This window comes from Citrobacter sedlakii NBRC 105722 (genome assembly GCF_000759835.1).
In the GTDB taxonomy this organism is placed as follows: Bacteria; Pseudomonadota; Gammaproteobacteria; order Enterobacterales; family Enterobacteriaceae; genus Citrobacter_A; species Citrobacter_A sedlakii.
Genome location: NZ_BBNB01000016.1, coordinates 1 through 112,580, shown reverse-complemented (window position 1 = coordinate 112,580; position 112,580 = coordinate 1). Strand labels below are relative to the sequence as shown.

General features: G+C 54.2%; 111 protein-coding genes, 4 tRNA genes, 1 other RNA gene and 1 pseudogene. 52 read left to right on the top strand and 65 right to left on the bottom strand.

Translation table 11 applies throughout. The features are described from left to right. Positions 1-15: 15 nt before the first annotated feature. Positions 16-1,137 (bottom strand): annotated as a pseudogene (locus tag CSE01S_RS20065) (restriction endonuclease). A gap of 278 nt (positions 1,138-1,415) precedes the next feature. On the opposite strand from CSE01S_RS20065, the gene CSE01S_RS20060 reads away from it, so the two are divergent. Further along, positions 1,416-1,703: a BrnT family toxin gene (locus CSE01S_RS20060; RefSeq protein WP_042292314.1), complete on the top strand. Its 288-nt coding sequence runs from the start codon at positions 1,416-1,418 to the stop codon at positions 1,701-1,703. After that, a complete protein-coding gene (locus CSE01S_RS20055) occupies positions 1,690-1,992 on the top strand; it encodes a BrnA antitoxin family protein (RefSeq protein ID WP_042292311.1) in 303 nt (100 codons plus the stop codon). The genes CSE01S_RS20060 and CSE01S_RS20055 overlap by 14 nt, the downstream gene beginning before the upstream one ends. A 72-nt stretch (positions 1,993-2,064) precedes the next feature. Here the strand turns inward: CSE01S_RS20055 and yjiA are convergent, their stop codons facing one another. The 3 genes from yjiA to btsT all read right to left on the bottom strand — a co-directional run bounded on the left by yjiA (position 2,065) and on the right by btsT (position 5,505). Beyond that, entirely contained in the window at positions 2,065-3,021 is a 957-nt protein-coding gene (yjiA, locus tag CSE01S_RS20050; RefSeq protein ID WP_042292309.1) for a GTPase, read from the bottom strand. 12 nt (positions 3,022-3,033) lie between these two features. Then, entirely contained in the window at positions 3,034-3,237 is a 204-nt protein-coding gene (locus tag CSE01S_RS20045; RefSeq protein ID WP_042292305.1) for a YbdD/YjiX family protein, read from the bottom strand. 117 nt (positions 3,238-3,354) lie between these two features. Continuing rightward, positions 3,355-5,505 (bottom strand): pyruvate/proton symporter BtsT, encoded by a 2,151-nt coding sequence (gene btsT, locus CSE01S_RS20040; RefSeq protein WP_042292303.1) that lies wholly within the window; start codon positions 5,503-5,505, stop codon positions 3,355-3,357. A gap of 295 nt (positions 5,506-5,800) precedes the next feature. Here btsT and CSE01S_RS20035 point away from each other — a divergent pair, with 295 nt between their 5' ends. Together CSE01S_RS20035 and tsr are read left to right on the top strand one after the other, a co-directional pair. Further along, entirely contained in the window at positions 5,801-6,808 is a 1,008-nt protein-coding gene (locus CSE01S_RS20035) for an Ldh family oxidoreductase (protein WP_042292302.1), read from the top strand. Positions 6,809-6,965: 157 nt separating this feature from the next. Further along, positions 6,966-8,630: a methyl-accepting chemotaxis protein gene (tsr, locus tag CSE01S_RS20030; RefSeq protein ID WP_042292301.1), complete on the top strand. Its 1,665-nt coding sequence runs from the start codon at positions 6,966-6,968 to the stop codon at positions 8,628-8,630. A 101-nt stretch (positions 8,631-8,731) separates the two neighbouring features. Here tsr and CSE01S_RS20025 read toward each other — a convergent pair whose 3' ends face one another. The 3 genes from CSE01S_RS20025 to CSE01S_RS20015 form a co-directional block, all read right to left on the bottom strand. Further along, positions 8,732-9,247, bottom strand: coding sequence for a GNAT family N-acetyltransferase (locus CSE01S_RS20025; protein WP_042292300.1), 516 nt, complete (start codon positions 9,245-9,247; stop codon positions 8,732-8,734). Between the two features lie 19 nt (positions 9,248-9,266). After that, positions 9,267-10,628, bottom strand: a complete 1,362-nt coding sequence (locus CSE01S_RS20020; protein ID WP_042292298.1) for an MFS transporter — start codon at positions 10,626-10,628, stop codon at positions 9,267-9,269. 218 nt (positions 10,629-10,846) lie between these two features. Then, entirely contained in the window at positions 10,847-11,761 is a 915-nt protein-coding gene (locus tag CSE01S_RS20015; protein ID WP_042292297.1) for a GntR family transcriptional regulator, read from the bottom strand. A gap of 138 nt (positions 11,762-11,899) precedes the next feature. On the opposite strand from CSE01S_RS20015, the gene CSE01S_RS20010 reads away from it, so the two are divergent. Beyond that, complete coding sequence (locus tag CSE01S_RS20010) at positions 11,900-12,922, top strand: zinc-binding alcohol dehydrogenase family protein (protein WP_042292383.1); 1,023 nt, start codon at positions 11,900-11,902, stop codon at positions 12,920-12,922. Positions 12,923-12,965: 43 nt separating this feature from the next. On the opposite strand, the gene CSE01S_RS20005 is transcribed toward CSE01S_RS20010, so the two are convergent. The 14 genes from CSE01S_RS20005 to CSE01S_RS19940 all read right to left on the bottom strand — a co-directional run bounded on the left by CSE01S_RS20005 (position 12,966) and on the right by CSE01S_RS19940 (position 25,930). Continuing rightward, positions 12,966-13,442, bottom strand: a complete 477-nt coding sequence (locus tag CSE01S_RS20005) for a FidL-like protein (protein WP_042292296.1) — start codon at positions 13,440-13,442, stop codon at positions 12,966-12,968. 3 nt (positions 13,443-13,445) lie between these two features. Then, on the bottom strand, positions 13,446-14,180 hold the full coding sequence (locus CSE01S_RS20000; RefSeq protein ID WP_042292295.1) for a winged helix-turn-helix domain-containing protein: 735 nt from the start codon (positions 14,178-14,180) through the stop codon (positions 13,446-13,448). Between the two features lie 110 nt (positions 14,181-14,290). Then, on the bottom strand, positions 14,291-15,256 hold the full coding sequence (locus CSE01S_RS19995; RefSeq protein ID WP_042292293.1) for a Csu type fimbrial protein: 966 nt from the start codon (positions 15,254-15,256) through the stop codon (positions 14,291-14,293). Beyond that, positions 15,247-17,463: a fimbria/pilus outer membrane usher protein gene (locus CSE01S_RS19990; RefSeq protein WP_042292292.1), complete on the bottom strand. Its 2,217-nt coding sequence runs from the start codon at positions 17,461-17,463 to the stop codon at positions 15,247-15,249. The genes CSE01S_RS19995 and CSE01S_RS19990 overlap by 10 nt, the downstream gene beginning before the upstream one ends. Further along, on the bottom strand, positions 17,447-18,202 hold the full coding sequence (locus CSE01S_RS19985; protein ID WP_042292289.1) for a fimbrial biogenesis chaperone: 756 nt from the start codon (positions 18,200-18,202) through the stop codon (positions 17,447-17,449). The genes CSE01S_RS19990 and CSE01S_RS19985 overlap by 17 nt, the downstream gene beginning before the upstream one ends. A 1-nt stretch (position 18,203) precedes the next feature. Further along, a complete protein-coding gene (locus CSE01S_RS19980) occupies positions 18,204-18,710 on the bottom strand; it encodes a Csu type fimbrial protein (protein ID WP_042292287.1) in 507 nt (168 codons plus the stop codon). A gap of 10 nt (positions 18,711-18,720) precedes the next feature. After that, on the bottom strand, positions 18,721-19,272 hold the full coding sequence (locus CSE01S_RS19975) for a helix-turn-helix domain-containing protein (protein ID WP_042292285.1): 552 nt from the start codon (positions 19,270-19,272) through the stop codon (positions 18,721-18,723). Further along, complete coding sequence (locus CSE01S_RS19970; RefSeq protein WP_042292283.1) at positions 19,269-19,913, bottom strand: EAL domain-containing protein; 645 nt, start codon at positions 19,911-19,913, stop codon at positions 19,269-19,271. The genes CSE01S_RS19975 and CSE01S_RS19970 overlap by 4 nt, the downstream gene beginning before the upstream one ends. 185 nt (positions 19,914-20,098) lie before the next feature. Further along, a complete protein-coding gene (opgB, locus tag CSE01S_RS19965) occupies positions 20,099-22,390 on the bottom strand; it encodes a phosphatidylglycerol--membrane-oligosaccharide glycerophosphotransferase (protein WP_042292279.1) in 2,292 nt (763 codons plus the stop codon). A 276-nt stretch (positions 22,391-22,666) separates the two neighbouring features. Further along, positions 22,667-23,161, bottom strand: coding sequence for a YjjA family protein (locus tag CSE01S_RS19960; RefSeq protein ID WP_072015037.1), 495 nt, complete (start codon positions 23,159-23,161; stop codon positions 22,667-22,669). 152 nt (positions 23,162-23,313) lie between these two features. Beyond that, a complete protein-coding gene (gene dnaC / locus CSE01S_RS19955; protein ID WP_042292276.1) occupies positions 23,314-24,051 on the bottom strand; it encodes a replicative helicase loader DnaC in 738 nt (245 codons plus the stop codon). Positions 24,052-24,053: 2 nt separating this feature from the next. Next, positions 24,054-24,593 (bottom strand): primosomal protein DnaT, encoded by a 540-nt coding sequence (gene dnaT / locus CSE01S_RS19950; RefSeq protein ID WP_042292273.1) that lies wholly within the window; start codon positions 24,591-24,593, stop codon positions 24,054-24,056. A 96-nt stretch (positions 24,594-24,689) separates the two neighbouring features. Next, a complete protein-coding gene (locus CSE01S_RS19945; protein WP_042292271.1) occupies positions 24,690-25,163 on the bottom strand; it encodes a threonine/serine exporter in 474 nt (157 codons plus the stop codon). Beyond that, positions 25,154-25,930 carry a threonine/serine exporter family protein gene (locus CSE01S_RS19940; protein WP_042292269.1) on the bottom strand — a complete coding sequence of 259 codons (777 nt, stop codon included), beginning with the start codon at positions 25,928-25,930 and terminating at the stop codon, positions 25,154-25,156. Before CSE01S_RS19940 ends, CSE01S_RS19945 begins: the two co-directional genes overlap by 10 nt. A 294-nt stretch (positions 25,931-26,224) precedes the next feature. Here CSE01S_RS19940 and pobA point away from each other — a divergent pair, with 294 nt between their 5' ends. The 4 genes from pobA to bglJ all read left to right on the top strand — a co-directional run bounded on the left by pobA (position 26,225) and on the right by bglJ (position 29,884). Next, a complete protein-coding gene (gene pobA / locus CSE01S_RS19935) occupies positions 26,225-27,409 on the top strand; it encodes a 4-hydroxybenzoate 3-monooxygenase (RefSeq protein WP_042292266.1) in 1,185 nt (394 codons plus the stop codon). 15 nt (positions 27,410-27,424) lie between these two features. Beyond that, positions 27,425-28,318 carry a helix-turn-helix domain-containing protein gene (locus CSE01S_RS19930; RefSeq protein ID WP_042292264.1) on the top strand — a complete coding sequence of 298 codons (894 nt, stop codon included), beginning with the start codon at positions 27,425-27,427 and terminating at the stop codon, positions 28,316-28,318. Between the two features lie 250 nt (positions 28,319-28,568). After that, positions 28,569-29,291 carry a helix-turn-helix domain-containing protein gene (locus tag CSE01S_RS19925; RefSeq protein ID WP_042292261.1) on the top strand — a complete coding sequence of 241 codons (723 nt, stop codon included), beginning with the start codon at positions 28,569-28,571 and terminating at the stop codon, positions 29,289-29,291. Next, positions 29,252-29,884 carry a DNA-binding transcriptional activator BglJ gene (gene bglJ, locus CSE01S_RS19920; protein WP_042292257.1) on the top strand — a complete coding sequence of 211 codons (633 nt, stop codon included), beginning with the start codon at positions 29,252-29,254 and terminating at the stop codon, positions 29,882-29,884. Before CSE01S_RS19925 ends, bglJ begins: the two co-directional genes overlap by 40 nt. A gap of 46 nt (positions 29,885-29,930) precedes the next feature. Here the strand turns inward: bglJ and CSE01S_RS19915 are convergent, their stop codons facing one another. After that, positions 29,931-30,389: a YbaK/EbsC family protein gene (locus tag CSE01S_RS19915; RefSeq protein WP_042292255.1), complete on the bottom strand. Its 459-nt coding sequence runs from the start codon at positions 30,387-30,389 to the stop codon at positions 29,931-29,933. A 234-nt stretch (positions 30,390-30,623) separates the two neighbouring features. On the opposite strand from CSE01S_RS19915, the gene CSE01S_RS19910 reads away from it, so the two are divergent. Beyond that, on the top strand, positions 30,624-31,973 hold the full coding sequence (locus tag CSE01S_RS19910; RefSeq protein ID WP_042292252.1) for a PTS sugar transporter subunit IIC: 1,350 nt from the start codon (positions 30,624-30,626) through the stop codon (positions 31,971-31,973). Positions 31,974-31,998: 25 nt separating this feature from the next. Here CSE01S_RS19910 and fhuF read toward each other — a convergent pair whose 3' ends face one another. Both fhuF and CSE01S_RS19900 read right to left on the bottom strand, forming a co-directional pair. Beyond that, positions 31,999-32,787, bottom strand: a complete 789-nt coding sequence (fhuF, locus tag CSE01S_RS19905; RefSeq protein ID WP_042292249.1) for a siderophore-iron reductase FhuF — start codon at positions 32,785-32,787, stop codon at positions 31,999-32,001. Positions 32,788-32,900: 113 nt separating this feature from the next. Beyond that, positions 32,901-33,965: a GGDEF domain-containing protein gene (locus CSE01S_RS19900; RefSeq protein ID WP_042292248.1), complete on the bottom strand. Its 1,065-nt coding sequence runs from the start codon at positions 33,963-33,965 to the stop codon at positions 32,901-32,903. 205 nt (positions 33,966-34,170) lie between these two features. Between CSE01S_RS19900 and CSE01S_RS19895 the strand changes: the two genes are divergently transcribed. Beyond that, positions 34,171-34,446 carry a DUF1435 domain-containing protein gene (locus CSE01S_RS19895; protein WP_042292378.1) on the top strand — a complete coding sequence of 92 codons (276 nt, stop codon included), beginning with the start codon at positions 34,171-34,173 and terminating at the stop codon, positions 34,444-34,446. 37 nt (positions 34,447-34,483) lie between these two features. Here CSE01S_RS19895 and CSE01S_RS19890 read toward each other — a convergent pair. The 4 genes from CSE01S_RS19890 to rsmC form a co-directional block, all read right to left on the bottom strand. After that, positions 34,484-34,570, bottom strand: a tRNA-Leu gene (locus tag CSE01S_RS19890). Positions 34,571-34,601: 31 nt separating this feature from the next. Then, positions 34,602-34,688: transfer RNA gene (locus tag CSE01S_RS19885), tRNA-Leu, on the bottom strand. A 28-nt stretch (positions 34,689-34,716) separates the two neighbouring features. Continuing rightward, a tRNA-Leu gene (locus CSE01S_RS19880) sits at positions 34,717-34,803 on the bottom strand. 218 nt (positions 34,804-35,021) lie between these two features. Then, a complete protein-coding gene (gene rsmC, locus CSE01S_RS19875; RefSeq protein WP_042292245.1) occupies positions 35,022-36,050 on the bottom strand; it encodes a 16S rRNA (guanine(1207)-N(2))-methyltransferase RsmC in 1,029 nt (342 codons plus the stop codon). 102 nt (positions 36,051-36,152) lie between these two features. On the opposite strand from rsmC, the gene CSE01S_RS19870 reads away from it, so the two are divergent. From CSE01S_RS19870 to CSE01S_RS19835, 8 genes are all read left to right on the top strand, one after another. Then, positions 36,153-36,566, top strand: a complete 414-nt coding sequence (locus CSE01S_RS19870) for a DNA polymerase III subunit psi (protein ID WP_042292241.1) — start codon at positions 36,153-36,155, stop codon at positions 36,564-36,566. Then, entirely contained in the window at positions 36,535-36,981 is a 447-nt protein-coding gene (rimI, locus tag CSE01S_RS19865) for a ribosomal protein S18-alanine N-acetyltransferase (protein WP_042292239.1), read from the top strand. Before CSE01S_RS19870 ends, rimI begins: the two co-directional genes overlap by 32 nt. Positions 36,982-36,995: 14 nt before the next feature. Continuing rightward, positions 36,996-37,673, top strand: coding sequence for a pyrimidine 5'-nucleotidase (gene yjjG, locus CSE01S_RS19860; RefSeq protein ID WP_042292375.1), 678 nt, complete (start codon positions 36,996-36,998; stop codon positions 37,671-37,673). Between the two features lie 91 nt (positions 37,674-37,764). Next, complete coding sequence (gene prfC / locus CSE01S_RS19855) at positions 37,765-39,354, top strand: peptide chain release factor 3 (protein ID WP_042292237.1); 1,590 nt, start codon at positions 37,765-37,767, stop codon at positions 39,352-39,354. A gap of 403 nt (positions 39,355-39,757) precedes the next feature. Next, positions 39,758-40,375 (top strand): molecular chaperone OsmY, encoded by a 618-nt coding sequence (gene osmY / locus CSE01S_RS19850; protein ID WP_042292235.1) that lies wholly within the window; start codon positions 39,758-39,760, stop codon positions 40,373-40,375. A 127-nt stretch (positions 40,376-40,502) separates the two neighbouring features. Then, on the top strand, positions 40,503-40,664 hold the full coding sequence (locus tag CSE01S_RS19845; RefSeq protein ID WP_000490275.1) for a DUF1328 domain-containing protein: 162 nt from the start codon (positions 40,503-40,505) through the stop codon (positions 40,662-40,664). Positions 40,665-40,788: 124 nt separating this feature from the next. Then, the gene (locus CSE01S_RS19840) at positions 40,789-41,862 is read left to right on the top strand and encodes a patatin-like phospholipase family protein (RefSeq protein WP_042292233.1); all 1,074 of its coding nucleotides are present in this window, start codon (positions 40,789-40,791) and stop codon (positions 41,860-41,862) included. Further along, positions 41,859-42,635, top strand: a complete 777-nt coding sequence (locus CSE01S_RS19835) for a metal-dependent hydrolase (protein WP_042292231.1) — start codon at positions 41,859-41,861, stop codon at positions 42,633-42,635. Before CSE01S_RS19840 ends, CSE01S_RS19835 begins: the two co-directional genes overlap by 4 nt. A 151-nt stretch (positions 42,636-42,786) precedes the next feature. Here CSE01S_RS19835 and CSE01S_RS19830 read toward each other — a convergent pair whose 3' ends face one another. Together CSE01S_RS19830 and CSE01S_RS19825 are read right to left on the bottom strand one after the other, a co-directional pair. Further along, positions 42,787-43,650: a YjjW family glycine radical enzyme activase gene (locus tag CSE01S_RS19830; RefSeq protein WP_042292228.1), complete on the bottom strand. Its 864-nt coding sequence runs from the start codon at positions 43,648-43,650 to the stop codon at positions 42,787-42,789. Further along, a complete protein-coding gene (locus CSE01S_RS19825; RefSeq protein WP_042292225.1) occupies positions 43,622-45,172 on the bottom strand; it encodes a YjjI family glycine radical enzyme in 1,551 nt (516 codons plus the stop codon). Before CSE01S_RS19825 ends, CSE01S_RS19830 begins: the two co-directional genes overlap by 29 nt. A gap of 261 nt (positions 45,173-45,433) precedes the next feature. Here CSE01S_RS19825 and deoC point away from each other — a divergent pair, with 261 nt between their 5' ends. From deoC to deoD, 4 genes are all read left to right on the top strand, one after another. Further along, entirely contained in the window at positions 45,434-46,213 is a 780-nt protein-coding gene (gene deoC, locus CSE01S_RS19820) for a deoxyribose-phosphate aldolase (protein ID WP_042292223.1), read from the top strand. Between the two features lie 55 nt (positions 46,214-46,268). After that, positions 46,269-47,591: a thymidine phosphorylase gene (deoA, locus tag CSE01S_RS19815; RefSeq protein ID WP_042292221.1), complete on the top strand. Its 1,323-nt coding sequence runs from the start codon at positions 46,269-46,271 to the stop codon at positions 47,589-47,591. Positions 47,592-47,642: 51 nt separating this feature from the next. Further along, entirely contained in the window at positions 47,643-48,866 is a 1,224-nt protein-coding gene (gene deoB / locus CSE01S_RS19810) for a phosphopentomutase (RefSeq protein ID WP_042292218.1), read from the top strand. A gap of 103 nt (positions 48,867-48,969) precedes the next feature. Beyond that, complete coding sequence (deoD, locus tag CSE01S_RS19805; RefSeq protein ID WP_042292216.1) at positions 48,970-49,689, top strand: purine-nucleoside phosphorylase; 720 nt, start codon at positions 48,970-48,972, stop codon at positions 49,687-49,689. Positions 49,690-49,748: 59 nt separating this feature from the next. Here deoD and lplA read toward each other — a convergent pair whose 3' ends face one another. Then, a complete protein-coding gene (gene lplA / locus CSE01S_RS19800) occupies positions 49,749-50,765 on the bottom strand; it encodes a lipoate--protein ligase (RefSeq protein WP_042292214.1) in 1,017 nt (338 codons plus the stop codon). A 20-nt stretch (positions 50,766-50,785) separates the two neighbouring features. Next, positions 50,786-51,430, bottom strand: a complete 645-nt coding sequence (locus CSE01S_RS19795; RefSeq protein ID WP_042292211.1) for a YtjB family periplasmic protein — start codon at positions 51,428-51,430, stop codon at positions 50,786-50,788. A 117-nt stretch (positions 51,431-51,547) separates the two neighbouring features. Here CSE01S_RS19795 and serB point away from each other — a divergent pair, with 117 nt between their 5' ends. From serB to CSE01S_RS19775, 4 genes are read left to right on the top strand one after another with little or no spacing between them, the layout of a single operon-like run. After that, complete coding sequence (gene serB, locus CSE01S_RS19790; protein ID WP_042292209.1) at positions 51,548-52,516, top strand: phosphoserine phosphatase; 969 nt, start codon at positions 51,548-51,550, stop codon at positions 52,514-52,516. Positions 52,517-52,527: 11 nt separating this feature from the next. Beyond that, the gene (radA, locus tag CSE01S_RS19785) at positions 52,528-53,910 is read left to right on the top strand and encodes a DNA repair protein RadA (RefSeq protein WP_042292207.1); all 1,383 of its coding nucleotides are present in this window, start codon (positions 52,528-52,530) and stop codon (positions 53,908-53,910) included. A 34-nt stretch (positions 53,911-53,944) separates the two neighbouring features. Next, positions 53,945-55,177, top strand: a complete 1,233-nt coding sequence (gene nadR, locus CSE01S_RS19780; protein ID WP_042292205.1) for a multifunctional transcriptional regulator/nicotinamide-nucleotide adenylyltransferase/ribosylnicotinamide kinase NadR — start codon at positions 53,945-53,947, stop codon at positions 55,175-55,177. Positions 55,178-55,199: 22 nt separating this feature from the next. After that, positions 55,200-56,099 carry a LysR family transcriptional regulator gene (locus CSE01S_RS19775; RefSeq protein ID WP_042292202.1) on the top strand — a complete coding sequence of 300 codons (900 nt, stop codon included), beginning with the start codon at positions 55,200-55,202 and terminating at the stop codon, positions 56,097-56,099. Positions 56,100-56,105: 6 nt separating this feature from the next. Here CSE01S_RS19775 and argP read toward each other — a convergent pair whose 3' ends face one another. Next, positions 56,106-56,999, bottom strand: a complete 894-nt coding sequence (gene argP / locus CSE01S_RS19770; RefSeq protein WP_042292199.1) for a DNA-binding transcriptional regulator ArgP — start codon at positions 56,997-56,999, stop codon at positions 56,106-56,108. Positions 57,000-57,160: 161 nt separating this feature from the next. Here argP and rpiA point away from each other — a divergent pair, with 161 nt between their 5' ends. Both rpiA and serA read left to right on the top strand, forming a co-directional pair. Next, positions 57,161-57,820, top strand: coding sequence for a ribose-5-phosphate isomerase RpiA (gene rpiA, locus CSE01S_RS19765; RefSeq protein WP_042292197.1), 660 nt, complete (start codon positions 57,161-57,163; stop codon positions 57,818-57,820). Between the two features lie 262 nt (positions 57,821-58,082). Continuing rightward, positions 58,083-59,315, top strand: a complete 1,233-nt coding sequence (serA, locus tag CSE01S_RS19760; protein ID WP_042292195.1) for a phosphoglycerate dehydrogenase — start codon at positions 58,083-58,085, stop codon at positions 59,313-59,315. Between the two features lie 92 nt (positions 59,316-59,407). Here the strand turns inward: serA and CSE01S_RS19755 are convergent, their stop codons facing one another. Beyond that, positions 59,408-59,854 carry a hypothetical protein gene (locus tag CSE01S_RS19755; protein WP_042292193.1) on the bottom strand — a complete coding sequence of 149 codons (447 nt, stop codon included), beginning with the start codon at positions 59,852-59,854 and terminating at the stop codon, positions 59,408-59,410. Between the two features lie 189 nt (positions 59,855-60,043). Next, positions 60,044-60,271: a hypothetical protein gene (locus tag CSE01S_RS19750; protein ID WP_042292190.1), complete on the bottom strand. Its 228-nt coding sequence runs from the start codon at positions 60,269-60,271 to the stop codon at positions 60,044-60,046. Between the two features lie 196 nt (positions 60,272-60,467). On the opposite strand from CSE01S_RS19750, the gene CSE01S_RS19745 reads away from it, so the two are divergent. Together CSE01S_RS19745 and CSE01S_RS19735 are read left to right on the top strand one after the other, a co-directional pair. Continuing rightward, the gene (locus CSE01S_RS19745; protein ID WP_042292187.1) at positions 60,468-61,184 is read left to right on the top strand and encodes a hypothetical protein; all 717 of its coding nucleotides are present in this window, start codon (positions 60,468-60,470) and stop codon (positions 61,182-61,184) included. A gap of 216 nt (positions 61,185-61,400) precedes the next feature. Continuing rightward, positions 61,401-61,880, top strand: coding sequence for an Hcp family type VI secretion system effector (locus CSE01S_RS19735; protein ID WP_042292182.1), 480 nt, complete (start codon positions 61,401-61,403; stop codon positions 61,878-61,880). Positions 61,881-61,948: 68 nt separating this feature from the next. On the opposite strand, the gene CSE01S_RS19730 is transcribed toward CSE01S_RS19735, so the two are convergent. The 3 genes from CSE01S_RS19730 to zapA form a co-directional block, all read right to left on the bottom strand. Then, entirely contained in the window at positions 61,949-62,545 is a 597-nt protein-coding gene (locus CSE01S_RS19730; RefSeq protein ID WP_042292179.1) for a 5-formyltetrahydrofolate cyclo-ligase, read from the bottom strand. 23 nt (positions 62,546-62,568) lie between these two features. Further along, positions 62,569-62,752: non-coding RNA, 6S RNA (gene ssrS, locus CSE01S_RS22570), on the bottom strand. Between the two features lie 41 nt (positions 62,753-62,793). Beyond that, positions 62,794-63,123 carry a cell division protein ZapA gene (zapA, locus tag CSE01S_RS19725; RefSeq protein WP_006686880.1) on the bottom strand — a complete coding sequence of 110 codons (330 nt, stop codon included), beginning with the start codon at positions 63,121-63,123 and terminating at the stop codon, positions 62,794-62,796. A 167-nt stretch (positions 63,124-63,290) separates the two neighbouring features. Between zapA and ygfB the strand changes: the two genes are divergently transcribed. The 4 genes from ygfB to ubiI all read left to right on the top strand — a co-directional run bounded on the left by ygfB (position 63,291) and on the right by ubiI (position 67,690). Continuing rightward, a complete protein-coding gene (gene ygfB, locus CSE01S_RS19720; RefSeq protein ID WP_131729030.1) occupies positions 63,291-63,869 on the top strand; it encodes a UPF0149 family protein YgfB in 579 nt (192 codons plus the stop codon). A 27-nt stretch (positions 63,870-63,896) separates the two neighbouring features. Beyond that, a complete protein-coding gene (gene pepP / locus CSE01S_RS19715; RefSeq protein ID WP_042292172.1) occupies positions 63,897-65,213 on the top strand; it encodes a Xaa-Pro aminopeptidase in 1,317 nt (438 codons plus the stop codon). Next, complete coding sequence (ubiH, locus tag CSE01S_RS19710) at positions 65,210-66,388, top strand: 2-octaprenyl-6-methoxyphenyl hydroxylase (protein ID WP_042292169.1); 1,179 nt, start codon at positions 65,210-65,212, stop codon at positions 66,386-66,388. Before pepP ends, ubiH begins: the two co-directional genes overlap by 4 nt. A 99-nt stretch (positions 66,389-66,487) precedes the next feature. Next, positions 66,488-67,690 carry an FAD-dependent 2-octaprenylphenol hydroxylase gene (gene ubiI / locus CSE01S_RS19705; protein WP_042292168.1) on the top strand — a complete coding sequence of 401 codons (1,203 nt, stop codon included), beginning with the start codon at positions 66,488-66,490 and terminating at the stop codon, positions 67,688-67,690. A 73-nt stretch (positions 67,691-67,763) separates the two neighbouring features. Here ubiI and CSE01S_RS23635 read toward each other — a convergent pair whose 3' ends face one another. Continuing rightward, positions 67,764-67,847, bottom strand: coding sequence for a hypothetical protein (locus tag CSE01S_RS23635; RefSeq protein ID WP_434219506.1), 84 nt, complete (start codon positions 67,845-67,847; stop codon positions 67,764-67,766). Between the two features lie 293 nt (positions 67,848-68,140). Here CSE01S_RS23635 and gcvT point away from each other — a divergent pair, with 293 nt between their 5' ends. From gcvT to CSE01S_RS19685, 4 genes are all read left to right on the top strand, one after another. After that, complete coding sequence (gene gcvT, locus CSE01S_RS19700) at positions 68,141-69,235, top strand: glycine cleavage system aminomethyltransferase GcvT (RefSeq protein ID WP_042292164.1); 1,095 nt, start codon at positions 68,141-68,143, stop codon at positions 69,233-69,235. A gap of 25 nt (positions 69,236-69,260) precedes the next feature. Beyond that, positions 69,261-69,650, top strand: a complete 390-nt coding sequence (gene gcvH / locus CSE01S_RS19695; protein WP_042292161.1) for a glycine cleavage system protein GcvH — start codon at positions 69,261-69,263, stop codon at positions 69,648-69,650. Between the two features lie 208 nt (positions 69,651-69,858). Next, positions 69,859-72,732 (top strand): aminomethyl-transferring glycine dehydrogenase, encoded by a 2,874-nt coding sequence (gene gcvP, locus CSE01S_RS19690; RefSeq protein ID WP_042292159.1) that lies wholly within the window; start codon positions 69,859-69,861, stop codon positions 72,730-72,732. 75 nt (positions 72,733-72,807) lie between these two features. Beyond that, positions 72,808-73,551, top strand: a complete 744-nt coding sequence (locus CSE01S_RS19685; RefSeq protein WP_042292156.1) for an SDR family oxidoreductase — start codon at positions 72,808-72,810, stop codon at positions 73,549-73,551. Positions 73,552-73,609: 58 nt separating this feature from the next. On the opposite strand, the gene CSE01S_RS19680 is transcribed toward CSE01S_RS19685, so the two are convergent. Next, positions 73,610-75,043, bottom strand: coding sequence for a 6-phospho-beta-glucosidase (locus CSE01S_RS19680; protein ID WP_042292153.1), 1,434 nt, complete (start codon positions 75,041-75,043; stop codon positions 73,610-73,612). A 117-nt stretch (positions 75,044-75,160) separates the two neighbouring features. Further along, positions 75,161-75,889: a MurR/RpiR family transcriptional regulator gene (locus CSE01S_RS19675; RefSeq protein WP_042292150.1), complete on the bottom strand. Its 729-nt coding sequence runs from the start codon at positions 75,887-75,889 to the stop codon at positions 75,161-75,163. 52 nt (positions 75,890-75,941) lie between these two features. On the opposite strand from CSE01S_RS19675, the gene yqfB reads away from it, so the two are divergent. Continuing rightward, entirely contained in the window at positions 75,942-76,253 is a 312-nt protein-coding gene (gene yqfB, locus CSE01S_RS19670) for a N(4)-acetylcytidine aminohydrolase (RefSeq protein ID WP_042292149.1), read from the top strand. 162 nt (positions 76,254-76,415) lie between these two features. Then, the gene (gene trhA, locus CSE01S_RS19665) at positions 76,416-77,075 is read left to right on the top strand and encodes a PAQR family membrane homeostasis protein TrhA (protein WP_042292146.1); all 660 of its coding nucleotides are present in this window, start codon (positions 76,416-76,418) and stop codon (positions 77,073-77,075) included. 100 nt (positions 77,076-77,175) lie between these two features. Here trhA and ygfZ read toward each other — a convergent pair whose 3' ends face one another. Next, entirely contained in the window at positions 77,176-78,156 is a 981-nt protein-coding gene (ygfZ, locus tag CSE01S_RS19660; RefSeq protein WP_042292142.1) for a tRNA-modifying protein YgfZ, read from the bottom strand. 256 nt (positions 78,157-78,412) lie between these two features. On the opposite strand from ygfZ, the gene sdhE reads away from it, so the two are divergent. Both sdhE and CSE01S_RS19650 read left to right on the top strand, forming a co-directional pair. Further along, on the top strand, positions 78,413-78,679 hold the full coding sequence (gene sdhE, locus CSE01S_RS19655) for an FAD assembly factor SdhE (RefSeq protein ID WP_042292140.1): 267 nt from the start codon (positions 78,413-78,415) through the stop codon (positions 78,677-78,679). After that, positions 78,660-79,067 (top strand): protein YgfX, encoded by a 408-nt coding sequence (locus tag CSE01S_RS19650; RefSeq protein ID WP_042292137.1) that lies wholly within the window; start codon positions 78,660-78,662, stop codon positions 79,065-79,067. Before sdhE ends, CSE01S_RS19650 begins: the two co-directional genes overlap by 20 nt. Before the next feature lie 44 nt (positions 79,068-79,111). Here CSE01S_RS19650 and fldB read toward each other — a convergent pair whose 3' ends face one another. Beyond that, positions 79,112-79,633: a flavodoxin FldB gene (gene fldB, locus CSE01S_RS19645; RefSeq protein ID WP_042292135.1), complete on the bottom strand. Its 522-nt coding sequence runs from the start codon at positions 79,631-79,633 to the stop codon at positions 79,112-79,114. 98 nt (positions 79,634-79,731) lie between these two features. On the opposite strand from fldB, the gene xerD reads away from it, so the two are divergent. The 5 genes from xerD to lysS all read left to right on the top strand — a co-directional run bounded on the left by xerD (position 79,732) and on the right by lysS (position 85,821). Then, positions 79,732-80,628, top strand: coding sequence for a site-specific tyrosine recombinase XerD (gene xerD / locus CSE01S_RS19640; protein WP_042292373.1), 897 nt, complete (start codon positions 79,732-79,734; stop codon positions 80,626-80,628). Positions 80,629-80,651: 23 nt separating this feature from the next. Continuing rightward, positions 80,652-81,365 carry a bifunctional protein-disulfide isomerase/oxidoreductase DsbC gene (gene dsbC, locus CSE01S_RS19635; RefSeq protein ID WP_042292133.1) on the top strand — a complete coding sequence of 238 codons (714 nt, stop codon included), beginning with the start codon at positions 80,652-80,654 and terminating at the stop codon, positions 81,363-81,365. A 5-nt stretch (positions 81,366-81,370) separates the two neighbouring features. Next, positions 81,371-83,104: a single-stranded-DNA-specific exonuclease RecJ gene (gene recJ, locus CSE01S_RS19630; protein WP_042292130.1), complete on the top strand. Its 1,734-nt coding sequence runs from the start codon at positions 81,371-81,373 to the stop codon at positions 83,102-83,104. Positions 83,105-83,195: 91 nt separating this feature from the next. After that, positions 83,196-84,294 (top strand): peptide chain release factor 2 gene (gene prfB, locus CSE01S_RS19625; RefSeq protein ID WP_120714868.1). Its coding sequence is split into 2 segments (ribosomal slippage): positions 83,196-83,270 and positions 83,272-84,294, totalling 1,098 coding nucleotides; the frame shifts between segments, so codons are not numbered across the junction. Positions 84,295-84,303: 9 nt separating this feature from the next. Continuing rightward, positions 84,304-85,821, top strand: coding sequence for a lysine--tRNA ligase (gene lysS, locus CSE01S_RS19620; RefSeq protein WP_042292124.1), 1,518 nt, complete (start codon positions 84,304-84,306; stop codon positions 85,819-85,821). A gap of 89 nt (positions 85,822-85,910) precedes the next feature. On the opposite strand, the gene idi is transcribed toward lysS, so the two are convergent. Further along, positions 85,911-86,456 carry an isopentenyl-diphosphate Delta-isomerase gene (gene idi / locus CSE01S_RS19615; RefSeq protein WP_042292121.1) on the bottom strand — a complete coding sequence of 182 codons (546 nt, stop codon included), beginning with the start codon at positions 86,454-86,456 and terminating at the stop codon, positions 85,911-85,913. Between the two features lie 222 nt (positions 86,457-86,678). On the opposite strand from idi, the gene actS reads away from it, so the two are divergent. Next, on the top strand, positions 86,679-87,428 hold the full coding sequence (actS, locus tag CSE01S_RS19610; RefSeq protein ID WP_042292370.1) for an amidase activator ActS: 750 nt from the start codon (positions 86,679-86,681) through the stop codon (positions 87,426-87,428). 78 nt (positions 87,429-87,506) lie between these two features. After that, positions 87,507-87,580: transfer RNA gene (locus CSE01S_RS19605), tRNA-Gly, on the top strand. 40 nt (positions 87,581-87,620) lie between these two features. Here CSE01S_RS19605 and CSE01S_RS19600 read toward each other — a convergent pair. Then, a complete protein-coding gene (locus CSE01S_RS19600; RefSeq protein WP_042292120.1) occupies positions 87,621-88,067 on the bottom strand; it encodes a VOC family protein in 447 nt (148 codons plus the stop codon). Between the two features lie 662 nt (positions 88,068-88,729). Then, complete coding sequence (locus CSE01S_RS19595) at positions 88,730-89,566, bottom strand: alpha/beta fold hydrolase (RefSeq protein ID WP_042292117.1); 837 nt, start codon at positions 89,564-89,566, stop codon at positions 88,730-88,732. Between the two features lie 658 nt (positions 89,567-90,224). Here CSE01S_RS19595 and CSE01S_RS19590 point away from each other — a divergent pair. Further along, positions 90,225-90,860, top strand: a complete 636-nt coding sequence (locus CSE01S_RS19590; protein WP_042292115.1) for an acyl-homoserine-lactone synthase — start codon at positions 90,225-90,227, stop codon at positions 90,858-90,860. A gap of 13 nt (positions 90,861-90,873) precedes the next feature. Here the strand turns inward: CSE01S_RS19590 and CSE01S_RS19585 are convergent, their stop codons facing one another. The 4 genes from CSE01S_RS19585 to CSE01S_RS19570 all read right to left on the bottom strand — a co-directional run bounded on the left by CSE01S_RS19585 (position 90,874) and on the right by CSE01S_RS19570 (position 93,668). Continuing rightward, positions 90,874-91,566: a helix-turn-helix transcriptional regulator gene (locus tag CSE01S_RS19585; RefSeq protein WP_042292113.1), complete on the bottom strand. Its 693-nt coding sequence runs from the start codon at positions 91,564-91,566 to the stop codon at positions 90,874-90,876. Positions 91,567-91,763: 197 nt separating this feature from the next. Next, complete coding sequence (locus CSE01S_RS19580) at positions 91,764-92,510, bottom strand: SAM-dependent methyltransferase (protein WP_042292110.1); 747 nt, start codon at positions 92,508-92,510, stop codon at positions 91,764-91,766. After that, on the bottom strand, positions 92,510-93,400 hold the full coding sequence (locus CSE01S_RS19575) for a class I SAM-dependent methyltransferase (protein ID WP_042292108.1): 891 nt from the start codon (positions 93,398-93,400) through the stop codon (positions 92,510-92,512). Before CSE01S_RS19575 ends, CSE01S_RS19580 begins: the two co-directional genes overlap by 1 nt. 10 nt (positions 93,401-93,410) lie before the next feature. Beyond that, a complete protein-coding gene (locus CSE01S_RS19570) occupies positions 93,411-93,668 on the bottom strand; it encodes a YjhX family toxin (protein WP_042292105.1) in 258 nt (85 codons plus the stop codon). Positions 93,669-94,165: 497 nt separating this feature from the next. Here CSE01S_RS19570 and CSE01S_RS19565 point away from each other — a divergent pair, with 497 nt between their 5' ends. Next, positions 94,166-94,774: a DUF1062 domain-containing protein gene (locus CSE01S_RS19565; RefSeq protein ID WP_042292102.1), complete on the top strand. Its 609-nt coding sequence runs from the start codon at positions 94,166-94,168 to the stop codon at positions 94,772-94,774. A 122-nt stretch (positions 94,775-94,896) separates the two neighbouring features. Here CSE01S_RS19565 and CSE01S_RS19560 read toward each other — a convergent pair whose 3' ends face one another. From CSE01S_RS19560 to fimA, 15 genes are all read right to left on the bottom strand, one after another. Next, on the bottom strand, positions 94,897-96,327 hold the full coding sequence (locus CSE01S_RS19560; protein ID WP_042292101.1) for an EAL domain-containing protein: 1,431 nt from the start codon (positions 96,325-96,327) through the stop codon (positions 94,897-94,899). Positions 96,328-96,752: 425 nt separating this feature from the next. Continuing rightward, positions 96,753-97,397, bottom strand: a complete 645-nt coding sequence (locus CSE01S_RS19555) for a fimbrial biogenesis chaperone (protein WP_220186090.1) — start codon at positions 97,395-97,397, stop codon at positions 96,753-96,755. 41 nt (positions 97,398-97,438) lie between these two features. Further along, positions 97,439-99,046 (bottom strand): fimbrial adhesin EcpD family protein, encoded by a 1,608-nt coding sequence (locus CSE01S_RS19550; RefSeq protein WP_042292095.1) that lies wholly within the window; start codon positions 99,044-99,046, stop codon positions 97,439-97,441. Positions 99,047-99,056: 10 nt separating this feature from the next. Further along, complete coding sequence (locus CSE01S_RS19545) at positions 99,057-101,549, bottom strand: TcfC E-set like domain-containing protein (RefSeq protein ID WP_042292093.1); 2,493 nt, start codon at positions 101,547-101,549, stop codon at positions 99,057-99,059. A 57-nt stretch (positions 101,550-101,606) separates the two neighbouring features. Next, positions 101,607-102,284, bottom strand: coding sequence for an EcpB family pilus assembly chaperone (locus CSE01S_RS19540; RefSeq protein ID WP_042292091.1), 678 nt, complete (start codon positions 102,282-102,284; stop codon positions 101,607-101,609). Between the two features lie 57 nt (positions 102,285-102,341). Then, positions 102,342-102,935 carry a common pilus major fimbrillin subunit EcpA gene (ecpA, locus tag CSE01S_RS19535; protein ID WP_042292089.1) on the bottom strand — a complete coding sequence of 198 codons (594 nt, stop codon included), beginning with the start codon at positions 102,933-102,935 and terminating at the stop codon, positions 102,342-102,344. Positions 102,936-103,513: 578 nt separating this feature from the next. Further along, a complete protein-coding gene (locus CSE01S_RS19530; protein WP_042292087.1) occupies positions 103,514-104,233 on the bottom strand; it encodes a Crp/Fnr family transcriptional regulator in 720 nt (239 codons plus the stop codon). A 148-nt stretch (positions 104,234-104,381) separates the two neighbouring features. Next, on the bottom strand, positions 104,382-105,782 hold the full coding sequence (locus tag CSE01S_RS19525; protein WP_084589044.1) for an EAL domain-containing protein: 1,401 nt from the start codon (positions 105,780-105,782) through the stop codon (positions 104,382-104,384). A gap of 67 nt (positions 105,783-105,849) precedes the next feature. Then, positions 105,850-106,755 carry a fimbrial protein gene (locus CSE01S_RS19520; protein WP_042292364.1) on the bottom strand — a complete coding sequence of 302 codons (906 nt, stop codon included), beginning with the start codon at positions 106,753-106,755 and terminating at the stop codon, positions 105,850-105,852. Positions 106,756-106,771: 16 nt separating this feature from the next. After that, positions 106,772-107,272, bottom strand: a complete 501-nt coding sequence (gene fimG, locus CSE01S_RS19515; RefSeq protein WP_042292085.1) for a type 1 fimbrial minor subunit FimG — start codon at positions 107,270-107,272, stop codon at positions 106,772-106,774. Positions 107,273-107,284: 12 nt separating this feature from the next. Next, positions 107,285-107,812: a type 1 fimbrial adaptor subunit FimF gene (gene fimF / locus CSE01S_RS19510; RefSeq protein ID WP_042292082.1), complete on the bottom strand. Its 528-nt coding sequence runs from the start codon at positions 107,810-107,812 to the stop codon at positions 107,285-107,287. Positions 107,813-107,822: 10 nt separating this feature from the next. Continuing rightward, entirely contained in the window at positions 107,823-110,459 is a 2,637-nt protein-coding gene (locus tag CSE01S_RS19505; protein WP_042292081.1) for a fimbrial biogenesis usher protein, read from the bottom strand. 74 nt (positions 110,460-110,533) lie between these two features. Beyond that, positions 110,534-111,238: a fimbria/pilus periplasmic chaperone gene (locus CSE01S_RS19500; RefSeq protein WP_042292079.1), complete on the bottom strand. Its 705-nt coding sequence runs from the start codon at positions 111,236-111,238 to the stop codon at positions 110,534-110,536. Between the two features lie 56 nt (positions 111,239-111,294). Next, positions 111,295-111,834 (bottom strand): type 1 fimbrial minor subunit FimI, encoded by a 540-nt coding sequence (fimI, locus tag CSE01S_RS19495; RefSeq protein ID WP_042292076.1) that lies wholly within the window; start codon positions 111,832-111,834, stop codon positions 111,295-111,297. Positions 111,835-111,902: 68 nt separating this feature from the next. Further along, complete coding sequence (fimA, locus tag CSE01S_RS19490; RefSeq protein ID WP_042292073.1) at positions 111,903-112,451, bottom strand: type 1 fimbrial major subunit FimA; 549 nt, start codon at positions 112,449-112,451, stop codon at positions 111,903-111,905. Positions 112,452-112,580 lie beyond the last annotated feature (129 nt).

Here is a 112,580-nt window from a genome sequence, read left to right as displayed (position 1 = left end):
TAACGGCAAAAAGGTTTAATTCGCCCTTAACTGCAGCTCCAGCTCATCAAACAGCTGTAAGTCCACGTCCAACAGCTCCACGGCGTTGCTACGTCTTATGCCGACGTTGTTTTCAATCAGAAGCTCCAGCAGGCGATCGCCATCAATTAGTGTAATCGGTGCGGCGCCCGGAAACAGCGCGGCTTCCGCACATTTGGCGGCAAACTTGCTGGTGGTGAGCAGCGTGCCGCGAATGGCTTTGTGGTAGGGAAGTGCGCCGCGGAGCTGGTCGATACAGGGTCGTGTGATGGTATTTTGCATCCGCTTCACCTGCACCACTTCGGTAATGGTGGAGATGCCGACCTGTACTTTTCCGACCACGTCCATACCCTTATCGCCTGAGGCTTTGGTCACTTCCACCTATTCATAACCCATCGCTTCCAGCAGTTGGCCGATCAGATGCTCAAACTTGTACGGATTCCTGGTGGCGAGTTGCTCGCATAAAACCCCTTTCTGCTGTTCGTTATAGCGCTTCACCGCATCAAGCTGCTCCTTGCGCGGGTCGCTGTTGCGTGCAGGAAGCGATTTGCCGAGCCAGTGGCGACCACTGTCGGTAATGCGATAGCTCATTCTCTCGCGGGCGACCAGATTGCGATCGATAAGATTATACAAACGCGAGTACAGCGTGCTCCTGGCCGAACGATCGGAAGCAAATCTGGAATGCTGATGTAAAAATGCCTGCCATTCGGTGAGCAGATCCGCGCGACGGGACATGTCACGTCCTGCCAGTAACTCCAGCAGTTGCAACAGGCCTTCCAGATCGTCTAACCAACGTAGCGTCTCTTCGTCGTCCAGTAAAAACCGTTCGCCGCGAACGGTCGGGAACCAGACGTCGTTCTCCGTACTTTTCATCAGTTCAAATAACGGATAGTTCAGGAACAGGTAATAGCCGTAGCTGTGGCGGGGGTTAAGTATATGGTTGCCCGTTTCCCAGATTCGGCGCGCGATTTCGGCATCTTCGCCAGTCAGACGGTCATGGATCCAGTTATCCGGCTCGGACCAGTCCACGGGCTTTTGCGGCGTAGCGGTTTGCTCGAAGATGGCGTTAATCATATTACGTATTGATTTCAGGGAATAGCCTGTAACCGCCTTCATCATCGCTTTTACTTGGGCATAAGTTGGAAAAAGCGGGGTAATCACTTTGTAATTCTTTACGTTGATCCCTTAACGACTACATTAGCAATAGCTTGCCATAAAATTGATAAAACACCATGGAATTAATCACTTAACAGAAAGGTGAGAGTAATTTTCGCGTTACGGTAACTTGGGCCCATTTTTCCGTATTAAAGAAAATTGTGAAGCTATTTCCAACAGTGTCGTTATAATTGTGAGATGATTGTCTATACTTTTTTGTATATACAATAAAGGGAAATGACATGCCGATGGAGTTTGAATGGGATACAAACAAGGCAAAGAGTAACCTGAGTAAACATGGCGTTCGCTTTGAGGATGCCGTTCTGGTATTCGATGACCCCCGGCATCTGTCGCGTCAGGATCGTTATGAGAATGGAGAATATCGCTGGCAGACTATCGGTCTTGTTCATAGCATCGTAGTCATTTTGGTTGCTCATAGCGTTCGGTTAGAAAGTGGCATTGAGGTTATTTGTATTATCAGCGCCCGTAAGGCAGACAGGAAAGAGAGGTATCATTATGAGCATGGTTAAACACAAGCGCGGTAACGCACCCGCGATCGGTGCTCAGCATGAGGCGGAACTTAATGCGCTGGCGAAAAAAACTGATGATGACATTGATTACAGCGACATTCCTCCCGCAGGGAATGAGCCGTGGTCTGAGGCGGTGCGTGGAAAGTTTTTTCGTCCATTAAAAACACAGGCTTCCGTGCGTATTGATGCTGACGTTATGGAGTGGTTGAAACGGCCGGGAAAAGGTTACCAGACACGCCTTAATGCTATTTTGCGTGAAGCTATGTTGCGAGAGCAAAACAAGAAATAGCCTGCGTAAGCACGCTGGTCGGCGCCGGATAATAGCGTAAACGCTTTCTCCGGCCTGTCGGGCAGGGAGATATTACTTCTCCAGCCCCGCAAATGCGGCTCTGATTTCGTCTTCCGGCAATTGAATACCAATAAACACAAGCTGGCTGTGGGGTGTTTCGTCGCCCCACGGGCGATCCCAGTCGGCGCTGTACAGACGCTGTACGCCCTGGAACAGCAGGCGGTTGGGTTCGCCTTTAATCCATAACATGCCTTTGTAGCGCAGCAGTTTGTCGGCGGATTCCAGCAGCAGGTTTTCCATCACGCGCGAAACGTCGCCAATATCTACCGGGTAATCCAGTTCCACCACAATGGAAGAAATATCATTCTGCTTATCGGCAATAAAATGGAAGCGTGGTGTCGCGCTGACCACGTTCTCTTCCAGCATAAAGCCGTTAGTATCGAACAGGAGAGAGAGGTCAATATCGCCATGCGTCACGGTATATACCGGGGCGCGGGCGTTGATGCGCGCCAGCCGCTCGCGCAGTTTTTCACTCCCGCCCGCCACGTCGGTTTTGGTCAGCAGGATACGATCGGCGTAACCGACCTGGGACTGGGCGATGGTGAACTGATTCATCTGCTCGTCGGCGTGAACCGCATCGACCAGCGCAATAACGCCGTCCAGCAGATAACGCTGGCAAATGACCTCATGGGAGAAAAAGGTCTGAATGATCGGACCGGGGTCGGCCATGCCGGTGCACTCAATCACCAGCCGGTCAAAGCTGATGTTGCCTTTATCAAGATTATCAAGCAGGTCCAACAGCGCATCCTCCAGCTCGTTGGAGCGGGTGCAGCAAATACAGCCGTTAGTCAGGGTTTTTATCTGCGTGGCGCGATCGCCAATGAGTTGGTCGTCGACGGAGACTTCGCCGAACTCGTTTTCGATAACAGCGATTTTATAGCCGTGCTGTTCGTTGAGGATATGGCGCAGCAGGGTGGTTTTACCCGCGCCAAGAAATCCGGTGAGTAGGGTGACTGCAATCGGGGTCATTCACTTCTCCTTCTAACAGCAGCGCATGCCGCCTTTACCGTCGCCGCCGTAGCGTGCTTGCTGGCGCTCGCGGAAGAACTCTTCGTAGCTCATGTACGGCTGATCGGGATGATTGGTCTGCATATGCTCGACGTAGTTGTCGTAGTCTGGAATGCCAATCAACATCTTCGCCGCCTGGCCGAGGTACTTTTTTGCCTGCCCTAAGTTACCAAACATTGTCTTATACCTGTAATGAATTAAGCCGGATGGCGGCTAACGCCTTATCCGGCCTACTTTACTGCGGCGCTCATCATACGTAGACCGGGTAAGCGCAGCGCCACCCGGTCTCGGTTTTTAATGATGTGAAGATGTCTTCACGCCGCCTTCCGGAACCGGAACGTACGGGGTTTCTTTATCGGTACGTTTGTCCACGTTGCGCACTTTCAGCCAGGTTTTAAAACCGTAGAAAATAATGCTGTACACCACCACCAGGAACAGAATGCTCAGGCCTGCGTTGGTGTAGTTGTTCACAACAATGTGGTTCATGTTGGCGATCTGCTGAGCGGTCAGCTCGCCGCCGTTGGCAATCTTCTCTTTGTACTGGTTAGCCATGTAGAAGAAGCCTTCCATCTGCGGGTTGTCACTGAACAGTTTCAGACCCAGCGCCCAGGTGGTGCAGATCAGCAGCCAGACCGCAGGGATCACGGTGACCCAGATGTATTTGGTGCGTTGCATTTTGATCAGCACCACGGTGCCGAGAACCAGCGCCACGGCAGCCAGCATCTGGTTAGAGATACCGAACAGCGGCCAAAGGCTCTTCACGCCGCCCAGCGGATCGACCACACCCTGGTACAGCAGGTAGCCCCACAGACCCACGCAGCCCGCGGTGCCGATAATGCCGGCGACCAGAGAGTCAGTTTTCTTCAGGAACGGCACGAAGTTGCCCAGCAGATCCTGCAGCATGAAGCGGCCAGAACGGGTACCGGCGTCCAGCGCGGTCAGGATGAACAGCGCTTCAAACAGAATACCGAAGTGGTACCAGAAGCCCATATCCGCCATAGGCAGCACCTTGTGGAAGACATGCGCGATACCTACCGCCAGCGTCGGTGCGCCGCCAGCACGGTTCAGCACGGACGGTTCACCGATGTCTTTCGCGGTTTGCAGGATCTGCTCTGGCGAAATCACGAAGCCCCAGGAGCTGACGGTGGCCGCCGCGTGTGCGGTGACGTCTTTCAGTTGCGCCATAATCAGCGGCGCGTTTTCGCCACCCATTTCATGCAGGTTCGGCATGGTGATGCCCAGGCCCGCAGGCGGGGTGTTCATCGCAAAATAGAGACCCGGTTCGATGATGGATGCCGCAACCAGCGCCATGATCGCTACGAAGGATTCCATCAGCATTGCGCCATAACCAATGAAACGCGCGTCGGTTTCACAGGCCAGCAGTTTCGGTGTGGTACCGGACGAGATCAGCGCGTGGAAGCCAGAGACCGCACCGCAGGCAATGGTAATGAACAGGAACGGGAACAGCGCGCCTTTCCACAGCGGGCCGGTGCCGTCGATGTACTGAGTCATCGCAGGCATTTTCAGTTCCGGGTTCAGGATAACGATACCCAGCGCCAGACCGACGATAACGCCGATTTTCAGGAAGGTCGCCAGATAGTCGCGCGGCGCGAGGATCAGCCAGACCGGCAGCAGTGCGGAAACAAACGCGTAGCCGATCAGCGCAAAGGTAATGGTGGTGTCTTTAAAGGTCAGCGCCGGGCCCCAGTACGGGTCGTGCGCGATCACGCCGCCGAAATAGATCGAGGCGACCAGCAGAACGATACCAATCACGGAGACTTCACCCACGCGACCGGGGCGAATAAAGCGCATGTAAATGCCCATAAACAGCGCGATCGGCACCGTTGAGCAGACGGTGAAGACGCCCCACGGGCTTTCCGCCAGCGCTTTGACCACGATCAGCGCCAGGACGGCGAGGATGATGATCATGATTAAGAAGCAACCAAAGAGGGCGATGGTCCCCGGCACGGTGCCCATCTCTTCTTTGATCATCTCGCCAAGCGACGCGCCGTTACGGCGTGAAGAAATAAACAGTACCATGAAGTCCTGCACCGCCCCGGCCAGCACCACGCCCGCCAGCAGCCACAGCGTACCCGGCAGGTAGCCCATCTGCGCCGCCAGAACCGGCCCAACCAGTGGACCCGCGCCAGCGATAGCGGCAAAGTGGTGACCAAACAGCACGTAGCGGTTGGTCGGAACATAGTTCAGGCCATCGTTATTGATGACCGCAGGCGTTGAACGTGTAGGGTCAAGCTTCATCACCTTTTGGGCGATGTACAGGCTGTAGTAGCGGTAAGCCACCAGATATACCGACACGGAAGCGACCACGATCCACAGGGCGCTGACGTGTTCACCCCGACGTAAGGCCACTACCGAGAGGCAGAAGGCCCCGATGATCCCGAGGATCACCCAGGGTATGTGCTTGAATATCTTTTTAGTATCCATAGTAAAACCTGGTTTTCTAAGATGAATAATTGGCCGAAGCCGTTGGGTTTGCGTTGCGTTTGAGGAGAAAAAATGACGACTAAGGTGGAGCGATCTTGCCAGAGGTACGCGCGCGTAAAGTAAGGTAAATGGATAAGCGGTCAAATGTTGAGTTAAGCGGTCAGAAGTGTCAGTAAGCGGTAAAGACGACCGTTAAGGGATTGATTTTATGTGACTGAGATCACAATGAAAAATACTGTGGCCTCGGGCAATAAGGGTCTACGCTTATTGCCGACACCCTTATAAGGAGAAGAACATGGAAAACGTCACCCTCGCACTCTCTGAGGCCTATGCGCTGTCACGCGAAGTGTTATGTAAAAACGGCTTTAGCGCTGAACATGCAGATGCTATCGCGCGTAACGTCACGGCGGGTGAACGCGACGGATGCGCGTCACATGGCCTGTGGCGGCTGCTGGGGATTGTCGACACCCTGCGTAAGGGAAAAGTCTCTGCGGATGCGCGTCCGGTCATTACCGATCAGGCCCCCGCGATTGTCAAAGCCGACGCGGGCGGCGCGTTTTCGCTGGTGGCCTATGAACAGGCGCTGCCGCTGCTGATTTGCAAAGCCAAAACCTGCGGCATCGCGGCGCTGGCCATTAATCGCTGTGTGCATTTCTCAGCGCTGTTCGCCGATATCGAACCGCTCACCGACGCCGGGTTGGTCGGCTACGCCTGTACGCCAAGCCATGCCTGGGTCGCGCCGGCTGGCGGTACGCGTCCGTTGTTTGGTACGAACCCCATCGCCTTTGGCTGGCCGCGAAAAGACAAGCCGCCGTATATTTTCGATATGGCGACCAGCGCGGCGGCGCGCGGTGAAATTCAGCTTCATCTGCGAGCCGGAAAGCCCATACCCGAAGGCTGGGGAATCGACAGTGAAGGGCAACCGTCTACCGATCCGCAGGCGGTGCTGGATGGCGCGATGCTGACGTTTGGCGGGCATAAAGGCTCCGCCTTCGCCGCGATGGTGGAGCTGCTGGCCGGGCCGCTGATTGGCGATATGACCAGCGCAGAGTCGCTGGCCTGGGACGATGGCGCAGGCGGTTTGCCGTACGGCGGCGAGCTGATCCTGGCGCTTGATCCTGAACGGTTTCTGGGTGCGGAAGCCCATGTACATCTGGATCGTGCTGAAACGCTGTTTGCCTCAATGCAGGCGCAGGGGGCGCGGCTGCCGGGCGAGCGTCGTTTCATCTCGCGGCAAACATGCCAGGATGCAGGCGTAACGATCCCACGCTCACTGTATGAGGAGATTTCAGCACTGCTGTAACGTACGCGGGCAGCCGCCCGCTGCCCGTTTGCAGAGTGGGTTATCACCGTTATTGCCAGTTAATTAAGCAAATTTCCTGTGATACCGCCCGCGGTTCCATAAAGTTTTCTCATTCCAGGCCGAAAACCAGAGTATCTGTCTAGCGGAAAGAGAAAACATGTTAAAACGTATCAAGATTGTGACCAGCTTATTGCTGGTCCTGGCGCTGTTTGGCCTTTTACAACTCACCTCAGGCGGTCTGTTCTTTAACGCATTGAAGAATGACAAAGAGAATTTCACCGTTTTACAAACCATTCGCCAGCAACAGTCCACGCTAAACGGTAGCTGGGTGGCGCTGTTGCAGACCCGCAATACCCTGAACCGCGCGGGTATCCGTTACATGATGGATCAGAACAACATCGGTAGCGGCGCGACCGTGGCGGATCTGATGCAGATAGCCACGGCGTCGCTGAAACAGGCGGAAAAAAACTGGGCCGATTACGAAGCGTTGCCGCGTGACCCGCGCCAAAGCGAAGCGGCTTCGGCTGAGATCAAACGCAATTACGATATTTACCACAATGCGCTGGCTGAACTTATACAACTGCTCGGCGCGGGTAATATCAACGCGTTTTTCGATCAGCCAACCCAGGGATATCAGGACGCTTTTGAGAAGCAGTATGTGAGCTATCTTGAGCAGAACGACCGACTTTATGACCAGGCGGTCAAGGACAACAACAATTCTTACAATCAGGCGATGTGGGTGCTTGGCTGCGTGCTGCTCGCGGTACTGGTGGTGATTTTTGCCGTCTGGTTTGGCATTAAGCTGTCGCTGATTGCGCCGATGAACCGGCTGATTGAAAGTATTCGCCATATCGCCAGCGGCGATCTGGTGAAGCGTATTGATGTGGAAGGCTCTAACGAAATGGGCCAGCTGGCGGAGAGCCTGCGCCATATGCAGGGCGAGCTGGTGCGTACCGTGGGTGATGTGCGTAACGGCGCGAACGCGATTTACAGCGGCGCCAGTGAAATCGCCATGGGCAACAACGATCTCTCCTCCCGTACCGAACAACAGGCGGCGTCTCTGGAAGAGACCGCGGCGAGCATGGAAGAACTGACCGCTACCGTGAAGCAGAACGCCGAAAACGCCCGTCAGGCCAGCCATCTGGCGCTTAGCGCCTCCGAGACGGCGCAAAAAGGCGGCAAAGTGGTGGACAACGTGGTGCAGACCATGCGCGATATCGCTTCCAGTTCGCAAAAAATCGCCGACATTATTAGCGTGATCGATGGTATTGCCTTCCAGACCAACATCCTGGCGCTTAATGCGGCGGTCGAAGCGGCGCGTGCAGGCGAGCAGGGCCGCGGATTCGCTGTGGTCGCCGGTGAAGTGCGTAATCTGGCGCAACGTAGCGCCCAGGCGGCGCGTGAGATCAAGAGCCTGATCGAAGACTCGGTGAGCCGTGTTGACGTTGGCTCTACGCTGGTGGAAAGCGCGGGCGAAACGATGGATGAGATCGTGAACGCGGTCACGCGCGTAACCGACATTATGGGCGAAATCGCCTCCGCGTCTGACGAACAAAGCCGTGGGATTGATCAGGTCGGCCTGGCCGTGGCGGAGATGGATCGCGTCACGCAGCAGAACGCCTCGCTGGTGGAAGAGTCCGCAGCGGCGGCTGCAGCGCTGGAAGAGCAGGCCAGCCGCCTGACTCAGGCTGTCGCCGTGTTCCGCATCCAGCAGGAGCAGCAGCGCGCGCGCGAAACCGCCAGCGTGAAACCGGTGTCGGCACCCGTTCAGCCGCGCAAGGCCGTTGTGGCGGATACCGGCGAGAACTGGGAAACGTTTTAAGCGGTAAAGCCGGTGGCGAAGGAACGCCGCCGGTTGGCGCTGCGCTTAACCGGCCTACCGGGTAAGCGTCGGCCTGGGAAAGCGTAGCCGCCCTCGGACGTTTACCTCAGACGCAGGCGCATGGCGCAGCGGGATCCACGGGCGATACCCCGCGCCGTTTCTGCTTCTCGCTTCTGACGCAATGCGGCTGGCAGCGAGTCCTCGTCGAGCATCTCAAAGCCCAGCCGGGCATACAGCGGCGCGTTCCACGCCACGTCACGAAACGTGGTCAACGTCATCGCGGTATAGCCCTGTTCATCAGCCCATTGTCTGACAACGTTGAGCAACTGACGACCAATTCCTTTCCCCTGCCAGTCGAGATGCAGCGAAAACTCTGCGATATACAGCGAAGACTCCAGTGCTTCTGCGAGCAGGAAGCCAACGGCATGCCCGTCGGTCTCTGCCAGCCAGCTCATTCCGGCTAAGACATATTCCCGATGCTGCTCCACAGTCGTAATGGTGTCGTCAGCGATCCAGGCAAGCGCAGGAACGGCTAAAAAGCGCCGTCCTGCCGAGCGCTCAATAGCGGGCAGGTCGGCGGTATCAGCAAGTGTGGTGGGGCGGCAGTGTATTTTCATCCGCTCAGTATATTGCCTTTCACACCTTACGGGGATCGCTAATTGGCTGGCGAACCAGGAAGATGTAAGCCAACGCGCCTGCTGCGGTGACGCAGCCGCAAATAATCAACGCCAGGCGAAATGAGTGGGTGGTATCAACGATAAAGCCGGTAATAATCGGCGCGAACGAGGCGCAGATAAAGCTGGCGAAGTTCTGGATACTCCCCACCGACGCGGTCATCCGTGAAGCGACAGCCACGTGGATAAGACCCCAACAGGAAGTCCCGGCGAAATGGATACAGAACAGCGCCATGCCAATCAGCAGAACCGCGCTCATGGAGGTGGTGGCGTTTGGCACCACAAAGGTGAAGGCTGCAGAGCACAGCATCCCGGCGATAATGCAGATTTTACGGCTTTTAATTGGCTGCATTCCGCGTTTTACCAGCCCGTCGGTGACGTAGCCGTTGACCAGCATCCCCGCCGCGCCGAACAGGAAAGGGATCGCCGCCATCAGCCCGGTACTCTTTAAATCCAGGCTGTAGGCCGTTTGCAGATACCCTGGCAGCCAGGCCAGATACAGCCACGCGGTATAATTAATGCCGCTAAAGCCGAGCATCATGCCCCACATGGTGCGGTTGCGGAACAGGCTGCGCCATTCGGCAAAACTCAACGGGTCGCGACGGGCGTTGACGCTCCCGGCGTTCAGATAAGCCTGCTCGACGGCGGTCAGTTCCACCTGCTCGCGGTTGCGATACAGCATATACCAGCCGATGGCGAGAAAGATGCCCAGCACGCCGATGGTAATAAACATGCCGCGCCAGCCCATGACCAGCATCATTGCCGCCAGAATCGGCGGACTGATGGCTACGCCAATAGTGGATGCCGCGTTAAAAAAGCCCATTGGGCGACCGCGCTCTTTGATGTTAAACCAGTCGTTGATGACCTTCACGCCGCACGGGTTCATCGGCGCTTCGCCAATCCCCATGCCGATGCGCACCAGCACAAACTGCGTAAAGCTGTGCACCATCCCGGAAAGCGCCTGAAACAGCGACCAGAAGAACATGCCGAGGCCGAGCATAATGCGTGGCCCTTTGCGGTCCAGCAGCGGGCCGCAGGGAAGTTGGGCGATGCCGTAGGCCAGAGAAAAGACCGACAGCAGCGCGCCGATCTCGGTGGCGCTTAGCCCTAACTCTTCCCGGATCGTCAGGTTCGCCACCGACAGCGAACTACGGTCAAGATAATTAATCACCGCCGCGAAAAATAATAAAATCATTGCAGTGGTCTGAATACGTTTTATTCGACTGCTGCGTTGTACCATGCCTTCAGGCGGGACGGTAATATCGGCAGTGGCCGGTTTGTCAAATGAAGAACGCGGGTCGAGGGTAATATTGTCTTTTTCCACGCCGGACTCCCATTACTTGTGTTTATTATTTTCTGCGGGACATCGTGTCGCGCAGCGTTCATGTAAACGATCGGCAAAGGAATATTTTATCCCCGCCGCTCACAATGCTTTTTTAATAACGTCGACAGTTCGTGAGCATAGGTAAGGGATATTTCTTCCGCGTTTTTATTTTGATAAAAGCGTGCGGTGGGTTCCGGAATCCTGTTTTTAATCTGTCTTTAATACGTCTCCTGGACACGCTGATTGATTGAGCGAATCATCGATTGTTTCGCGGTATTCAGATGGTTACGCAGTGCCAGCGTGGCATCGAGATCGCTTCGGCAGATTAATGCGCTGAGGATGGTCATGTGTTCGTCGACGGCGATGATATTGCGCTGCTTCAGGTCACGCTCGTCCCACTGATAGTGGAAATGAAAGATCACGGAGATAATTTCAAGTGACTGATTAAAAAATATATTATCTGCAGCGGAAAGGAGCAACGCGTGAAAATCCCGGTCCAACTGGGAAAACATGCGAAAGCTGCTGCCGATGCTGTCGCGCAGCGTCCGGTGGCGCTCAAGCAAGGTTCGGGCCTGTAACCAGCGCGGGTCGTCATCGGGTAGATTGAGAAAATGCTGCAATGCGTGCGTCTCCAGCATCTCCCGTAGCTCAAAAAGCTGTTCAGCCCACGACTGGTCAAATTGCTTCATACTCCAGTAGCCGCGTTTTTCACTTTGAATGAGGTTATAACGCCCGAATTTTAAAAGGTATTCCCGCACCACGACTGGGCTTACGCCCGCCGCGCGCGCCAGTTGAAGTTCAGAGAAGGTTTCGCCCGCGCGCAGTTGACGCTGGTTGATCATGGTGAAAAACGCCTGCTCAAATATCCGGTTTTGCTCCGCCATCGACGCCGTTGTGCAGGCAAAACCGTCGTCGGCGTCCGGACGGCGGGCGATGACGTAATCACCCGCCACCGGCGTCAGTACGCCGCATGCGCACAGGTGATGAAGGATATGGCGCACGGTTGTCCGGCTGATGTTGTACATTTCCGCCAGCGCGCTTTGCGACGGCAGCGGAGAGGGAATATGGCCGCGCGCCATATCGTCGATTACCTGATTAATGACATTGTGGCGTAAATTTTGTGAACGGCTCATTATTTCCTCCTTTTTGCGCATTAAAACCCGATTTAAAACATTTTAATGCGTAGAGTTTCACAAATTAGCTTTCCGGTTACGCCGTTATTTCGCATTTCATCAATATCTGAAGCAACGAAAAAACCGGAGTGCATGATTATGTCCACAATGACGATGTTGATTTGTCAGGAACCCAAAAAATTAATAGTGAAAAAAACAGAAATTCCGATTCCGGCGCGGTATGAGGCGTTAATTAAAATAAAAACTGTCGGTATTTGCGGTACCGATATTCATGCCTGGGGCGGGAACCAACCTTTTTTTAACTATCCGCGTGTATTAGGCCATGAAATATGTGGGGATATTGTCGCGCTCGGCGAAAAGGTGACTCATCTTAAGGTCGGTCAACAGGTGGCGGTGATCCCTTACGTCGCCTGCCAACAGTGTCCCGCTTGCCTGAGCGGTCGCACAAACTGCTGTGAACATATTTCGGTTATCGGCGTTCACCAGGACGGCGGCTTTGGCGAGTATCTCAGCGTCCCGGAAACGAATCTACTGCTGGCGGAAGATATTGAGCCGGAAGCGGCGGCATTGATTGAGCCTTATGCCATCAGCGCGCATGCGGTTCGACGGGCGGCAATTGCGCCGGGCGAGCAGGTGCTGGTTGTGGGGGCGGGTCCGATCGGGTTGGGCGCAGCGGCGATCGCCAAAGCGGATGGCGCGCAGGTCGTGGTGGCGGATACCAGCCCAGCCCGGCGCGAACATGTCGCCACCCGCCTGGGGCTGCCGGTGGTGGATCCGTCGGCCACAGACTTTGACGCGCAGCTGCGTGCGCAATTTGACGGCGCGCTGGCACAGAAAGTACTGGATGCCACTGGCAGCGCGCACGCGATGAATAACGCCGTTAACCTGATTCGTCACGGCGGCACGATTGTGTTTGTCGGTTTGTTCAAAGGCGATCTTCAGTTTTCCGATCCGGAATTTCACAAGAAAGAGACCACCCTGATGGGCAGCCGTAATGCCACTCCGGAAGATTTTGCCAAAGTGGGGCGCCTGATGGCGGAAGGCAAGCTGACCGCTGAAATGATGCTGACGCATCGCTATCCGTTCAGCCAGCTTGCCGGGATCTTCGAACGTGAAGTGATCAATAACCGGGAACTGATCAAGGGCGTGATAACGTTTTAGCTGTTGCCATACAGCGCCCGGAGCAGTGTGGGGCGCTGTCTTTTTATCCCGCACAAACCAGCAGCGGCGAGTAATAGTTGCTGATGACAACCGCCTCATCAGGCGTTCGTTGAATGTTTAAGAGGCGCTTCTGGTTCTGCGTTGTCCCAAGGGCGTATTTTTCGAACACCCCCGCGGGCACGTCATCATGACCGAACCGTTCAACCTGATTGATCTGCAACTGGTAAAAAGCGTCATGGATGTGCTTCCAACTGAAATTCTGCTGGCGCGACACTGTCCAGTGATTCTGCTTATTCATGATATCGCCGTTCAGACTGAAATAACCGGTGCCGTCGGGCGTGAAATGTATCACCACGACGCCTTCAAAGGTAAACGGGTTGTCTGCCCGCCGATCCTTAAAGACCAGGCCTCCCTGACAGGTCATGGCCAACTGCTCACTGTGTTTGATCCACAGCCAGATGCTCAGAATCACCAGCAGGCTGAGGGCAAGAACGGCGAAGATCCTTTTTTTCTGTTTCACGGTCTACCACTCATAGTAATACAAGGTCTGACAACTGCTGGTGTGTCCGCGAAAGCGCGAGCACTGCGAGAGCACCAGCCGTCCTTGATCGCCATACAGCAGCGGATCCTGAATGTGCACATAAAAGAGCGAGTCGGGCAGACAGCGAAATTCACCGGCTTTTTGTATCTGCGCCAGTAGCGCATCCGCCTGTTCGCGAAAGCCGTCAGGGAAGGGAGTGAAGCTGTAAACCGGACAGGTATCAATGTGGCTGAGCAGAAACAATTCTGCACGCTGACGATGCGCATTCCAGAACAATGCCGCGAGACATAACCCCGTCACGATGAGCGTCACAAGTATCAACGACCCGGTTATGCGCGGGGAGCGGGGGGACGCGGGGGCGCTTTCGCGCGTTTCTGTGTCGAGAGGGATCACGGGCATATCTGCGCTGAGCATAAACCCCACTTTCGGCACCGTGACGATAAACAGGCTGTCGGGCACCAGCGTCGCCAGCATTTTACGCAGGATACTGATGTATTGATTTAGTGAATTACTGGAGCCGTGCAGGCCGCGGTTATCCCACACCTCCTGCAGGAACGTCTCGCGTTCAACCACCATGCCGTGGTGGTCGATCAGCAGATTCAGAATGGTCTGCGCGGTGCAGGTTAACGACTGACTTTCCGCAGCGGCGTCATTCTGGAGTGTAAGCGTACCATCCTCGTTGTCGTAAACGAGCATGTCTGCAAGCAGGTATTTCATGGGATTATTGGTAGTCCGGGTGAAAGAGTAGCGGTGTATTTATTTAGTGCGTGAATAATTTTAACGCTAAATGTTATCGGTAACATTGATCCAGACCGGTATTAAACAGATTAATAAGTGAGCGTTACGACAACATCGTCGCTGAACTCACCTGTGCCGGTTAAGGTTTGCGCCGGTACGCTGCCGTACACCGTCACATCCTGAATGCTGCCGTTATGATGGTCCATTTCCAGCGTATTGTTGCCGATCTGGTCTCCCCAGGGGCGGCTCATGGCGGCATCCTGCCAGAGGTTGTACGTCAGGCATTGCTGTTGCGAATTGCACATCTGGCGGTTTTGCCCGCGCGCATGTTCTCCGACGCTAAGCCCCAGGGAATAGCGCGTGCCGACAGGACAACGGGCACGGATCGATGCCGTTGAGTTCACCTGGCCGCGTAATGCGGTGCTGTTTACCACGCCAAAGTTGAGCGGCGAGACATTCTGGATGAAACAGCTGTCTGACAGAGTTGCACTGGCGTGTGAGGCGCTGTCGATGGCTTCGCCTTGTGATACGCCGTCCTGACAGGCAGTGAGCGCCTCGGGGCGGGTGGCGCTATTCCACGTTAATTTCAGTCCGAGGGCATAGTTAAAATAACTGCGCACCGGCAGGTTATTCTGCCCGGCGGGGATCTCCGCGTTTAAGGGAAAACTGCCGCTGCCGACCTGATTGCCGCCCACCGTTAGCGGCGTTTGCAGCGCGCGACCCGCCGTTTGCGCGGTAAGCGGCCGGGTATTGTCCACGGCGCTGTACAGGTTAAACAGCATCGTGTACGCCTTGCCTTCCTCATCGCCGTTGGAGGTCATCTTAAACGGGCTGGCTTCAAGGCTGCTCAGGCAGACGTTGAAGTAGCGCGTTTCGCCGAAATCGGCATAGCAACTGAAATGGACGCTGGCATGTGTCGTACTGGCGCTGCCGGTCACCAGCGTACCAAACGTGACGCCTGCGCCCTGGGTTATCCAGCATTTGCTGGCGCTGGCGTTAAAAGCCGACAGAATAAACAGCAGTAGCGCGAACAGCGGGCGCTGGCTTACAGACACGACAGCTCTCCCAGATTAACCGGACCAGCCTGCGGTTCAGAGGCGGGCAGACGGATCTGGCAGCGTCCTGCCGGCTGTTGTATCTCCAGTTTTCCCGGCATGGGCGGATTTTCCAGCCAGATAAACCCGTCGCGTCCGACAATCGTGGCGCCGTCGGGAGTATTGACCCTGCTGCCCATCGAAAGCGGATGACGCTGTTTATCCACTACCTTTGCCGTGACTAACCGCGAACGGTGGACGTGAAAGTCGACCTTCACCGCTTCGGTGACGCCCGGCGCGGCGTGGATATCCGTCATCGGCGTCACCACGTCCGGCGGCAACCTCAGCGGATCCAGGGTAATTTTGCTCTGGTGGTAGCGAGGCAGATCGGTCAGCAGCAGAAAGCCATTTTCATCGGTTTCGCCCGCAGGCCGGTTTTCGATGGCGATGGGGATATGACCTATGCCGTTAGTGGTGATCAGCGCCATGCCCTGCTGATTGTAGCGCAGCGCATAGGCGTGTTTTTCCAGTAGCATCAGGGAGCCTTCGCCGGTGAGGTAGCGGCTGTTCTCGCGGTTGTCGCGATCCAGACCAACGCGCCATTCGCCATAGCGGCTCAAATGCCCAAGTTCCGCATGCTGCTGCCTGAGCTGACCGTCGCTGCGGGCAAGCTGCCAGGACCAGCCGCCCTGCAGGTCATCAGGTTGATGGCGATAATCCCAGCGAGTTGCGGTCTGGCGGGTCTGGAACGACACCGTGTCCCGCCTTCCCAGTGGCAAAGAGAGCAGAAGCTGAACGGTTTTGTCGCCATTGCTGAGTGAATGGCTATAGCCCAGCGTGGCAGAAATCCGGTTATCAAAGGTACGCGACCAACTGGCATTGATGTAGCGTACGCTGTCCTGCCGCACCCAGCCCGCACCGAGTGTGCCCCAGTCCGGTAACGCCTGGCTGAGCCACAGGCTGTCGCTGCGACTGACGGGCAGACTTCCGCTGACCCGGGCAATATCAGACCAGTCGTCGCTGCTGCGGCTGGTATTCAGCGAAAAACCGCTGCCCTGCGCGTTCCACTGATAGCCCAGCCCCCATTTCACGCCGTTGCCCACCTTTCCCTGGCTGGTCGCCAGATGACCGCTGAGCACCCCGGCGCGTGGCGAGGGTAGCCAGTCGCTGGCGATGCCGATATTGTGCGCCTGTCGATGCTGCTCGCTATGGACGCCCAGCGTCAGTTGGTTGCTGACCCCGTAGCGCCATCCCGCATCCAGTAGCGGGGATGCGGCGTAATCGTTTGAGTGTTCGGCGTAATTTTCCCGTAGCCAACCGATATCCAGCGAATGGCTGCTCATCCCTTTCGCCAGCAAGTCTGGCGTACCGTATACGTCGAGAGTGACCTCTCGCCGCTGTCCATTGATGTCGGTGATCACCACCTGCGCCTGCCCGCGACCAGAAAAGGTCGGCATCGTATCCAGAACGTAGTTGCCCGGCGCGACCCGCTGGCGGCTTTGTCGCAGGCCGTCAATGTACAAATCGACCGTTGACGGCAAAACCACGCTGTCGCTGAATTCTGCCCGTGGCGCGGTATTCAGCCGGGGATCAAGCTGAAAGTTGCGCGACAGATGCAGCCCGGCAAACCGTACCTGGCGGCTCCAGCTTACCCCGGTGGTGATGGCGTCACCGAGCGTCAGGCTGGTTAATGACTGCGGCATATCGTATTGCCAGGCGGTCATCAGACGGGTATGGCGGGTGCGCGCGTCATTCTGCCCTTGCTGAATGCGGCTGTTCATACTGCTGCTCAGTTGGCCAGGCAGCCATCCGGAGCTTTGCATCCGGCTCTGGACGCTTGCCTGTCGTTCCGCTGCGCTTTCGCTGGCGTACAGTGAATAGTCGAGAGAGAGCGTCCCCATGGTTTCCGCCTGCGGCAGCACCTGTGACGACGGGGGCGGCTGGCTAACCAGATGTTGACGATGGTTTAATGCCGACGGTTTGAGCGTTAGCGACAGATGCTGTTGCAGAGGGTCAAACTCCGCCTTAATGTCCTTGCGAGAAGCGAGATCGATCCAGGGGCGACTGTCATCGTTCAACGCGATCCCCAGAGATTTCGCGTCGCGGCTGGCGAGCCAGAGAGCGTTATCCTCAACGCGTACCGCCCAGAGTCCGTCGTGAACATAATGGTTAACGGTAATGGACAGGTACAGCGTGGTTTTCGCAGAGGGTTCAGCGTGGAGTGTCATGGGCAGTAGCCACAGCAGCAGGATGTACCTTAAGCAGGCTGGCTTCAGTATTTTCATTCAGATAGGCGCGCAGGGCGGATAGCAGGCGACGGTGATCGCGTTTAAACGGAAGCATGAACCGCTGTCCTGCCAGTACATAACCCGCCAGACCCGGGAGTGTTTCTATGGGGCGGCCATCGTTCGCCAGCGCCTGAACGTTACTCAGACGAATATGCGATGTTCCGCGGTTTTGGCACCAGATATCCGTCTCTTGCTGCGCGCAGGCGAGCTGCGAAATGTCATCCAGCGCCGCGTTGTGTTCCGCTGCGATAAACAGCGGGATCGAATAGCGCAACAGAAAATGGACGCTGGTATGGCTGGCGCCAGCGGCGGAAAGCCCTGGCAGTTCGTCGATCTGCAGGCGAAAGCTCTGTTCATGCGCGTGTAAGCCTGGGTTGAGTACCACGATGCGCACCAGTTGCTGTTGTCCCGGCTCCAGTGAGGCCACCGCCGGGCTGCTGACGATGTCGTCGGTCAGCGTGAGGACGTCTTTACCATCGTCCTGCGTCCAGTCATAGATTCGCACCTGCGCGTGAATCGGCGTATCGCCTGTGTTGGTGAGATACAGGGCGGCGGCGCGCTGATGTGGGTTAAGATTCAGCGTCACGGGGGCGACCTGTAACGTGGCGGACTCGGCGTAACGGCTTAACAAACCGAGGATAGCCAGACAAAACAGCGTCAACAGAAATAGCCAGCGCATATTAGTACACCAGATTCAGCGTCACATCATCGCTGTATAAACCGGCCCTGGCCTCGGCCAGCGCGCCAGCCTCAATGACGCCGTAGAGGGTTTCTGACTGCGTTTGACCGTTACCCGTGCCTTCGATGCCGCCGCTGGCGTTTACCGGCGTTTTCTTACTTTCGTCGGCATACAGCTTATAGGCGATATTTTTCGCGCCGAGGCTACTGTCTTCTGCTTTCAGCCAGAATGTTCCATCGTTTTCGCTGTCGGCGCTGGCGGCAGAAAGCGAAAACGGCGTACCGTTAGTGCACAGCACGCTGAGCTGCGTACTGGCCTGAATCTCGTTGGTTTCGTCGGAACCGTGGCGAGAAAAATTCAGATCGTTAGCCTGCAGCGTGCAGGACTTCAGCACCTCCAGCGAGACGTGCAGCGTGGCGCTGGCCGTGCTGTCAGCCCACGCCAGCGGCGCGACAAGTGCGGATAAACTGAGACAAAGCGCCGGAAGCGCGCGGGAAGAAATTTTCATGTTTTCGTCCTTACGATGACAGGTAAAGCGAACGGCTTTCCATCAGATGCATTTTTCGATGCAGTTCCGCCAGCGTATGGCAATGAAACTTGACCATCGCGTTGCGTCTATGGGTGTAAATGGTTTTCGGCGATTTGTTCATCATTTCGGCAATTTTCACGGTGGAAAATCCCTTAATGATCAATAAACAAACGCTCACTTCTGTTCGGGTCAGTGGCGCATCTTTCTGGATCGTGCGGCGAAAATCAGGGTGACGGAGATGATTGGCAAACTGCTTTAGCGTCAGAGTGTCATGGATTACGCAGACGTTTTCAGGCGGCAGGATTTGCTGCACTTCGCGCAGACGGTTGTCAGGGGTGACGACCAACCATCTTCTGCTGCTGGCATCGTTAAGCATCGTTTCGCGTAGCTGAAACAGACTCTTACTGGAGAGATCGTTGTGCCAGGCAATCGACAGTTGTGGTTCGCCCATCTCGCGGATTAAGTGGCGTAATCCTGACCAGAGATAGTAGTTGTCGCTGTATACAATGAGCTGATAACGCTCTGCAAATGAGGGAATCATAGTGCTGGTTTATTCCACAGATAACCCTGGCCGTAATGCGCCGTAGAGCGGCAGGCTAATTCGTAATCGTTGACGGTCTCAATGCCTTCTATCAGCACTTCTTGCGCAATCTGTCGGCAACGCTGAGCCAGCTTCAACAGCGGAGTTTGCTGTTCGCGACCGGCCCAGAAGGCATGTTTGTCGATTTTCGCACCGGAAAAGGCGTAGGCCTGTTCGAGCAGGCAGGTGAGAATGTCGTCATGGACATCGTCGGCCCAGACGGCAATGCCCATTTGACGAAGGGTGGCGATGCGCTCACGTAGCCTGCGGCTTTCGTCAGGACTGAGCGCGCGGAGACGCTCAAGGTCTGTGAGCTCAACGGCAATCTTTTCCGGCTGACGTACTTCCGCTGCCAGGCGTTCAATGAACCCCTCGCTCAGCAGCACATCCTCACTGGCGTTGAGATAATATTTACCCGTCTGCGTTGTTTGCAGGACGTGAGTGAGCTGAGCAAAAAAGAGGCTGAACCTGTCCTGCAACGATAAGTGACTGAAAAAATGCTCCAGGTCTACCTCATCAGGGGCGGTGGACAACACCTCCCAGGCGATAACGTTTTCACTTTGTAAAACGCGGATAGATTCGAATTTATAACCTGTAAGCATGATAACCGGCGCGTTCGCTTGCCCTGAAAATGAATGTCGGGAAAGCGTAAGGGATTATCTTTCTGCAGGATATTTATAAATATAATTTCTATTTATAAGGTTATTATGACTGGTTTTTTATTTTTTTATAGGTTTATATTTTGTGTTTAAGGGTTAAAGGCGGAATATTATCCCGCCTGATAATGTTAGCTTTGGCCGTTAACCACTTTGATTTCCACCATCCCAATACCGAGCTTACGCGGTGAGTGGCCGAGGATATTGCCTTCGTTTGTGGAAACCGGTTCAGGCGGAACAATCACCAGCGTATCCGCCTCGGAGGGGTTTTCAAAATGAAGCGTGGTGGTGGTGACGTCGTGACCTAACACCAGCGTCTGCTCTTGCTTGCCAACCCGCACCGGAATTGGGCGGTTGGCGTTGTCGCCGAATGCCTTCGCGGTGATCACCAGGTCAAATTTTTTCGGCAGCGGCTGCTTGTATTCAATTTTCACCTCATCGCCGAGCTGGGCGTTCGACCAGCGTCCCCACGATTCCGGGCGGGAAATCCCGCTGAACTGCTTCACTTCTTCCGGCGCGCCAGCCACGTTGAAGACAAAACTGTCGGCTTTGTAGCGGATGTCGTTATCAACGATCTTCAGCGTGTCGACGTTGCCTTTATAACGTTCCATGTCGATGAGCGTCTCGTTGAATGCCGTTTTGCCTTTCCACTGCGCTTTGTCGACATGTTGTACGATTTGCTGACCGCCAAGCTGTCCTTGCGACACGCACCAGTCAGTCGAAAGCGCCAGTTCCGGCGCCCACAGCTGGCCCATCTTGTAGCAGCGATCGACCCAGACGAAGTTATCTCGCGGGGCGAAATCGGCAAGCTGGAAGCGCAGCGGTGCGGAGTATTCACTTTCCGGCAGCGGCTCGACGCGCTTGTCGGAGACCCGCAGCAGCAGCGGCAGACGGAAATGACTGCCGGAAAAAGCGATCATGTTTTTATCCCGATCGACGGTGAACGTTTTCATCTCTTTCGGGAAGTTCCACAAACGGATAACGTCCGGCTTCATCGACAGGATTTTTTCTTTGCTGTTAAGGAAGATTTCGGACAAGGACCGACCGGATAAGCTGCTGCGGCCAAGACCGATAAAGTTATCGCCGCCGAGAATATCCAGCACCGTTGCGCCGTTATCCATGGTGTTACGCTTGACCGCCAGCGTCTCCTGCTGCGGCTTGTCGCCACGCAGCACAAAGAACAGATTATTACGATCCTGCTTGTTCAGGTATTTCCATGCGGTGTTGTTCATAGCCAGATGGTCAGAAGAGACCACGATAACGGTGTCTTTAAACCATGGTGACGCTTTGATTTTCTGGATAAAGGCGGCAATGTTTTCCTGGCTGCAGCTTACCGCGCTGAATGACTGGTTCGGCTTACCGTCAAAATCGTAGCGCTTACGATTACAGGTGCGCGAAATAAAGCCATCCGGGTGATGGGTATCGACCGTTAGGGTAAACAGTGAGAAACGCTGGCCGGAACGGGACAGTTCTTCAAACTTCTTCCACGCTTCGTCCAGCACCGTATCGTCGTAAAAGCCCCAGTCGTTACGGTAGGCCGGATCTGCCACCACGTTTTTTAACTCCTCCGCGCCATACAGATGGTCAAAGCCGTGGGATTTCAGAAATACGTCTTTTCCGGCAAAACGCAGGTTAGCGCCCTGGACAAAATAGTTCTGGTAGCCGGAGTTTTTAAGGATATCCCCCAGACAAATATTCTGCGGGAAGAAACTGGAAACGGACGCCGAGGCGTTACCTTCAAACGGGGCGAACAGCGGAATGCCGCACTGCGAAGCGACCATTCCGGCGATGGTGTAGTCGGTGCCCGGCAGTTGTTGAGTGTGGCTAAAGTCCAGCCCTTCATTTTTCAGCGCCCCCAGTTCCGGGGTCAGATCCGGAAAAACGTCGTTATTGAAATACGTACGTTCGAGGCTTTCACCATAGATGTAAACCAGATTCAGCTTCGGGTCAGGAATACGCTTCGCAGGCTCTTTATAGTATGTCGCGAAATCAGGATCGCCATCGCGGGTCTGGGATTTTACCAGTTCGGTGATCTGGCGAAAGGCCGGGCTGGCATCCACTGAACCGAGGGCCAGCAGCAATGCCAGCAGGCTGTAGCCAAAATGGTGCGGGTGGTGGCGACGACGGCGCAGCACCCAGCCCAGCGCGCCAAAGACCGCCACTAACGCCAGCGCAATGCCGACGCCTGGCAGGATGTACTTGCCCACGCCTGCGCCCGTCAGACTGTTGGTCAACGTGTAGAGCACTGCGTCGTTAATGCCGTCACCGGTAAAATAGTCGCTGGCGTAGAGCGTGATATTTAAAATCACAAACAGCCCCAGCACGGTTAATGTTGCGGCAAACCACCAGGTGTTGCGACCCGCTTTCCACGCATAAATGAATACGGAAGCGAGAAACAGAACGATGGAAAGTAACTCAGACAACAGACGATCCTCACGAATAGCCTTCTTGCAGAAAGGCGCTTAACCAGGCGTTGGCTGGCAGTGAATCTTTTTTCAGGAAGTACAATGTAATGGGGTTGTCACTTAGCTGCAATTCTAGTGACATATTAATGCGATGTTATTCAGAATTGGTTTAGAAATAGACTTTTTTGATCGCCGTCACTTCCCGCTATACGGGGGACGAGAGGGGGGAGAAGGATAAAAAGAAGCGGCAAACGCCGCGCCAGCCGGGAGACAGCTGAAACGCGGCTTCTGGCGTCAGGAAATGAAGTTCATTCCCTGCTTTAGCACCAGGTCACAGGCTTTCGTTTTCACTTTTTCCGCCAGCGGCGTGCTGCCGATAGTGTTGAGGTTAAGCTGTTGGCCGTCTTTGGTATTCAGCAGACCCTGAATGCCGTCCAGATAGTGAGTGTCCTGCTTCTGCTCTGTCGCACCCAGCCCGAGTTTATCCAGTACCTGATTTTTCACGTTTTCCGCGTCGGTTACCGAGGCCAGTTTCTGCTTCGCGCAGTACTGTAAAATACCTGCGGCGTTGTTCATATTGTTCGCGCTCAGCGCCTGATTGCCGCCGTTAAGCAGGCTGGTCAGGGAAGAAAGCGACGTTCCGCTCTGGGAAGAAGAGGCGCTTTGCTTGCTCAGTTCATTGGCGGCGCTGGAAAGCGACTCCTGCCAGGAGGCGGCAAAGGTGCTGGTGGCGATAAACACGCTGGCGGTTACCGCGCAGCCCAGAAGGTATTTAGCTGTTTTCATCATACTGACTCATGTAAGGAAGTTATCGGTATGGCGGATTACCCGGCCTGATGACATGAATCGCAGACCGGATAAGCGTAGCGCCATCAGGCACGTTTAGCGCAGTATAGCGCTGTGAAAGGTAAGAATGGTCTTAGAACCCGCCCATCAGGCTATTAATACTCTTTACCGGTGACCCGGCTGCGAAAGCTGTCCCAGTTGAAGATCACCCACAGGCTGTTGCCGAGCCGCATACGATCCATCACCCGCTCGCCCAGCAATTTGGTCATTTCCTCCATGTTGCTGTTAGTGAGCATGCCGGTCGGACGCTTGGAGGAAGAGCGCCGATCGACGATCTGATTAATGATCACTTTTTCGTAGCGTGACTCTGTCTGTACGCCGATCTCGTCGATCACCAGCAGATCGACGTTACTGAGATCGTTTAGCAACTGTTCTTCACTGGTTTCCCGGTTGCTGAAGGTCTCTTTCATCGCGGACATAATATCCGCGACGGTAATGATCAGCACCGATTTGCCGCGCAGCAACAGTTCATTGCAAATGGCTGCCGCCAGATGATTCTTTCCGGTTCCCGGCTTGCCCGAAAAGATAAAGCTGGCGATGTTGCCGTCAAATTCTTCAACGTACTGGCGCGCTTTGCTGAGCGCGTTCATCTGTCCTTCACATTCAACATGATAGTTATCGAAGGAGCAGTTTTGATGCAATGGACGAATGCCGGAACGGTTAAAGGTACGCTGCATTTTCATCGCCCGGTTTTCGCGGGCCAGCGCCGCTGCGCGGATTTCACCTTGCTGTTTCTGCCATGCCAGCAGCTCTTCACCCGTTTTGAATGCGGGTTCGATGTGTGCTGGCATCATTTTTTGCAGACGTTTCATCAGATCGCCAACGTTTTTCATTGTTACCCTCTAAAACCCGGTGGAATTTGATTGTCAGGTTCGCTGACCGTGTTGACGTCGCGCTTCGGTAACCCGCCGTTGCTGGCGCGGCCAATCTGTACGCTGCGCGCCAGTTTTTGCTGCCACTGGACATGATGAAAGACTTTCCCTTCCGCCTGCCAGTAAGCCACGAACGCGGCCAGCTCTTCGGCGGTGACCGGCTCGCGTAGCGCCACGCCCCAAAGCGCGGCCTGACGCTGAAAGTCGTCGTCCGGGCGCCAGTCGGGATACATCGCAAATTTCCCCAGCGGCACGCTAACCGGCACCGGCTGCGGCTCTTCATACAGCTGAGCGTCCAGCGTCACGTCGCAACCCGGACGGGCTAGTTTGTCTTCAAGCGCCAGCAGTTGCGCCAGACGCGCCGGGGTGACCGCGTAAAAGGCCGGGGCGTTATTGGCGAACACCGCTACCGCGCCGCCTTCGGATTTTGCCAGCACCGTCTGGTGGTCATGTAATAGGGCGTCAATACCAATGACGTCCGGGGTTAAAATTCTGGATGACATAACGTTTCTCAATACGGACTGCAACCGAGAAGGGACTCTGCTTCTATAGTAACACACCGGGGCGGGCGAGCGGCAGGGAGGAACCTGCCGCCAGGATTATACGCGTGGACGCTTGCGGTAAAGCCACAGGCCGGGTACCGACAGGCCGATCGACAGCGCGCCGACAATCGACGACGCCTTGAGGAAATTGGTCAGCAACGTGATCATCAGCGCCTCGCTGTAACCAAAGTGGCTGATTTTTACCGCGGAGATCATCGCCGTGTAGGCGGAAATGCCGGGGAACATCGGGATCACCGCCGCAACGGTAAACACTTTTGGATGCGCCAGATACCAGCGCGACCATTGAATGCCGATGCTGCCGATCAGCAGTGAGGCGACAAAAGTCGACCACTCAATATTGAAACCCGCGCTCATCATCACCATGCGCGAGCCGTGTCCGAGTGCGCCAAGCAACGCACACCAGGGCAGCGCGCGGTGCGGCACGTTAAACACCATCGCGAAACCCATCGCCGGTATGGCGGAAAGCGCCATGTCCTGCATCAGCGCAAGAATAAAATCGATTATACCCATCCGCGAAGCCCCCACAGTGTTAATGCCATCACCACCCCCACGCAGGTCGCCAGCGTCAGCAGGCTGGCGATAGCCCAGCGCGCCAGTCCGGTGTTGATGTGCCCCTTGAACATATCCGCTACGGCGTTGATCAGTGGAAAACCAGGCACCAGCAGCAGGACGCTGGCGGCCATCGCCACCGTAGGCGTCAGGCGGAAGGCCGGCAGGTGCAGCAATAAACCGGAAATTGTGGTGGCGACAAATGCCGTAATACAAAAGTTGATCTGCGGATGCAGATGGCGGTGCGCCAGCAGCTGTCGGATATACATCGCGACCATGCTGGCGATGAAGGTGATCGCCGCGCCGTCCCAGCCGCCGTTGTTCAGCTTACAGAAACAGGCGCAGGACAGGCCGACCATCAACGAGACCAGCCATCGCGGGTAACGTAACGGTCTGAGCTGGCTAAAGCGCTTCTCGACGCCTTTGTAATCCAGCAACTTATGTTCAGCGAGGATCACAATATGTTGAACCTCTGTGACCACATGCATGTTGATCCCGCGGTCCTGGTTTTTACGCGTTGAGGTCAGGCATTGCCCGTCTTTGATGGTGGTCAGGACGATGGCGTTTGAGGAGATAGCGCTTTCCACACTGTCCATGCCCAGTGCCAGGCCGAGGCGGGTGGAGAGTTCATCAACCAGCGCGCTTTCCGCACCGTGTTGCAGTAAAAAAAGCCCGCACTGAATGCACAACCGTGTAACCGTTCGCTGAAATGACTGCTCTTCTTGCATGACTCGCCCTGACTGAAAAGACGCGTTGCGTACTGACTGATGACGAAAGACTTCTTTGTATCATGAAGCGGACGTTTTTTGGCTCCCGCTGAGATCAATCTTTATGTTGAAAAAAGAACCAGTTCTCTGCAGATGAGAATTTGAACTGCGCCACACTTTTATCAAATCGGTGAAAAGTGCAATTTCTGTCCGCATTTTGACCTTCTTTTTCGTCGCGTGCTTATCAAAAATGCAATTTGAAACTTTTAAACAACATTGTTTAAACAAATAATCAACTATCGGCTGGGGGACGCGATGAAAACTCAGGTCGCCATTATTGGCGCAGGGCCTTCCGGCCTGTTGCTCGGGCAATTGCTGCATAAGGCGGGGATCCGCACGCTTATCATTGAACGCCAGACGCCGGAGTATGTGCTTGGCCGGATCCGCGCGGGCATTCTGGAAAGCGGGACCGTAGATCTTTTGCGCGAAGCGGGGGCCGCCCGACGCATGGACAATGAAGGGCTGGTACATCATGGCGTTGAGTTTATCTTCGACGGTAAACGTATCCCCGTGGCGCTGAGCGAATTAACCGGTGGAAAAAGCGTGATGGTTTACGGCCAAACGGAAGTCACGCGGGACTTAATGCAGGAACGTGGCGAATGTGGAGCGCCCACGATTTATGGCGTGCAGCAGGTAGACATTCACGACGCTAAAAGCGATCGCCCGTACGTCACGTTTGAAAAGGAGGGGGAGAAGTGTCGTGTGGATTGTGACTTCATCGCCGGTTGCGATGGCTTTCACGGCGTCTCGCGGCAAAGTATTCCGCGCGAGGCGATCCGCGAGTATGAAAGTCTTTGGCCTTTTGGTTGGCTGGGGCTGCTCTCCGACACGCCACCGGTGAATCCGGAGCTGATTTACGCCCATCATGAACGCGGGTTCGTGCTCTGTAGTCAGCGCTCACTAACAAGAAGCCGTTACTATTTGCAGGTGCCGCTTAGCGAGCAGGTTGAGGCCTGGAGCGATGAGCGCTTTTGGGACGAACTCAAACGGCGGCTGCCGGACGGATTAGCGCAAAAGGTAGTGACGGGTCACTCACTGGAAAAAAGTATCGCGCCGCTACGCAGCTACGTCGTGGAACCAATGCAGTATGGTCGGCTGTTCCTGGTTGGCGACGCGGCGCATATCGTTCCGCCCACCGGGGCGAAGGGCCTGAATCTTGCCGCCTCGGATGTGAACTATTTATGGCGTATTCTGACGCAATATTACCAGCATGGGCGGGGCGACCTGCTGGCAAGCTATTCACGCCTGGCCCTTAACCGGGTCTGGAAAGGGGAAAGATTCAGTTGGTTTATGACTCACCTGCTGCATGATTTTCAGGACAAGAGCGATTTCGACCGCAAGATGCAGGAGGCGGATCGGCAATATTATCTTGGGTCTGTCGCCGGACTGACGACCATTGCGGAAAACTACGTCGGGCTGCCATACGAAAAAGTGGGTTAACGAGAAGGAGAGAAGATGCCATTCACTGATGGGGTTCCCGTTTTCAAACTGTATGGCGAACAACAGGGGTGGCCGACGCCGGAATTGCTGCACTGTGAGTCGATCCATCAGCGCAGCAGCCTGCATGAATGGCACATCCGGGTGCACCAGCACGCCGAGATTGTCCAGCTTCTCTATTTGCACCGGGGGGAGGCGACGATCGAGGTTGAAGGACTCTCGACGGTCATGCGGGAGCCCTGCCTGCAGGTGGTGCCTGCGTTGTGCGTGCATGGCTTTCGTTTCTCACCGGGAACCCAGGGCTATGTGCTCTCGCTTGCCCTGCCGCTGATAAGCCGCCTGGAGGCGCAGTTTCTACAGCCGCTCTCTTTGCTCAGCGCCCCGCAGTGCGTGCCGGTGGGACACTCCCGTCGCCATATTCACAGCCTGTTTTCGGCGTTACGTAAGGAATACCAGACGGATCATGAGGCGCGGGAAATGATGCTGTTTGCCTTGCTGAGCGCGCTACTGGTCTGGCTGCGTCGGCAACATCGACCAGCAATACAACAGGACGACAAACTGGCGCGCAGACGTAGCGCAATGCGTCTTTTTGCGCGCCAGATCGAAAGTCATTATCGCGAGCACCTGCCGCTGGGGGAATATGCGCGTCGAGTGGGACTCTCCGCGAATTACCTTAATCAGTTATGCCGTGAATTTCATAATTGCAGTGCATTAATCGTCGTGCATCAGCGCATCATGCTGGAAGCCAAACGCAGTCTGCAATATACCAGCATGACCATCAACCAGATCTCAGATTACCTGGGGTTTAGCGATGTGACTTACTTTTCGCGTTTCTTTAAAAAAAATGAAAATATGTCGCCTAAAGCATTTCGTGAATTAATGAAACAAATCCGTTATCTCAAAAAGGATTAGTAATGCTAATTTATAATTTAAGAATATTTTAATGTCTCATTCTGGATTTATGGTTAAATATTGACGGGGCAGGATTGCATTATACTACGTGGATAGTTGTATAATCGCCCCTATGAATTCTGAAAGAAAACCAGGGATTAACAATTCATACTGATTATTGTTATGTTTATTTGTATTGCGTTGAATAATCTTTTTCTGCGCAAAATGCAAAAATAACAGGGCGATAACGGCTATGGGATGTGGAGGATATATGTTGCCAGGATGCTGCAAAAACGGAATTATTATCAGCAAAGTACCGGTCATTCAGGCTGGACTGAATGGGGTGATGCATCGGCATTTCCCGGAATATGACGTCTCCACCTGTCGCGCTGTCGACGAACTTACGTTATTACAACTTCGTCGTTCTAACGTTGTCATCGCCGATCTTACCGGAGAGTGCCGCCATCCGCGCACTATCTGTGAGCAGTTCTCCACCCTGATCTCTCAGTATCGCGATATTCATTGGGTTTTTCTCGTCTCACGCGCCTGGTATCCGCAGGCGGTGGAATTGCTAATGTGCCCATCCAGTACGCTGCTGTCCGATGTGGAACCGATTGAAAACCTGGTCAACACCTTGCGTGCAGGCAGCAAACATCCTGACAGCGTGAGCAAAACGTTGCTGTCGCCAGAACACGTCGATCACGCGGAATTTGGTTCGCGTTCTATTATTTTAACGCTCTCCGAGCGAAAAGTGCTGCGCTTGTTAGGCAAGGGATGGGGCATCAATCAGATCGCGATGCTGCTAAAGAAAAGTAATAAAACCATCAGCGCCCAGAAAAATAGCGCGATGCGCCGTTTATCAATCAACAGCAACGCTGAGATGTACGCCTGGATTAACAGTTCTCAAGGAGCGAGAGAGCTGAATTTACCTTCTGTATATGGAGATACGCCAGAATGGAAAACCGAAACTATGCGGGAAATGTCGCACTCATAGAAAAATGTGTTATGAGTGGTATTGGTATTCAGGATTTATTTAAAAAAAATACTGAATATCACTATAAACTGCACCTTTACTCGACACGAGATGAATTTCTACAGGCGATGAACACAACGACATTTTCTGCCGTTATTTTCTCGCTTTCTTCAATCAGAAAAGATCGCCGGATGGGGTTAATGTGTCTGGCTGAACTGGCCACCAATTTTCCCCGTATGCGACGTCTGGTGATTGCCGATGATAACGTCGAAGCGCGATTAATCGGCGCGCTGTCGCCGTCGCCGCTGGACGGCGTTCTCAGTAAAGAGGCGTCGCTGCCGGTATTACAGGAAGCATTATTTACGGCGCTTAGCGGTACCCGCCGAATTAATGAAAGTAATCATAATCTCTGGTATCTCACACAGAGTCGGATGCTCAGCCCTACTGAGCGTGAAATTTTGCGTTTTATGTCCCACGGTTACTCTATGCCTGAAATCGCCGTTGAGCTTGAGCGAAATATTAAAACTATTCGGGCGCATAAATTTAATGTGATGTCGAAACTGGGCGTCAGTTCGGACGCCGGTTTGCTGAACGCGGCGGATATTCTGCTGTAGGCGCGGGAATCGCGCTTCTCTTAAGAGGAATGCGCACGGTTGACCTTCACTGGCAGACATCCACCCAGGTCGCTGAGGTCAGTTCAGCCATCCGTTCTGGTGAAATGCGGATAGCGCTATGGATTGCGCCAGCGGCGGGAAGCACTTCGGTATACGTCTTTAGCGACACATCACAATAAACCGGTAACGGCGTCTCCAGGCCAAACGGGCAAACGCCGCCAACCGGGTGACCCGTCGCGTTCACCACTTCATCACAACTGAGCATTCGGGCCTTCGCGCCAAAGGTACTTTTAAGTTTTTTATTGTCCAGTCGCGCGTCGCCTTTCGCGACGATCAGTACGATCATGTCTTTGACTTTTAGCGACAGGGTTTTTGCGATCTGTCCCGGTTGCACATGGTGCGCTTTTGCCGCGAGATCAACCGTGGCGGTGCTTTGCTCTAATTCAATGATTTCAATATCGGGCGCATGTTCGGCCAGAAACTGCCGTACGGATTGCAAACTCATTCTTTTCTCCTGACACCATTCGACGGTTTTCCAGTGTGTGCAAAACCGCTGGCGTAATTTGTCATAAGACAGGCGCCGCTGTAAATATTTTAATGTAACAAACCAGTAACATAGACGTTTTTTCGATCCTCTTCACATTCACGGAAACCGGTTACCGTAACCGGTTGCAGTACGCGAAAGGGCGATTAATACTGCAGTTGTCACTTCCTCTGTATCACATAAAAAGAGCCACTTATGAAATCTACCAACCATGCAGTCTTTAATGTGATTTTCCGGTTCGTCGAAAACTACGTCAGCCCTGTCGCGGGGCGTATTTCCTCACAACGTCATGTCATGGCTATTCGCGACGGCTTTATTTCTGCGATGCCGTTTATGATTGTTGGATCGTTTCTGTTGGTTTTCGCCTATCCGCCGTTTTCCCCCGACACCACCTGGGGTTTTGCCAGAGGCTGGTTGGATCTGGCAAAGCAGTTTGAAGGACAAATCCTTACCCCGTTCGATATGACGATGGGGATCATGTCTATCTACATCTGTGCGGCGATTGCGTACAACCTCGGAAAACACTATGCGAAGTCACATCAGCTTGATCCCTTTATGTGCGCAATGCTGGCGATTATGGCTTTTTTATTGATCGCCGCGCCAAAAACGAAGGGGACGTTGCCGGTTGACAGTCTTGGCGGTACAGGTATTTTTACGGCGATTCTGGTGGCGATTTATTGCGTTGAGATGATGCGTTTTCTGAAGACGCATAACATCGGGATTCGCTTACCGGATCAGGTGCCGCCGATGATCAAAAACTCCTTCGATCTGTTGATCCCTGTGCTGGTCGTTGTGTTGACGTTGTACCCACTCAGCTTGCTGATCCAGGCGCAGTTCGACATGTTGATCCCGCAGGCGATCATGGCCATCTTTAAACCCCTGGTTTCGGCAGCCGATTCGTTGCCGGCAATTTTATTGGCGGTGCTGATTGGGCATCTGCTGTGGTTTGCGGGCATCCATGGCGCGGCGATCGTCTCCGGGATGCTGCAAATGTTCTGGCTGACCAATCTCGGCATGAACCAGACGGCGCTGGCGCAGGGCGCGCCGTTACCGCACATTTTTATGGAGGCGTTCTGGACCTTCTTCATTGTCATTGGCGGTTCAGGAGCGACGATGGGGCTGGTGATTTGTTACCTTCGCAGCCGTTCCGTACATCTGCGTTCGATTGGTCGTTTAAGCGTGGTGCCCAGCATCTTCAATATCAACGAACCGGTGATATTTGGTACGCCCATCGTGATGAATCCAGTGTTCTTCATTCCTTTTCTGCTGGCGCCCATGGTCAACGCCATCATCGCATGGGCAGCCATGCAGTTTGATCTGATTGGTCGGGTGATTTCGGTGGTGCCGTGGACGGCGCCTGCGCCGGTGGGGGCGGCATGGGCATTAGGCTGGGATTATCGCGCGGCGATCCTGGTAGTGCTGTTGGCGCTGGTCTCCGCCATTATCTACTTCCCCTTCTTTAAGGTATATGAGAAGCAGTTACTGGCGCAGGAAGCGGAAGAAGCGCAGCGAACTGACGCCGAAAGCGAGCAGATTGCGTTATAACGGTCCGGGAGCGAAAGCTCCCGGCTTATTTCAGCGTGCAGTCGCCGCATTGCTGCACGTCGGGCAGGCGGTAACGTTGGCAGCACGTGCGGCGTACCAGTACGCCTTCGCGCGGGACAACGGTCCGCCAGAGTGGGTTATCAGTGCCGCAGGAAAGCTGTTTTTCGAAGAAGCAGGCATGGCGAAGCGCGTGAAGTAACTCTTCGCCAAGCAGCGGTTTCATCTCGTTGAGGTACCAGTGAATAAGGTAACCGGTATTGCTCCAGATGAGTTTACCGTTAATTTCGCCCGTGGCCTCAAGAGCCTGGACGACAGGCGTTAGCGCCTGTTTGATCAGGATTTCAATGCGCATCTGCGGAGAGCATTCCGTCGCCTGACGATCCGGATGAACGTCAATCCAGAAGCACGCGGCGCGACCCGTTTCATGAAACTCCACGTGCACATGCTCGGGAGAGACATCGATGGCCGTTTCCTGCGTTAATAAGGCAAGCATTAGCGGCGGCACCATCAGACCGATATACCACTGCGCCCACAGCGATAGCAGTGGCTTATTTTCTCGCGGCTGCGTGGGCTGGTTGCGATAAATATGGTCGGAATAGACCGCCAGCAATGACTGCAGCTCATTTGGTCGACACCATTGCGCCAGAGTCATAGCAGACTGGGGAGCAGGTTCGTCCAGACGAATGAAATCCAGCAGGTGCTCGCGTGTCTGGGCGATAGTTGCGCGTACGGCCTCCGCCAGCGAAGGGCGCTGCGGCTGCAGAGGCGTTCGCCAGATGACGTTATCAATGACGGATGCGGAACGATAAGCCATAGTCTGGATAATAATCTAAATGATAATGATTGCTAATCCTAGCTATAGGCATAACCGATAGCAAGCGCTTTGTCAGGCTTGCTTCTCACTCCGCACGATTACACCATACCGCGTCAGGCGATACCGGGATCGCTGCTGGCTAAAATATGGTTACGTCCCAGATGCTTGGCTTTATAAAGCGCTTTGTCCGCACTGCTAATGGCGCTTTCGATCTCTCTGCCTGTCAGCGGCGCGATACCGATACTGATCGTGACGTTGGTCGCGACGCTTTCATTAAACATGTGTGGGATCTTAAGGTCATACACGCTTTGACGAATACGCTCAGCGGCGGCATGCGCCTGCTGCGGATCGGCTGCCGTCAGCAAAACCATAAATTCCTCGCCGCCAAAGCGAGCAACCACATCACGCGAACGTACGGTGTCGCGAATAGCCGCGGATACGCGCATCAGCGCCTGATCGCCCATCATGTGTCCGTAATGGTCGTTGTAGGCTTTGAAATGGTCGATATCGATCAGCAACACGTAATGCTCATCGGTATCCGTCTCAAGAAGGGTCTCCAGACGGTGTTGAAGTCCCCGCCGGTTGTATAACCCCGTTAAAGGATCGAGCATGCTGAGGTCGTTCAACGTCTCTTTTTCCGCCAACAGTTTGTACATCAGCTGCTGGGCGAAATCATCGTAACGTTTTTGGATTGCATGCTGAATCGCCACTCCCGCCATGGGCAACGCCAGGAAATAGAGGATCCGCAGGCCCTGTCCATTGCCGTTTAACCACAGGCAGACCAGTACGGAGGGCAGCGAGTGAAGCGTAAAAGCGACAATATTATTGGCAAATGAAATAGATCCGATGAATAAAACAGTCAGTAGCGCCATCAGCAGGAAAGTGTCGTCCGGAGACGGGAGCTCGGTGTATTTCAACGTAATATGCGCCGCCCATAGCCCGCCAAACGCGAAAGAAACGATCGGTAAATTAATCCTTTTATTGGCGTATCTACCGTGCCACGCGAGGAGGGCCGCGCTCAGCGCCAGAATAACAATACCCGGCACTGAGACGGTTTTAATCTGATAGATCGGATAAGCGATAGCAAACAAAGCGGAAACGGCGTTAAGAAACAAAAACAGACGGAGAGAGAGCTGATATTTTTTAGCGCGCAGGGAAAGCCAGGATTGTGCAGTCATGTCTTAATTCATTATTTATCTAACAATTACACTGTTCAGGCCACGTGAAAAAAGCGAGAAGTCGCTCGCTCAAAGTAAGAGGTATTTGCTTTCTATGTTTACCGCTGCGCAATTTATCACCTTAAAGAATTCATGTCATCAATGCTTAAGTAAAGCTGATGTCAGGATGTGCAACGGTGCGCTGACAAATGAGAAAATTTATCATATGATATTGGTTATCATTATCAGTGTGAGAGGTGAAACCATGTTGCAACGGGCGCTGGGCAGTGGTTGGGGAGTATTACTGCCGGGGATCGTGATTGCCGGACTGGCGTTTGCCGATCTTTCCCTTGAGGTCTGGAAGACCATTATTGTATTAGGGCTATTACTCACTCCGGTGATGCTGTATCACAAACACCTGCGGCATTTTGTTCTGTTGCCATCATGCGTTGCGTTGATCGGTGGAATGATGCTGGTAATGATGAATTTGAATCAGGGATAAACAACAGGGAACAGCAGAAGGAAGGCCGTAAGATAATTGGTGCGAGGGGGGGGACTTGAACCCCCACGTCCGTAAGGACACTAACACCTGAAGCTAGCGCGTCTACCAATTCCGCCACCTTCGCACAGTCATCTTACTTTTTGATATCGCCTCGTTGGTGCGAGGGGGGGGACTTGAACCCCCACGTCCGTAAGAACACTAACACCTGAAGCTAGCGCGTCTACCAATTCCGCCACCTTCGCCCAGTGCGAGCAATATCAACGTGGATTATGGTGCGAGGGGGGGGACTTGAACCCCCACGTCCGTAAGGACACTAACACCTGAAGCTAGCGCGTCTACCAATTCCGCCACCTTCGCATACCATCGATTCTTGAAAAGAATCGCTACCACGGAGGCGCATTCTAGTGGTTTTCAGCTTTTCGTCAATAGTTAATTGCGCACGCAAGTTCAATTGCTGGAAAAATGGGCGCTAACCGTAGCGTTGAACGCAGACCGGATAAACAACGCGTTATCCGGCATCTGTAAACCATACCGGACGGTGCGCAGACAGCTTAATCCGGCCAGGGATGACCAGACTATTTCTTCGCCTGGCGGGTCATAACGGTACGGTAGACCTTAAAGCGACCGGTCTGAGCGATGACCTCATGGAAGCCAAAGGTGTCGTCCAGCACCTGCGGGTAGGGCAGGAAGGCGTTAGCGACGATACGCAACTCGCCGCCGCTGTTCAGGTGGCGCACTGCGCCGCGAATCAGCGCCTGCGCCGCATCCAGGCTGGTCTGCATACCGTCGTGGAACGGTGGGTTGGAGATGATCATGTCAAACCGACCCTTCACTTCAGAAAAGACGTTGCTGGCAAACACCTCACCCTCAATGCCGTTGGCGGCAAGCGTTGCGCGGCTGGCTTCAACCGCGGGTGCGCTAACGTCGCACAGGGTTAAGCGCACCTTCGGCGAGTGGCTGGCCAGCGCGACGGAAAGCACGCCAGCGCCACAGCCGACATCCAGCACTTTACCCTTGGTATGCGGCGTCAGGGTGGAAAGCAGCAACTGGCTGCCCACATCCAGACCATCGCGGCTAAACACCCCCGGCAGGGTTTTGATGGTCAGGCCGTCAACGGCGTATTCGCCCCAGTATTTTTCTGCGTCAAAGACAGGCTGTTTTTCCAGACGGCCATGATACAGACCGCAGCGACGGGCGCTGTCGACTTTGTTCAGCGGCGCAAATTCCGCCAGCATCTGTTCAGCGCTGCGCACGCCGCTGCGGTTTTCGCCAACGACAAAAATATCGGTGCCCGCCGGCAACAGCGACAGCAGATTCATCAGCTGGAACTGGGCTTCCGGTTTGTTTTTCGGCCAGTAGTAGATCAGCGTATCGCTGTCGGCCACGTCTTCAGCCTGGGCTACCAGGCTAAAACGGGCGCTGTCGCCCATCTGGCCGCTTAGCACCTGCCAGTGGTGAAACTGTTGGGTATGCACACGGCTGGCGGCGCTGGCAAAACGCGCGGGCAGGTCATCCTGCAAATCTCCGGCAAACAGAATACGGCTTTGTTCGAAATCATCACTGTGGCGCAGCAAGACTTCACTTGCCGGGGTAAAAGCAGACATGGAAGGCTCCTTAAGTTAATCAGCCGGGGATTATAGAGCGTAATTGGCGCAGTTTCGATGAATTTGCTATATTTGCGCCCTTGACAGACAGGAGCGTTTTACATGACATCGCGGCGAGACTGGCAATTGCAACAGTTGGGTATCACCCAGTGGTCACTGCGTCGCCCTGGCGCTTTACAGGGCGAGATTGCGATTACGCTTCCCCGGCACGTCAGCCTGGTGATCGTTGGCGACGATCTCCCCGCGCTGACGGAACCGCTGATGCGCGATATTCTTCGCGCGCTGCGCCTGACGCCGGATCAGGTATTACCGTTGACGCCTGACCGCGTGGTCATGCTGCCGCAGGGGAGCCGCTGCCACTGCTGGCGTCTCGGCAACGATGCGCCCGTCACGCTGGAAGGGGCGGTGATTTCAACGCCTTCATTTAATGAACTACAAACCAGCGCGCCCGCGCGCGCCGCGTTATGGCGACAAATCTGTACACATGAACACGATTTCTTCCCTCAGCCAGCGTGACTTACCCGCGGCGTTTCAGATTGAAAAGCGCGCCCACGCGTTTCCCTGGAGTGAACAGACATTTACCAGTAATCAGGGGGAACGTTATCTCAACTATCAGTTGACGATAGACGGACGCATGGCCGCATTTGCCATCACGCAGGTGGTAGTCGATGAAGCGACGCTGTTCAATATCGCGGTCGATCCCGACTTTCAGCGTCAGGGCGTAGGGAAAGCGCTGCTGGAACACCTCATTGATGAGCTGGAAAAACGCGGCGTCCTGACGCTGTGGCTGGAGGTTCGCGCCTCCAACGTTGCCGCCATCGCACTGTATGAAAGCTTAGGCTTCAACGAGGCAACGATTCGCCGCAACTACTACCCGACCGCCGACGGTCGCGAGGACGCCATCATAATGGCACTGCCAATCAGTATGTAAGAGAAGGTGTAATGATGAAGTGGGACTGGATTTTCTTTGATGCCGACGAAACGCTGTTTACGTTTGACTCGTTTACCGGCTTACAGCGGATGTTTCTCGACTATAGCATTACCTTTACCGCTGAGGATTTTCAGGACTATCAGGCCGTCAATAAACCACTGTGGGTGGATTACCAAAACGGCGCGATCACCTCATTACAGCTTCAGCATGCCCGGTTTCAAAGCTGGGCGGAACGGCTCAACGTGGCGCCGGGGCAGCTTAATGACGCCTTTATAAATGCGATGGCGGAGATCTGCGCGCCGCTGCCAGGCGCTGTGTCGCTGCTTAATGCCCTGCGCGGCAATGCCCGGCTTGGCATCATCACCAACGGTTTTACCGCCCTGCAACAGATCCGTTTAGAGCGGACCGGTCTGCGCGATTATTTTGATTTGCTGGTCATCTCAGAAGAAGTTGGCGTGGCGAAGCCGGACCCGAAGATTTTCGATTACGCGCTGGCGCAGGCTGGTAATCCGGACCGTTCCCGGGTACTGATGGTGGGCGATACCCCGGCATCTGATATCCTCGGCGGCATCAATGCCGGGCTGGCGACATGCTGGTTGAATGCGCATCATCGCGAGCAGCCAGAAGGCATACAACCGACCTGGACCGTGACGTCATTAGCCGAACTGGAGCAACTCCTGTGTAAACACTGATTGCCTCCCCCCCGTTGATGGGTAAAATAGCCGCAATTTTTCGTATTCAACATGCGCGGCGCGACGCCGCGCTTACCAAGAAGAATGAATTATGACGTTGTCTCCTTATTTGCAGGAGGTGGCCAAGCGCCGCACTTTTGCCATTATTTCTCACCCGGACGCCGGTAAAACCACCATCACCGAGAAGGTGCTGCTGTTCGGACAGGCTATCCAGACGGCGGGTACCGTTAAAGGCCGTGGTTCCAGCCAGCACGCGAAATCCGACTGGATGGAAATGGAAAAGCAGCGTGGTATCTCTATTACCACCTCAGTAATGCAGTTTCCGTATCACGACTGCCTGGTAAACCTGCTGGACACCCCGGGGCACGAAGACTTCTCGGAAGATACTTACCGCACGCTGACGGCGGTGGACTGCTGTCTGATGGTCATCGACGCCGCGAAAGGCGTCGAGGATCGTACGCGTAAGCTGATGGAGGTCACCCGTCTGCGCGATACGCCGATCCTGACCTTTATGAACAAGCTCGACCGCGACATCCGCGACCCGATGGAACTGCTGGACGAAGTTGAGAACGAGCTGAAAATTGGCTGTGCGCCGATCACCTGGCCGATCGGTTGCGGCAAGCTGTTCAAGGGGGTGTATCACCTCTATAAAGACGAAACGTATCTGTACCAGACAGGGAAAGGCCATACCATTCAGGAAGTGCGCATTGTTAAAGGGCTGAACAACCCGGATCTCGACGCCGCCGTGGGGGACGATCTGGCGCAGCAGCTGCGCGATGAACTGGAACTGGTGCAGGGCGCGTCTAACGAATTCGACAAAGAACTGTTCCTCGCCGGGGAAATCACGCCGGTCTTCTTTGGTACCGCGCTGGGTAACTTTGGCGTTGACCACATGCTGGACGGTCTGGTGGAGTGGGCGCCAGCGCCGATGCCGCGTCAAACCGATACCCGCACCGTGGAAGCCAAAGAAGAGAAGTTCACTGGTTTTGTCTTTAAGATTCAGGCCAACATGGATCCGAAACACCGCGACCGCGTGGCGTTTATGCGCGTCGTTTCCGGAAAATATGAAAAAGGCATGAAAATGCGTCAGGTGCGCATCGGTAAAGACGTGGTGATTTCTGATGCGCTGACCTTCATGGCTGGCGATCGTTCACACGTTGAAGAAGCGTATCCGGGGGATATTCTTGGCCTGCATAACCACGGCACCATTCAGATCGGCGACACCTTTACTCAGGGTGAGATGATGAAGTTCACCGGTATCCCGAACTTCGCGCCGGAACTGTTCCGCCGCATCCGCCTCAAAGATCCGCTCAAGCAGAAACAGCTGTTGAAAGGGCTGGTCCAGCTGTCGGAAGAGGGCGCGGTGCAAGTGTTCCGCCCTATCGCCAACAACGATCTGATCGTCGGCGCGGTCGGTGTGCTGCAGTTTGACGTGGTGGTTGCGCGTCTGAAGAGCGAATACAACGTTGAAGCGATTTATGAATCCGTCAACGTGGCGACCGCTCGCTGGGTGGAATGCGCTGACGCGAAGAAGTTCGAAGAGTTTAAACGTAAAAATGAAGTTCAACTGGCGCTGGATGGCGGTGACAACCTCACCTACATTGCGCCAACGATGGTTAACCTCAACCTGACGCAGGAACGTTATCCTGATGTTCAGTTCCGTAAGACTCGCGAGCACTAATCTCCCTCTCAGAGCGCGGCAATGCTGCGCTCTGCCACTTTCCCTGCCTTTTTAGTCCCTTGCGGAATGTTCTTAAATCCCTCTCTTTTGCTTATGTTTGCCGATTTTTTGCGCAATTCCCCGCGCGATTTCAAAATTGTGATCTATATTTAACAAAGTGATGACATAAATATTGGCTTTAAATACCGTTCAATGCGTGAAGTGGAGTGCTTAAAGCTGATGTTGATTGTAGCCACGATATTAATAACTGAAACGGAAGGGCCTTCGACAGCACTGCTTCACACGTTGTGAATGTGACCGCTGCCATTGACTTCTGACTGGGTGATGTTTTGTCACCCCATTCAGCAATGCAACCCCGTGTTGCCGGAGCTCAAATTACGAGCAAACATACAGGAATAGATCGATGACTATGACAAGACTGAAGATTTCTAAAACTCTGCTGGCCGTAATGCTGACGTCTGCTGTGGCGACGGGGTCTGCATATGCAGAAAACGCTACCATGGACAAAGCGCAAGCCGGGGCCGAAAGCGCAGGGCAAAAAGTCGATAGCTCTATGAATAAAGTCGGTAATTTCATGGATGACAGCGCCATTACCGCAAAAGTAAAAGCGGCACTGGTGGATCATGAAAATATTAAGAGCACCGATATTTCTGTCAAAACCGATCAGAAAGTGGTGACCCTGAGCGGCTTCGTCGAAAGTCAGGCACAGGCTGAAGAAGCCGTGAAAGTGGCGAAAGGCGTGGAAGGCGTGACCTCGGTGAGCGACAAACTGCACGTTCGCGACGGTAAAGAGAGTTCAGTGAAAGGCTATGCCGGTGATACGGCAACCACCAGTGAAATCAAAGCCAAACTGCTGGCGGATGACATTGTTCCTTCCCGAAAAGTGAAAGTGGAAACCACCGATGGTGTTGTCCAACTGTCCGGAACCGTAGAGTCGCAGGCGCAAATCGATCGCGCTGAGAGTATCGCAAAAGCCGTTGATGGCGTGAAAAGCGTCAAGAACGATCTGAAAGCTCAGTAATTCTTCGTATTCGACCTCCTGACATTTGTCGGGAGGCGTAATGTGCACCACACTAAAAATATCGCGAATGAGTAGCCTGAGCGCTCATAACAAGCGGTCGACATTAACTATGGTAAAGGAGAGGCTTATGTTTCGTTGGGGCATTATATTTCTGGTTATCGCGTTAATTGCCGCCGCTCTGGGATTTGGTGGACTGGCAGGTACAGCTGCAGGCGCAGCGAAAATTGTTTTCGTCGTCGGTATCATCCTGTTCCTGGTCAGCCTGTTTATGGGCCGTAAACGACCCTAGTGCGTGAAAGCGTAACGCTAACTTGCAACGAAGCCAGTCCAGTGGACTGGCTTTTTCTGTTTTCGCCGCGGTCAATTTGCGTTACTTTGGCTCCCTTAAGCATAACAATAACAGGAAGGCAGAGGTGGGGCAGCGTATACCCGTCACGCTCGGCAATATTGCGCCGTTGTCATTAAGACCGTTCAAGCCGGGCCGCCTGGCGCTGGTGTGTGAAGGCGGAGGACAGCGCGGCATCTTTACCGCAGGCGTGCTGGATGAATTTATGCGCGCGCAGTTTAATCCGTTCGATCTCTACTACGGCACCTCCGCAGGCGCGCAAAATCTTTCAGCCTACCTCTGTAATCAGCCTGGCTATGGGCGCAAAGTCATCATGCGTTACACCACGCGCAAAGAATTTTTTGATCCGTTGCGCTTTGTGCGTGGAGGCAATCTTATCGATCTTGACTGGCTGGTGGAGGCGACCGCCAGCCAGATGCCGCTGCAAATGGATACCGCCGCCCGGCTGTTCGACAGCGGCAAACATTTTTATATGTGCGCCTGCCGTGGCGACGACTATACGCCCGGTTACTTCACGCCGACGAAGCAGAACTGGCTGGATATCATTCGCGCGTCGAGCGCAATTCCCGGTTTTTATCGCACCGGGGTGTCGCTGGAAGGGGTCAGCTACCTGGACGGTGGGATTAGCGATGCGATCCCGGTTCGCGAAGCAGTGAAACAAGGGGCGCAAACGGTGGTGGTGATCCGCACCGTGCCGTCGCAAATGTATTACACGCCGCAATGGTTCAAGCGCATGGAGCGCTGGCTGGGCGAGAGCAGCCTGCAGCCGCTGGTGAATCTGGTGCAGCATCATGAGGCAAGTTACACCGACATCCAGCGTTTCATTGAAAAGCCGCCGGGCAGGATCCGTCTTTTTGAAATTTATCCGCCGAAGCCATTAAAAAGCATGGCGTTGGGCAGCCGCATTCCGGCGTTGCGCGACGATTATAAAGTCGGGCGGCTATGTGGCCGTTATTTTCTCGCCACGGTCGGTAAAATGCTGGCCGAAGAGCCGCCTTTGCTGCGGCATCTTCCGAAAATTGTCACGCCTGGTCCGGTGGTGGTGCCTCCCGCACCGGTCGCCAACGATACCCATGTGGCGGCGGTGTCCGCAGCGCCGCAGGCCAATGACACACTGTTTACTGATGAGGATCTGGCGTGAGTTTGCGTTTTATCGATACCCATTGTCACTTTGATTTTCCGCCGTTTACCGGCGATGAGCGCGCCAGCCTGCAGCGGGCTTGCGCAGCGGGTATTGAGAAGATTATTGTGCCAGCGACAGAGGCGGCCAATTTTGCCCGCGTACTGGCGCTGGCAGAACGCTTCGTACCGCTATACGCCGCGCTGGGGCTACACCCGATAGTGATCGAACAGCATGCGGATGACGGTCTGGAACGCTTACAGCAGGTTCTGGACGATCGTCCGGCAAAAGTGGTGGCGGTGGGAGAGATCGGCCTGGATCTGTTTCGCGACGACCCGCGGTTCGACAGGCAGGAACAGATCCTGGAGGCGCAGCTAAAGCTGGCAAAACGCTACGATCTGCCAGTGATCCTCCATTCCCGTCGCACCCATGACAAGCTGGCGATGCATCTGAAACGTCAGAACCTGCCGCGCACCGGCGTAGTCCACGGCTTTGCCGGCAGTTTTCAGCAAGCCGAGCGTTTTGTGCAACTGGGTTACCGGATTGGCGTCGGCGGCACGATCACCTATCCGCGCGCCAGCAAAACCCGCGACGTGATAGCGCAACTGCCGCTTACGGCGCTACTGCTGGAAACCGATGCCCCGGACATGCCGCTTAATGGTTTTCAGGGCCAGCCAAACCGCCCGGAACAGGCGGCTAAGGTGTTTGATGCGCTTTGCGAACTGCGCCCGGAACCTGCCGACGTGATCGCTGACGCGTTGTACCGCAATACCACGGCGTTGTTTGATGTGTAATATCGTTGTCGCTGTTCAGTGTTCAAATGTGCTGAAGAGGTAGAGAAGCACTTCCCGTAGGGCGAATGCAACCTGTTGCTGATGTGACAACGTTGAGAATATCCTGGGGCCAGATGCCGCACGCTATATTCTCCATGCGCCCCCGGCATATTCACAGATATAACGCAGGAAAGCGCAATTTTTCTACGCCGCGCTCGCGCAGGGCATCGGCCAGTTGCTCTACGTCCTCTGGCGTTGCGCTTGCCCATGTCCTGGCTTCGCCATGCGTCCCGTGCGCGTGAAAGGCGTTTAGCCTCACCGGCACATCGCCAAGCTGTCGGATGAACGCGGCGAGCGCATCGACATGCTGCATATAATCCACCCGTCCCGGAATCACCAGCAGCCGCAGTTCCGCCAGCTTTCCACGCTCTGCCAGCCACACGATACTATGCTTAATTTGCGCGTTATCGCGACCGGTAAGCCGCCTGTGGCATTCGCTGCTCCAGGTTTTAAGGTCGAGCATCACGCCTTCACACACTGGCAGCAGTTTCTGCCAGCCGGTTTCGCTAAGCTGCCCGTTGCTGTCCACCAGGCAACTCAGCGATGCCAGTTGCGGATCGCCTTTCATCGCGGTGAACAGTTCAAGGATAAACGGCAGCTGGGTCGTGGCTTCGCCGCCGCTAACGGTAATGCCTTCAATAAACGGCGCGGCCTTGCGGATGTGGGTCAGCATCTGGTCAACGCTCATGCTCTGCGCCATCGGCGTCGCCTGTTGCGGACACATCTTCAGACAGGTGTCGCACTGCTGGCAATGCTCGGCGTGCCAGATGACTTTTCCATCGCTGACGCTCAGCGCCTGATGTGGACACTGCGCCACGCACTCGCCGCAGTGGTTACAGCGTCCCATTGTCCATGGATTGTGGCAGTTTTTACAGCGCAGATTACAGCCCTGTAAAAACAGGGCCAGACGACTTCCGGGCCCGTCAACGCAGGAGAAGGGGATCAGCTTACTGACTGAAGCGCATCTGCTGTTCATGACCGATCACCCGGGGTTGTCGTTCCAGAATACGCGTATTGCGCGCGGCCTCTTCACCCAGCCAGGTGGTATTGGTACGGGAACCTTCAGCGCGATACTTTTTCAGATCCGACAGGCGCACCATATAGCCAGTCACCCGGACCAGATCGTTGCCGCTGACGTTGGCGGTAAATTCGCGCATCCCGGCCTTAAACGCGCCGAGGCACAACTGCACCAGCGCCTGTGGATTGCGTTTGATGGTTTCGTCCAGGGTCAGTATGTCGCTGATCCCGGAATGATAATGAACGTGATGCGGCGCGACGGCTTGCAGATGGCTGATCGGGTCCGGCTCGTCGCCATAGGGCAGACGCGCGCCCGGCGTGGTGCCAACGTCAGAGCTAATCCCTGACTGTGCATGCAGCATTGCGCGCTGCTTCCAGCCATATTTTACCGGCGTATTCTCGACAAATTCCGCCAGTTGAGCGCTGATGCGATAGCCCAGTTCGTTAGCCGCTTCCGCTTTTCCGTAGCGCGCACGCATGCCCGCTTTTTCGCACAGCAGGTTTACCGCTTCCGCCAGACCGTACATACCGAACATGGGCACAAAACGTTGTGGATCGATCAGTCCTTCCTGCACGAGGAAGCTATTCTCAAAGAAATGTGATTTTTCATAGAGGAATTCACATCGGGCATCAATGATGGCGATTTGCTGGCGGCAATAGTAAGGAAGCGCATTTGTGAAGAAGTCATCAACAGAGCTGCTGCGCTCCGCCACGGCCTTCAGGTTAAGACGCACCAGCGTGCTGCCGCCGCCTCCAAGCGGCAGCGAGTTGTAACAGCTCACCACGCCGTACTGCCCTTTTGTGAAAATTTTATCATTCGCCGGGCCATTGGAAATATGCGGCTTACTGCATTCACAAATGTTTTCTGCCACCGCCAACAGCAGATTGTCCGGGGTGACGTCTGGATCGTAGATAAAGGTCAGATTTGGCGCAACCTGCTTTAGCTCTGCGTCAGCACGTAAAATCGCCCGGGTAATGGGAGTATCGGCAGGACCGATATTGGCATGCATAAACGCGTCTGGCAGGGTTCGGTCGAGATAACGCCAGAAACGTTTTATTCGAATATCGATCGCGTCTTGTGTTAGAATTTTAACATATGGTTGCAACAGCGCATCAAGCTGACCGAGGTAAACCGGCATGGAGGTTACCGACGGCACATGATGATAAAGGATGGTCAGTAACGACAGCGCATCGTCCAGATCCTGCGCGCCTTCCAGTTCCAGCCAGGCGGAGCCATTGCGCAGAAAACGGGCGTAATCGGGGAGCACATAGCGGGGCTTGAACGGCGCGTGGCCTTCAAACATATCGCAAATGACCCCGTCGTCCAGCGCCTGGCGCGCCCCGGCGGGCAGCGCGGGATAAGGCAAATTGTTTTCGGCCTCCAGCGCCAGAAAGTGCCGTTTTTGCTCCGGGCTCAGCACCGGGCTGGTGACGATTTGCTGGCAGCGCTGTTGCAGCGCGGTTTCGTTGCTCGTGGTCATCGTGATTCCTTTTTATGCCGAAGGGCGTGTGGGCATTGTAGAAAGAAGCGCTGACGCGGCTTTTGATCCTGATGCGCCTGTGCGAAGAAGATCGCGGCAGAAGAGGTCATTTATTTGAATTTGATCTCATTACAGTAATGCAAATTTGTACGTAGTTTTCATTAACTGTGATGTATATCGAAGTGTAATCGCGGGTGGATGTTAGAATACTAACAAACCCGCAAGGTGAGAATTGATACGGCGATGCCGTTGGAGAATGTTATGAGCGATTTAACTGCAAGCAGCCTGCGTGCCCTGAAACTGATGGATCTGACAACCCTGAATGACGACGACACCAATGAAAAAGTGATCGCGTTGTGTCATCAGGCGAAAACCCCGGTCGGCAATACCGCCGCCATCTGCATCTATCCGCGTTTCATTCCCATTGCGCGTAAGACCCTGAAAGAGCAGGGCACCCCGGAGATCCGCATCGCGACCGTGACCAACTTCCCGCACGGCAACGACGACATTGAGATCGCCGTGGCGGAAACCCGCGCCGCGATCGCGTATGGCGCAGACGAAGTTGACGTGGTGTTCCCGTACCGCGCGCTGATCGCCGGTAATGAGCAGGTCGGCTTTGATTTGGTGAAAGCCTGTAAAGACGCGTGCGCGGCGGCAAACGTGCTGCTGAAAGTGATCATCGAAACCGGTGAACTGAAAGAAGAGGCGCTGATCCGTAAAGCGTCTGAAATCGCTATTAAAGCCGGTGCTGATTTCATTAAAACCTCTACCGGTAAAGTGCCGGTAAATGCGACCCCGGAAAGCGCGCGCATCATGATGGAAGTGATCCGTGATATGGGCGTCGAAAAAACCGTGGGCTTTAAACCTGCGGGCGGCGTACGTACGGCGGAAGACGCGCAGAAATTTCTGGCGATTGCCGACGAGCTGTTTGGCGCTGAGTGGGCGGATTCCCGTCACTACCGCTTCGGCGCGTCGAGCCTGCTGGCCAGCCTGCTGAAAGCGCTGGGTCACGGCGACGGTAAGAGCGCAAGCAGCTACTAAGATTTGAATTGCCGGGCGACGCGTAGCGAGCCCGGCCTGGTTTGAGGAGGTTACCGTGTTTCTCGCACAAGAAATTATTCGTAAAAAACGTGATGGTCTTGCCCTGAGCGACGAAGAGATCCGCTTCTTTATCAACGGCATTCGTGACAACACCGTCTCTGAAGGACAGATTGCTGCCCTGGCGATGACCATTTTCTTCCACGATATGTCGATGCCTGAGCGCGTGTCGCTGACCATGGCGATGCGAGATTCAGGAACCGTTCTGGACTGGAAAAGCCTCAACCTTAACGGCCCGATTGTGGACAAACACTCCACCGGCGGCGTGGGTGACGTGACGTCGCTGATGCTCGGTCCTATGGTGGCAGCCTGCGGCGGCTACATTCCGATGATCTCCGGGCGCGGCCTGGGCCATACCGGCGGTACGCTCGACAAGCTGGAAGCCATTCCGGGCTTCGATATCTTCCCGGATGACAACCGCTTCCGCGAAATTATTAAAGACGTTGGCGTGGCGATTATCGGCCAGACCAGCTCTCTGGCGCCGGCAGACAAGCGTTTCTACGCGACCCGCGATATCACTGCAACCGTAGATTCGATCCCGCTGATCACCGCCTCGATTCTTGCCAAAAAACTGGCGGAAGGTCTGGACGCGCTGGTGATGGATGTGAAGGTGGGCAGCGGCGCGTTTATGCCAACCTATGAACTCTCTGAGGCGCTGGCCGAAGCGATCGTTGGCGTCTCCAACGGCGCGGGCGTGCGCACCACCGCACTGCTGACGGACATGAACCAGGTGCTGGCTTCCAGCGCCGGTAACGCTGTCGAAGTGCGTGAAGCCGTGCAGTTCCTGACGGGCGAGTATCGCAACCCGCGCCTGTTCGACGTGACTATGGCGCTGTGCGTGGAGATGCTGATCTCCGGCAAGCTTGCCAAAGACGATACGGAAGCCCGCGCGAAGCTTCAGGCGGTGCTGGACAACGGCAAAGCGGCGGAAATTTTTGGCCGCATGGTAGCGGCGCAGAAAGGCCCGACCGACTTCGTGGAAAACTACACGAAATACCTGCCAACCGCGATGCTCAGCAAAGCGGTGTATGCCGATAGCGAAGGCTTCGTCAGCGCGATGGATACCCGCGCGCTCGGCATGGCGGTGGTCTCGATGGGCGGCGGTCGTCGTCAGGCATCCGACACCATTGATTACAGCGTCGGCTTCACCGATATGGCCCGTCTGGGCGACAGCGTTGATGGCCAACGTCCGCTGGCGGTGATTCATGCCAAAGATGAAACCAGCTGGCAGGATGCGGCGAAAGCGGTCAAAGCGGCAATTATCCTTGACGACAACGCGCCTGAAATTACACCAACGGTCTATCGTCGTATTACCGAATAGCGGTATACTGATCTGATCGCTTTTTTACAGCGCAGATGTATGGAGAACAATATGAAACGTGCATTTATTATGGTGCTGGACTCCTTTGGTATTGGTGCAACGGAAGATGCCGATCGCTTTGGCGATGTGGGCGCCGATACTCTGGGACACATCGCAGAAGCCTGTGCTAAAGGCGAAGCGGATAACGGTCGCAAAGGCCCGCTGAATTTACCGAACCTGACCCGCCTGGGTCTGGTGAAAGCCCATGAAGGCTCAACCGGAAAAATCGCGGCCGGAATGGACGCGAATGCGGAAGTCATTGGCGCTTACGCCTGGGCGCACGAACTTTCTTCCGGTAAAGATACGCCGTCTGGTCACTGGGAAATCGCCGGGGTACCGGTGCTGTTCGACTGGGGCTACTTCTCGGATCACGAGAACAGCTTCCCGCAGGAACTGCTTGATAAGCTGGTGAAGCGCGCCAATCTGCCGGGCTACCTCGGTAACTGCCACTCTTCCGGTACGGTGATTCTGGACCAGCTCGGGGAAGAGCACATGAAAACCGGCAAGCCGATTTTCTACACCTCTGCTGACTCCGTGTTCCAGATCGCCTGCCACGAAGAGACGTTTGGTCTGGATAAACTCTACGAGCTGTGCGAGATCGCCCGTGAAGAACTGACCGAAGGCGGCTACAACATTGGCCGCGTGATCGCGCGTCCGTTTATCGGCGACAAAGCGGGTAATTTCCAGCGTACCGGTAACCGTCACGACCTGGCCGTTGAGCCTCCTGCCCCCACTGTGCTGCAAAAGCTGGTCGACGAGAAAGGCGGTCAGGTAGTGTCTGTGGGTAAAATCGCGGATATCTACGCTAACTGCGGCATCACCAAAAAAGTGAAAGCGACCGGTCTGGACGCGCTGTTCGACGCGACCGTCAAAGAGATGAAAGACGCGGGTGACAACACGATTGTCTTCACTAACTTTGTGGACTTCGACTCCTCCTGGGGTCACCGTCGCGATGTCGCAGGCTACGCTGCGGGTCTGGAACTGTTTGACCGCCGCCTGCCGGAGCTGATGGAACTGGTAGGGGAAGATGACATTCTGATCCTGACCGCGGATCACGGCTGTGACCCAACCTGGACCGGTACTGACCACACCCGTGAGCACATCCCGGTGCTGGTGTACGGCCCGAAAGTGAAACCCGGTTCACTGGGACACCGTGAAACTTTTGCGGATATCGGCCAGACCATTGCGAAATATTTTGGCACGTCTGACATGGAATATGGCAAGGCGATGTTCTGAGGTCATTGCCGGGCGGCGACTGCGCCTTACCCGGCCTACAACACCGTAGGCCCGGATCGCGCCGCGTCACCGGGCAAAAAATCAAATTAAAAGGAACTGAAAGATGGCAACTCCTCACATTAATGCAGAAATGGGTGATTTCGCTGACGTCGTATTGATGCCTGGCGACCCGCTGCGCGCGAAGCACATTGCAGAAACTTTCCTCGAGGACGTGCGTGAAGTGAACAACGTTCGCGGCATGCTGGGCTTCACCGGGACCTATAAGGGCCGCAAAATCTCCGTGATGGGCCACGGTATGGGGATCCCGTCCTGCTCCATCTACACCAAAGAGCTGATCACCGATTTCGGCGTGAAGAAAATCATCCGCGTCGGTTCCTGTGGCGCCGTGCGTCACGATGTCAAACTGCGTGATGTGGTCATCGGTATGGGGGCTTGCACCGATTCCAAAGTGAACCGTATCCGTTTCAAAGATCATGACTTCGCGGCGATTGCCGACTTTGATATGGTGCGTAACGCGGTTGATGCGGCAAAAGCGCTGGGCGTTGACGCGCGCGTAGGCAACCTGTTCTCTGCGGATCTGTTCTACTCCCCGGACGGCGAAATGTTCGACGTGATGGAAAAATACGGCATCCTGGGCGTGGAAATGGAAGCGGCGGGCATTTACGGCGTCGCGGCGGAATTCGGCGCGAAAGCGCTGACCATCTGCACCGTGTCTGACCATATCCGTACTCACGAGCAGACCACCGCCGCTGAGCGTCAGACCACCTTCAACGATATGATTAAAATCGCGCTGGAATCCGTTCTGCTGGGCGATAAAGCGTAATGCTCTTTCCTGCCCTTCTCCTGTAAGGGAGAGGGGCAGGGTGAGGCATCAGAACGCGCTTAACGCACTGCCTGCGCTATCCATGCCGACACGTCCCGTAATTCCTTTTCCTGCTCCGGGAAGTCTCCCCTCAACGCATCGCACTCCTGCTGCAACGTATCCGCACGATACAAACACCCCTGCAAACGTGCTGCCAGCGCCTCTAATGGCGCGGGATTAAGACTGTCCGTGAACACCTGTGTGCGGGTGATACGACCTTTCTCTACGTCAAAATGCAGTTCCACGCCACCCCAGGTAAAGCGCTCATCCAGCAGATGAGAGAACGCTGGCGCCTGGCCGAAGTTCCACTCCCAACTGCTCTGCCGGGCAAAGGTTTCAGCAAAGTTGGGCAGATCCGGGGTTTTATCCGGCGAGATCACTTCCGCGTCAACGCGTTCGTTATAGTAAGTGAAGAAGGCTTCGCTGACTGCATGACAGACATGCTCATGCGTGATCCAAGGCAGCAGTTCGGTGAGGTTCGCCACGCGGGAGCGAACCGAGGTAATCCCTTTAGCCGCCAGCTTCTTTTTGTCCGGGTTCAGGTAATTTGCCAGACGGCTGAGATCGGCGTTCAGCAGTAGCGTGCCGTGGTGAAAGCCGCGATCTTTGGTTTCGCGATAGGCTGAACCTGAGACTTTACGATCGCCGTCCGGCGTTTTGACCACCAGATCGTTACGCCCGGAGGCCTCCGCCGTCACGCCGAGCGCATGGAGGGCGTTAAGAACAATTGAAGTCGAAATCGTTTTATCGTATTCCGGCTTGCCCGCCATAAAGGTAAAACAGGTATTGCCGAGGTCGTGGAACACCGCGCCGCCGCCGCTACTGCGACGCGCCAGGCGCACGTTGTCCTCTTCCATCCGTCGTGTGTTGCACTCTTTCCACGGATTTTGCGCACGGCCAATCACCACCGTATCCGCGTTGCGCCACAGGAAAAGCACGCGTTGGGTGGCGGGCATCTGGCGGAAAATGCACTCTTCTACCGCCAGGTTAAACCACGGATCATAAGAGTCAGAAATAAGCAGGCGAAGTGTAGACATAGCGTTTTCCTTTACAGAATTTATTCTTTTTTCTCGCTCTCTTCCTCTTCCGGTACCGACTTACTGGCGGTGAGCAAGAAAGGGGATTGCTGCCAGCGCGTTCGTTTACCCTGCAGCAATGTTCGGGTCAGCACCACGCCAATCGCCAGCGAGAGCAGCAGCATCAGGCGTAAAATATTGGTGGTGTTATCCACCTGTTTCGCTTCGGTCGCCAGGGTGTGGGTATCCAGCGTCAGGCGCAGATAGCCCAGCGGACCATTTTTTCCCTGAATGGGTTCGACGATTTGCTGGTTAAAATAGCCCCCGGCTTTTTTGCCGTCCAGCGCCAGGCGGTCGCGCACGTTTACGCTTTCACCCGCGCGGGCAATCATGTCGCCCTGTTCATCATAAACCCCGGCGTCAAGGATGCGGCTTTCATGGGTTAATTGCTGCAATATGTTTTTGATACGCTTTTCGTCAGGCGTTTCGGTACGCATAGAAGGCGCGATGTTCAGCGTGACCTGATGCGCCAGCGTGCGGGCCAGTTCTTCAAGCTGCGGATTGCGTTGCTTCTGGTGGTTTTGACTAAACCAGGACGCCCCCTGCATGAGCGCGACAAGCAGTGCGAGACAGAACAATACAATCACTGCACGATGAAGCCGAAATTTCAGTTTTGCGCGAGCCATATTCCACCTGCTGAAAATTTGAGGCTTAATGTTGCCAGAAGCGATGGATACAAGGTAGCCTCATGCGTTATTTTCCCCAGGAACCTTCCCGGCCCGAACGATTTTACAGGAGCTTTAATGCCTAACATTACCTGGTGCGATTTGCCTGAAGATGTCTCTTTATGGCCAGGTTTGCCCCTTTCTTTAAGTGGTGACGAGGTGATGCCACTGGATTACCACGCAGGACGTAGCGGCTGGCTGCTGTATGGTCGCGGGCTGGATAAACAACGACTGACCCAGTACCAGAGCAAGCTGGGCGCGGCAATGGTGATCGTCGCAGCCTGGTGCGTGGAAGACTACCAGGTGATCCGCCTGGCGGGGTCGCTGACACCGCGCGCTACGAAGCTGGCGCATGATGCGCAACTGGACGTCGCGCCACTGGGTAAAATACCGCATCTGCGGACGCCAGGTTTGCTGGTGATGGACATGGACTCCACCGCGATCCAGATCGAGTGCATTGATGAGATCGCAAAACTGGCCGGTACCGGCGAGCAGGTCGCGGAAGTGACCGAGCGCGCGATGCGCGGCGAACTGGACTTTACCGCCAGCCTGCGCAGTCGCGTGGCGACGCTGAAAGGCGCTGACGCTAACATCCTGCATCAGGTGCGCGACACGCTGCCGCTCATGCCCGGCCTGACGCAACTGGTGCTGAAGCTGGAAACGCTGGGCTGGAAGGTGGCGATCGCCTCCGGCGGCTTCACCTTTTTTGCCGAGTATCTGCGTGAAAAGCTGCGCTTAACCGCCGTGGTGGCGAACGAACTGGAGATCGTAGACGGCAAATTCACCGGACACGTGACGGGGGATATCGTTGACGCGCAATATAAGGCCAATACCCTGACCCGGTTGGCGCAGGAGTATGAGATCCCCATGGCGCAAACGGTGGCAATTGGCGACGGCGCGAACGATCTGCCGATGATCAAAACGGCGGGGCTGGGCATAGCCTACCACGCCAAGCCGAAAGTGAATGAGAAAACGGAAATCACCATCCGTCACGCCGATCTGATGGGCGTGTTTTGCATTCTTTCTGGCAGCATGAATCAGAAATAACGAGGTAACCCGTGGCAAAAGCTCCAAAACGCGCCTTTGTATGTAATGAATGCGGGGCGGATTATCCACGCTGGCAGGGGCAATGCAGCGCCTGCCACGCCTGGAACACCATCACTGAGGTGCGTCTCGCCGCATCGCCAACGGTGGCGCGTAACGAGCGGCTCAGCGGTTACGCCGGCAGCGCGGGCGTGGCGAAAGTTCAAAAACTTTCCGATATCAGCCTGGAAGCGCTACCGCGCTTTTCGACCGGCTTTAAAGAGTTCGATCGCGTACTGGGCGGCGGCGTCGTTCCCGGTAGCGCCATCCTCATAGGCGGTAATCCCGGCGCGGGGAAATCAACGCTGCTGCTGCAAACGCTGTGTAAACTCGCCGAGCAGATGAAAACCCTGTACGTCACGGGTGAAGAGTCGTTACAGCAAGTGGCGATGCGCGCGCACCGTCTCGGCCTGCCGACCAACAATCTCAACATGCTGTCGGAAACCAGCATTGAGCAGATATGCCTGATTGCGGAAGAAGAACAGCCGAAGCTGATGGTGATCGACTCCATTCAGGTGATGCACATGGCGGATATTCAGTCCTCGCCCGGCAGCGTGGCGCAGGTGCGTGAAACCGCCGCCTACCTGACGCGCTTTGCCAAAACGCGCGGGGTGGCGATTGTGATGGTCGGGCATGTCACCAAAGACGGTTCGCTGGCGGGGCCGAAAGTGCTGGAGCACTGCATCGACTGTTCAGTACTGCTCGACGGCGACGCGGACTCCCGCTTCCGTACCCTGCGCAGCCATAAAAACCGTTTTGGCGCGGTCAATGAACTTGGCGTTTTCGCGATGACTGAACAGGGGCTCCGCGAAGTCAGCAACCCATCCGCCATCTTTTTAAGCCGCGGCGACGAAATTACCTCCGGCAGTTCGGTGATGGTGGTCTGGGAAGGTACGCGCCCGCTGCTGGTAGAGATTCAGGCGCTGGTGGATCACTCGATGATGTCGAACCCTCGCCGCGTGGCGGTCGGTCTGGAACAAAACCGGCTGGCGATTTTGCTGGCGGTACTGCATCGCCACGGTGGTTTGCAAATGGCGGATCAGGACGTGTTTGTTAACGTAGTGGGCGGGGTGAAGGTCACCGAAACCAGCGCCGACCTCGCGCTGCTGCTGGCGATGGTCTCCAGTCTGCGTGACAGACCGCTGCCACAGGACCTGGTGGTCTTCGGCGAAGTGGGGCTGGCAGGCGAGATCCGTCCGGTCCCGAGCGGACAGGAACGTATTTCCGAGGCCGCAAAGCACGGCTTCCGTCGGGCGATTGTGCCTGCGGCGAATGTGCCGAAAAAACCGCCGGAAGGGATGCAGGTGTTCGGCGTTAAAAAACTTTCTGACGCGCTAAGCGTGTTTGACGATTTATAATTAAGACCCGTCGTTTTTCCAGCAGGAGGCTCTTGTGTCATCGTTCGACTATCTCAAAACCGCCATCAAGCAGAAGGGCTGTACCCTGCAACAAGTGGCGGATGCCAGCGGCATGACCAAGGGGTATCTCAGCCAGCTTCTTAACGCAAAAATCAAAAGCCCCAGCGCGCAGAAGCTGGAGGCGCTGCACCGCTTTCTCGGTCTGGAATTTCCGCGCCAGCAGAAAAACATCGGCGTGGTGTTTGGCAAGTTCTATCCGCTGCATACCGGGCACATTTATCTGATTCAGCGTGCCTGTAGCCAGGTGGACGAGCTGCATATCATCATGGGTTACGACGATACCCGCGACCGCGAACTGTTTGAAGACAGCGCCATGTCCCAGCAGCCAACGGTGCCGGATCGGCTGCGCTGGCTACTCCAGACCTTTAAATATCAGAAGAACATTCGTATTCATGCGTTCAACGAAGAGGGCATGGAGCCGTATCCCCACGGCTGGGATGTGTGGAGTCGCGGCATCAAAACGTTTATGGCTGATAAGGGCATCCAGCCCAACTGGATCTATACCTCTGAGGAAGCCGACGCGCCGCAGTATCTGGAACATTTGGGCATCGAAACGGTGCTTATCGATCCGAAACGCACTTTTATGAGCATTAGCGGCGCGCAAATCCGTGAAAACCCGTTCCGCTACTGGGAATACATCCCGACGGAAGTAAAGCCGTTTTTCGTCCGCACCGTGGCGGTACTGGGCGGCGAGTCGAGCGGCAAATCGACGCTGGTCAACAAGCTGGCGAATATCTTCAACACCACCAGCGCGTGGGAATACGGGCGTGACTACGTCTTTTCCCATCTTGGCGGCGACGAAATGGCGCTTCAGTATTCCGATTACGACAAGATTGCGCTCGGACATGCGCAATACATTGATTTTGCGGTCAAATACGCAAACAAAGTGGCGTTTATCGACACCGATTTCGTCACGACCCAGGCGTTCTGCAAAAAGTACGAAGGGCGGGAGCATCCGTTTGTGCAGGCGCTGATAGACGAGTATCGCTTTGACCTTGTGATCCTGCTGGAAAATAATACCCCGTGGGTGGCCGACGGTTTGCGCAGCCTCGGCAGCTCTGTGGATCGCAAAGAGTTCCAGACCCTGCTGGTGGAGATGCTGCGCGAAAACAACATCGACTTTGTCCACGTTGAGGAGGCCGATTACGACGGACGCTTCCTGCGCTGCGTCGAGCTGGTCAAAGAGATGATGGGCGAGCAGGGATAATGTTCGCGGCGGGGTGAACACGATGTTTAAGCATTTGCAGGATATGGCGCTGTTCGCCCTGGTCGCTGAAAACGGCAGCTTTACCGCGGCGGCGCAGAAGGCGGGGCTACCGAAGTCCAGTGTCAGCCAGCGCATCAGCCAGCTTGAACAGCAGGTCGGCATCCGTTTGCTCAACCGCACCACCCGTAAGCTGAACCTGACTTATGCTGGCGAACACTATCTTGTGCACTGCCGGGAGATCCTCGCTGCCAGCGAACGCGCGGAGTACGCGGTGCAACGTCTGCGCGACAACCCCAGCGGGCGGTTGCGCATCACCTCGCCGGCGGGCATCGGCGCGACGCTGCTGGCGCGTCTGAACGCCCGCTTTCAAAAGCATTATCCCGACGTGAACCTTGAAGTCTCGATTTCTGACGAAATGCTGGATCTGGTCGACAGCGGGTTCGATGTCGCGTTGCGCACCGGCAGGCCGCAGGATTCGACGCTGATTGGCCGGATGATAGGCCATTGCCCGCGTTACCTGCTGGCGTCGGCGGACTACCTTTCGCGGTTTGCGCAACTGACTCATCCGCGGCAACTGCCGGAACATCAGTGCATTACCCACAAGGCGTGGACGGAGTGGGTATTCCATCGCGGGGACGAAGATTATCAACACGTACCCGATCGCCTGCATCTGACGGATAACCTGGTCTATGCGCGTGAAAGCGCGATTGCCGGGGCGGGGATCACTTTGCTACCGGCATTTATGCTGGAAGATCGCGTAGAAAAAGGCGAGCTAATCCAGGTGCTGCCGGAATGGACGGTGGCGGGAAACGATCTCTGGCTGGTTTACCCCAGCCGTAAGCTGAATTCCCCCGCGCTGATGAGCTATATTGAGTTTGCCATGCAATTTGACGAACTCAGGCATTTTTACACGGGGTCTTAAAGTGCGTCAGTCCTGGCGCAGCACCTTGTGACCGTAGGCCAGCAGGGCGTCGGTTACGTTGCGCATCATCCGGCTTTCCGGCGCAAAGCGGTGCCAGTAAAGCATCCGACGCTGGAACAGTCCCGGCGTGAGGTCGATCAGTTCGCCGCATTCCAGCTCTTTCTCGATCTGCAAATGCGGGATCATACAGCAGGTGGTGCCTTGACGCGCCAACTGGACGAAGGCTTCCGAGGAGTTAACGATATGGCACGGCACACTGCCAGGCGGTAAGTCAAAGTTCTGCTGCAGGAAGGCCTGATGCATATCGTCGAGATGGTCAAACGCCACCGCAGGCGCTTTCAGCAGCGCTGAACGGGTAACGCCGTTTGGGAAATAGCGCTCGGCAAAGGGTTTCGAGCCGACAAACAGATAGTCCAGCGCCCCGAGCTTATCGACCAGACAGCTTGGTAGCGCCTGATGCTGAATACTCACCGCGCCCACCACTTCACCGCGACGCAAACGCTCCTGGGTTCGGGTTTCATCTTCCACCTGCAAATTGAGGCGGATAGGGGAGTCGGCCAGCACCGGCGCCAGCGCAGGCAGCAGCCAGGTCGCCAGACTGTCGGCGTTAACCGCCAGCGACAGCAGCAGCGGCGTAGAGCCGATCTGCTCATCGCCGAGCCACTCCTCTTCCAGCAGTTCTACCTGACGCAGCAGCGCCAGCAGTTTCTGCCCCTGCTCGGTCGGACGCGGCGGAACGGTGCGCACCAGTAGCGGCTGTCCGAACATGTTTTCAAGCTGCTTAATGCGTTGTGATACCGCGGATTGGGTGATGCACAGCTTCTGCGCCGCGCGTTCAAACCCGCGTTCACGTATCACCGCATCCAGTGCCTGTAATGTTCTGTAGTCCGGACGTTTCATTGCTCTGACCCACTCCTGAAAATTATTGCTTGTTCTGCACTATGACATAATTTCGCCCCCGGTAAAGACGAAATCCGCAGCGTGAGAGCGGGGCGGGAAGATTTTTCCGCGCAATCGTCTATAATGCGCGTGAATTTTTCCATATCACAGGCGATACGATCATGACGCAGGATGAACTGAAAAAAGCGGTAGGATGGGCGGCACTTCAGTATGTACAGCCAGGTACCATTGTGGGGGTGGGGACCGGTTCAACCGCCGCACACTTTATTGATGCGCTGGGCACCATGAAAGGACAAATTGAAGGCGCGGTTTCCAGCTCGGACGCCTCCACCGAAAAACTCAAAAGCCTCGGCATTCCTGTGTTCGATCTCAACGAAGTGGACAGCCTCGGCGTTTACGTCGACGGTGCGGATGAAATTAACCCGCATATGCAGATGATTAAAGGCGGCGGCGCGGCGCTGACCCGTGAAAAAATCATCGCTTCGGTGGCGAAGACGTTCGTTTGCATCGCCGACGCCTCGAAAGAAGTGGATATTCTTGGCAACTTCCCGCTGCCGGTCGAAGTGATCCCGATGGCGCGCAGCGCGGTCGCGCGTCAACTGGTAAAACTGGGCGGTCGTCCTGAATACCGTCAGGGCGTGGTGACGGACAACGGTAACGTTATCCTTGATGTCCACGGCATGGAGATCCTCGACCCTGTGGCGATGGAAAACGCGATCAACGCTATTCCAGGCGTGGTGACCGTCGGTCTGTTCGCCAATCGTGGCGCGGATGTGGCGTTGATCGGTACTGCCGACGGCGTAAAAACCATTACCAAATGATCTGACAGGGGGCGTCCGTCTCCGGTTAAAAAATTTCCGCAGGGCAAATTTGGTGACTTCTGTCACGTTTTATCGTTTGCCCTGCTGAACTCACCAAAGAAAAAGTTATCTCCAGCATTTTCCTCTGGTATTTCCCGCTGCATGATATTTCTTCAGCAAGTCGACGCAAACGTTCATATTGCCGCAATAATTTTTTTTGATATGTTGAAAGGCGGATGGAAATCCGCACACACAACATCAGATAAAACACAGGGTCGGGGAAATGGCAAAGGTATCGCTGGAGAAAGACAAGATTAAGTTTCTGCTGGTTGAAGGCGTGCACCAGAAGGCGCTGGATAGCCTTCGTGCGGCAGGGTATACCAACATCGAATTTCACAAAGGGGCGCTGGATGCTGAACAGCTGAAAGAGTCCATCCGTGATGCCCACTTCATTGGCCTGCGATCCCGTACCCATCTGACTGAAGACGTGATCAACGCAGCGGAAAAACTGGTCGCCATCGGCTGTTTCTGCATCGGCACCAATCAGGTTGATCTGTCCGCGGCGGCGAAGCGCGGTATACCGGTGTTCAACGCACCGTTCTCGAATACCCGTTCGGTTGCGGAACTGGTGATTGGTGAACTCTTGCTGCTTCTGCGCGGCGTGCCGGAAGCCAACGCCAAAGCGCACCGCGGCGTGTGGAACAAACTGGCGGCCGGTTCGTTCGAAGCGCGTGGCAAAAAGCTGGGGATCATTGGTTACGGCCATATCGGTACGCAACTGGGGATCCTGGCGGAATCGCTGGGTATGCATGTCTTCTTTTACGATATTGAAAACAAACTGCCGCTGGGTAACGCGACCCAGGTGCAGCATCTTTCTGACCTGCTGAATATGAGCGACGTGGTCAGCCTGCACGTACCAGAAAACGCCTCCACGAAAAATATGATGGGCGCGAAAGAGATCGCCCTGATGAAGCCCGGATCGCTGCTGATCAACGCCGCGCGCGGTACGGTCGTCGACATTCCGGCGCTGTGCGATGCGCTGGCAACCAAACATCTGGCCGGGGCGGCAATCGATGTCTTCCCGACTGAGCCTGCGACCAACAGCGATCCGTTTACCTCGCCGCTGTGTGAATTCGATAACGTGATCCTGACGCCGCACATCGGCGGTTCCACGCAGGAAGCGCAGGAAAATATCGGTCTTGAAGTGGCGGGTAAGCTGGTGAAATACTCCGATAACGGCTCCACGCTTTCTGCGGTGAACTTCCCGGAAGTCTCGCTGCCGCTGCACGGTGGGCGTCGCCTGATGCATATCCACGAAAACCGTCCGGGCGTACTGACCGCGCTTAACCAGATCTTTGCTGAGCAGGGCGTGAACATCGCTGCGCAGTATCTGCAAACCTCAGCGCAAATGGGCTATGTGGTGATTGATATTGAAGCGGATGAAGACGTGGCGGAAAAAGCGTTGCAGGCGATGAAAGCCATTCCAGGCACCATTCGCGCACGTCTGCTGTACTGATTATCCAGAATGCCCGGTGGCGTTAACGCTGACCGGGCCTGATACAGAGTCAAGCTCCAGTCCGGGTAAGGCGTCGCCGCCACCCGGTTTTTTTACAGGTCCACCAGCCCTTCTTCGGTTTTCAGCCAGCGTGGCGCTTTTAGCGTATCGGCAAAAAAGATGACCAGATCCTGCAATAAATCACCGGCTACCCGCTCCATCTCCGCGGAAAGCGTTTTGTTCATCAACAACTGCGTTAACAGCTGGCAGTAGCGTCCGGTCTGATCCGCTTCCGGCGCGAAAAGAGGAAAACGCGTCGGCAAGGTGTCAACCGTCAGGCTGTCTTTCAAATGCGCGGGCGCAGGCTCGGTTAGCGTGGGCTGTAACAACGCGAGACAGGCGGACAGACGTGCGCAGATAGCCAGTTTCTCCACCGGGTTATGGCATTCGACCAACGCTTCTGTAAAGCGCTCGCAGTCATCCGCCAGTTCGGTGAAATCCGTGGCATGGTTAAACGGCAGGGTAAATAAAGAGTGTGAAAAAAGCCGGGTAGTGTCCATTAGGGACGTCTCCAGTATGTCGTATTTAAACCACCACTGGAGAGGCTAATCTCGCGGGTGGTGGTGCCGGACGGAGTTAGCCTTACCGGTCATACTGGATACCGGCGCGTCTTGCGACGCCCCCGACCGGCCCACCATTGAGGCGAGACCAGTCGCACGACATAGAAGTATATATCGCCAGTATGATTTTCAGAAGGCTAATTCCGGCACCTGATTTTGCAGGTGCGGCAAGAAGATACCGCTTAACCATGACGCTGACAAGAGGGTATTCTGGAAGGCGACTCGCAAAATTAACCTATTGATATGGCTGATGATTCTTCCAGGAGGCGCTACGTTTACCGGGCCTGGAATAACCGCAAGCCGCAAACCACGAATCATGAACTCCAGGCCGGGTGAGGCATCGCCGCCATCCGGCATTTGGACAAGTCCCCTTTCCTGTCTTCAGCAAGCGCAGCTATTTTTGCCCTTTTCGGGCCTTATTCTGAAAAAAGATGACATAAGCGTGAATAACCCTTTTTTAGTATAACCTGATGTTAAATACAGACAGCGTGTTGAAAGCCTATGACTGTATCAATTCATGCTGCTATTTAATGAATATTATTGAAGGATGGTTATGTATTATAGTGACTCAATCATTACATCAATAGAAGCTGAAAAAATTCTCGCTTTGAAGCTCGAAAGTGCACTGACTGGAGTGAAAAAAAATGTTATCGATACATTGAAACAAATGGGTGATGGTTTTACTCGTGCTACATATTATTCTTCTTGTTTTATGGAAAACTATCAGGACGTTTGCACTCGACTCAAACATGAAGATGTAAGGTTTATTTCTGGTCTTATTCAACTCGTAAAGGATCGCAATATTATTTTTCTAATGATGCGGATCTATATAGAGATTCATTTCAACAATAAAAAAGAAGGGCAGGTGCAAAATATAGTACGAAAACTTGTAGGTGCAGGGGTTCATATTTCAACAACAGGTTTAACCAATAGATTATTGATCTCCTCCGTGGCGGTCGCAATCTGTCAAAGTTTTACTTTTAATGCCCTGGTGTACAGTCGTATATCGAAGTTACGCTCGCTTATGCTAAAAGGCAGTGTAACAACAACGGCAATGGCACTGAACATTTATGGGTTAGTTCAACAGGCATCAATAAGTGCGAATAATTTGAAGAGGTTTAATGTCTACTATTATCAGGCTTTATATGAGTATCATCTGGAAATGATGTATTTATTCATAGAGCCTGTCATTACGAAGAACCCATATTTAAACCCGGCTTTTATTACAGATGATGCGTTAGTTGATTTGATCATCAGGTTGGTGAAGTGATTATATGGGTTACTTTATAAAATGGTTGAAGGAAGAGCTTTTCCTTTTTTTCTGGTCTGCGGGATGGTTGCTGTCGATTGTTGTTTTGAGCATGGTAGCAGTGTCATTTTTTCCTGATTTCGCAATTACACTGATGGGCTTTTATATTCTACTGATCATCGGTATACATATCTTTCTTTGGTTTAAATGGAAATAATTAATTGAGGGTTTTATACTATGTCAAACCCTGCATATTTATGGTTAACAGATGAAAATGGTTCCCCGGTCACGGGTTCTTGTTTGATGCCAACCCGACTCGGTTCTATAGAATTACGCTCAGTGAGCCATCATGTCTGGTTACCTACAGATCAGCATACAGGAAGACTGACAGGTACCAGACTCCATGCGCCTGTTCTGTTCCAGAAAGAATTTGATAAAACAACGCCACTGTTATTTCGGGCGCTTTGTGAAGGAAGAACGCTCAAATCAGCCACGATAAAAATGTACAAGATTAATGATGCAGGTATCGAAGTTGAGTATTTCAATATGCTCTTAGAGAATGTGAAAATTACTGCAATAACGCCTAATTTGCATCCCAGTGGTATGACTAATATGCATCTCGAAGAAATAAATCTCCGTTATGAAACAATTACATGGAAGTATACGGACGGAAACATTATGTATAAAGACCGCTGGAACGATCGCATAGTAGCGTGAAAAAAGTATGAAATATGAACAATACTATCTTCATGCCGGGTAAGGCGTCGCCGCCACCCGGTTTTTTTTCACCACTCCCACACTTTCGACGGCGTCACCACCGCAGGTAGCGGAACATCCCACTTCTCAACGGGCAAGGCTTCTACAACCTGGCAATCGTGCGCATACCCCACTGGCGTAAAACCATGCTGCTGCCAGTTTTGCAACGTGCGATCGTAAAAACCGCCGCCCATGCCTAATCGCTGACCCTGTTTGTCAAACGCCACCAGCGGGGTCACCAGCAGGTCCAGATCCGCAAGCGGCAGTACGTCGCGTACGTCGAGCTTAGGTTCCTGAATTTTCAGACGGTTTGTCACCAGTTCGCTTTGCGGGTGATAGTGTAAAAACAGGAGATTGCCGGGGCTGAAAGGATGAAGAACCGGCAGATAAACGCGCTTGCCCGCGCGCCAGAGTTGCTCGATCAGCGGCTGTGTGTCGAGTTCGCCATCAAAGGATAAAAACACGGCGACCGTATGCGCCATCACCACCGGAGGATAAGTAAGCATACGGGTAGCGGCGCGCTGACCAGATTCACGTTGATGTGATGGCGTCAGGGCGCGGCGGCGTAGCCGAATCATACGGCGAATGTCTTGTCTGGATAAGGAAAGTTCAGAATGTAGCGTCATGGCTGTCGCCAGATTTAAGAAGGGGAATCTCCGAGATGCCGCCGCAGGCTGTAACCCTTGAACCCTTGGTTCAAGGTGAATGTGTCGTCACAGTTTTAAGGCTTCTCGGACGAACCGAGCATGCTCACCAACCGCGGAGCGCCACATTCTTGTGGTATGAAATATCGGCTCAGGGGACTGGCCCGCTTGCAAACATCTCAGAGAAATTTTTTCTTCACGGTCACTGTACCATAGTCAACCGGGAAGTGTTATTCAAAATTTTGGCCCGTTTTTTCGGTTATGCGACCCTGATCAAGCAGTGCCTGTTCGATGGTCTGTTGTAGCATCCGAATACGCTGCTCCATGCTCGCCGCGTAGTCGCGGGTCTTCGCTTTTTCCTGAGTTAATTCGTAGCTGATGTTCAGTGCGGCAATGAAAACCAGCTGCTCAGTATTTGTGACTCTAGTGCGAACTTTCAGATCTTGCAACCGCTGATTCAGATCGTCCGCAGCCTGATTCAACGCATCCCTTTGTTCAGGCGGGCAATTCACTCGCAGTGAACGGCCAAAAATTTGGATATCGACGGGTTGTGCAGACATGCCACCTTCCTGCTGATTGACTGCGCTGCCTTCGTCTCCAGACCCGGGGTCCGCGAAGGGGCGACACTATAGCTACCCTGGTGTGAAGATACAAGCCCTTTTCTGGTATCACCAGGGTCCAAAGTGGTAGCATATCATGAATATCCTCCCTTTGATGACGAATGCGTATGTCTATACAGAACGAAATGCCTGGTTACAACGAAATGAACCAGTATTTGAACCAACAAGGGGCTGGCCTGACACCAGCCGAAATGCACGGTTTAATCAGCGGGATGATTTGCGGCGGCAACAACGACAGCTCATGGCAGCCGCTGCTTCACGACCTGACGAACGAGGGGCTGGCCTTCGGTCATGAACTGGCTCAGGCGTTGCGCAAAATGCACGCGGCCACCAGCGACGCGCTGGAAGATGACGGCTTCCTTTTTCAGCTTTATCTGCCTGAAGGCGATGACGTGAGCGTCTTCGATCGCGCCGACGCGCTGGCGGGATGGGTCAACCATTTCCTGCTCGGTCTGGGCGTGACGCAGCCTAAACTGGATAAGGTCACCGGCGAAACGGGTGAAGCCATCGACGACTTGCGTAATATCGCGCAACTTGGCTACGACGAAGATGAAGACCAGGAGGAACTGGAAATGTCCCTCGAGGAGATCATCGAGTACGTGCGCGTTGCCGCGCTGCTGTGTCACGACACTTTTACCCGACAGCAGCCGACCGCACCGGAAGTGCGAAAACCGACGCTACACTAAAAAGATAACGAAAACGGAGGCCACGTCATGACACCGCAGGAATACCAACGTCGTCGCCAGGCACTGCTGGCGCAGATGCAGCCAGGCAGCGCCGCGCTGATTTTTGCCGCACCCGAAGTCACCCGCAGCGCAGACAGCGAGTACCCGTATCGCCAGAGCAGCGATTTCTGGTATTTCACCGGTTTTAACGAGCCGGAAGCTGTGCTGGTGCTGATCAAAAGCGACGAAACCCATAACCACAGCGTACTGTTCAATCGCGTGCGCGATCTGACCGCAGAAATCTGGTTTGGTCGTCGTCTGGGGCAGGATGCCGCACCGGAAAAACTGGGTGTCGATCGCGCGCTGGCCTTCAGCGAAATCAATCAGCAACTGTACCAGTTACTTAACGGGCTGGACGTGGTTTATCACGCGCAGGGCGCGTACGCTTATGCCGATGAGATCGTCTTCTCTGCGCTGGAAAAACTGCGCAAAGGGTCGCGGCAGAATCTGAAAGCACCAGCAACCCTGACCGACTGGCGTCCAATGGTGCATGAAATGCGCCTGTTTAAATCAGAAGAAGAGATCGCCGTCATGCGTCGCGCGGGCGAAATCACCGCGCTGGCGCATACCCGGGCGATGGAAAAGTGCCGTCCCGGTATGTTCGAATACCAGCTTGAAGGTGAAATCCATCACGAATTTAACCGCCACGGCGCACGTTATCCTTCTTACAACACCATTGTTGGCAGCGGTGAAAACGGCTGTATTTTGCATTACACCGAAAACGAAAGCGAAATGCGCGACGGCGATCTGGTGCTGATCGATGCGGGATGTGAATACAAAGGTTACGCGGGGGACATCACACGTACTTTCCCGGTGAATGGCAAATTCACCCCGGCCCAGCGTGAAATTTATGACATCGTGCTCGAGTCGCTGGAAACCAGCCTGCGCCTGTTCCGTCCGGGAACGTCCATTCAGGCGGTCACCGGCGAGGTGGTGCGCATTATGATCACCGGACTGGTGAAGCTTGGCATCCTGCATGGCGAGGTGGAGCAATTGATTGCCGACAACGCTCATCGCCCGTTCTTCATGCATGGCCTGAGCCACTGGCTGGGTCTGGATGTGCACGATGTTGGCGAATACGGTCAGGATCGCTCGCGGATTCTGGAACCGGGGATGGTCATCACCGTTGAACCGGGTTTGTATATCGCTCCGGATGCCGATGTGCCTGACGCATACCGTGGCATTGGCATTCGTATTGAAGATGACATCCTGATCACAGAAAACGGCAACGAGAATCTCACCGCCAGCGTCGTGAAAAAAGCGGGCGAGATTGAAGCGCTGATGGCGGCGGCGCGTCAGCAATGAGCGTGATTATCGTGGGCGGCGGCATGGTCGGCGCGACGCTGGCGCTGGCTATTTCGCAACTCAGTCATGGGACGCTGCCGGTACATCTGATTGAAGCGACGGCGCCGGAGGCCGATGGCCACCCCGGATTCGACGCCCGGGCGATAGCGCTGGCAGCAGGTACCTGCCAGCAACTGGCGCGAATAGGCGTGTGGCAGGCCATTGCCGACTGCGCGACCGCTATCACGAGCGTTCACGTCAGCGATCGCGGTCATGCCGGCTTTGTTACCCTTCACGCTGAGGACTATCGTCTCCCGGCGCTGGGGCAGGTGGTTGAACTGCACGACGTAGGGCTGCGGCTTTTTGCCCTGTTGCGCAAAGCGTCTGGCGTTACGCTGCACTGCCCGGATCGGGTCGCCAGCGTATCGCGCACGGCGGAGCAGGTGAGCGTGACGCTGGAAAACGGTCAGACGGTTACCGGTAGCCTGCTGGTTGCCGCCGACGGCACGCGTTCAGCGCTGGCAAGCGCGTGTGGCGTTGAGTGGCAGCAGGAACCGTATGAGCAACTGGCGGTGATAGCGAACGTCGCCACGTCTCTTGCGCATGACGGCCGCGCCTTTGAACGCTTTACCGCGCATGGTCCGCTGGCGATGCTGCCCATGTCTGAAGGCCGCTGTTCGCTGGTGTGGTGTCACCCGCTGGAAAAGCGCGACGAGATTCTGGCCTGGTCAGACGAACGTTTTTGCCGCGAACTGCAGACAGCATTCGGCTGGCGGCTTGGCCGGATCACGCTGGCGGGCAAACGTAATGCTTATCCGCTTGCGTTGACTACGGCGGCGAAAGCGTTTACCCATCGCACCGTACTGGTGGGCAATGCGGCGCAGACGCTGCATCCAATCGCCGGACAAGGGTTTAACCTCGGGCTGCGCGATGTGATGAGTCTTGCTGAAACCCTGACGCAGGCGCAGTCTGTGGGGCAGGATATCGGCGATTACAATGTGCTTTCCGCCTATCAGCAGCGCCGCCAGCAAGACCGGAACGCCACGGTCGGCGTGACCGACGGCATGGTGCATCTGTTTGCCAATCGCTGGATACCGCTGGTGGTTGGGCGCAACGTCGGGTTAATGGCTATGGAGCTGTTTCCACCCGCCCGTGACGCTCTGGTGAAGCGCACGCTTGGCTGGGTTGCGCGATAAGTGAACCGCCATCCGGCACGATGCGCGTTAAAATGCCTGAATGAGGGCTTTATCAGGTCTGCAACAGACGAACGACGTTTTTTTGACCAGGAGTAAACAGTGCAAAGTGTTGATGTAGCAATTGTTGGTGGAGGCATGGTTGGCCTGGCTGTCGCCTGTGGTTTACAGGGCAGCGGACTGCGCGTCGCGGTTCTTGAGCAGCGTGAACCGCAGCCTCTGGCAGCGGATGCGGCGCCAGCGCTTCGCGTGTCGGCCATCAACGCCGCCAGTGAAAAACTGCTGAGCCGTCTCGGCGTATGGTCAGAGATCGTTTCCCACCGTGTGAGCTGTTATCACGGAATGGAAGTCTGGGATAAAGACAGCTTTGGCCGTATCACGTTCGATGACAAAAGTATGGGTTACAGCCATCTCGGTCATATCGTCGAGAATGCTGTCATTCACGACGCGCTGTGGCAAAAGGCCCGACAGTCTTCCGATATCACGCTGCTGGCGCCAGCGGAGTTACAACAGGTGGCGTGGGGTGAAAACGAAACCTTCCTGACCCTGAAGGACGGAACGATGCTCACCGCCCGTCTGGTCATTGGCGCTGACGGGGCGCATTCGTGGTTGCGTAATAAAGCGGACATTCCGCTAACCTTCTGGGACTATCGTCACCATGCGCTGGTCGCCACCATTCGTACTGAAGAAGCGCACGGCGCAGTGGCCCGTCAGGTGTTTCACGGCGACGGGATTCTCGCATTCCTGCCGCTTAGCGATCCGCACCTGTGTTCTATCGTCTGGTCGCTTTCGCCTGAAGAGGCGGAACGGATGCAGCAGGCTGATGAGGCCGCGTTTAACCAGGCGCTGACCATCGCGTTTGATAACTGTCTCGGCCTGTGCCGTGTGGAAAGCGAGCGTCAGGCGTTTCCGCTGATCGGGCGCTATGCGCGTCAGTTTGCTGCGCACCGGCTGGCGCTGGTCGGCGATGCCGCCCATACCATCCACCCGCTGGCCGGTCAGGGCGTGAATCTTGGCTTTATGGATGCCGCAGAACTGATTGAGGAGCTCAAGCGTCTGCATCGTCAGGGCAAAGATATCGGTCAATATCTTTATCTGCGTCGCTACGAGCGCAGCCGCAAGCACAGCGCCGCGCTGATGCTGGCGGGTATGCAGGGTTTCCGCGAACTGTTTGCCGGTGAGAACCCGGCGAAGAAAATGCTGCGGGATATCGGTCTGAAGCTGGCCGATACCCTTCCTGGCGTAAAACCGCAGTTGATTCGTCAGGCGATGGGCCTGAACGATCTTCCCGAATGGCTACGCTGAGAATCGTCCCGATTCACAGAGTTTGAGACCCGTCACACTTCTCTCTCCCGGCGTCTTCGCCGGGGACCTTCGCTCATTTGAAATAAACTAATTTCACCCACGTTTTCGCATTACTTTTTCTAATGAAAGTGTTTTTGCGCTGCGCGATTTTTGACAATTTTTCCGCATTTAATGTTTCATTCTGCGGAGAGGGTGCGCAATTTTAAAAATAAAACACAGACAGAAGGGCGTTTAAGCAGTATTTTATTTTTCTGTGCTGCTGGCGATTTTTGGTCATAAGCTAATGTGATGATTAATTTTGCCTTATGGTTAAGCGTCAGTTTCGGTGGTAAGTTCAGAGTCAAAGAGAACGTTTGCGTCGGGGTCGGGACAGGGCTCCGGCGCCAGGTTTCGTGGTGAATATTGTCACGGCGAAATGGTTGTCAGCCCCGCTTATTCAATGAGGACAAGATGGCTCAACAGACTCCTTTGTACGAACAACACACGCTATGTGGCGCGCGCATGGTCGATTTTCATGGCTGGATGATGCCGCTGCATTATGGTTCTCAGCTTGATGAGCACCATGCGGTCCGCACCGATGCCGGCATGTTCGATGTGTCGCACATGACCATCGTCGATTTGCACGGCAGCCGCACCCGGGAGTTTTTGCGCTATCTGTTGGCGAACGATGTGGCAAAGCTCACCAAAACCGGGAAAGCCTTGTATTCCGGTATGCTTAACGCGTCGGGCGGCGTCATCGATGACCTGATTGTGTATTACTTTACCGAAGATTTCTTCCGCCTCGTTGTCAACTCCGCCACCCGCGAAAAAGACCTCTCCTGGATCTCCCAACACGCCGAACCTTACGCCATTGAGATCACCGTTCGTGATGACCTGTCGCTGATTGCCGTTCAGGGGCCGAACGCGCAGGCGAAAGCCGCCACGTTGTTCACCGACGAACAGCGTCAGGCAGTAGAAGGCATGAAACCGTTTTTCGGCGTCCAGACGGGCGATCTGTTTATCGCAACCACCGGCTACACCGGCGAAGCGGGCTATGAAATTGCGATGCCGAATGAAAAGGCCGCCGATTTCTGGCGGGCGCTGGTCGATGCTGGCGTTAAACCGTGCGGCCTCGGCGCGCGCGACACGTTGCGCCTGGAAGCGGGCATGAACCTGTACGGTCAGGAGATGGACGAAGGGATCTCCCCGCTGGCGGCCAATATGGGCTGGACGATCGCCTGGGAACCGGCTGAGCGCGACTTTATCGGTCGTGAAGCGCTGGAGATGCAGCGTGAAAAAGGCGCCGAACAACTGGTCGGTCTGGTAATGACGGAAAAAGGCGTGCTGCGTACTGCGCTGCCGGTCCGCTTTACCGATGCCCAGGGTAATCAACAAGAAGGCATCATCACCAGCGGTACGTTCTCTCCGACGCTGGGCTACAGCATTGCGCTGGCGCGTGTGCCGGAAGGTATTGGCGAGACGGCGATTGTGCAGATCCGTAACCGTGAAATGCCGGTAAAAGTGACTAAACCTGTCTTTGTGCGCAACGGCAAAGCCGTCGCGTGATTCATCCTTTTCTGGAGATTGATTGATGAGCAACGTACCCGCAGAACTGAAATACAGCAAAGAACACGAATGGCTGCGTAAAGAAGCCGATGGCTCCTACACCGTTGGCATCACTGAACACGCTCAGGAGTTGCTGGGCGATATGGTGTTTGTTGACCTGCCGGAAGTGGGCGCGACTGTCAGCGCAGGCGACGACTGCGCGGTGGCCGAGTCCGTGAAAGCGGCGTCTGACATCTACGCGCCAGTGAGCGGCGAGATTGTGGCCGTCAACGACGCGCTGAGCGACTCTCCGGAGCTGGTCAACAGCGAGCCGTATGCCGCGGGCTGGATCTTTAAGATCAAAGCCAGCGATGAGAGCGAACTGGATTCGCTGCTGGACGCCACGGCGTACGAAGCATTGTTAGAAGACGAGTAAAAACGCTGCATTCTTCACGCTGCAGGCGTGGCTTACCCCGGTCACTGACTCACCTAAGCGCCTGGGGATCCTCTGCGTCGCCGCCCTCCTGCAACGCGAATGATTCTGCATATTCGTTTTATATGCCCAGGCCCGGTAAGCGTATCGCCACCGGGCAATTGAGTTAAAGACAATCACGATTCACTGCACGTTTCAGGAACCATCGCCCATGACACAGACGTTAAGCCAGCTTGAAAACAGCGGCGCTTTCATTGAACGCCATATCGGACCGGACGCCGCGCAGCAGCAAGAAATGCTGAATACGGTTGGCGCCGAGTCGTTAAATGCGCTGATCGGCCAGATTGTGCCGAAAGATATTCAGCTTGCCACACCGCCGCAGGTGGGCGAGGCGGCGACAGAATATGCAGCGCTGGCTGAATTAAAAGCCATCGCCGGACGTAACAAGCGCTTCACCTCCTTCATTGGTATGGGTTACACCGCCGTGCAGTTACCGCCGGTGATCCTGCGCAATATGCTGGAAAACCCGGGCTGGTACACCGCTTACACGCCATACCAGCCGGAAGTGTCTCAGGGCCGTCTGGAAGCGCTGCTCAACTTCCAGCAGGTAACGCTGGATTTGACCGGTCTGGATATGGCGTCTGCCTCGCTGCTCGATGAAGCGACTGCCGCAGCAGAAGCCATGGCGATGGCGAAGCGGGTGAGCAAACTGAAGAACGCCAACCGTTTCTTCGTCGCCGCTGACGTCCATCCGCAAACGCTGGATGTCGTGCGGACGCGTGCGGAAACCTTCGGTTTTGACGTGATTGTCGATGACGCCGAAAAAGTACTGGATCATCAGGACGTGTTTGGCGTGCTGTTGCAGCAGGTCGGCACCACCGGCGAAGTGCACGATTACCGCGCGCTGATTAGCGAACTGAAGGGGCGGAAGGTGATTGTCAGCGTCGCGGCCGATTTTATGGCGCTGGTGCTGTTGACGGCGCCGGGCAAACAGGGCGCGGACATTGTGTTCGGCTCCGCCCAGCGCTTTGGCGTGCCGATGGGCTACGGCGGTCCACACGCGGCCTTCTTTGCGGCAAAAGATGAATTTAAACGCTCCATGCCGGGCCGAATCATTGGCGTATCGAAAGATGCTGCGGGTAACACCGCGCTGCGCATGGCGATGCAGACGCGCGAACAGCACATCCGTCGTGAAAAAGCCAACTCCAACATCTGTACCTCACAGGTGCTGCTGGCGAATATTGCCAGCCTGTATGCGGTATATCACGGTCCGGTTGGCCTGAAACGTATCGCAAATCGTATTCACCGCCTGACGGATATTCTGGCGGCAGGTTTGCAGCAAAAAGGGCTGAAACTGCGTCATACGCACTACTTCGATACCCTGTGTGTGGAAGTGGCAGATAAAGCCGCGGTGCTGGCGCGTGCGGAAGCCGCAGAATTTAATCTGCGCAGCGATATCATCAGCGCAGTGGGCATTACTCTGGATGAAACCACAACCCGTGAACACGTAGAGCAACTTTTTACCGTCCTGCTCGGCGACGATCACGGTCTGAACGTAGACGCACTGGACAAAGACGTCGCCCATGACAGCCGCTCTGTTCAGCAAAGTATGCTGCGTGACGACGCGATCCTGAGTCATCCGGTATTTAATCGCTATCACAGCGAAACCGAAATGATGCGCTACATGCACTCGCTGGAGCGAAAAGATCTGGCGCTGAATCAGGCGATGATCCCGCTGGGCTCCTGCACGATGAAGCTGAACGCGGCGGCAGAAATGATCCCAATCACCTGGCCGGAATTCGCTGAACTGCATCCGTTCTGTCCACCGGAGCAGGCGGAAGGTTACCAGCAGATGATCGGCCAGCTTGCCGACTGGCTGGTGAAACTGACCGGCTACGACGCCGTTTGCATGCAACCAAACTCCGGCGCGCAGGGGGAATATGCTGGTCTGCTGGCGATTCGTCATTACCATGAAAGCCGTAACGAAGGGCATCGTGATATTTGCCTGATCCCGGCCTCCGCCCACGGTACTAACCCGGCCTCTGCACAAATGGCAGGGATGCAGGTTGTGGTTGTCGCTTGCGACAAGAACGGTAACATCGATCTTGCCGATCTGCGCGCGAAGGCAGAGCAGGCGGGCGAAAATCTCTCCTGCATCATGGTGACCTACCCCTCCACCCACGGCGTGTATGAAGAGACGATCCGTGAAGTGTGCGAGATCGTTCATCAGTATGGCGGTCAGGTATACCTTGACGGGGCGAATATGAACGCTCAGGTTGGCATTACCTCGCCAGGCTTTATCGGCGCGGATGTTTCGCACCTTAACCTGCATAAAACCTTCTGTATTCCGCACGGCGGCGGCGGTCCGGGCATGGGGCCGATTGGCGTGAAAGCGCACCTGGCGCCGTTTGTGCCGGGCCACAGCGTGGTACAGATTGAAGGAATGCTGACTCGTCAGGGCGCGGTTTCCGCCGCACCGTTTGGCAGTGCGTCTATTCTGCCGATCAGCTGGATGTACATCCGGATGATGGGCGCGGAGGGCTTAAAGCAGGCAAGCCAGGTGGCGATTCTCAATGCCAACTATATCGCCAGCCGTCTGAAAGACGCGTTCCCGGTGCTGTATACCGGCCGCGACGGTCGCGTGGCGCACGAATGTATTCTCGACATTCGTCCACTGAAAGAAGAGACGGGCATCAGCGAACTGGATATTGCCAAGCGCCTGATCGACTACGGCTTCCATGCGCCGACCATGTCGTTCCCGGTAGCGGGCACGTTGATGGTGGAACCAACGGAATCTGAAAGCAAGGTCGAGCTGGATCGCTTTATCAATGCGATGCTGGCGATTCGTGCGGAGATCGATCACGTGAAAGCGGGTGAGTGGTCGCTGGACGATAACCCGCTGGTGAACGCGCCGCATACCCAGAACGAGCTGGTGGCAGAATGGCATCACAGCTACAGCCGCGAAGTCGCGGTGTTCCCGGCAGGGGTGGCGAATAAGTATTGGCCGACCGTGAAGCGTCTTGATGATGTTTACGGCGACCGTAACCTGTTCTGCTCCTGCGTACCGATGAGCGAATACCAGTAATCATTCCGCTGTGTCAGTGACATTGTAGGCCGGGTGAGCGTCACTGCCGCTCGGCTTTTTTGTGGGGGAAAGAGTATGGGAATTGCACTGGTCACCGGCGCCAGCCGGGGAATTGGCAGGGCCACCGCGCTGCAACTGGCGTGCGAAGGTTATACCGTCGCCGTGAATTTTCATCATAATATCCGCGCGGCAACCGAGGTCGTACAGGCGATAACGGCCGCGGGCGGCAAGGCTTTTGCCCTGCGCGCTGACATTAGCGACGAGGCGCAGGTCGTGGCGATGTTCGCCGCTATCGATAGTGAAAACGAGCCGCTAACCGCGCTGGTCAATAATGCAGGTATCCTGTTTGAACAAAGCACGGTTGAGTATCTGACCGCTGAGCGGATCAACCGCGTGCTGGCAACTAACGTGACGGGGTATTTTCTCTGCTGTCGTGAAGCGGTTAAACGTATGTCGTTCAGGCACGGAGGCAAAGGCGGGGCGATTGTGAATGTGTCCTCTGCGGCGTCACGGTTAGGTGCGCCGGGGGAATATGTGGATTATGCGGCGTCAAAAGGCGCCGTCGATTCCCTTACGACGGGATTATCACTGGAAGTGGCGGCGCAGGGCATCCGCGTCAACTGCGTTCGTCCTGGACTGATTTATACCGATATTCATGCTTCCGGCGGCGAGCCCGGGCGGGTGGATCGGGTGAAGTCAATGCTGCCAATGCAGCGCGGCGGTCAGCCGGAAGAGGTGGCGCAGGCGATCGTCTGGCTATTAAGTGAGAAGGCGTCATACGTGACGGGGAGTTTTCTGGAACTGGCCGGGGGGAAGTAAGTCCCACCGCGGCCCTGTCCAGGCCGGGTCAGGCGAAGCCGCCACCCGGCGTAAAGGGTTAAAGCTCTTCGCCGTTACTGGCAATCACTTTTTTATACCACTCAAAACTTTTTTTGCGTGAGCGTGACATATCACCGGTACCGTCGTCGTGTTTGTTGACGTAAATAAAGCCGTAGCGCTTACTGTACTGACCCGTTGTGAACGAGACGCAGTCGATGCAGCCCCACGGGGTGTAACCCATCAGATCCACGCCATCGTAAGTTACCGCTTTGATCATTTCCGCGATGTGGGCGCGCAGGTAGTCGATGCGATAGTCGTCATTAATGCTGCCGTCTTCCTCGACTTTATCGTAAGCGCCAAAGCCGTTTTCGACGATAAACAACGGTTTCTGATAGCGCTCGTACAGTTCGCAGAGGGAATAACGCAGACCCACCGGATCGATCTGCCAGCCCCAGTCAGAGGCTTTCACGTGCGGGTTCGGCACGCTGCCTTCAAAGCCGGAAATGGCGTCGCCGCTGCCGCCTTCCGCTTTCACCGCGTTGGTCATATAGTAGCTGAAGCCTAAATAGTCGCAGGTGCCTTCACGTAAAATGTCCGTGTCGCCTTCTTCCATGTGAATGGTAAAGCCGCGGCGCGCCCATTCGTTCAGCACGTAAGAAGGATAATATCCGCGTAATTGGACGTCGGTGAAAACATAGCGCTCACGCATCGACTCCTGAGCGAACATCACTTCTTCCGGCTTACAGGAGAAGGGATACAGCGCCACCATGGCCAGCATACAGCCGACCTTCATTTCCGGGTTGATGCGCCGCGCCGCTTTCACCGCCAGCGCACTGGCGACAAACTGATGATGCAACACCTGATAGAGGGTTTCTTCAGGATTGTCATGCTCGGTATATACCACGCCGGAGCAACAGTAGCCAAACAGCGGCGCGCGCCAGTTACGCTGGTTGTTGATCTCGTTGAAGGTCATCCAGTATTTGACCTTGTGCTTGTAGCGTTCAAACACCACTTCAGCGAAACGAACAAAGAAATCGACCACCTTACGGTTCGTCCAGCCACCGTATTGCTCTACCAGATGCAGCGGCATTTCAAAGTGGGAGAGGGTGATGACCGGTTCAATGTTGTACTTAAGCAACTCATCGAACATGTCATCGTAAAACTTCAGCCCCTCTTCATTGGGTTGCGTTTCATCGCCCTGTGGAAAAATGCGCGTCCAGGCAATCGATGTGCGAAAACATTTGAAGCCCATTTCGGCAAACAGTTTGATGTCTTCTTTATAGTGACCATAGAAGTCCACCGCGTCGTGATTCGGGTAGTATTTGCCCGGCACCACTTCCCGGGTGATTTCACGCGGTACGCCGTGCGCGCCGCCAGTCAGCACATCACAAATGCTCGGTCCTTTGCCGCCTTTATTCCAGCCGCCTTCCACCTGATGCGCTGCGACTGCGCCGCCCCATAAAAAATCTTTCGGTAAGGTGAGTGTGTTCATCGTCAGGTTATCTCAAATTCATACAAACGGATTTGAGTCTAACAAAGGGAAGGTAAATGTCACGATATAACAAAATAGCGTAGCGGTAATTTGTTACCACCAAAAAACACCCTGTTTTTACGCTAATTTTTTTGCCAGCTTGCGACCAAGCGTCTCAAGAATATAAATCACCGGAATTTGCGTAGTAATATCGTATACGCCGCCAATACGGGTTTGCGGGACGTGCCAGGAGAGATTAAAGTCGGCCAGTTTTGCCAGGCGCGAATGTTCATGGCTGGTGACCGACAGGACCTTACACTTATGCAGGCTGAACTGGCTGGCAAAACGCAGGATCTCCTCGGTTTCGCCCGAAACTGAAAGCACAATCGCCAGCGCATTACGCGCCATATCGTTAGTGACCGGAAAATAAGGGTCGTCAATATGGTTACTGAATTTACCCACATTCGAGAAAAAACGCGCGCCGTATTTCGCTAAGGCGCCGGATGTCCCTGCACCGACAAATATAATGCGTTCAGAAGACAATATTATCTCGACGGCCCGATCGAGTAACTGATCAAATTCATCATTATTTACGCCTTTAAAGAAACTAATGATTTCGCTGGCGCCAAAGTTTGTCTGTTGCGGTTCATTTTGCTCTACATATAATTTAAAACGTACGCGAAATTCTGAGTAGCCTTCGCAACTGAGTTTGCGGCAGAAGCGTAACACGGTGGTGGTGGAAACCCCTGCCTCGTCGGCCAGCTCGCGGATGGTCATGTAGATCACTTTGTCACGGTTTTTAATGACATAGTTGTAGACCAACATCTCGATATTGTTGAGACTGGCGACGGCGGCGTGGGAGAACATACTCACAATGGCAAAACTCACTCATCTGACTTGATCTTCAGGAAATAATAACATGCAGTCCAATGACATCACTTTTTTTCAGCGCTTCCAGGACGATATTCTGGCAGGCCGGAAAACCATCACCATTCGCGATGCTTCTGAAGCGCACTTTAAAGCAGGCGATGTTCTGCGGGTGGGGCGTTATGAAGATGATGGTTATTTTTGCACGATTAACGTGGTGGGGACGTCGACAGTGACGCTGGACACGCTGACGGAAGAACATGCACGACAGGAAAATATGACGCTTGATGAGCTAAAGCAGGTAATCGCTGACATTTACCCGAATGAGAAGCAGTTTTATGTAATTGATTTTAAATGTGTTTGATTTTACCGAACAGCTGTAAGTTGAAATAGTAAATTCAAGTCATTGATATTAAATGATTAAATTTAAAAGTGGAAATATTTTAGCTAACAGGTGTTCACTGGAACTATTCTCAGTTACGCTAGAGGAGCAATCACGAATGTGTTCGTTTCTCCGGAGTAAGCTATGGTTCAAAAGCCATTAATCTCACAGGGATATTCACTGGCAGAGGAAATCGCCAACAGCATCAGTCATGGTATTGGGCTGGTGTTTGGTATTGTCGGCCTGGTGCTGTTACTGGTTCAGGCGGTGGATATGAACGCCAGCGCCACGGCGATTACCAGCTACAGTCTGTATGGCGGCAGTATGATTCTGCTGTTTCTGGCCTCCACGTTGTATCACGCCATCCCACATCAGCGCGCCAAAGTGTGGCTGAAGAAATTCGACCACTGCGCGATCTATCTGTTGATTGCCGGTACTTATACGCCGTTTTTGCTGGTGGGACTGGACTCACCGCTGGCGCGTGGTCTGATGATTGTGATCTGGAGTCTGGCGCTGCTGGGCATTTTGTTCAAGCTGACAATTGCGCACCGGTTTAAGGTGCTGTCGCTGGTGACCTATCTGACGATGGGCTGGCTGTCGTTGATTGTCGTGTATCAACTGGCGATCAAGCTGGCGGCAGGCGGTGTGACGTTGTTGGCAGTCGGCGGCGTGGTCTACTCGCTGGGCGTTATTTTCTACGTATGTAAACGCATACCTTATAACCATGCCATCTGGCACGGCTTTGTGCTCGGCGGCAGCGTCTGCCATTTCCTCGCGATTTATCTGTACGTCGGTCAGGCGTAGTTTGTATGCCGGATATCGGTGAGCGCCTCATCCGGCTTCTAACCGAGCGGTAGGTCTGGTAAGCGCAGCGCCGTCAGACGCCGCGCCACTGGGTCGGTTTTTACTCCTCCAGCGAATAGGGCAGCGGTTCGATGTGTAGCGTATTGGCATCGTCACGAACGCGGAATACGCTGTCAGCTTCCATGTCGTTGTTCATCACCACCTGCACCAACAGCTGACCATCGTCGAGCTGCGCCGCAGCGAGCACTGTGCCGGTGCGGCGCCAGTTCTCACCCATCTGCAATTCCAGATCGTCACCCGCTTCCGGAACCCGGCTGGCTTTACCGGCCAGATACCACAGCGCGCGCTTATTGGCGCCGCGGAATTTCGCCCGGGCGACCATTTCCTGGCCGGTATAGCAGCCTTTTTTAAAGCTGATGCCGCCCAGCGCCTGAATGTTAGTAGCCTGCGGAATAAACTGCGCGCTGTTTGCCGCGTCAATGACCGGAATACCGGCTTCGATATCCAGCGCCAGCCATTGTTGGCTGTTGTTCAGTTCTGCTTCGCCGCGCAATTTTTCGCTGACGGCTTCCGCGGTTGCGGCATCGGTGATCAACAGAAAACGCTCTGCCGGATGTTCAAACCATAACAGCGTGGTAACGCCATCACGAGCAACCGGCTTTTCGGCGTCCGGCAGTACGCTGAAACTATTCGCCAGCGCCGCACGCGCCTGAAAACCAGCAACGCCGAGCAGCACGCGCTCGTCATCCGGCGCGATAACCACTTTCGAGAACACGGCATATTTTTTCAGTTCGGTGAGCTGAGCGTCACGCAGACTGCGGCGCTCAATCCAGGCGAAACCGCCGTTGTCACGGAACAAGCGCAAGTTGCTCCACATTTTGCCTTTAGCATCGCAATGCGCCGCCAGAACATGCTGGTGCTCATCCAGTTGGCTCACGTCGGCAGTGACCTGACCCTGGATATATTTTTCGCTGTCGGCGCCGGTAATGGTAGCCAGCGCCCAGTCATCAAGCGTCATCAGCGTCAGCGGCAAACGCGCGGAGGCTGACGGCTGACGGGGAGGAAATGGAGTAAATGCCATAATAATGTCCTGATTTGCTTAACGCAGTAATAATGACTAATGGTAAAAGAGCCAGTGCCTAATGCAAGCGCTTTACTCATCCCATTTGTGCCTTATTTTTCGCATTGCGAGGCGTCATCCAGAAACAATGAACCCATTGTCTCTTTGTGGTTTTAATTAGCGATCGTGCTTCCGAATACTGATATTCCCGTAAATTATGATGAAAAACACGTTACAATAGCCGGGTCGTTCATTTTCGTAAGACAGGAAGAAGAACATGGATATTAACAACAAAGCACGTATTCACTGGGCATGCCGTCGCGGTATGCGTGAACTCGATATTTCCATCATGCCGTTTTTCGAACATGAATACGATACGTTAAGCGATGATGAAAAACGCATTTTTGTCCGTCTGCTGGAATGCGACGATCCCGATTTATTCAACTGGTTAATGAACCACGGTAAACCAGCGGATGTTGAGCTGGAACAGATGGTACGACTCATCCAGACACGGAATCGGGATCGTGGTCCTGTGGCAATCTGATCTCCGCGTCTCGTGGCGCGCGCAGTGGTTGTCGCTGCTCCTGCATGGGCTGGTGGCCGCGGCGATTTTGTTAATGCCCTGGCCGCTGAGCTACACCCCGCTGTGGATGATTTTACTGTCGCTGGTGGTGTTTGACTGCGTCCGCAGTCAGCGTCGAATAAACGCCTGTCAGGGCGAGGTGAAACTGCTAATGGACGGTCGGCTTCGATGGCAAGGGCGTGAATGGACAATCGTCAGCGCGCCCTGGATTATCAAAACCGGCATGATGTTGCGCCTGCGTTCAGAAAGCGGGAAGCGCCAGCATTTGTGGCTTGCAGCGGACAGCATGGATGAAGCGGAGTGGCGGGATTTATGTCGGCTGATGCTGCAACAGTCAATGCAACGATAACGCTGACGGACAGGCAGAACCCTGTGCCGTCAGACTGAGCTCATTCAGGCGTAGTGTTCCGCCATCTCGCCGAGAATTTGCTCACACCAGGTCTGGATCCGCTCGTCGCTAAGGTCGTACTGGTTGGTTTCATCCAGCGCCAGACCGACAAACAGCTGACCATCGGCAATAACCGGTTTTGGGCTGGTGAACTCATAACCTTCGGTAGGCCAGTAGCCGACAAATTTTACGCCTTTGGTCGCCAGCTTGTCATGCAGCATGCCCAGCGCGTCAAGGAACCATTCGCCGTAGCCTAACTGGTCGCCCATCCCGTAGAGCGCGACAATTTTGCCTTCGAGGTTGAGTGTGTCCAGTTGATCCCAGACGGCTTCCCAGTCCTCCTGAATTTCGCCAAAATCCCAGGTAGGAATACCGAGGATTAACACGTCGTACTGCTCCATCAGGGCAGGCGCGTCGTCTTTCAGGTTATGAAGGGTGACCAGTTCCGGGCCGATGATGTCACGAATTTTCTCCGCGGCCATCTCGGTGTAGCAGGTGCTGGAACCGTAAAAAAGACCCATATTCATCGCGTAAACGTCTCAATATTTGCTTTGATTTTAGGCGAGTGTACCAGAACCCATACCATTGAGTCATAATGGCGGCTTGCAAAATCAAAGAGGCTGATGTGGAAAAGGATCTCGCGCGCATTGAACACTTTCTTGATGCGCTGTGGCTGGAGAAAAATCTGGCGGAAAATACCCTGAGCGCCTATCGTCGCGATCTCACTATGTTGGTGGAGTGGCTGGCGCACCGTAACGCGTCGCTGGAAACCGCTCAGAGCGACGATCTGCAGGCGCTGCTGGCCGAGCGGATGGACGGTGGCTATAAAGCGACCAGTACGGCGCGACTGCTGAGCGCCGTGCGTCGTCTGTTCCAGTATCTGTATCGGGAAAAGATTCGCGCAGACGATCCGAGCGCGGCGCTGGCGTCGCCCAAACTTCCGCAGCGCTTGCCGAAGGATCTTAGCGAAGCGCAAGTTGAGAGATTATTACAGTCGCCGGTGGTTGACCAACCGCTGGAGTTACGCGATAAAGCGATGCTCGAGATTCTGTATGCCACCGGATTGCGTGTTTCTGAACTTGTGGGGCTGACAATGAGTGACATCAGCCTGCGTCAGGGGGTGGTCCGCGTGATTGGCAAAGGCAACAAAGAACGCCTCGTTCCTTTGGGCGAGGAAGCGGTGTACTGGCTGGAGACTTACCTTGAACATGGGCGTCCATGGCTGCTTAACGGCGCCTCCATTGACGTATTGTTTCCCAGCCAGCGCGCGCAGCAGATGACGCGCCAGACCTTCTGGCACCGCATTAAGCATTATGCCGTGCTGGCGGGGATCGACAGCGAGAAACTGTCGCCGCACGTTTTGCGTCACGCATTTGCCACGCATTTGCTCAATCATGGCGCTGACTTACGCGTGGTGCAGATGCTGCTGGGACACAGCGACCTCTCCACCACACAGATTTATACTCACGTCGCGACCGAGCGCTTGCGTCAACTTCATCAACAGCATCACCCCAGAGCGTGATGGCTGAAAGAACAGGAAAAGATATGAAAAAAGGTTTAATGATGTTCACCTTGCTGGCCGCCGCGTTTGCTGGTCTGGCGCAGGCTGACGACGCCGCGATTCGCCAGTCGCTCACCAAACTGGGCGTACAGAGCACCGATATCCAACCCGCACCGGTTGCCGGGATGAAAACGGTGATGACAAACAGCGGCGTACTGTATGTCACCGAAGACGGTAAACACATCATTCAGGGGCCGATGTATGACGTCAGCGGCGCGAGTCCGGTAAACGTGACCAACCAGTTGCTGATGAAGCGCCTGAACGCGCTGGAAAAAGAGATGATCGTCTATAAAGCGCCGCAGGAAAAACACGTTATTACCGTTTTTACTGACATCACCTGCGGCTATTGCCACAAGCTGCATGAAGAGATGAAAGATTACAACGCGCTGGGGATCACTGTGCGTTACCTGGCCTTCCCGCGCCAGGGGCTGGAAAGCCAGGCTGAGCAGGATATGAAATCGATCTGGTGTGCGAAGGACAAAACCAAAGCCTTCGACGAAGCGATGGCAGGCAAGGGCGTGAAAGCGGCAACCTGCGACGTGGATATTGCCGATCATTATGCGCTGGGCGTGCAGTTTGGCGTCAGCGGGACGCCAGCCATTGTGCTGAATAACGGCTATGTGGTTCCCGGCTACCAGGGACCGAAAGAGATGAAGGCGTTCCTCGACGCGCATCAGAAACAGACCAGCGGTAAGTAATTCGCGTGAAACAACAGATACAGCTTCGTCGGCGTGAGGTCGATGAGACGGCGGAACTGCCTTCCGACCTCTCGCCATTGTTGCGCCGCTTGTATGCCAGCCGCGGCGTACGTAGCGCACGGGATCTGGAACGCAGCGTAAAAGGCATGCTGCCCTGGCAGCAGCTAAGCGGCGTCGAAAAAGCAGTGGAGATCCTCTATAACGCGTTTCGCGAGGGGACGCGGATTATCGTGGTCGGCGACTTTGACGCCGATGGCGCGACCAGTACCGCCCTGAGCGTGCTGGGTATGCGCGCCTTGGGTTGCGATAACATCAGCTATCTGGTGCCGAACCGCTTTGAAGATGGCTACGGTCTGAGTCCGGAAGTGGTCGATCAGGCCCACGCTCGCGGCGCACAGCTTATTGTCACTGTTGATAACGGCATCTCCTCTCATGCGGGCGTCGATCACGCCAGCGCGCTGGGGATACCGGTGGTGGTGACCGATCACCATCTCCCGGGCGAGACGCTGCCTGCCGCTCAGGCCATTATCAACCCAAACCTGCGTGACTGCGACTTCCCGTCGAAGTCGCTGGCGGGCGTGGGCGTCGCGTTTTATCTGATGCTCGCGCTGCGCACGTTTTTGCGTGATAAGGGTTGGTTTGACGAACGCGGTATTACGCCGCCGAATCTGGCGGAACTGCTGGATCTCGTGGCGCTCGGCACCGTCGCCGACGTGGTGCCGCTGGACGCCAATAACCGTATTTTGACGTGGCAAGGGCTAAGCCGGATTCGCGCCGGGAAGTGTCGGCCAGGGATCAAAGCGCTGCTGGAAGTCTCGAATCGCGACCCGCAAAAGCTGGCCGCCAGCGATCTGGGTTTTGCACTCGGACCGCGTCTGAATGCCGCGGGTCGGCTGGATGATATGTCCGTCGGCGTGGCGTTACTGCTGTGCGACAACATTGGCGAAGCACGCGTGCTGGCGAATGAACTGGACGCGCTAAACCAGACGCGCAAGGAGATCGAACAGGGAATGCAGGCGGAAGCGCTGGCCTTGTGCGAGAAGCTTGAACGCAGTCGCGACGCCCTGCCGGGCGGCCTGGCGATGTACCATCCCGAATGGCATCAGGGGGTGGTCGGGATCCTGGCGTCACGCATTAAAGAGCGCTTTCACCGTCCGGTCATTGCTTTCGCCCCTGCGGGCGACGGTACGCTGAAAGGTTCTGGCCGCTCGATCCAGGGGCTGCATATGCGCGATGCGCTGGAGCGGTTAGATACGCTGCATCCCGGGCTGATGATCAAATTTGGCGGTCATGCGATGGCGGCGGGATTGTCGCTGGAGGAATCGCGGTTTGAGCTGTTTCAGCAACGCTTTGGCGAGCTGGTGACTGACTGGCTGGATCCTTCTCTGCTGCAGGGCGAAGTGGTTTCCGACGGCTCGCTCAGCGCGGCTGAGATGACGATGGAAGTGGCGCAGATGCTGCGCGACGCAGGCCCGTGGGGGCAAATGTTTCCGGAGCCGCTGTTTGACGGGCGTTTTCGTTTGCTCCAGCAGCGTCTGGTGGGGGAACGGCACCTGAAGGTGATGGTGGAGCCGGTTGGCGGCGGGCCGCTGCTGGACGGTATCGCCTTTAACGTCGACACCACCTGCTGGCCGGACAACGGCGTGCGCGAAGTGGAACTGGCCTATAAGCTCGACATCAACGAGTTTCGTGGTAACCGCAGCCTGCAAATTATCATCGACAATATCTGGCCAATTTAGCGTCAGCAATACCTATAAAAAAGAGCGTGGATTCGGTACAATCCCGCTCTTATCACCGCATTTTAACGAGTCCAATAAAAGAAATCAGACCATGTTTGAAATTAACCCGGTAAAAAACCGCATTCAGGACCTCACGGAGCGCTCGGACGTTCTTAGGGGGTATCTTTGACTACGATGCCAAGAAAGAGCGTCTGGAAGAAGTAAACGCCGAGCTGGAACAGCCGGACGTCTGGAACGAACCCGAACGCGCACAGGCGCTGGGTAAAGAACGTTCCTCGCTGGAAGCCATTGTCGACACTCTCGATCAAATGGCCCAGGGTCTGGAAGACGTTTCCGGCCTGCTGGAACTGGCTGTAGAGGCCGACGACGAAGAAACGTTTAACGAAGCCGTAGCTGAACTTGATACGCTGGAAGAAAAACTGGCGCAGCTGGAGTTCCGTCGTATGTTCTCCGGTGAATATGACAGCGCCGACTGTTATCTGGATATCCAGGCCGGTTCCGGCGGTACTGAAGCGCAGGACTGGGCGAGCATGCTGGAGCGTATGTATCTGCGTTGGGCGGAAGCGCGCGGATTCAAGACCGAGATCATTGAAGAGTCTGAAGGGGAAGTGGCCGGTATCAAATCCGTCACCATTAAAATTTCAGGTGAATACGCCTACGGCTGGTTGCGTACCGAAACCGGCGTTCACCGCCTGGTGCGTAAAAGTCCGTTCGATTCCGGTGGTCGCCGTCACACCTCGTTCAGCTCCGCGTTTGTTTACCCGGAAGTGGACGATGACATTGATATCGAAATCAACCCGGCGGATCTGCGTATTGATGTTTACCGCGCATCCGGCGCGGGTGGTCAGCACGTTAACCGTACTGAATCAGCGGTGCGTATCACCCACATCCCGACCGGGATTGTGACCCAGTGCCAGAACGACCGTTCTCAGCACAAGAACAAAGACCAGGCCATGAAGCAGATGAAAGCAAAGCTTTATGAACTGGAAATGCAAAAGAAAAATGCCGAGAAGCAGGCGATGGAAGACAACAAATCGGACATCGGCTGGGGTAGCCAGATTCGTTCTTACGTCCTTGATGACTCCCGCATTAAAGACTTGCGTACCGGGGTTGAAACCCGTAACACGCAGGCGGTGCTGGACGGCAGCCTGGATCAATTTATCGAAGCAAGTTTGAAAGCAGGGTTATGAGGAACCAACATGTCTGAACAACACGCACAGGGCGCTGACGCGGTAGCCGATCTTAACAATGAACTGAAAACGCGCCGCGAGAAGCTGGCTGGCCTGCGCGAGCAGGGTATCGCCTTCCCGAACGATTTTCGACGCGATCACACCTCAGACCAACTGCACGCTGACTTCGACGCCAAAGAGAACGAAGAGCTGGAAGCGCTGAACGTCGAGGTATCCGTCGCAGGCCGTATGATGACTCGTCGTATCATGGGCAAGGCCTCTTTCGTTACGCTGCAGGACGTCGGTGGACGCATTCAGCTGTATGTCGCCCGTGACGATCTGCCGGAAGGCGTTTATAACGAGCAGTTTAAAAAATGGGACCTGGGCGACATCCTTGGCGCCAAAGGCAAGCTGTTTAAGACCAAAACTGGCGAACTGTCTATTCACTGCACAGAACTACGCCTGCTGACCAAAGCGCTGCGTCCGCTGCCGGACAAGTTCCACGGTTTGCAGGATCAGGAAGCGCGCTATCGCCAGCGCTATCTGGACCTCATCTCTAACGACGAGTCTCGCAACACCTTCAAAATCCGCTCGCAGATCCTGGCGGGGATTCGTCAGTTCATGGTGGGACGCGGCTTTATGGAGGTTGAAACCCCGATGATGCAGGTGATCCCTGGCGGCGCGTCTGCGCGTCCGTTTATCACCCATCACAACGCGCTGGACCTCGACATGTACCTGCGTATTGCGCCGGAACTGTACCTGAAGCGTCTGGTGGTCGGCGGCTTCGAGCGTGTGTTCGAAATCAACCGCAACTTCCGTAACGAAGGGATTTCTGTACGTCACAACCCAGAGTTCACCATGATGGAACTCTACATGGCGTATGCGGACTATAAAGATCTGATCGAACTGACCGAGTCGCTGTTCCGCACTCTGGCGCAGGACGTTCTGGGCACCACCCAGGTACCTTACGGCGACGACGTGTTCGACTTCGGCAAGCCGTTCGAAAAACTGACCATGCGCGAAGCGATCAAGAAATACCGTCCGGAAACCGAGATGGCCGATCTGGATAACTTCGACTCGGCAAAAGCCATTGCTGAGGCTATCGGCATTAAGGTTGAGAAAAGCTGGGGTCTGGGCCGAATCGTGACCGAGATTTTCGAAGAAGTGGCGGAAGCGCATCTGATTCAGCCGACCTTTATTACCGAGTACCCGGCGGAAGTGTCGCCGCTGGCGCGTCGCAACGATGTGAACCCGGAAATCACCGATCGTTTTGAGTTCTTTATCGGTGGACGTGAGATCGGTAACGGATTTAGCGAGCTGAATGACGCAGAAGATCAGGCGCAACGCTTCCAGGATCAGGTTGACGCGAAAGCGGCGGGCGATGACGAAGCGATGTTCTTCGACGAAGATTACGTGACGGCGCTGGAACACGGCCTGCCGCCAACGGCGGGTCTGGGTATCGGTATCGACCGTATGGTCATGCTGTTTACCAACAGCCATACTATTCGTGACGTGATCCTGTTCCCGGCGATGCGTCCGGTTAAGTAAGCATTGAGTTGCCGGATGGCGATTTTGCCTTATCCGGCCTGCGGCATTTGTTCTGTAGGCCGGGTAAGCGTTACGCCATTCGATAACCTTTAGCGCTGGCAGTATTCCCGAAGCAAATGACGCGCTGCGCTGTTTGACGCCTGCATTACCATCCACGGACTGAACGCCCACGGCGTGGCGTCAATGGATGCCAGTATGCTCTCCAGATCGCACCATTGATATTCCATCACTTCATCACTGTTTACCGCCATGTCGCCGACTACCTGCGCGGCGTAGACTGGGCACACTTCATTTTCGACGATCCCGTTCGGGTCGGCGGCGCGATAACGAAAATCAGGATAAACCGGCGTAAGACGGCTGATTTGCGCGCCCAGTTCAAAGCGGCAACGACGAACAATCGCCTCCTCTGTGCTTTCACCCTGCTGGGGATGACCACATACGGAATTCGTCCATACGCCTGGCCACGCCTTTTTCAGTAACGAACGGCGAGTGACCAGAAATCGCCCGTCGGTATTAAACAGCCAGGAAGAAAACGCGAGGTGCAGTGGGGTGTGAGCGGTATGGGCGGCGTATTTTTCCAGCGTGCCGGAAGGAATATCCTGCGCATCCAGTAAAATGACATGTTCCCCGGTCATGAAAACTCCTGAAAAGCGATAACGATTCGGCAATGCGCTGAACCTTGTATTCAGAGAACCAGAGTAGCGCAGAATTGCGGGTTAAGTATTACCAAAACACGCCCCGGCAGCCAGAAATATAAGACAATAATGGTCTTAATTGTTCTGTCCTTACGCAATAAATTTGGCATCGGCCTTATGGCTGCTATGATAAAGCGTCTGATTATATTGCGAGGACGTGTTTTGAGCGCAGGACGCCTGAAGAGAAATGGTCTGGGTATGGCGATGCTGCTGTGTGTGGGATTGCTGCTTGCGGGCTGTTCAGGAAATAAATCATCCGGATCTGGATCGTATTCTGGCGCCGTTTACACCGTTAAACGGGGGGATACGCTTTACCGTATATCACGTTCGACGGGGACCAGCGTTAAAGAGCTGGCGCGCCTGAACGGTATTTCGCCGCCTTATACCATCGAAGTGGGGCAGAAACTCAGGCTTGGCGGTTCGAAAAAGGCTTCCGCCAAAACGAGTAAAAAATCGACCAGCAAAACGGCAGCCGTCAGACCGTCTTCTTCCGTACCCCAGTCATCCTGGCCGCCTGTTGGACAGCGCTGCTGGCGTTGGCCTGCCAGCGGGAAAGTGATATTGCCTTACTCAACGGCTGACGGGGGCAATAAAGGAATTGATATTGCCGCCGCCCGTGGCACGCCCGTTTACGCCGCAGGCGCGGGGAAGGTGGTGTACGTCGGTAACCAACTGCGCGGGTACGGTAATCTCATTATGATCAAGCACAGTGAAGATTACATTACCGCCTATGCGCACAACGACACAATGCTGGTCAATAACGGGCAGAGCGTGAAGGCCGGGCAGAAGATTGCCACAATGGGCAGTACTGACGCGGCGTCGGTGCGACTGCATTTCCAGATCCGCTATCGCGCCACGGCCATCGATCCGCTGCGCTATCTGCCGCCGCAGGGTAGCCCGCCGAAATGCTGACGGCGAATTAATCGCCAGTCAGCAGATTGTCCCTTGCCAACAAGAGCGTAAGGTTTATAATGCTTTACGCTCATCTAAGCGGGCGTAGTTCAATGGTAGAACGAGAGCTTCCCAAGCTCTATACGAGGGTTCGATTCCCTTCGCCCGCTCCAGCCTCAGTTCCCTTTGCCTTAAAAAATCAGATTCGGCCATTTATAACGATTCCGGACGTAACCATGGAGTGATTGTCACACCTGTCAATAAGCCCTCCGGACTCAGTAAACGGGTCACGGTCTGGCCCCAGGGTTCCAGCCGCCCGGCGATTAACAGTTGATAACCTTTTTTCATCAGGATATCCGTCGCCCTTTCGATATCTTTTACTTCAAACTCGATCCATCCCTGGGGAACCGGGATATCGTCCGGCCATTCTTCTGTACCAAAACAGGACAGCGCAGCCTGAGACAAAGGCCAGAGAGCAAAATGCTTTACACCCTCTAAGCCATCAACGTCCGTCAGCATATATTCCTTATTACCTTCGAGATGCTTTAAAGGTAAGCGGAGTGTATCCTTGTAAAACGCTTTACTGATATCAGTATCGCGTGTCACTGGTCCAAAGCCTGCTACAAACATTACATCGATTTCATTAAAAGTCGGTGTCATAGTATTCTCCTGAAGCCGTTTGATGCATTATCGAGACTGTTGAAGCTTAAAACGGGTGGATTCGTAGTAAACAAATACGATTCGCCCGGCCTCACGCCATACGTCAATCCGGTCTCTCGCAAGCGCAATTGACTGTGGTGGGGCGGTTCTTCTCTGATGCTGCCAGCCGATCACGTCAGTCAGTAAAAGAAGAAGTGTTTCATCTCGTTCAATTCCAGTGTTTCCCCCACAGGGTTCTGTCATGGTACGAAAGAGGGGCGAAAAACGGGTCATGCATATGACGGGCAAACCGGAAGGCGGTTTCCGTTGATACGGCATGTACCCCAGCCGTCTGACAACGAAGAACAAGAAATGATCTTTCTTCATATGTTAAGGACGACGTTATGTGGACATTGTGCTGAAGAAAGTGTCACAGAATAGCTCTTTAAACATCGTCATTGTCAGACAATAAACTAAACAATTCCCAAAAAAAGATGATTTCTGGTAAGAAAGTGAACGCGAAGGATAAATCTTGTGGGAGATGAAGGGCGCAGATTTGTCGCACGCAAAAAAGCGCACGCTTGCGGAATAACGTGCGCCTTGTATTGGGTCTGACAACGGAGTAGCGGCAGAATATCAACTTACCCGCCTGCACCTGCTCCGGGAGTCGGTACGGTCATCGCTTACTTGCGAAGAAAAGCCAAAATATCAGCATTAATGACATCCGCATGGGTGGTGTGCATCCCGTGTGGATAGCCCGGATAAATACGCAGTTCACTGTTGCTCAACAATTTATCCTGCATAAGTGCGGCGGTCTTATAGGGCACAACCTGGTCGTCATCGCCCTGCATCACCAGTACCGGAAGCGTGATGGCTTTGAGGTCTTCCGTTTGGTCTGTTTCAGAGAATGCCTTGATGCCTTCGTAATGGGCTTTTGCGCTTCCCATCATGCCCTGGCGCCACCAGTTCTGAATAGTGCCCTGGGAAATGTCAGCCCCTTCACGGTTGAAGCCGTAAAAAGGACCGGAGGCCACATCAAGATAGAACTGGGCACGATTCGCGGCCAGCGCTTTACGGAATCCGTCGAATACTTCTACAGGCGTGCCCTCCGGGTTCGCCGCTGTTTTTACCATTAACGGCGGTACCGCACTGATCAGCACCGCTTTCGCCACGCGTCCCTGGGGTTGTCCGAAGCGCGCGACATAGCGGGCAACCTGCCCGCCGCCGGTTGAGTGACCGATATGAATCGCATTTTTCAGATCCAGATGTTCAACAACGGCATTAACATCAGCAGCATAATGATCCATATCATGCCCTTCACTGACCTGATCTGATCGACCATGACCGCGACGGTCAATGGCAATGACGCGGTAACCTTGTCCCAGGAAGAACAACATCTGATTATCCCAGTCATCGGCGCTAAGTGGCCAACCGTGATGAAACACGATGGGCTGGGCTGTTTTATCTCCCCAATCTTTATAAAAGATCTTTACACTGTCGTCTGTCGTTACAAATGCCATGAGGTCACTCCTGTAGTGATATTCCACAAGATTATAGGACACAGCCCATAATCCGACAGGCAGGCTTTATCGATTCACCGTCTGTCTCTAACGGGGAAAACGCTACGCCCCCATCGCCAGGCTGTACAATAGGAGATGTCAATAGAACGGATAAGCGACACCGTGCGGTAACCCCTGGTGTTTTGCGTGATAATAACGGGTAACTGTCTGTTTACTCAGTAAGATAACGGCGAGAGTCGGTATTCAGCTTATGACGGTGATTGCCGCGCAGAGGCATACGGTGACGAAAAGAAACCTTGTGGAGAGGAGAGAAACGGAGAGCCTGTGGCGTTTATTTTTGCTAAAGCAACAGAAAATATTACCCCTTGAAAATACAAGGGGCAACAGATTAATTATAGTTATTTGATATTTTTCGTACTTTATTGGTTTTTTATACGCTAAGTGCTTCTAACATTCTGTACCCGGGACACTAAATGTAAGATAATCCCGTGTGGATTTATCCCTGGTGTTGCGTTGGTCTTTGACCCCCTGACCAGTTAGCATTGCGAGTGCTGTTGGTCAGGTATTTTTTAAGTATAAGGAAGACCCGACATAAAAAAAAGCTGTCCTAAAAGACAGGGGATAATAATTTCAGTGTGTGATTATCAGGAATAACTGGATGAACTCTGTTGTTGAGTTTTTTTTGCATGATTACGATGAATTGCCGCCAGGATTTGCCTCCGAACTCTACCGGCTCAGACGAAGAACATTTCGCGAGCGGCTCGACTGGAAAGTCGAATGCATTAACGGCATGGAAAAGGATCAATTTGACAACGAAAAAACGACTTACCTGCTGGGCATGCATGACGGGCAATTACTTTGCGGCGCGCGATTTATCGATGCGACCCAGCCGACAATGATCAGCGAAATATTCCATGATTACTTTGACGATATTAGTCTTCCTACCGATATTCCCTGCTGTGAAGTCAGCCGACTGTTTTTAGATAAAGAACGACGCGACAACGGAAATTTGCGCAGTATGCCCACCAGTAAGGCGCTGTTTCTGGCAATGATCGTTTACTGTATGAAGAAACAATATCGGGGAATGTATGCTGTTGCCAGCCGCGGCATGTATGCCATTTTTCGTCATGCGAACTGGAAAGTAGAGGTTATTCAGAAGGGACTTTCTGAGAAAGGGGAAACAATCTATTATATTTTTATGCCTGCCAGCGTAAGCGCCGTGGAAGACATCATTCGCAAAGACAAGAACAGCGACTGGCTTCGTGAAATGCTCCAGCAACTGCTTCGTATATAACGGGCGCCGGGGCTCAGTTGTCGAGCAATCTGAGCTCCATCCCCAGTTTTACCGCATGTCTGGCGTTGTTCACCCCGAGTTTTTTCATTGCGTTGCTCATATGGAATTTCACGGTGCGTTCCGTAATGGACAAAATAACCGACACCTCGGCGTATGTTTTTCCGGCGCTAACCCATTTAAGAATTTGCCGTTCACGTGGTGACAAGAAAACGTTCTTTTTCTGATCCACTTTACTATAGAGATTGAGCGTCTTCTGATGCAACTGAATAAGAAAGTGCATAAAATGTGAACGATTTTTTTCTATGTCCACGCCGGAATCTTCCTGGCTGATGATGGATAACACCACCAGATTATTCAGGTAGTCATGCAGTGGAAATGTCTGCCCCTGGTAGATGTTATGTTCAGAACTTTCGTTGAAAATGCGCGTCAGGTTGTATCCGCCAGACAAGATGACCTTGTTCTCCCAAAAGAAATCTTCCACACAGCGTAAAGCCCGAATAATAACAGGGTCTATAAACTGATATTTTCTTTCCAGGTAGATGTCGAACCATGCCGGATTATTATTAATTATCCGCATCTGCGAAGGGTCTTTCTTGTTCATTATCGCGTAGGCGTAGATGATACCGTTGTAGTCCTCAAAGAACTTATTCAGCTCATTCTGGATTAACGCATTGATCCTTGTATCGTTGTAATACGTATCCTTCACGTCAGTTACTGCCTCTGGGATGAATGGGTGGATAAGTATAGTCTGCTTTGTTAGCCTTCAAAAAGATAGAGAATGCATCAATATTGTTTATCTCGCCTCTTTGCCCAAGACAAAATCGCTTTGCGGTCTGCGAGGCCAAGGAATATTCTCAGTTGACATGATGGCGGTGCAGTGAAAACCACACCGCCTGTTTCAGGTTATCGGGCAATCAGAGCGAACACGCCCCAGCCAAAATATTCCCGGCTATAGGTGACATGACGCTTAGGGGCGACAGACAGTTCCGCCCGGACCTCCTGCGCGAAATCATCATTGGGGTTTTCCGCCAGCCAGCGACGCAGGGTCAGCCACTTCGCGGCTTCGTACCTGTCCCAGCCTTCCTGGTCCGCCAGCACCATTTCCACAATGTCGTACCCTCTTGCGGCGAAAGAGGCGACAAGGTCGGGCAGGGTGAGGAGATCGGCCACGCTGCCCACGCCGCAGGCGACAGCCACCTCGTCCGATACAGGGTCCTTACGCCAGTAGGGTTCGCCAATGAGCATGATCCCGCCGGGCTTGAGACTTTTTGCCAGCAGGTCAATCGTCCCGGCGACACCGCCCGCGATCCAGGTGGCGCCGACACAGGCCGCCACATCGCATTTTTCGTCGGCAACGTAACCGGATGCGTCGTTATGAATAAATTTCACGCTCTCGCTGACGCCAAGTTCCGCTGCGCGCAGCTTTGCCTGTGCGGTGAAGAGTGGGCTCATGTCAATGCCGAGGCCGGTAATGCCATGATCACGCGCCCAGGTACAGAGCATCTCGCCTGAACCGCTGCCGAGATCGAGAATGTGCGTGCCCGCAGTCATACGTAATACGCGACCTAACGTGGCGTACTTTTCTGCTGTAAACGGATTATGAATGCGATGCTCGCTTTCGCTAATCGTAAAAATACGTGGGATATCCATTAGTTAATTCCTTGTATGTCATGCGTATTCCGTGAAACGCTCGCCGTCGCGTGTGCTTTTTCTGCCAGCAACGCAAAAAGTTTGTCCGCGAAGGTCTCGCTGACTGGCCAGTCGGCGCCGGCAGGTCGCTGAAGCACGTTCAAACCTGCGTCAGCAAGCAGGCTGAGGTACTCCTCATCACGCCAGGCCTTCATTTGATTACCGAAACGGGTCGTCCGACCTGTTTCTTCAATTGCCCAGAACAGGGTTGAGCTGGTCCGTGTCTCTTCATCCCAGTCATTTTCTGTCAACAGAAGATGAGGATCGGCAAGAAACAGTCCCTGCGGGCAACGCTGCCAGCTTGCAGGGGCCATGCCCTGACGTTTCACCTCGTCGAAGGTGTGTACTTCCACGAGGAGTTTTCCGCCCGGCGTAAGCCAGCGCGCGCACTGACCGATGAGCTGGGTTGCGTCTGCGGCATTAAAGACATTCAGTTCCCCAAACGTCATCATGATGAAATCGAACGATTCTTGTGGGCGATATGTCCGGACATCCTGCTGAACATAATCAATCTTCAGCCCCGCGGCTTGCGCCTGTTGACGAGCCCATTCGATAGAAGCCGGCGAGAAATCCACGCCGGTACAGCTAAAGCCGCGTTCGGCCAGCAAACGGGTGTAAAAACCGGGGCCGCAACCAAGGTCCAGAATGCGTGCGCCTGAGGGGAGCTGACGGGCAATCCACGCAACCTGTTGTTCAATCACCGACAGTCTGCGGCTGGCCCAGTCATGTTCCTGGGACAGATGGTTTTCCAGCATGCGCTGGCTAAAGGCGGGTTCATCCCAGGGGATTTTGCCTTCATCAGGTGAAAGTCGAATGCGTCCTGAAGCGACAATAACAGCGCTGATATTCATCATCCTCTCCTTAGCGATTATCAGGCTGGGCGCGAACGTGGTTCAGCCCGGTGGTGTTGATGCGGTAAGGCTGACCGTTGACGGACTTGATCAGCTTTTTGGTTTTGAGTTTTTTGAAGACGGCGAGCGTACAGTCGGCGAGCAACAACCCTTCGCGGCTGTAGCATTCAACAGAGGTAACGCGGCCAGAAGTATCGCGGACGTGCGTAATACGTCCACCTTTAGCGAGAACGTGTAGGGTACGTTGTTCCTGACGGGATAAATTCATACTGGAAAACCTGTTTAATCATCATGTGCAAAACGTGCAAACACACAGCGGTGTCCGCATTCGATTTCGGCGCATTGATAATCAGTCCGGCCTGAAAGGTCGGGGAGCTGATTATCAGATGATTACATTCTCCAGCATCAAAGCCTCGGGTGACGTTGAAAGGTATTTACGGAGTGAATGGTAACACAGGTTTTTTGTGCGGCTATAGCGAATCCTTTAAAGTGTGATCTCAGCGCGAAACCGCTCAGGCGTTAGCCTGTGCAAACATATCATTCGCTCCAGGATCCCATGCGGTACCATTACGAATATTGATTGAACGCATATACCCGATGATGACCGCTTTGCTAGTCTCGGCGTATCGCTTTGCCAAAGACAGGGAGTGGCATTGGACATCTTTTTTTAACCCGCTGAAAAATATCAAATAAATATTTTTCGTACACAAAGACATGGTTCGTTCAATACGGATCCGAATTTGTACGGGTTAAAAAAGGTACGTTATGAAAGTTACATGGACTGTCACCCCTGTTGGGCACCAGCGCATTGCAAAACGCTGCCCGTCATGCAACATCAAACGAGAGTTCACGCCCGCCGGGGCATTCAGAATCAATTCGCAAAAAAAGAGACTGGACGTCTGGAGTATTTATAAATGTACGCATTGCGAATGTACGTGGAATATCGCTCTGTTCTCGCGGCTCAATGTCAACAAATTAGATCCTGAGCTTTATCGCCGTTTCCTGCTCAATGATGCGGATACGGTTGAAAACTTTACGCATAACAAAGCGATTCTTAAGCGGAACAATGCGAGGCTGTCGGGCAAACCTGATTTTCATATACAGGAGCAGTGGCCGGTCAGTATTTTCCCTCGACAATGGGTCAGCGTTTGTATCCGGATCCCCCGTGCTTTTCAGGTTAACTTGCTGGCCATCCTGAAAAAGCAGCTTATGCTGAGTTCAGCAGAAATTTATAAGCGAGTCGATTCAGGAGAGATAAACGGGGTGACGAAGAAGATGCTTAAATCAAGGAAGGGGGCATTGGCGGTTTATCACATACACATGCCTCTGGAAACGGTGTATGCCCGCCGCAGAATCGATTTGACGCGTCGTTAACAGGCAGAAGCTCACCTTATGACAATCGTCGCCAGGATGACCCGCGCAGCGGATAGGCTGAAAAAGAGGTGGGCTTCATTAATATCATCATGAAAAGGCGGCTATCTCCTTTCGGAGATAGCTCAGCATCCACACTGATTTACGTTGTATTGCCATGGGCTTTCCTCACGCCGTTGATAGCGAAGAAAATCGGCAAAAGGCACTGGCGGCAGGAAGTAATAGCCTTGCAGAAAATGAATGTGATTGTTGACCAGCCAGCGGTGTTGGTACTCATGCTCAACCCCTTCAGCGACCGTGCGTAAACCCAGAATGTTGGCAAGGTGAATAATTGACTCCAGCATCGGAACCCGCTGTTCGCCATCCTTAATATTATTGATAAATGTTTTATCAATTTTGATAATGTCCAGCTCCAGCTCGTTCAGATAGTAAAGATTAGCATAACCGGTGCCGAAGTCGTCGAGGGCGAACAGTACGCCGCGGTTTCGCAGAGAGCGGATGAGTTCTTTAATGGCCGGGGTAATATTCAACGCCTGGTCTTCAGTGATCTCAATCATCAGCTTTATGGGTAAATGTTGGGTTTGCTCCAGAAAATTGAGGCATTCCCAGTAGAAAACAGGGTTGCTTAAGCCGGAAGGACCAATATTAAAAGCGATAAGCAGCTCATTTTTGATGATTCTCTTTGCGGAGATCAGATCGCGGGCGACGGTCGCCATCAGATAGCTGGTCAATTCGAAGATCAGACCGCTGTTGATCGCTAAAGGAATAAACTCTTTTTGCGAAATAGCGTAGTGGTGCCCCTGCGGCCAGCGAGCCAGGATTTCCACACCGCACATATCGCCATTCTGATTAACGATCGGCTGGTAGTAGGGGATGATCTCTTCCTCCACAATAGCCATGCTCAGCCTGCTGGCGTTCAGTTCGTCATAATCAAGACATTGCGCGTTGCCCGGCGAGTCTGTGAAGCCGTTCAATAAGCCGTTTCGGGATAAAAAGATAACTGACTCATTGAAACAACGAAAACCCAGTCGGGCGTTAATTTTATCCCGATACCGGTACAGCGCTTTCGGACTCACAGCATTCGCGACGCAAAAATTATTCAATTCCCCTCGGCTAAAAGAGGCATTGAGCATTTCTTTTTCAAAATGCGTTAAGCGGAAATGGGCAACCGATAGATTTTCGAGACTAAAGGTGGATTCATGGCTCGCTAATGCCTTCTTATGTAATGCGTTTATCACGCTATTCACACCCAGTTTCGCATCTATAGTGTCGACATTTTCATAACCGCGATGAAAGCAGTCATGCTTACTCATCTTTAGGACAATACTGTGTATGTGGTTAAATAAGCTGCTGTTTTGTTGGATCCACTTGTTGACGAAAAATAAAGGCAGTCTGTTGTCGATGATCAACAAACAGGACTGATATTGCGGTAAGTGTTGCTGTCTTTCATTGGTTACTGACTGAACATCAACCAGTACTAAATTAGGTAACCAGGACTTAATTCCAGAAAAAAGACAGATGTCATAACTTAACAGGAAAATTTTTTTAGTATTCATAGCTATTACCAGCGTGAATTTATTGTATAGCGTCTACCTCGTCTTCCGGGAGAAAGTGATAAAACGCGCATTTTCTCTTTTTAATAAATACAAAGCAGCGATAGAGTCTGACTCTTATCAACAAAATCAGGGCGTTACGAAAATTACAGGCACAAATGAGATATAAAACTCAAAACATAAATTTCTCTTGAGTATAAAAAATATAACCCCTGTGTTTTAGTGTGTTTTAAAAGTTTTACCAAAAGTGCAGTTGACCATACAATTGACTTAAAAATACTCAAGAAGCTTCAGAAAAATCTATAAAGTTTGTTTGTTAAAGGGAATTAAAATCATTGTTTAAAATGAATTATTCCGTTATAGACCTTACACACTCAGGTTAATTGCCATGAGATTTTTCATACTGATGCCGCGTAATAAGGGGGCTATTACTGCGTCCTCTGGCAAGCCTTACCTACAGGATGATACCTGTTTAAGGCGACGATAAATTTTCTGTTATTTGCTCTCAGCTGAGCGCTGTTGAATGTTTCTCCAGGCAGGAGATAGCGCATTTCAGCCTCATCATCCGTCGAGTGGCAACCCTGATGAAGAATGATTTTAAAAAACGTGTTACCGGTATTTCTCAGTATCCCTCTCTGTTCATCAAGGTGATACTGGAAGTTAATTTTTCGTGGCCGAACGACAAGGATCGTATCAATTGCGACCGCAGGTATCGCTTCGCTCTTCTTGCCATGTTCGCGATCGGTTAACAGGGTAACAGGGAGTTCGCGAAACAGTATGCGGTAATAGCGCTCCGTTTCATCCGCAGGCCCACGATAAAAGATCTTGAAGAACTCACCAGACTCGGGCGCCAGTGAGAAATTTAACGGCGTAAAAAGCAGTTCGCCATCGGCAATTGGGCTTCGCTTTTCGCCCCCGGGCCCCGGCTTGTCGATTTTCACCGCGCTAATGCTGTAAACGTTTTGTTTATCACTATCGTTGTAGATCCGCTTGCTGATAAAGGACTTATCGGCAGGCATTTCATAAATAGTCGACTCAAGATAAACAGCATGGACCGGAAAGACCATCAGCATGATTGCCAGCCACAGACCTCGTTTCCCTGTTTGAGCGAGTTTCATGGCGTTACGCCCAGCCAGTTTGCCGTGACTTTAATTTCACCGGTTGCGCTGACCACTCCTTCCCAGTCCGCCCCGGCAACGGTAAGCATTGAACGTGAATCATTCATGGGAAATAACAGTGTCAGACCGGTGGTAAAAAAACTGCCGTCATCAGTATTATTCACATCCCATGGTGTTTGTTGCCACTGTGCGTCGGCCATCGAAATCGGCGCTTCGTTACAGCTGTTACGCTTTTGTATTATCCCGCCCGACTCACTGTTGTATTGCAGGTAGGCGGGAACAGGAACAGAAAGCCCGTCCTGCGCCGACTGAAACAGGCAATACGGTACGCCATTGACCGTGGTGCTGTCGCCGATAACCTGCGCGGTAATGGTATCGGCCTGCCGCGGCCCGGAAACGGTAACGGTGTAATTCATTTCTATAGGATCTGCATCTCCAATCGTGCCGCTGCCCTGTGCCGATGTCGTGTTATCAGTGGAGGTAATGCTGATGCCATATTCTTTCGGTACGATATTGAGCTGTAACGAAGGCGTAAACTGGTAATAGCCAGACTCCGGCGTTAAGCTATTGTAAAAGCCAAACGTGAAGGGTTGGCTATTGGTTATGCTTAACCCTGAGTCGACAAGGCTTTTCAAAAACGTTTTCGACAGAAAAATATAGATATAGTCTCCGGAGGTCGTCAGCACATTGTAATAGGCGGTGGTTGCACTGTAGTTATACCAGTTTGAACCGTTACCTGAATACTTGACCGCTGATGCCGCAGGGGTAAAGCCCAGCATCGCCGAGTCGATATAGGCTCTGAACGTCAGCGACGCTGTGAGGTTCGATGTTTGCTGGAGATCATAGCTCACCATCTTACAAATTACGCCATCGACACTGCTCACCACACCCAGTTCACAATAGCCGGAGTCCTTCGTAATACTCGGCGTGCCATCACTGGCAATCCACAATTCCTGAAACGCGTTTGTCGACTCGAGCGATAAATGACCTATTTTATTAATGGTATAAGGCCGGATATACCAGTTACCGCTGGTTTGGTCTTTACAACGCGCACCGGCGGCATAGTCATAATCCACCGTGGTGCGACAAAAATTCAGTTTCAGCGTTTCCGACGCGCCGACAGTCATTGAGCGAAAATAGTCAAATGCCGAGTCAGTAAATGAAGCAAAACCATAGTATCCGCCAGCGATGCCCGCCCCGGTCGCTTTCGTATGGTAAAAGCCATATTGATCCGTTAAATCAGCCGCAATATAACCAGAAGAAGGGCAATTCGCGCCCGTTGTGCAGCGAATGCCGTTAAAGGGTTCACTCACCGGCGAATCGTCAATCCACATATCCCGGTAATAGCTGGTACTGCTGACCCAACCCACGATACCCATATAGCCAAGACTGACCTGGTTGTCACCGTATTTCACCCAGGTGTTTGAACCACTTATGCGCGGATCCAGCGAAGATGGCGTTATAAAATATTCGTTATCAATATTGTTTTCGATAAATAAAATATTGCTGCTCACCGCAGCCTGCGTTGATGCTGTTAATGCCCAGAGAGAAGGGGATACTGACGCCAGCGCGCAGCCAAGAATAAGGTGGAGTGTTTTGTTCATCAATTTAGCCTCACCGTTGTGCCATTGAGGTTTGCGCCGTACATTTCACGTCGCCTACCCATGCCGCGCCGCGCGCTTTGTCCAGATCGAGATCGGCTTCACACAGGCTGCCATTCGCCGAAACAAGAGTGATTACTGGATATTTTTTATCGATATCAATGGCGAATTCACCTTTTGCGTCGGTGCGCGTTTTGCCGATATGGTTATGAATATCGGTATTCGTCGCCAGTTGGCCGTCCGGGTAGCGGATGCGGCCAAATACTGTAACCATGCTTTTTATTTCCGGATTGATCACGCCGACGTTGCCCGGATAAAGCGTCAATTCCTGGGTACGCCCGGAAACAATATCGAAGCTGTCTTCTGAATTTCTGTCATTGAGTATTTCCATTCTGTACTGCGCATAGGGCGGCAGGGCGATGAAGTTTGACTTACCGCTCAGGAGATAATGACGATTGTTAATTTTGGCCGCCAGTTGCCCTTCGCCAGCCAAATCGGTGTTGACGATGATCCCTGCGCGCTGGCGTTCCTGGCTCAGCGCCACGTTTTTCCCGCTCCATGCCACCGACCCCTGTGACGAAAAGTTCATATTCGTCGAATTATCCGCCGCGCGCGTAACGGACAGCATTCCGGAATTGTATTTCGTGGCGTAACTCATATTACCGTTAAGCGAATAATTATTATCGTAATGTTGTTCGCCGCTCAGGCGCGTCGAAGCAGACAGCCCAACTGACCGGATGGCGCCTTCAGTAAACTGTTTGCGCGCGCTGAGGTTCCCCTGGGTGCTGCCGTAGCGGTCCCGCGAAACGCCCATACTTAACCAGGAAGCCAGAGGTAATGAAAAATCCAGGCTGACGTAGCGTTCCTGCCGACCATCATCATTTCTATTGTTGTAGTAATAACGCTGGATCCCGGCGCGGAGCCCTACCGTGGCGTATCGGCCAGAATACAGGGTGGTGCTGTAATCCAGGTTCCGGTACTTGTTGCCAGAATAGCGATTTTCCGTCTGGCTTAGCGTTAACGAACCGCCGTGGGGAATAAATTTTCCGAGATTAAGCGTCCCGCCGACAGAATAGTTATCGCGCTCCTGGACCGGTAGCTGGTCGCCAATTTTACTGTCCTCGCGTGACGCCCACAGCGACCCGTAGCCACCGGGGATCGTCACATTGATATTACTGACGTTTCGCCAGGAAGAATCGTTAGCGACAAGCGTCTGATTGCCGAGGCTAACGTACTCATTCACATTGAGCGTCACATCGGTTTCGTTGACCGCGTTGTTGCCAAAACCGTAAACGGTCGTTTTCAGATTTAAGCCAGACAAAATGGCCAGCGTCATTGATGCGGCGCCGCCTGCGATCCAGGTTTGCTCACTCCCTTCATCCCGGTAGTGATTGCGTTTATAACTCACGCGATCGTAATCCAGCGAGCCGCCGAAGAGCTGCCAGTTCAACCCCTGTATTCCGGCGGTTTGCTGTCGGGCGAAGATTTTATTCACCCGGCTGACGCGGCTGTTTACCGTTCGGCCATTCACCACCACCTCGACCGTGACGTCATATACGCCGTACGGAAAACGGCTGGTGTCGATTTCATAGCTGCCCATATTAAAGTTCTGTACGCTCAGCAGTCGCCCTTCTCTTAATACGTGGACTTCACCTGCCGCGGGCAAAAATACGGTAATTGGGGTTAAGGAGAGGGAGTTTTTCTCAATAACCGTACTCCCTTTATTGCCGTAGCTAACGCCGTAAATTTTACCGCCATTTAGCGCGTTCAGGCTGGCTACCGACTGCACGTTCCATGTATCAAGCATACCCAATGCCAGCCGATAGCCCTGGTAGTCGCGTTCGTACATCGCACGGTACAGTTTGCTGGTGTTATTGCTGTCGCCAATCCCATAGAACGAACCATTAATATTTAAATGGTGCTCACGTAATGAGGCCGTATTATCAATAGTAAGATAGCTTCGCGAGCTGTTGCCGGTTCGATAATCGTTGTAATACGTCCCGACGTTGTAGTTCAGCACGTTGGAAAGCGTCTCGACGCTGGAGGGGCCAAGCAGACTGCTTCGGGCAACGATGGCCTCCGTCAGCGCATCCTTACTGACAATCATTTCCAGATGAAAGGAGGCGATATTCAGCTTCAGGCGTGCATCAGCCGACAGATCGATAACGGTGTTATCGCGAAATTTCACATCGCGAAGGCCTTCCACCATGATGCGGGTTTTTCTTGATAACACGGCGTTGTCGGGTAATTCCGCAATGGCAATTGATTTCACGGTAATGCTGCCATCCGTGAGCGAGATGATCGCATCGGCAATTTTCTGCTGGCTTTTTTCGTCAGTCTCATTGTAACGAATATAAACCGGAACGGTCATTCCCTGTTCCAGAGAACGCGAGAAAGCGCCTGGGATAATATACTTACCCACTTTCGTCGGCGCTGAATAAACGATAATCGGTGTCAGCACTATTAAAAGGGTAACGCTTCCCCTGACAAAATATTTCATTGTCATTCGCTTCCTTACATTCCGGTGTAGAGTCTTTATCCGTATTAATCCGATTACGGTGTATTATTTGACCGTTATAAATCGCTTACCGTGCCAGATCCCAATATGTGAACGTGAATGGTTTACGTCGGTATATTGCAGTTTTATTTTTGTTCCCGGCATGACGTAATAACGCTCGCGGCAACCTTTGCCATTCTCGCGTGCCTTGTCTTTACAGGCGCCATACGCGATGACCCGAAAGGAGACATTGCCGGTATTGCTAATAACGTCACCGCTGCGGCTGTAATTAAAATTTTCTTTACGCGGCGCGACGACCAGAATGGTGCCAATCTGCGCGGAAGCGGTAGCTACCGCCATTTTATTGGCTTTGGTTTCAGCATTTTCACTGACCGGCTCGTCAACCCATTGCAGACGATAATAGCGTTCGGTGTCGTCCTCCGGACCTTTATAGAAAAAACGGAACACATCCGTCGCCTGTCCAGGGAGGATAAGATTCGCGGGTGTGGACAGCAGTTCGCCGTTATTCGCTGGTTTAATCTCGACGCCATCCGCAAGGGGCGATGACAATTGTTTTACCGAGACGCTAACAAAGCGGGCGGAATCCGTCGTATTGGTGATCTCTTTCGATAATGAACTCTCCGTGGACGTCATTATCGACGTGATATCACCGACGTTAATTGCCCAACCTGAAAAGGGTGCGAAAACACCTGTGAAAATAGCGGCGGTAAAATATTTCTTCATGATAATTGTCCCTGAAAAATTCGGGAGAGTACTCTCCCGAATTCGTTATCATCACGATTAAGGCGTCGTGGTCGGCGTCGTCCAGGTTGCGTTGAACTGAACTTTCACATCACCGCTCCAGTAGCCGTCCGGCAGAGTGGAATAGTCGGTTACCGGGGTGGTGCCGTCGACCGTTGCGGAAGCAATGGTAAATTTGAAATTAGACTGGTCGCTGACGCGCTCAGTGCCATTGTATGCGCCTTCCGCCAGCAGGTTTTCCAGGCCAGAGGTTTTAGATTTATTGACCAGAACGGTTTCGCTGGCGCTGGAAAGCGCGGTGCCATTCCACGCAACGCCTACGTCAAGCGTTGACGCATCGCCGCTGGCGTTGGTCAGCGTATTGCTAATAACCTGAGCAGTCAGTTCAAAGTCAGTCGCGGTGTCCTGACCCTGAATGGTAATATCAAACGCGCCGTCCTGGGAATTAAACGCATTTAACCCTTCGGCGTACTGAAAGGTCAGGGAATTAAGCGGGGTAACGACCAGCATACTTTTGGTATCTTTCGTTGCCGTAGCATCCCATGAGGCGGTCGCAGAGGCCGTTACATCAGCCGTCGCATTTGCTGCCGCAAAAACAGAAGCCAGAGAGGCAACCAGTAATATTTTTTTCATTTTTGTCTTCTCCTAAGAACTTATTCTCTGCGGGCGTCTGTTTATAAAATGGAAGCCAGCAGATCCTTTATTTGCGAACAACAATTGCCGCGATAAAAATTATCTTTTGAAATATATGTGTACTCAACAGTCGATAAATTTTATGAATAATAAAAAAGCCAGGAATTTTCCATTCAATAACGGCGATAAAGGGTTTTGTGTAGTATCTTTGTTTGGCAGAGAAGTTTGTATTAGGTTTTTTCTCTAAAAATAACACTGAAATAGATTTTTGGCCTGTTTTGACTTTTTGATTAAAATCAAAAAGTCAGTGAGCGCAACGACCAGGAAATTTCTTATAAAACATAATGATACAGATTTATAACGCAAACGTTTTTAAATGCTTATTTTTTGTTAAAAATATGATAAATTTTATTTAAGATCGGAAAATTCTTATGTTTTTCGGGAGATCTGGAGAATATTCCGATATTTGCGCGTGTTTTTATGTCGCAGGCTGTTACTGATCAAGAGATTTATAAACGTCAGAAACAGTTTGAGGTGGGCAGAAAATGACACTCCGTGTCGTGACGGACGGGAATCCTTTAAAGCAGACTCTTTAACCCCAGATAACTATGTAGCGTGACCGTTCGGACGCGATGCAGACTAATGAGTCCAAGGTGTTCAAGCGCTTTTAATGACCGACTCACTGTTTCTATTTTAAGTTCCAGATAACTGGCGATATCTTCCCGGGAATAAGGCAGACGCAGCGTCGTTTCCGGACGGCCAATTCGCAAATGCATTTCATAGAATTCCACCAGAAAGGCGGCAAGTTTCGCGTCGGCATGTTTATTGGCGTAGCGCTGAAGCTTTTCCACCATAAAGCCGCTGTCATGGCTGAGAAATTTAATCACCGACGCCGCAACCGTAGGGTCGTTAGCGGCGGTTTCAAGTAAGCGGGAAAGATTGATATGACAAATCTCGGCAGCCGTGGCGGCTTTAAGTGTCGAAAGATAGCGCCCATCGTTTATCGCATCGAGCGCCATGATGTCGCCTGGCAGAAAGAAACGACTGACCACCGCCTTGTTATTCATTTCTACCTGAGCGGTGCAGTACCCCTCATGAATAACAAACAGCGACGCTGCCGGTTTTCCCTGTGAGGCGATGATATCGCCTGGCGCAAATCGTCTTCTTTTGTCGATCAACCCTCGTTCATTGTTACGGTCAATCGCGGTGCCTTTAGGACAGAGGGAACAGTGACGGGGAGGGAAAGGATTGCCGAGCGGCATGATGGAAATTCTACGTTCTCGCTTTTCCGGTTTCACGCAACAACTCCTGAGGCAAAGAGGGGGATTTTATCGCATCACCGCGCCGGGACAAGAGAATCGGCATCACTCCAGGAATTTTCATTGCGGGTCGTGATTATCTCACGCGCAAGGTTCGCCACGGATGAGGCCGCAATGGGCCGACGCCTTATGCGTCGGCTTTATCTTCACACTCGTCCCGTTCCTCGCGCTCTCGCAGCATCAACGCCTCCAGTTCCATTCCGTTCACCGGCGGGGAAATAAGGTAGCCCTGAAAACGATCGATACCCAGCGCCTTCAGCATCCTGAACTTTTCGTCGCTGTCCACGCCTTCGGCAACGCAGCGGCTGCCGGTCAGCTTGCAGTAATAATGCAGACTTTTAATCAGCGCCAGCGCGTGGGGATCGTGCTGCATCTCGTTAACAATGCTCATATCCAGCTTGTATTCGTTAAAGCGGATCTGTCTGACCGGAAAAAACACGCTACCCTGCGAATAACAGTCGTCCAGCGCAATACGAAAACCGAGCCGCTGTAATTCTGCAATGTTGGCGGCGGCGTGAGCCTGTAACCGGAAATCGATGGTTTCAGCAAATTCCAGTACCAGCCTGTCGACATGTCGGGGCTGGCGCAACTGTTGACGTGCGGTTTCCAGCATGCGGGGAAGATGGATGTGACCGGCAATCGCTCGCGGTATGTTAATGGAGAAATAAAACGAGCCTGGATAGCGATTGATCTTCTGCACGGCCTCCTGCAGAACAAAGGCGGTGAGCACCAGCCAGGCATAGTCGGCCTGTATCTCTGGCAAAAATGCGCCGGGCTGGAGAATCGTCCCGTCGCGCCGCCAGCGCGAGAGGATCTCCATACCCTGTAGCCGCTGTTCGTCATCCACGATGGGCTGGAAAACCGGAAAAAGATCCCGGCAGTGGATTGCATGCACAAACTCACGCTCAAAAGCAGAGAGATCTTCGCCGTCTATTTTATTCTGCGCGGTCACCGGGTGACCGGGAAAATTCGCCGCCAGCTGCGGGTGATGTTCCGCCATCTTTTTCAGTCCTGAAGTTCTCTGGTTATAAAGGGTTTTTTGGCTCACGCCACGGTGCAGCGCCCGTTCCGCAATGTTGGCGCCGTGCAGTAAATCGAGAATGGTGATCAGTTCCGGTTTGCTGAGGCCGGCGGCGGGTTTATGGCGAATCAACGCCTCCTTTTCCGCCAGCGTCGGCAGGGGCGGATACGCCTGTAAAGCGTGACCGCGAAGCAGCGCCGCAATACAGCGGGCGGGCAGGTCGGACGAGGCGGCGCGCACTTCGGACAGCAACGCGCGGTCGGCGACAAGATGAAGAAGCGTGTGCCACAGCCAACCATTCGGACAGCGGCTGAGGATCAGCATCGGCAACGGCGTGGCGGCCTGATCCAGCAGAAGGGCCGCCTGTTGCAGCGTTGTGAGCAGCCAGAGAGGATCCTCCGGTAAAAACACCACTATCCGGCGTGCCGACGCCAGCGCCGGCAGCGGCGTCATCACCAATGTTTGCGGATGCAGACGCGTCAGATGCCCGCGCTCTGGCGTCATCATTCTCGCCACTCCCTCGGCAGCGAACGCGCAGGGCGACAGAACATAATCCTGTCGTAACCCGCCTGCGTTACTGATAAACAAACGTCACCCCAATGATTGACTGTACGTTGCCTGCCGTGACCTGTCCGCTGGTGCGTGCGTAGTTGGCGGTGAGACCGAGACTGACGGCGGAGGTGCTTACCGTACCTAAAGAGACCGTACTGTTGGCGGGCACGATGCTGCCGTTGCGGGTAAGCTGAACGCCTACTCCTTTCGCCGGCGTGGCCGAGGCGGTATTGGTGAAGATCGAGTTTGCGGCATCCGCGGTGGCGCCGGAAAGGTAATACGCCAGATTCTGGCTTTGCGCGCAGTAGACCGTTAGCGGGATTGCTACAGAGCCGGGGTAGTCGGGTAGCGTCACCGTCACGTTGCGGGCCGAAACGTCGCAGCCGCCGGTGGGCACCACCACGTTGTTGTTGGCGTAGATGTTCCAGACAAACTGAAAGTCGTCGCTGTTTTTGTCGTTTCGCTGGCGAAGGATCAGCTTTGCGATAAGCGTACCCGCGCTGATCGCCACCCCGCCAGCGGAACTGATGGGCGTCAGGTAGAGAATGGTCGGCCACGGCTGATCGGTTTTCGAATTGTAGATGATCCGCGCGGTTTCGCTGGTGGTCGGGAACGGATAGCTGGTGCCATTATATTTGACGGTACCGGAAAAGCTCGACAAAACGCCGCCGTAGGCGGAACCCTGCTGAAGGGTCACATAGTCGGTCATGCTTTCCGGGTAGTCGTTATGACAAAAAATCTGCGTTGAAAGATCCACCACCAGGTTTTGCCCGACGTTGACGGCAGGCGCGAGATTGACATAGACGTTAGCACTGCCGCCGCCAATGGGGATGGTCGTTCCGTTGGCGGTTTTACAGGCGAAGGACCAGGCGTTGAGCGACCAGCCCAACAGCAGCAGGGTGGTAAGTAGGGCGAACACTTTTTTCATCAACTTTTTCTCCTGCTCAGGCATAGGTATAAGTCACGTTAATCACCGCCTGAATCGTCCCCTGGGTCGCACCGCCGTTCACCGAGAGCGCTCTAACCTGCAGGGGAAAACGGGCGGACTGCGAGGCGTCATCCACCTGTACTGATTTTGTTGCGCCGGTGTTCAGGGTATTGCCGCTGTCGTCCTGTAATTCGAGCTGGATATTGCTGGCGGTGCCCTGGTTTTTGTAATAGCCGGTGCTGTCAGCCGTACCGCTGAAGCTGGCGACCACGCGCGAGGTGCCAACCGGACAGTTGCTGAGATCGAGCGCCACGCTGTGCCATGCTGAAGACGATCCGGCAGACACCAGGCTGAAGGTGTAAAGATCGCCAAGATCGACGGTGGCATTGACGGTAGAGACCGTGCAGGGCTTCGCCACCACCTTGCCGTTTACCGTGATGGTCACGTCGGCGGCGTGCGGCGTTGGGGAGACCGCCAGCAGTACCGTTAACAGCCAGCCGGATTGAAACCATTTCATCAGAGCCTCCGCTTACTGAAATTCGAGAGTAAATGTTGCTGTCGCGTTAACGTGTCCCGGCGTTACCGGCACCTGTGTCGCCATCAGACGGGCGTAAAAATTCAGCGTGTTAGGCTGTCCGGGCGTCAATGTGGTCCACGGAATAGCGGAGGAAGCGGCGTTGAGCGGCAGCGACGTCTGCCGGCCATTGAGGATCTGCACGCCCATTCCCGCCGCCGCTGACGCGCCGCTATCAAGCTTTAACAGGCTGGTGTTGTCGCTATCGGCGACGCCGACAAAGCCCACCTTCACCGCGGTTACTGAACTGCCGCAGGGGGACAGTACAATCCGAAACGGCACCAGCGGCGTCGTCGCGCCGACGCTGCTGAACTGCTTCGCGGCGTTATCCAGCAGGTCGACGGTGAAATCTTTTGATTCCCCCGCCACGGCGCAGGCGTTGTCTCTGACGTAGCCGCTGATGGTGATCGTGCTGTCAGCGGCCCGGGTGTTCGCGGCGACCAGCGAAAGCACCGCGACCAGCAGGTAAAAGCGTTTTTTCATCTTCATGTCCTTAACGGCATACCGCCGTGAGCTGGCTGAGCAACTGTTGCTGGCTTTCGGCGGGGAGACGGTAGTCCGCCACACAACTGGCGTTCGCGCCGTCGCCCCATTTCACCCGCACGCGCCCCGCAAGCGGCATTCCGCTCAGATAAACCTGGCCGTTATCGGCAACGATGCTGCCGCTCTGGTTGCTTTCCGATGTCACCATTGCGCCAAAGGGAACCGGTTTGCCGTTGTGGATCAACGTCATCAGTAGCTTCATCCCGACATGGGCTTTAAATTCCGCACGGACAATCGCACCGTGTGTCGGCACGACGCTGACCACCGCGTCGTCAAGATCGACATTGTCCGCAAGGGTGTTGGTGTCCAGCGCGACGCGGTTTTCCCGGTATTCCGTGGCGTACGGCAGAACGGCATAACCGCGCCAGTCGGTGCGGACACCCGTCTGGTTTTCCACTTTCGCGCCTTCCGCGCCCGGCGCTTTCACCAGCACCACCGTGTCATTTAGCGGCTGGCTGAACGTCACGCCGTTGGCATGCGCCAGCACGCCGCCGCTCATGCCGTAGTAGAGCTGTTTAATGCCGTCGCTACGGCTATAGCCGACGTTGGCGTTGCCGTAGCCGCCGCGATAGCTCAACGCGGCATAGCCGCTGCCGCCGCTGTTGCCCTCGCCGCCGCCCGCGTAGCCGGTCTGCACGCTGTAGCTCAGGTTGTTGTCTTCCAGTAGCGTGCCGTACAGCCCTGCGAGGTTGGTCATCCGACCGTTAAGATCGTCGGACATGCTGTAGCTGGCGCTGGCGTGGCGCCAGACGGATTTGCTGTCGGATCGCAGCCAGTGACTGAACGGGATGTTGACGTTGATGGCCAGCATCTGATCGCGTCCGTCCTGCCAGGCGTTTTTGGTCAGGCTGTAGCTCAGTGTCCAGTTGATGTCGTTAATGGCGGCGTTCAGTCCGGCCTGAAACTGTTCGTCGGCGCTGTCGTTGCCCCAGTAAGTCTGATGGCTGCCGCTCAGATAGAGCGTGGCGGTGCGGCCTAACTGTTGAGTGACACTGACCTGCACCTTGCCGCGCTTGTTATAGGCAAGGTTGTAGTAATCGGTGAACGTGGGCTTCACCTGAATCACGCCATCCTGGGTCTGCACGTCATAGCCGCTCATCCGCTTGTAGGTGGTGTCGGCAAAGCTGTAATACCCCTGCGTGGAATAGCGATAGCCCACCAACTGAATGTTGGTGCCGACATCGGTGAGCGACTTGTTATAGAGAAAACGGACCGACTGACCCTGATGTTTACTGTCATCGGGCAGGGTGGAATTGGCTTGTGTCACGTCAACCGACAGCGCGCCCAACTCTCCCATGTTTTTACCGACCCCGAGGTTGAAGGCGCGATAGCGATCCGCCAGTTGGGTGCCGCCATACAGCGTCCAGCCAGCCGGAAGCCCGTGCAGCAGGGTGCTCTGAAAGAATTTAGGTTCTTCCTGCTGATCGTTACCGCTACGGTATTCCCCGGCGGTGAGGGCAAAACGGGTATGGCCTTCACGTTGCAGCACCGGAACCGACGAATAGGGCACGGTGAAATTCTGGCTGCTGCCATCGGCTTCTTTGATCGTGACCTGCAGATCGCCGCCGTTGCCAGCCGCGTAGAGATCGTTGATGGTGAACGGACCCGGCGGCACCGTGCTGTGGTAGATCTCATAACCGTTTTGTTTGACGGATACCTGCGCCGTCCCGCGAGCAATACCGTGGATCACCGGGGCAAACCCTTTTTGGCTGTCCGGCAGCATGTTGTCGTCAGAGGCCAGTTGCGCGCCACGGAAGTTAATCCCGTCGAAAATATCGCCGTTGGTGTAGCTGTCGCCAAGCGTCAGTCGTGAACGTAAAGGCGTGATATCCCGCTCCAGCCAGGTGTTGACGTGCTGCCACCTGTTTTCATTACTGGATGCACTTCCGCCGCTGCTGTAGCTCCAGGTGGTGTTATCACGCAAACGCCAGGCGCCAAGATTCAGCCCGCTCTGCAAGTTCAGATACGCGTAATGACTGCTGCCGCCGACATCGTTTTCGACATTATTACCCGTAAAGTTGTAGTTCAGCAGCCCGGCGGTGATGCCGTTATCCCACATTTCCGGCGGGATATAACCACGCGCCTGGCTTCCCATAAAGGCCTGAGGGATGGTCAGGTACAGCCGCTGTTGCCCCACGTCTAAACGGGCAGTGGCGTCTTTAATCATCCCGGTTAACGGCACGCAGGCGTCAGCCGCCAGCGTGTTGATGTCACTGACGGCTGCGGCGTTCAACCCCATACTGACAAGCTGGCCGCGCGTCAGGCATGGCGCTAACCCATGACCATTTTCGCTGGCATTGAAGGTGACATCGCGGGTGGTCATATACCCGTTGTTAAGGTAAATATCCACGCGATACGTGCCCGGCGGCAGTTCCTGCCCCTTTTCGAAGCCGGAAAGATCCGCCACGGCCGCAGGGTCGTCCGCCAGAAAACGCGGGTTAAAATAAAGCTCCGCTTGCGCGGAAAATGAGTGCGAGGCAAGCAAAAGGGCAAAGGGGAGCAGCGCCTGTGCGCCAGCCAAACGCGGAGCGTCATGCCGCCTACGCCGGGACCCCAAACGTTCGAGTCCAAATTTCAGATATGACATAGTCCCTCCGGTCCGAAATCGCCCGGCTGTCAGTTCTTTTTTTGTTCAGGGGATCTCGCTGGTTTCCCCGTTCGTTATTGCATTGCGCCTGTCATACGCGGCGTCAGCGCGCCATAATCATTTATGGTCTTGTAAGTAATCTCGCGACCTGCATCGGCCGGTAATTTCACCTGGGCTTCGCCCATCGGCGGGACCAGCGCGTTTTCCAGTACCCTGGTGCCGGCATTGAGTTCGGTGACCGTCAGGTAATAAGGCGTCGGGTTAATCAGCGTCAGCGTGCCCGGCGCGCGGCGAAATCGCAGCTTTGCTGGCGCCTCATCCGGCGACATCGCCAGTTTGGCTGGACGGTAATAGAGCTTGATGCGGCTAATGATCGCCAGTTGCAGGGTATTCTCGCTGAGCTTCGACTTGTCCATCGACGGAATCGCTTTTACGTTCATCCAGAACAGGCTTTCCCGGTCTTGCGGCAACTGATTATTGGTCGCGTCAAGAATGCGTAAGGTGTTCTCTTTCTTTCCCTGCATGGCAAACAGCGGCGGCGTGACCACAAAGCGTCCGTCCTTCGCGCCGTCGGCGTTTTCCACCCACGACTGGATCAGATACGTGCTGCTGTCGTCATTGTTGGTGACGGCGAGCTGAACCTGTTTCTGGCCCGCCGGATAGATCACCCGGGTCGCGCCCAGCGCCACGCCTGCGTCAGCCTGAGAAGACACGCCCAGGGTGGCGACCAGCAGTAACCCGGCCAGCAGGCCGCGCGTCATAGCCCATGTTTTGTTCATGTTTACCCTTGTTATACTCACCGTCGTTTCCTGTATTCCGTTTCTCTGCGGGTTAATTACTGGTAGGTCAAAGAGAACCAGGCTTGGGCATTCGCGGCCCCCCCGGTTACCTGGCGTCCGGTTGAACGATACTTCGCGATGAAATGCAGCGTCGTTGGCCCGGAATAAAGTCGTGTCCAGCTCAGCGGCGGACTGTTAAGCGGCACCAGACTGCCGTCTTTATCGAATAACGCGATGCCGATCCCGGTCGCGATCCCGGGTCCTTCACCTACGGAGAGCACGTCGGGATTTTTACCATCGGCTACGCCATGAAACGCCACGCCGACACGTTGGCTTACCGAAGTGCTGCAATCCTGAAGATGAATATCAAAAGGCACCGGGTCCGTATCTTCACCTGGCGCATGAAACCGATTACTGCTGATTTGTCCCATCTGTACCGTCATCTGCCTGTCGCCTGCCTCGACGCGGCAGGATTCGGCGATAATGACCCCCTGAAAACGTAAGTTCCCGCCGGGTAACGTCACATTCCATTTGTTCCCGGCCAGCGCGCAAACGGGAAACAGAAGGATCAGCAGACCTGATTTCATCCATTGCATCGTTATCACCTCAGTCCTGTTGCGGATAACGGGCCGTCCTGGCCCTGAATGCGTCCCTGTCAGAGGGATTATTCGTACTGAACTTTGAAGGTTGCGTCGGCGTTTGCGATACCGGCAGTCGCAGCGCCTGTCGCGTAGTAACGCGCCTGGAACGGGATGTTGGTCGGGCCGTCATTCAGGGCTGTCGCCGCGCTAAAGGTTGCGCCGTCCAGCGCCAGCGGGGTGCCCTGGCTGTCGAGGATCTGCACGCCTACGTTGGTTGCGCTACCGGCGGCGGAGTTTTGCAGCGCCAGTACGGTGGTGTTGGTGGCGTCAACCGCTGCGCCAGAGAACGCAACAGACGCTTTGGTGGCGACGCTGGTATCACAATCAACCAACTGAATGTTGAAGCCTACTGCGGAACTGGTGCTCCCCGCCGTCGCCAGTTTTGCTGAACGCACCTGGCCCAGACGAACGGTTTGATCGACAGATCCGGCATCAACGGCGCAGGCTGCGTTAACGACTTCCCCTTTAAAATGTACTGTACCGCCGTTCACCGTGGTGGTATCGGCCAGAGCCGCCGCGGAGGTCAGGGACAGTGCTGACATAGCAACGATTGCCAGTGTTTTAATTTTCATGTTGTTTTCCTTTAAACAAAATCGATGTAACGAACCGAAATGGGCAGTCGTTGTGCCTTCCAGGCATTCCCTATTTCAGCCGAATGGTGCGACTGCCGGTTCTGCACAGTTTTCACCCAATTTATGAGA

Excerpts from the sequence above, each read along its gene's own strand:
- CSE01S_RS19600 (WP_042292120.1), bottom strand. The coding sequence starts at position 88,067 with ATGACACCGACTTTTAATGAAATCGATGTAATGTTTGTAGCAGGCTTT.
- CSE01S_RS19825 (WP_042292225.1), bottom strand. The coding sequence starts at position 45,172 with ATGACCACGAGCAACGAAACCGCGCTGCAACAGCGCTGCCAGCAAATC.
- yjiA (WP_042292309.1), bottom strand. The coding sequence starts at position 3,021 with ATGACCCCGATTGCAGTCACCCTACTCACCGGATTTCTTGGCGCGGGT.
- CSE01S_RS20060 (WP_042292314.1), top strand. The coding sequence starts at position 1,416 with ATGCCGATGGAGTTTGAATGGGATACAAACAAGGCAAAGAGTAACCTG.
- CSE01S_RS19505 (WP_042292081.1), bottom strand. The coding sequence starts at position 110,459 with ATGTCATATCTGAAATTTGGACTCGAACGTTTGGGGTCCCGGCGTAGG.
- dnaT (WP_042292273.1), bottom strand. The coding sequence starts at position 24,593 with ATGTCATCCAGAATTTTAACCCCGGACGTCATTGGTATTGACGCCCTA.
- yqfB (WP_042292149.1), top strand. The coding sequence starts at position 75,942 with ATGCAGTCCAATGACATCACTTTTTTTCAGCGCTTCCAGGACGATATT.
- lplA (WP_042292214.1), bottom strand. The coding sequence starts at position 50,765 with ATGTCTACACTTCGCCTGCTTATTTCTGACTCTTATGATCCGTGGTTT.
- CSE01S_RS19980 (WP_042292287.1), bottom strand. The coding sequence starts at position 18,710 with ATGAAAATTTCTTCCCGCGCGCTTCCGGCGCTTTGTCTCAGTTTATCC.
- deoC (WP_042292223.1), top strand. The coding sequence starts at position 45,434 with ATGAGCGATTTAACTGCAAGCAGCCTGCGTGCCCTGAAACTGATGGAT.
- CSE01S_RS20000 (WP_042292295.1), bottom strand. The coding sequence starts at position 14,180 with ATGAAATACCTGCTTGCAGACATGCTCGTTTACGACAACGAGGATGGT.
- gcvP (WP_042292159.1), top strand. The coding sequence starts at position 69,859 with ATGACACAGACGTTAAGCCAGCTTGAAAACAGCGGCGCTTTCATTGAA.
- fimI (WP_042292076.1), bottom strand. The coding sequence starts at position 111,834 with ATGCAATGGATGAAATCAGGTCTGCTGATCCTTCTGTTTCCCGTTTGC.
- dnaC (WP_042292276.1), bottom strand. The coding sequence starts at position 24,051 with ATGAAAAACGTTGGCGATCTGATGAAACGTCTGCAAAAAATGATGCCA.
- serB (WP_042292209.1), top strand. The coding sequence starts at position 51,548 with ATGCCTAACATTACCTGGTGCGATTTGCCTGAAGATGTCTCTTTATGG.
- CSE01S_RS19945 (WP_042292271.1), bottom strand. The coding sequence starts at position 25,163 with ATGGGTATAATCGATTTTATTCTTGCGCTGATGCAGGACATGGCGCTT.
- CSE01S_RS19555 (WP_220186090.1), bottom strand. The coding sequence starts at position 97,397 with ATGCTGATGGTCTTTCCGGTCCATGCTGTTTATCTTGAGTCGACTATT.
- CSE01S_RS19915 (WP_042292255.1), bottom strand. The coding sequence starts at position 30,389 with ATGAGTTTGCAATCCGTACGGCAGTTTCTGGCCGAACATGCGCCCGAT.
- osmY (WP_042292235.1), top strand. The coding sequence starts at position 39,758 with ATGACTATGACAAGACTGAAGATTTCTAAAACTCTGCTGGCCGTAATG.
- CSE01S_RS19680 (WP_042292153.1), bottom strand. The coding sequence starts at position 75,043 with ATGAACACACTCACCTTACCGAAAGATTTTTTATGGGGCGGCGCAGTC.
- CSE01S_RS19525 (WP_084589044.1), bottom strand. The coding sequence starts at position 105,782 with ATGATGACGCCAGAGCGCGGGCATCTGACGCGTCTGCATCCGCAAACA.
- CSE01S_RS19830 (WP_042292228.1), bottom strand. The coding sequence starts at position 43,650 with ATGAACAGCAGATGCGCTTCAGTCAGTAAGCTGATCCCCTTCTCCTGC.
- CSE01S_RS19545 (WP_042292093.1), bottom strand. The coding sequence starts at position 101,549 with ATGACAATGAAATATTTTGTCAGGGGAAGCGTTACCCTTTTAATAGTG.
- deoB (WP_042292218.1), top strand. The coding sequence starts at position 47,643 with ATGAAACGTGCATTTATTATGGTGCTGGACTCCTTTGGTATTGGTGCA.
- gcvT (WP_042292164.1), top strand. The coding sequence starts at position 68,141 with ATGGCTCAACAGACTCCTTTGTACGAACAACACACGCTATGTGGCGCG.
- CSE01S_RS20045 (WP_042292305.1), bottom strand. The coding sequence starts at position 3,237 with ATGTTTGGTAACTTAGGGCAGGCAAAAAAGTACCTCGGCCAGGCGGCG.
- gcvH (WP_042292161.1), top strand. The coding sequence starts at position 69,261 with ATGAGCAACGTACCCGCAGAACTGAAATACAGCAAAGAACACGAATGG.
- CSE01S_RS19940 (WP_042292269.1), bottom strand. The coding sequence starts at position 25,930 with ATGCAAGAAGAGCAGTCATTTCAGCGAACGGTTACACGGTTGTGCATT.
- CSE01S_RS19540 (WP_042292091.1), bottom strand. The coding sequence starts at position 102,284 with ATGAAGAAATATTTTACCGCCGCTATTTTCACAGGTGTTTTCGCACCC.
- ygfB (WP_131729030.1), top strand. The coding sequence starts at position 63,291 with ATGTCTATACAGAACGAAATGCCTGGTTACAACGAAATGAACCAGTAT.
- fimG (WP_042292085.1), bottom strand. The coding sequence starts at position 107,272 with ATGAAATGGTTTCAATCCGGCTGGCTGTTAACGGTACTGCTGGCGGTC.
- lysS (WP_042292124.1), top strand. The coding sequence starts at position 84,304 with ATGTCTGAACAACACGCACAGGGCGCTGACGCGGTAGCCGATCTTAAC.
- CSE01S_RS19520 (WP_042292364.1), bottom strand. The coding sequence starts at position 106,755 with ATGAAAAAAGTGTTCGCCCTACTTACCACCCTGCTGCTGTTGGGCTGG.
- rsmC (WP_042292245.1), bottom strand. The coding sequence starts at position 36,050 with ATGTCTGCTTTTACCCCGGCAAGTGAAGTCTTGCTGCGCCACAGTGAT.
- CSE01S_RS19745 (WP_042292187.1), top strand. The coding sequence starts at position 60,468 with ATGTATTATAGTGACTCAATCATTACATCAATAGAAGCTGAAAAAATT.
- CSE01S_RS19735 (WP_042292182.1), top strand. The coding sequence starts at position 61,401 with ATGTCAAACCCTGCATATTTATGGTTAACAGATGAAAATGGTTCCCCG.
- idi (WP_042292121.1), bottom strand. The coding sequence starts at position 86,456 with ATGACCGGGGAACATGTCATTTTACTGGATGCGCAGGATATTCCTTCC.
- CSE01S_RS19750 (WP_042292190.1), bottom strand. The coding sequence starts at position 60,271 with ATGCCGGATGGCGGCGATGCCTCACCCGGCCTGGAGTTCATGATTCGT.
- CSE01S_RS19560 (WP_042292101.1), bottom strand. The coding sequence starts at position 96,327 with ATGAATACTAAAAAAATTTTCCTGTTAAGTTATGACATCTGTCTTTTT.
- CSE01S_RS19570 (WP_042292105.1), bottom strand. The coding sequence starts at position 93,668 with ATGAATTTATCCCGTCAGGAACAACGTACCCTACACGTTCTCGCTAAA.
- CSE01S_RS19775 (WP_042292202.1), top strand. The coding sequence starts at position 55,200 with ATGTTTAAGCATTTGCAGGATATGGCGCTGTTCGCCCTGGTCGCTGAA.
- CSE01S_RS19895 (WP_042292378.1), top strand. The coding sequence starts at position 34,171 with ATGATATTGGTTATCATTATCAGTGTGAGAGGTGAAACCATGTTGCAA.
- CSE01S_RS20010 (WP_042292383.1), top strand. The coding sequence starts at position 11,900 with ATGTCCACAATGACGATGTTGATTTGTCAGGAACCCAAAAAATTAATA.
- CSE01S_RS19675 (WP_042292150.1), bottom strand. The coding sequence starts at position 75,889 with ATGTTCTCCCACGCCGCCGTCGCCAGTCTCAACAATATCGAGATGTTG.
- CSE01S_RS19795 (WP_042292211.1), bottom strand. The coding sequence starts at position 51,430 with ATGGCTCGCGCAAAACTGAAATTTCGGCTTCATCGTGCAGTGATTGTA.
- CSE01S_RS19930 (WP_042292264.1), top strand. The coding sequence starts at position 27,425 with ATGCCATTCACTGATGGGGTTCCCGTTTTCAAACTGTATGGCGAACAA.
- prfC (WP_042292237.1), top strand. The coding sequence starts at position 37,765 with ATGACGTTGTCTCCTTATTTGCAGGAGGTGGCCAAGCGCCGCACTTTT.
- fimA (WP_042292073.1), bottom strand. The coding sequence starts at position 112,451 with ATGAAAATTAAAACACTGGCAATCGTTGCTATGTCAGCACTGTCCCTG.
- tsr (WP_042292301.1), top strand. The coding sequence starts at position 6,966 with ATGTTAAAACGTATCAAGATTGTGACCAGCTTATTGCTGGTCCTGGCG.
- deoD (WP_042292216.1), top strand. The coding sequence starts at position 48,970 with ATGGCAACTCCTCACATTAATGCAGAAATGGGTGATTTCGCTGACGTC.
- CSE01S_RS19985 (WP_042292289.1), bottom strand. The coding sequence starts at position 18,202 with ATGCGCTGGCTATTTCTGTTGACGCTGTTTTGTCTGGCTATCCTCGGT.
- ygfZ (WP_042292142.1), bottom strand. The coding sequence starts at position 78,156 with ATGGCATTTACTCCATTTCCTCCCCGTCAGCCGTCAGCCTCCGCGCGT.
- CSE01S_RS19960 (WP_072015037.1), bottom strand. The coding sequence starts at position 23,161 with ATGATGAAAACAGCTAAATACCTTCTGGGCTGCGCGGTAACCGCCAGC.
- rpiA (WP_042292197.1), top strand. The coding sequence starts at position 57,161 with ATGACGCAGGATGAACTGAAAAAAGCGGTAGGATGGGCGGCACTTCAG.
- CSE01S_RS19845 (WP_000490275.1), top strand. The coding sequence starts at position 40,503 with ATGTTTCGTTGGGGCATTATATTTCTGGTTATCGCGTTAATTGCCGCC.
- CSE01S_RS19910 (WP_042292252.1), top strand. The coding sequence starts at position 30,624 with ATGAAATCTACCAACCATGCAGTCTTTAATGTGATTTTCCGGTTCGTC.
- CSE01S_RS19575 (WP_042292108.1), bottom strand. The coding sequence starts at position 93,400 with ATGAATATCAGCGCTGTTATTGTCGCTTCAGGACGCATTCGACTTTCA.
- CSE01S_RS19970 (WP_042292283.1), bottom strand. The coding sequence starts at position 19,913 with ATGCTTACAGGTTATAAATTCGAATCTATCCGCGTTTTACAAAGTGAA.
- CSE01S_RS19500 (WP_042292079.1), bottom strand. The coding sequence starts at position 111,238 with ATGAACAAAACATGGGCTATGACGCGCGGCCTGCTGGCCGGGTTACTG.
- CSE01S_RS20055 (WP_042292311.1), top strand. The coding sequence starts at position 1,690 with ATGAGCATGGTTAAACACAAGCGCGGTAACGCACCCGCGATCGGTGCT.
- fimF (WP_042292082.1), bottom strand. The coding sequence starts at position 107,812 with ATGAAAAAACGCTTTTACCTGCTGGTCGCGGTGCTTTCGCTGGTCGCC.
- yjjG (WP_042292375.1), top strand. The coding sequence starts at position 36,996 with ATGAAGTGGGACTGGATTTTCTTTGATGCCGACGAAACGCTGTTTACG.
- CSE01S_RS19990 (WP_042292292.1), bottom strand. The coding sequence starts at position 17,463 with ATGACACTCCACGCTGAACCCTCTGCGAAAACCACGCTGTACCTGTCC.
- CSE01S_RS20025 (WP_042292300.1), bottom strand. The coding sequence starts at position 9,247 with ATGAAAATACACTGCCGCCCCACCACACTTGCTGATACCGCCGACCTG.
- zapA (WP_006686880.1), bottom strand. The coding sequence starts at position 63,123 with ATGTCTGCACAACCCGTCGATATCCAAATTTTTGGCCGTTCACTGCGA.
- CSE01S_RS19550 (WP_042292095.1), bottom strand. The coding sequence starts at position 99,046 with ATGAACAAAACACTCCACCTTATTCTTGGCTGCGCGCTGGCGTCAGTA.
- CSE01S_RS19580 (WP_042292110.1), bottom strand. The coding sequence starts at position 92,510 with ATGGATATCCCACGTATTTTTACGATTAGCGAAAGCGAGCATCGCATT.
- CSE01S_RS19590 (WP_042292115.1), top strand. The coding sequence starts at position 90,225 with ATGAACTCTGTTGTTGAGTTTTTTTTGCATGATTACGATGAATTGCCG.
- CSE01S_RS19975 (WP_042292285.1), bottom strand. The coding sequence starts at position 19,272 with ATGATTCCCTCATTTGCAGAGCGTTATCAGCTCATTGTATACAGCGAC.
- fhuF (WP_042292249.1), bottom strand. The coding sequence starts at position 32,787 with ATGGCTTATCGTTCCGCATCCGTCATTGATAACGTCATCTGGCGAACG.
- CSE01S_RS19685 (WP_042292156.1), top strand. The coding sequence starts at position 72,808 with ATGGGAATTGCACTGGTCACCGGCGCCAGCCGGGGAATTGGCAGGGCC.
- serA (WP_042292195.1), top strand. The coding sequence starts at position 58,083 with ATGGCAAAGGTATCGCTGGAGAAAGACAAGATTAAGTTTCTGCTGGTT.
- dsbC (WP_042292133.1), top strand. The coding sequence starts at position 80,652 with ATGAAAAAAGGTTTAATGATGTTCACCTTGCTGGCCGCCGCGTTTGCT.
- pobA (WP_042292266.1), top strand. The coding sequence starts at position 26,225 with ATGAAAACTCAGGTCGCCATTATTGGCGCAGGGCCTTCCGGCCTGTTG.
- rimI (WP_042292239.1), top strand. The coding sequence starts at position 36,535 with ATGAACACGATTTCTTCCCTCAGCCAGCGTGACTTACCCGCGGCGTTT.
- ubiH (WP_042292169.1), top strand. The coding sequence starts at position 65,210 with ATGAGCGTGATTATCGTGGGCGGCGGCATGGTCGGCGCGACGCTGGCG.
- fldB (WP_042292135.1), bottom strand. The coding sequence starts at position 79,633 with ATGAATATGGGTCTTTTTTACGGTTCCAGCACCTGCTACACCGAGATG.
- CSE01S_RS20035 (WP_042292302.1), top strand. The coding sequence starts at position 5,801 with ATGGAAAACGTCACCCTCGCACTCTCTGAGGCCTATGCGCTGTCACGC.
- argP (WP_042292199.1), bottom strand. The coding sequence starts at position 56,999 with ATGAAACGTCCGGACTACAGAACATTACAGGCACTGGATGCGGTGATA.
- sdhE (WP_042292140.1), top strand. The coding sequence starts at position 78,413 with ATGGATATTAACAACAAAGCACGTATTCACTGGGCATGCCGTCGCGGT.
- CSE01S_RS19595 (WP_042292117.1), bottom strand. The coding sequence starts at position 89,566 with ATGGCATTTGTAACGACAGACGACAGTGTAAAGATCTTTTATAAAGAT.
- CSE01S_RS19730 (WP_042292179.1), bottom strand. The coding sequence starts at position 62,545 with ATGACGCTACATTCTGAACTTTCCTTATCCAGACAAGACATTCGCCGT.
- pepP (WP_042292172.1), top strand. The coding sequence starts at position 63,897 with ATGACACCGCAGGAATACCAACGTCGTCGCCAGGCACTGCTGGCGCAG.
- CSE01S_RS19565 (WP_042292102.1), top strand. The coding sequence starts at position 94,166 with ATGAAAGTTACATGGACTGTCACCCCTGTTGGGCACCAGCGCATTGCA.
- CSE01S_RS19925 (WP_042292261.1), top strand. The coding sequence starts at position 28,569 with ATGTTGCCAGGATGCTGCAAAAACGGAATTATTATCAGCAAAGTACCG.
- bglJ (WP_042292257.1), top strand. The coding sequence starts at position 29,252 with ATGGAAAACCGAAACTATGCGGGAAATGTCGCACTCATAGAAAAATGT.
- CSE01S_RS19755 (WP_042292193.1), bottom strand. The coding sequence starts at position 59,854 with ATGGACACTACCCGGCTTTTTTCACACTCTTTATTTACCCTGCCGTTT.
- btsT (WP_042292303.1), bottom strand. The coding sequence starts at position 5,505 with ATGGATACTAAAAAGATATTCAAGCACATACCCTGGGTGATCCTCGGG.
- trhA (WP_042292146.1), top strand. The coding sequence starts at position 76,416 with ATGGTTCAAAAGCCATTAATCTCACAGGGATATTCACTGGCAGAGGAA.
- CSE01S_RS19900 (WP_042292248.1), bottom strand. The coding sequence starts at position 33,965 with ATGACTGCACAATCCTGGCTTTCCCTGCGCGCTAAAAAATATCAGCTC.
- ecpA (WP_042292089.1), bottom strand. The coding sequence starts at position 102,935 with ATGAAAAAAATATTACTGGTTGCCTCTCTGGCTTCTGTTTTTGCGGCA.
- CSE01S_RS19870 (WP_042292241.1), top strand. The coding sequence starts at position 36,153 with ATGACATCGCGGCGAGACTGGCAATTGCAACAGTTGGGTATCACCCAG.
- CSE01S_RS20015 (WP_042292297.1), bottom strand. The coding sequence starts at position 11,761 with ATGAGCCGTTCACAAAATTTACGCCACAATGTCATTAATCAGGTAATC.